Source organism: Methylorubrum aminovorans (assembly GCF_022179725.1).
GTDB lineage: Bacteria > Pseudomonadota > Alphaproteobacteria > Rhizobiales > Beijerinckiaceae > Methylobacterium > Methylobacterium aminovorans.
Map to the genome: position 1 here is coordinate 952,919 of NZ_BPRC01000001.1, position 86,650 is coordinate 1,039,568.

Annotated in this window: 114 protein-coding genes; 58 read left to right on the forward strand and 56 right to left on the reverse strand. The window is 66.7% G+C overall.

All coding sequences use genetic code 11. From position 1 onward, the window contains the following. Positions 1–27: 27 nt before the first annotated feature. From MFF24_RS04445 to MFF24_RS04570, 27 genes are all read right to left on the reverse strand, one after another. Complete coding sequence (locus MFF24_RS04445; RefSeq protein WP_238222663.1) at positions 28–312, reverse strand: hypothetical protein; 285 nt, start codon at positions 310–312, stop codon at positions 28–30. Positions 313–361: 49 nt separating this feature from the next. Next, the gene (locus tag MFF24_RS04450; protein WP_238222665.1) at positions 362–787 is read right to left on the reverse strand and encodes a hypothetical protein; all 426 of its coding nucleotides are present in this window, start codon (positions 785–787) and stop codon (positions 362–364) included. Positions 788–789: 2 nt separating this feature from the next. Then, positions 790–1,104, reverse strand: coding sequence for a hypothetical protein (locus MFF24_RS04455; protein WP_238222667.1), 315 nt, complete (start codon positions 1,102–1,104; stop codon positions 790–792). Further along, complete coding sequence (locus tag MFF24_RS04460; protein WP_238222669.1) at positions 1,097–1,495, reverse strand: hypothetical protein; 399 nt, start codon at positions 1,493–1,495, stop codon at positions 1,097–1,099. The genes MFF24_RS04455 and MFF24_RS04460 overlap by 8 nt, the downstream gene beginning before the upstream one ends. A 4-nt stretch (positions 1,496–1,499) precedes the next feature. Beyond that, entirely contained in the window at positions 1,500–1,871 is a 372-nt protein-coding gene (locus MFF24_RS04465) for a hypothetical protein (protein WP_238222670.1), read from the reverse strand. Continuing rightward, on the reverse strand, positions 1,868–2,215 hold the full coding sequence (locus tag MFF24_RS04470) for a hypothetical protein (RefSeq protein WP_238222672.1): 348 nt from the start codon (positions 2,213–2,215) through the stop codon (positions 1,868–1,870). The genes MFF24_RS04465 and MFF24_RS04470 overlap by 4 nt, the downstream gene beginning before the upstream one ends. Before the next feature lie 3 nt (positions 2,216–2,218). After that, entirely contained in the window at positions 2,219–3,235 is a 1,017-nt protein-coding gene (locus MFF24_RS04475; protein WP_238222674.1) for a hypothetical protein, read from the reverse strand. 418 nt (positions 3,236–3,653) lie between these two features. Beyond that, a complete protein-coding gene (locus tag MFF24_RS04480) occupies positions 3,654–4,688 on the reverse strand; it encodes a hypothetical protein (RefSeq protein ID WP_238222675.1) in 1,035 nt (344 codons plus the stop codon). Between the two features lie 2 nt (positions 4,689–4,690). Continuing rightward, a complete protein-coding gene (locus MFF24_RS04485) occupies positions 4,691–6,163 on the reverse strand; it encodes a DNA cytosine methyltransferase (protein WP_238222678.1) in 1,473 nt (490 codons plus the stop codon). Further along, positions 6,160–6,777 (reverse strand): hypothetical protein, encoded by a 618-nt coding sequence (locus MFF24_RS04490; RefSeq protein ID WP_238222680.1) that lies wholly within the window; start codon positions 6,775–6,777, stop codon positions 6,160–6,162. Before MFF24_RS04490 ends, MFF24_RS04485 begins: the two co-directional genes overlap by 4 nt. Beyond that, entirely contained in the window at positions 6,774–7,481 is a 708-nt protein-coding gene (locus tag MFF24_RS04495; protein ID WP_238222682.1) for a helix-turn-helix domain-containing protein, read from the reverse strand. Before MFF24_RS04495 ends, MFF24_RS04490 begins: the two co-directional genes overlap by 4 nt. Further along, positions 7,481–7,909: an HNH endonuclease gene (locus MFF24_RS04500; protein WP_238222684.1), complete on the reverse strand. Its 429-nt coding sequence runs from the start codon at positions 7,907–7,909 to the stop codon at positions 7,481–7,483. The genes MFF24_RS04495 and MFF24_RS04500 overlap by 1 nt, the downstream gene beginning before the upstream one ends. Continuing rightward, positions 7,906–8,388 (reverse strand): hypothetical protein, encoded by a 483-nt coding sequence (locus MFF24_RS04505; protein ID WP_238222686.1) that lies wholly within the window; start codon positions 8,386–8,388, stop codon positions 7,906–7,908. The genes MFF24_RS04500 and MFF24_RS04505 overlap by 4 nt, the downstream gene beginning before the upstream one ends. After that, the gene (locus MFF24_RS04510) at positions 8,385–8,672 is read right to left on the reverse strand and encodes a hypothetical protein (protein WP_238222688.1); all 288 of its coding nucleotides are present in this window, start codon (positions 8,670–8,672) and stop codon (positions 8,385–8,387) included. The genes MFF24_RS04505 and MFF24_RS04510 overlap by 4 nt, the downstream gene beginning before the upstream one ends. Continuing rightward, positions 8,672–9,331, reverse strand: a complete 660-nt coding sequence (locus MFF24_RS04515) for a Rad52/Rad22 family DNA repair protein (RefSeq protein ID WP_238222690.1) — start codon at positions 9,329–9,331, stop codon at positions 8,672–8,674. The genes MFF24_RS04510 and MFF24_RS04515 overlap by 1 nt, the downstream gene beginning before the upstream one ends. After that, complete coding sequence (locus MFF24_RS04520) at positions 9,331–10,272, reverse strand: Gabija anti-defense Gad2 family protein (protein ID WP_238222692.1); 942 nt, start codon at positions 10,270–10,272, stop codon at positions 9,331–9,333. Before MFF24_RS04520 ends, MFF24_RS04515 begins: the two co-directional genes overlap by 1 nt. Next, positions 10,269–10,763 (reverse strand): siphovirus Gp157 family protein, encoded by a 495-nt coding sequence (locus MFF24_RS04525; RefSeq protein ID WP_238222694.1) that lies wholly within the window; start codon positions 10,761–10,763, stop codon positions 10,269–10,271. The genes MFF24_RS04520 and MFF24_RS04525 overlap by 4 nt, the downstream gene beginning before the upstream one ends. After that, positions 10,760–10,993: a hypothetical protein gene (locus MFF24_RS04530; protein ID WP_238222696.1), complete on the reverse strand. Its 234-nt coding sequence runs from the start codon at positions 10,991–10,993 to the stop codon at positions 10,760–10,762. The genes MFF24_RS04525 and MFF24_RS04530 overlap by 4 nt, the downstream gene beginning before the upstream one ends. Next, positions 10,993–11,247 carry a hypothetical protein gene (locus tag MFF24_RS04535; protein ID WP_238222698.1) on the reverse strand — a complete coding sequence of 85 codons (255 nt, stop codon included), beginning with the start codon at positions 11,245–11,247 and terminating at the stop codon, positions 10,993–10,995. Before MFF24_RS04535 ends, MFF24_RS04530 begins: the two co-directional genes overlap by 1 nt. Further along, entirely contained in the window at positions 11,244–11,381 is a 138-nt protein-coding gene (locus MFF24_RS04540; RefSeq protein WP_238222701.1) for a hypothetical protein, read from the reverse strand. Before MFF24_RS04540 ends, MFF24_RS04535 begins: the two co-directional genes overlap by 4 nt. After that, positions 11,381–11,749 carry a hypothetical protein gene (locus MFF24_RS04545; RefSeq protein ID WP_238222703.1) on the reverse strand — a complete coding sequence of 123 codons (369 nt, stop codon included), beginning with the start codon at positions 11,747–11,749 and terminating at the stop codon, positions 11,381–11,383. Before MFF24_RS04545 ends, MFF24_RS04540 begins: the two co-directional genes overlap by 1 nt. After that, the gene (locus MFF24_RS04550; RefSeq protein WP_238222705.1) at positions 11,746–12,072 is read right to left on the reverse strand and encodes a DUF6197 family protein; all 327 of its coding nucleotides are present in this window, start codon (positions 12,070–12,072) and stop codon (positions 11,746–11,748) included. Before MFF24_RS04550 ends, MFF24_RS04545 begins: the two co-directional genes overlap by 4 nt. A 3-nt stretch (positions 12,073–12,075) precedes the next feature. After that, positions 12,076–12,534 carry a hypothetical protein gene (locus MFF24_RS04555; RefSeq protein ID WP_238222707.1) on the reverse strand — a complete coding sequence of 153 codons (459 nt, stop codon included), beginning with the start codon at positions 12,532–12,534 and terminating at the stop codon, positions 12,076–12,078. Between the two features lies 1 nt (position 12,535). Further along, on the reverse strand, positions 12,536–12,667 hold the full coding sequence (locus MFF24_RS28790) for a hypothetical protein (protein WP_283214473.1): 132 nt from the start codon (positions 12,665–12,667) through the stop codon (positions 12,536–12,538). 33 nt (positions 12,668–12,700) lie between these two features. Next, positions 12,701–13,555, reverse strand: coding sequence for a Gabija anti-defense Gad2 family protein (locus tag MFF24_RS04560; protein ID WP_238222709.1), 855 nt, complete (start codon positions 13,553–13,555; stop codon positions 12,701–12,703). Then, positions 13,509–13,850: a hypothetical protein gene (locus MFF24_RS04565; RefSeq protein WP_238222711.1), complete on the reverse strand. Its 342-nt coding sequence runs from the start codon at positions 13,848–13,850 to the stop codon at positions 13,509–13,511. Before MFF24_RS04565 ends, MFF24_RS04560 begins: the two co-directional genes overlap by 47 nt. Before the next feature lie 624 nt (positions 13,851–14,474). After that, on the reverse strand, positions 14,475–15,224 hold the full coding sequence (locus tag MFF24_RS04570) for a hypothetical protein (protein WP_238222713.1): 750 nt from the start codon (positions 15,222–15,224) through the stop codon (positions 14,475–14,477). An 88-nt stretch (positions 15,225–15,312) separates the two neighbouring features. On the opposite strand from MFF24_RS04570, the gene MFF24_RS04575 reads away from it, so the two are divergent. From MFF24_RS04575 to MFF24_RS04590, 4 genes are read left to right on the forward strand one after another with little or no spacing between them, the layout of a single operon-like run. Continuing rightward, positions 15,313–15,597, forward strand: a complete 285-nt coding sequence (locus MFF24_RS04575; RefSeq protein WP_238222715.1) for a hypothetical protein — start codon at positions 15,313–15,315, stop codon at positions 15,595–15,597. Beyond that, positions 15,594–15,743 carry a hypothetical protein gene (locus MFF24_RS04580; RefSeq protein WP_238222716.1) on the forward strand — a complete coding sequence of 50 codons (150 nt, stop codon included), beginning with the start codon at positions 15,594–15,596 and terminating at the stop codon, positions 15,741–15,743. The genes MFF24_RS04575 and MFF24_RS04580 overlap by 4 nt, the downstream gene beginning before the upstream one ends. Position 15,744: 1 nt before the next feature. Then, on the forward strand, positions 15,745–15,957 hold the full coding sequence (locus tag MFF24_RS04585; protein WP_238222719.1) for a hypothetical protein: 213 nt from the start codon (positions 15,745–15,747) through the stop codon (positions 15,955–15,957). After that, the gene (locus MFF24_RS04590; RefSeq protein ID WP_238222720.1) at positions 15,954–16,136 is read left to right on the forward strand and encodes a hypothetical protein; all 183 of its coding nucleotides are present in this window, start codon (positions 15,954–15,956) and stop codon (positions 16,134–16,136) included. Before MFF24_RS04585 ends, MFF24_RS04590 begins: the two co-directional genes overlap by 4 nt. Before the next feature lie 8 nt (positions 16,137–16,144). On the opposite strand, the gene MFF24_RS04595 is transcribed toward MFF24_RS04590, so the two are convergent. Further along, the gene (locus MFF24_RS04595) at positions 16,145–16,354 is read right to left on the reverse strand and encodes a hypothetical protein (protein WP_238222723.1); all 210 of its coding nucleotides are present in this window, start codon (positions 16,352–16,354) and stop codon (positions 16,145–16,147) included. A 277-nt stretch (positions 16,355–16,631) separates the two neighbouring features. Here MFF24_RS04595 and MFF24_RS04600 point away from each other — a divergent pair, with 277 nt between their 5' ends. The 30 genes from MFF24_RS04600 to MFF24_RS04745 all read left to right on the forward strand — a co-directional run bounded on the left by MFF24_RS04600 (position 16,632) and on the right by MFF24_RS04745 (position 37,612). Beyond that, positions 16,632–17,111: a hypothetical protein gene (locus tag MFF24_RS04600; RefSeq protein WP_238222724.1), complete on the forward strand. Its 480-nt coding sequence runs from the start codon at positions 16,632–16,634 to the stop codon at positions 17,109–17,111. Continuing rightward, positions 17,108–17,524, forward strand: a complete 417-nt coding sequence (locus tag MFF24_RS04605) for a VRR-NUC domain-containing protein (protein ID WP_238222726.1) — start codon at positions 17,108–17,110, stop codon at positions 17,522–17,524. The genes MFF24_RS04600 and MFF24_RS04605 overlap by 4 nt, the downstream gene beginning before the upstream one ends. Beyond that, a complete protein-coding gene (locus MFF24_RS04610) occupies positions 17,521–17,793 on the forward strand; it encodes a hypothetical protein (protein ID WP_238222727.1) in 273 nt (90 codons plus the stop codon). The genes MFF24_RS04605 and MFF24_RS04610 overlap by 4 nt, the downstream gene beginning before the upstream one ends. A gap of 88 nt (positions 17,794–17,881) precedes the next feature. Beyond that, positions 17,882–18,430 (forward strand): YdaU family protein, encoded by a 549-nt coding sequence (locus MFF24_RS04615; RefSeq protein WP_238222728.1) that lies wholly within the window; start codon positions 17,882–17,884, stop codon positions 18,428–18,430. Beyond that, positions 18,427–19,920, forward strand: a complete 1,494-nt coding sequence (locus MFF24_RS04620) for a DEAD/DEAH box helicase (protein ID WP_238222729.1) — start codon at positions 18,427–18,429, stop codon at positions 19,918–19,920. Before MFF24_RS04615 ends, MFF24_RS04620 begins: the two co-directional genes overlap by 4 nt. Next, complete coding sequence (locus tag MFF24_RS04625) at positions 19,901–20,839, forward strand: DUF7146 domain-containing protein (RefSeq protein ID WP_238222730.1); 939 nt, start codon at positions 19,901–19,903, stop codon at positions 20,837–20,839. Before MFF24_RS04620 ends, MFF24_RS04625 begins: the two co-directional genes overlap by 20 nt. Before the next feature lie 50 nt (positions 20,840–20,889). Next, on the forward strand, positions 20,890–21,207 hold the full coding sequence (locus MFF24_RS29030) for an NrdR family transcriptional regulator (protein ID WP_238222733.1): 318 nt from the start codon (positions 20,890–20,892) through the stop codon (positions 21,205–21,207). Position 21,208: 1 nt separating this feature from the next. Further along, positions 21,209–21,628: a nucleoside triphosphate pyrophosphohydrolase family protein gene (locus MFF24_RS04635; protein ID WP_238222735.1), complete on the forward strand. Its 420-nt coding sequence runs from the start codon at positions 21,209–21,211 to the stop codon at positions 21,626–21,628. Between the two features lie 49 nt (positions 21,629–21,677). Next, positions 21,678–21,962, forward strand: coding sequence for a hypothetical protein (locus MFF24_RS04640; RefSeq protein WP_238222736.1), 285 nt, complete (start codon positions 21,678–21,680; stop codon positions 21,960–21,962). Between the two features lie 18 nt (positions 21,963–21,980). Beyond that, positions 21,981–22,676: a transcription termination/antitermination protein NusG gene (gene nusG, locus MFF24_RS04645; RefSeq protein WP_238222738.1), complete on the forward strand. Its 696-nt coding sequence runs from the start codon at positions 21,981–21,983 to the stop codon at positions 22,674–22,676. A 537-nt stretch (positions 22,677–23,213) separates the two neighbouring features. Beyond that, positions 23,214–23,363, forward strand: coding sequence for a DUF3309 domain-containing protein (locus tag MFF24_RS04650; RefSeq protein ID WP_238222740.1), 150 nt, complete (start codon positions 23,214–23,216; stop codon positions 23,361–23,363). Next, the gene (locus MFF24_RS04655; protein ID WP_238222742.1) at positions 23,363–23,581 is read left to right on the forward strand and encodes a hypothetical protein; all 219 of its coding nucleotides are present in this window, start codon (positions 23,363–23,365) and stop codon (positions 23,579–23,581) included. Before MFF24_RS04650 ends, MFF24_RS04655 begins: the two co-directional genes overlap by 1 nt. Positions 23,582–23,711: 130 nt before the next feature. Beyond that, positions 23,712–24,020 (forward strand): hypothetical protein, encoded by a 309-nt coding sequence (locus MFF24_RS04660; RefSeq protein WP_238222744.1) that lies wholly within the window; start codon positions 23,712–23,714, stop codon positions 24,018–24,020. A 38-nt stretch (positions 24,021–24,058) separates the two neighbouring features. After that, a complete protein-coding gene (locus MFF24_RS04665) occupies positions 24,059–24,385 on the forward strand; it encodes a hypothetical protein (protein WP_238222745.1) in 327 nt (108 codons plus the stop codon). Between the two features lies 1 nt (position 24,386). Further along, positions 24,387–24,647, forward strand: a complete 261-nt coding sequence (locus tag MFF24_RS04670; protein WP_238222746.1) for a hypothetical protein — start codon at positions 24,387–24,389, stop codon at positions 24,645–24,647. 63 nt (positions 24,648–24,710) lie between these two features. Continuing rightward, positions 24,711–25,040 carry a hypothetical protein gene (locus MFF24_RS04675; RefSeq protein ID WP_238222747.1) on the forward strand — a complete coding sequence of 110 codons (330 nt, stop codon included), beginning with the start codon at positions 24,711–24,713 and terminating at the stop codon, positions 25,038–25,040. Positions 25,041–25,049: 9 nt separating this feature from the next. Further along, positions 25,050–25,277 (forward strand): hypothetical protein, encoded by a 228-nt coding sequence (locus MFF24_RS04680; protein ID WP_238222748.1) that lies wholly within the window; start codon positions 25,050–25,052, stop codon positions 25,275–25,277. Positions 25,278–25,283: 6 nt separating this feature from the next. Continuing rightward, on the forward strand, positions 25,284–25,856 hold the full coding sequence (locus tag MFF24_RS04685) for a terminase small subunit (protein WP_238222749.1): 573 nt from the start codon (positions 25,284–25,286) through the stop codon (positions 25,854–25,856). Positions 25,857–25,917: 61 nt separating this feature from the next. Then, positions 25,918–27,327, forward strand: coding sequence for a phage terminase large subunit (locus MFF24_RS04690; protein ID WP_238222750.1), 1,410 nt, complete (start codon positions 25,918–25,920; stop codon positions 27,325–27,327). Next, positions 27,327–27,719 carry a hypothetical protein gene (locus tag MFF24_RS04695; protein ID WP_238222751.1) on the forward strand — a complete coding sequence of 131 codons (393 nt, stop codon included), beginning with the start codon at positions 27,327–27,329 and terminating at the stop codon, positions 27,717–27,719. The genes MFF24_RS04690 and MFF24_RS04695 overlap by 1 nt, the downstream gene beginning before the upstream one ends. A 1-nt stretch (position 27,720) precedes the next feature. After that, complete coding sequence (locus MFF24_RS04700) at positions 27,721–29,673, forward strand: portal protein (protein WP_238222752.1); 1,953 nt, start codon at positions 27,721–27,723, stop codon at positions 29,671–29,673. 119 nt (positions 29,674–29,792) lie between these two features. Beyond that, positions 29,793–30,806, forward strand: coding sequence for a hypothetical protein (locus MFF24_RS04705; protein WP_238222757.1), 1,014 nt, complete (start codon positions 29,793–29,795; stop codon positions 30,804–30,806). Between the two features lie 41 nt (positions 30,807–30,847). After that, positions 30,848–31,999: a phage capsid family protein gene (locus tag MFF24_RS04710; RefSeq protein WP_238222758.1), complete on the forward strand. Its 1,152-nt coding sequence runs from the start codon at positions 30,848–30,850 to the stop codon at positions 31,997–31,999. A 61-nt stretch (positions 32,000–32,060) separates the two neighbouring features. Continuing rightward, positions 32,061–32,438 (forward strand): hypothetical protein, encoded by a 378-nt coding sequence (locus tag MFF24_RS04715; protein ID WP_238222760.1) that lies wholly within the window; start codon positions 32,061–32,063, stop codon positions 32,436–32,438. A gap of 10 nt (positions 32,439–32,448) precedes the next feature. Continuing rightward, positions 32,449–32,832 (forward strand): hypothetical protein, encoded by a 384-nt coding sequence (locus MFF24_RS04720; RefSeq protein WP_238222762.1) that lies wholly within the window; start codon positions 32,449–32,451, stop codon positions 32,830–32,832. Then, the gene (locus tag MFF24_RS04725; RefSeq protein WP_238222764.1) at positions 32,832–33,185 is read left to right on the forward strand and encodes a hypothetical protein; all 354 of its coding nucleotides are present in this window, start codon (positions 32,832–32,834) and stop codon (positions 33,183–33,185) included. The genes MFF24_RS04720 and MFF24_RS04725 overlap by 1 nt, the downstream gene beginning before the upstream one ends. Then, positions 33,186–34,580 carry a packaged DNA stabilization protein gene (locus MFF24_RS04730; protein ID WP_238222766.1) on the forward strand — a complete coding sequence of 465 codons (1,395 nt, stop codon included), beginning with the start codon at positions 33,186–33,188 and terminating at the stop codon, positions 34,578–34,580. After that, positions 34,580–34,738 (forward strand): hypothetical protein, encoded by a 159-nt coding sequence (locus MFF24_RS04735; RefSeq protein WP_238222768.1) that lies wholly within the window; start codon positions 34,580–34,582, stop codon positions 34,736–34,738. The genes MFF24_RS04730 and MFF24_RS04735 overlap by 1 nt, the downstream gene beginning before the upstream one ends. A gap of 27 nt (positions 34,739–34,765) precedes the next feature. After that, entirely contained in the window at positions 34,766–35,593 is an 828-nt protein-coding gene (locus MFF24_RS04740) for a hypothetical protein (RefSeq protein ID WP_238222770.1), read from the forward strand. Between the two features lie 6 nt (positions 35,594–35,599). Beyond that, positions 35,600–37,612 (forward strand): hypothetical protein, encoded by a 2,013-nt coding sequence (locus MFF24_RS04745; RefSeq protein WP_238222771.1) that lies wholly within the window; start codon positions 35,600–35,602, stop codon positions 37,610–37,612. Here the strand turns inward: MFF24_RS04745 and MFF24_RS04750 are convergent. Then, positions 37,561–37,830, reverse strand: a complete 270-nt coding sequence (locus MFF24_RS04750; protein WP_238222773.1) for a hypothetical protein — start codon at positions 37,828–37,830, stop codon at positions 37,561–37,563. The two genes, MFF24_RS04745 and MFF24_RS04750, sit on opposite strands and share 52 nt — an antisense overlap. Positions 37,831–39,232: 1,402 nt before the next feature. Then, positions 39,233–40,114, reverse strand: a complete 882-nt coding sequence (locus MFF24_RS29035) for a [protein-PII] uridylyltransferase family protein (protein WP_373322655.1) — start codon at positions 40,112–40,114, stop codon at positions 39,233–39,235. 996 nt (positions 40,115–41,110) lie between these two features. Here MFF24_RS29035 and MFF24_RS04760 point away from each other — a divergent pair. From MFF24_RS04760 to MFF24_RS04810, 11 genes are all read left to right on the forward strand, one after another. Next, positions 41,111–42,160 (forward strand): hypothetical protein, encoded by a 1,050-nt coding sequence (locus MFF24_RS04760; RefSeq protein WP_238222776.1) that lies wholly within the window; start codon positions 41,111–41,113, stop codon positions 42,158–42,160. 3 nt (positions 42,161–42,163) lie between these two features. Continuing rightward, positions 42,164–42,733: a hypothetical protein gene (locus tag MFF24_RS04765; protein WP_238222778.1), complete on the forward strand. Its 570-nt coding sequence runs from the start codon at positions 42,164–42,166 to the stop codon at positions 42,731–42,733. Between the two features lie 155 nt (positions 42,734–42,888). Then, a complete protein-coding gene (locus MFF24_RS04770) occupies positions 42,889–44,835 on the forward strand; it encodes a hypothetical protein (protein ID WP_238222780.1) in 1,947 nt (648 codons plus the stop codon). A 264-nt stretch (positions 44,836–45,099) separates the two neighbouring features. Then, positions 45,100–47,334 carry a hypothetical protein gene (locus MFF24_RS04775; RefSeq protein WP_238222781.1) on the forward strand — a complete coding sequence of 745 codons (2,235 nt, stop codon included), beginning with the start codon at positions 45,100–45,102 and terminating at the stop codon, positions 47,332–47,334. Between the two features lie 85 nt (positions 47,335–47,419). Further along, positions 47,420–48,085 carry a class I SAM-dependent methyltransferase gene (locus MFF24_RS04780; protein WP_238222782.1) on the forward strand — a complete coding sequence of 222 codons (666 nt, stop codon included), beginning with the start codon at positions 47,420–47,422 and terminating at the stop codon, positions 48,083–48,085. Positions 48,086–48,262: 177 nt separating this feature from the next. After that, positions 48,263–49,036, forward strand: a complete 774-nt coding sequence (locus tag MFF24_RS04785; RefSeq protein ID WP_238222784.1) for a glycoside hydrolase family 19 protein — start codon at positions 48,263–48,265, stop codon at positions 49,034–49,036. Between the two features lie 211 nt (positions 49,037–49,247). Further along, positions 49,248–49,550 (forward strand): hypothetical protein, encoded by a 303-nt coding sequence (locus MFF24_RS04790; protein WP_238222787.1) that lies wholly within the window; start codon positions 49,248–49,250, stop codon positions 49,548–49,550. Further along, complete coding sequence (locus MFF24_RS04795; RefSeq protein WP_238222788.1) at positions 49,550–49,987, forward strand: hypothetical protein; 438 nt, start codon at positions 49,550–49,552, stop codon at positions 49,985–49,987. Before MFF24_RS04790 ends, MFF24_RS04795 begins: the two co-directional genes overlap by 1 nt. 197 nt (positions 49,988–50,184) lie before the next feature. Then, entirely contained in the window at positions 50,185–50,589 is a 405-nt protein-coding gene (locus MFF24_RS04800; protein WP_238222790.1) for a hypothetical protein, read from the forward strand. A 14-nt stretch (positions 50,590–50,603) separates the two neighbouring features. Continuing rightward, positions 50,604–50,873, forward strand: a complete 270-nt coding sequence (locus MFF24_RS04805; RefSeq protein WP_238222793.1) for a hypothetical protein — start codon at positions 50,604–50,606, stop codon at positions 50,871–50,873. Between the two features lies 1 nt (position 50,874). Beyond that, positions 50,875–51,408 carry a hypothetical protein gene (locus tag MFF24_RS04810; protein ID WP_238222795.1) on the forward strand — a complete coding sequence of 178 codons (534 nt, stop codon included), beginning with the start codon at positions 50,875–50,877 and terminating at the stop codon, positions 51,406–51,408. Here MFF24_RS04810 and MFF24_RS04815 read toward each other — a convergent pair whose 3' ends face one another. From MFF24_RS04815 to MFF24_RS04865, 11 genes are all read right to left on the reverse strand, one after another. Continuing rightward, complete coding sequence (locus MFF24_RS04815; protein WP_238222796.1) at positions 51,409–51,735, reverse strand: hypothetical protein; 327 nt, start codon at positions 51,733–51,735, stop codon at positions 51,409–51,411. It lies immediately after the preceding gene. Further along, positions 51,732–52,256, reverse strand: a complete 525-nt coding sequence (locus MFF24_RS04820; RefSeq protein WP_238222797.1) for a hypothetical protein — start codon at positions 52,254–52,256, stop codon at positions 51,732–51,734. Before MFF24_RS04820 ends, MFF24_RS04815 begins: the two co-directional genes overlap by 4 nt. A gap of 233 nt (positions 52,257–52,489) precedes the next feature. Further along, the gene (locus MFF24_RS04825) at positions 52,490–52,651 is read right to left on the reverse strand and encodes a hypothetical protein (protein ID WP_238222799.1); all 162 of its coding nucleotides are present in this window, start codon (positions 52,649–52,651) and stop codon (positions 52,490–52,492) included. Continuing rightward, positions 52,648–52,893, reverse strand: coding sequence for a hypothetical protein (locus tag MFF24_RS04830; protein WP_238222800.1), 246 nt, complete (start codon positions 52,891–52,893; stop codon positions 52,648–52,650). Before MFF24_RS04830 ends, MFF24_RS04825 begins: the two co-directional genes overlap by 4 nt. Positions 52,894–52,903: 10 nt before the next feature. Then, positions 52,904–53,125 (reverse strand): hypothetical protein, encoded by a 222-nt coding sequence (locus tag MFF24_RS04835; RefSeq protein ID WP_238222802.1) that lies wholly within the window; start codon positions 53,123–53,125, stop codon positions 52,904–52,906. Between the two features lie 414 nt (positions 53,126–53,539). Continuing rightward, positions 53,540–53,797: a hypothetical protein gene (locus MFF24_RS04840; RefSeq protein ID WP_238222803.1), complete on the reverse strand. Its 258-nt coding sequence runs from the start codon at positions 53,795–53,797 to the stop codon at positions 53,540–53,542. Then, complete coding sequence (locus MFF24_RS04845) at positions 53,790–54,035, reverse strand: hypothetical protein (RefSeq protein ID WP_238222804.1); 246 nt, start codon at positions 54,033–54,035, stop codon at positions 53,790–53,792. Before MFF24_RS04845 ends, MFF24_RS04840 begins: the two co-directional genes overlap by 8 nt. Then, on the reverse strand, positions 54,032–54,289 hold the full coding sequence (locus tag MFF24_RS04850; protein WP_238222807.1) for a hypothetical protein: 258 nt from the start codon (positions 54,287–54,289) through the stop codon (positions 54,032–54,034). Before MFF24_RS04850 ends, MFF24_RS04845 begins: the two co-directional genes overlap by 4 nt. Positions 54,290–54,292: 3 nt before the next feature. Further along, entirely contained in the window at positions 54,293–54,508 is a 216-nt protein-coding gene (locus tag MFF24_RS04855) for a hypothetical protein (RefSeq protein ID WP_238222809.1), read from the reverse strand. A 2-nt stretch (positions 54,509–54,510) separates the two neighbouring features. Further along, on the reverse strand, positions 54,511–54,765 hold the full coding sequence (locus MFF24_RS04860) for a hypothetical protein (protein WP_238222810.1): 255 nt from the start codon (positions 54,763–54,765) through the stop codon (positions 54,511–54,513). 314 nt (positions 54,766–55,079) lie between these two features. After that, positions 55,080–55,589 carry a hypothetical protein gene (locus MFF24_RS04865; protein ID WP_238222811.1) on the reverse strand — a complete coding sequence of 170 codons (510 nt, stop codon included), beginning with the start codon at positions 55,587–55,589 and terminating at the stop codon, positions 55,080–55,082. Between the two features lie 466 nt (positions 55,590–56,055). Between MFF24_RS04865 and MFF24_RS28800 the strand changes: the two genes are divergently transcribed. Continuing rightward, positions 56,056–56,184, forward strand: coding sequence for a hypothetical protein (locus MFF24_RS28800; RefSeq protein WP_283214474.1), 129 nt, complete (start codon positions 56,056–56,058; stop codon positions 56,182–56,184). A 38-nt stretch (positions 56,185–56,222) separates the two neighbouring features. On the opposite strand, the gene MFF24_RS04870 is transcribed toward MFF24_RS28800, so the two are convergent. The 7 genes from MFF24_RS04870 to MFF24_RS04900 are packed head-to-tail and all read right to left on the reverse strand — an operon-like array spanning position 56,223 to position 62,793. After that, a complete protein-coding gene (locus MFF24_RS04870) occupies positions 56,223–57,197 on the reverse strand; it encodes an STM4011 family radical SAM protein (protein WP_238222812.1) in 975 nt (324 codons plus the stop codon). A gap of 2 nt (positions 57,198–57,199) precedes the next feature. Beyond that, a complete protein-coding gene (locus MFF24_RS04875) occupies positions 57,200–58,543 on the reverse strand; it encodes an STM4012 family radical SAM protein (protein WP_238222813.1) in 1,344 nt (447 codons plus the stop codon). Further along, positions 58,540–59,343 (reverse strand): STM4013/SEN3800 family hydrolase, encoded by an 804-nt coding sequence (locus tag MFF24_RS04880; protein ID WP_238222814.1) that lies wholly within the window; start codon positions 59,341–59,343, stop codon positions 58,540–58,542. Before MFF24_RS04880 ends, MFF24_RS04875 begins: the two co-directional genes overlap by 4 nt. Beyond that, on the reverse strand, positions 59,340–60,485 hold the full coding sequence (locus MFF24_RS04885; RefSeq protein WP_238222815.1) for an STM4014 family protein: 1,146 nt from the start codon (positions 60,483–60,485) through the stop codon (positions 59,340–59,342). Before MFF24_RS04885 ends, MFF24_RS04880 begins: the two co-directional genes overlap by 4 nt. Further along, positions 60,482–61,408: an STM4015 family protein gene (locus MFF24_RS04890; protein ID WP_238222816.1), complete on the reverse strand. Its 927-nt coding sequence runs from the start codon at positions 61,406–61,408 to the stop codon at positions 60,482–60,484. Before MFF24_RS04890 ends, MFF24_RS04885 begins: the two co-directional genes overlap by 4 nt. A 54-nt stretch (positions 61,409–61,462) precedes the next feature. After that, complete coding sequence (locus MFF24_RS04895; RefSeq protein WP_238222817.1) at positions 61,463–62,473, reverse strand: DUF6745 domain-containing protein; 1,011 nt, start codon at positions 62,471–62,473, stop codon at positions 61,463–61,465. A gap of 23 nt (positions 62,474–62,496) precedes the next feature. Continuing rightward, on the reverse strand, positions 62,497–62,793 hold the full coding sequence (locus MFF24_RS04900; protein ID WP_238222819.1) for a DUF8820 family protein: 297 nt from the start codon (positions 62,791–62,793) through the stop codon (positions 62,497–62,499). Positions 62,794–63,308: 515 nt separating this feature from the next. On the opposite strand from MFF24_RS04900, the gene MFF24_RS04905 reads away from it, so the two are divergent. Next, positions 63,309–65,429, forward strand: coding sequence for a M48 family metalloprotease (locus MFF24_RS04905; RefSeq protein ID WP_486291465.1), 2,121 nt, complete (start codon positions 63,309–63,311; stop codon positions 65,427–65,429). A gap of 6 nt (positions 65,430–65,435) precedes the next feature. Continuing rightward, positions 65,436–65,963, forward strand: a complete 528-nt coding sequence (locus tag MFF24_RS04910) for a hypothetical protein (RefSeq protein ID WP_108940930.1) — start codon at positions 65,436–65,438, stop codon at positions 65,961–65,963. 18 nt (positions 65,964–65,981) lie between these two features. Here the strand turns inward: MFF24_RS04910 and MFF24_RS04915 are convergent, their stop codons facing one another. Continuing rightward, on the reverse strand, positions 65,982–66,308 hold the full coding sequence (locus tag MFF24_RS04915) for a hypothetical protein (RefSeq protein ID WP_238222821.1): 327 nt from the start codon (positions 66,306–66,308) through the stop codon (positions 65,982–65,984). Between the two features lie 50 nt (positions 66,309–66,358). Here MFF24_RS04915 and MFF24_RS04920 point away from each other — a divergent pair, with 50 nt between their 5' ends. The 6 genes from MFF24_RS04920 (at position 66,359) to MFF24_RS04945 (ending at position 72,242) form a co-directional block, all read left to right on the forward strand. After that, positions 66,359–67,108: a hypothetical protein gene (locus MFF24_RS04920; RefSeq protein ID WP_238222823.1), complete on the forward strand. Its 750-nt coding sequence runs from the start codon at positions 66,359–66,361 to the stop codon at positions 67,106–67,108. A 64-nt stretch (positions 67,109–67,172) separates the two neighbouring features. Beyond that, entirely contained in the window at positions 67,173–67,673 is a 501-nt protein-coding gene (locus tag MFF24_RS04925; RefSeq protein WP_238222825.1) for a hypothetical protein, read from the forward strand. A 171-nt stretch (positions 67,674–67,844) separates the two neighbouring features. Then, positions 67,845–68,498 (forward strand): HD domain-containing protein, encoded by a 654-nt coding sequence (locus tag MFF24_RS04930; RefSeq protein WP_238222827.1) that lies wholly within the window; start codon positions 67,845–67,847, stop codon positions 68,496–68,498. Positions 68,499–68,565: 67 nt separating this feature from the next. Further along, positions 68,566–69,900: a leucine-rich repeat-containing protein kinase family protein gene (locus MFF24_RS04935; RefSeq protein ID WP_238222829.1), complete on the forward strand. Its 1,335-nt coding sequence runs from the start codon at positions 68,566–68,568 to the stop codon at positions 69,898–69,900. Positions 69,901–69,999: 99 nt separating this feature from the next. Continuing rightward, positions 70,000–71,538: a CYTH and CHAD domain-containing protein gene (locus tag MFF24_RS04940; protein ID WP_238222832.1), complete on the forward strand. Its 1,539-nt coding sequence runs from the start codon at positions 70,000–70,002 to the stop codon at positions 71,536–71,538. Between the two features lie 194 nt (positions 71,539–71,732). Beyond that, positions 71,733–72,242: a CYTH domain-containing protein gene (locus MFF24_RS04945; RefSeq protein WP_238222835.1), complete on the forward strand. Its 510-nt coding sequence runs from the start codon at positions 71,733–71,735 to the stop codon at positions 72,240–72,242. Between the two features lie 63 nt (positions 72,243–72,305). On the opposite strand, the gene MFF24_RS04950 is transcribed toward MFF24_RS04945, so the two are convergent. Next, positions 72,306–73,421: a calcium-binding protein gene (locus MFF24_RS04950; RefSeq protein ID WP_238222839.1), complete on the reverse strand. Its 1,116-nt coding sequence runs from the start codon at positions 73,419–73,421 to the stop codon at positions 72,306–72,308. A 422-nt stretch (positions 73,422–73,843) separates the two neighbouring features. On the opposite strand from MFF24_RS04950, the gene MFF24_RS04955 reads away from it, so the two are divergent. Both MFF24_RS04955 and MFF24_RS04960 read left to right on the forward strand, forming a co-directional pair. Then, complete coding sequence (locus MFF24_RS04955; protein WP_238222840.1) at positions 73,844–75,571, forward strand: adenylate/guanylate cyclase domain-containing protein; 1,728 nt, start codon at positions 73,844–73,846, stop codon at positions 75,569–75,571. A gap of 327 nt (positions 75,572–75,898) precedes the next feature. After that, complete coding sequence (locus MFF24_RS04960) at positions 75,899–76,144, forward strand: hypothetical protein (RefSeq protein WP_133090412.1); 246 nt, start codon at positions 75,899–75,901, stop codon at positions 76,142–76,144. Between the two features lie 80 nt (positions 76,145–76,224). On the opposite strand, the gene MFF24_RS04965 is transcribed toward MFF24_RS04960, so the two are convergent. The 5 genes from MFF24_RS04965 to MFF24_RS04985 form a co-directional block, all read right to left on the reverse strand. Further along, entirely contained in the window at positions 76,225–78,357 is a 2,133-nt protein-coding gene (locus MFF24_RS04965; protein ID WP_108940941.1) for a sodium-translocating pyrophosphatase, read from the reverse strand. Between the two features lie 322 nt (positions 78,358–78,679). Then, positions 78,680–79,027, reverse strand: coding sequence for a hypothetical protein (locus tag MFF24_RS04970; protein WP_238222841.1), 348 nt, complete (start codon positions 79,025–79,027; stop codon positions 78,680–78,682). Positions 79,028–79,221: 194 nt separating this feature from the next. Beyond that, on the reverse strand, positions 79,222–79,437 hold the full coding sequence (locus MFF24_RS04975) for a hypothetical protein (protein ID WP_166059874.1): 216 nt from the start codon (positions 79,435–79,437) through the stop codon (positions 79,222–79,224). 175 nt (positions 79,438–79,612) lie between these two features. After that, positions 79,613–80,833, reverse strand: coding sequence for an LL-diaminopimelate aminotransferase (locus MFF24_RS04980; RefSeq protein WP_133090409.1), 1,221 nt, complete (start codon positions 80,831–80,833; stop codon positions 79,613–79,615). A gap of 152 nt (positions 80,834–80,985) precedes the next feature. Further along, positions 80,986–81,360, reverse strand: a complete 375-nt coding sequence (locus MFF24_RS04985) for a hypothetical protein (protein ID WP_238222843.1) — start codon at positions 81,358–81,360, stop codon at positions 80,986–80,988. A gap of 126 nt (positions 81,361–81,486) precedes the next feature. On the opposite strand from MFF24_RS04985, the gene MFF24_RS04990 reads away from it, so the two are divergent. Next, positions 81,487–83,304, forward strand: a complete 1,818-nt coding sequence (locus MFF24_RS04990) for a PHA/PHB synthase family protein (RefSeq protein ID WP_238222845.1) — start codon at positions 81,487–81,489, stop codon at positions 83,302–83,304. A 110-nt stretch (positions 83,305–83,414) separates the two neighbouring features. Then, on the forward strand, positions 83,415–85,229 hold the full coding sequence (locus tag MFF24_RS04995) for a cation:proton antiporter domain-containing protein (protein WP_238222847.1): 1,815 nt from the start codon (positions 83,415–83,417) through the stop codon (positions 85,227–85,229). Positions 85,230–85,242: 13 nt separating this feature from the next. Here the strand turns inward: MFF24_RS04995 and MFF24_RS05000 are convergent, their stop codons facing one another. Next, positions 85,243–86,379 (reverse strand): helix-turn-helix transcriptional regulator, encoded by a 1,137-nt coding sequence (locus MFF24_RS05000; protein ID WP_238222849.1) that lies wholly within the window; start codon positions 86,377–86,379, stop codon positions 85,243–85,245. Between the last annotated feature and the right edge of the window lie 271 nt (positions 86,380–86,650).

Below are 86,650 nucleotides of genomic sequence, written 5' to 3' on the forward strand. Positions count from 1 at the left end.
CGGTAACGCTTCACGTACTGCGGAAGGTCAACCATTCCGCTGGCGCTCCTCGGCCTCGGCAAAGCGCGCTCCCCAATCCGTCCGCGGGCGCGCAATGTCTGCGGCAGGCTGGGTCGGCGTCAATTCCGGATAGAGGTCGGGCCGCTGGCGCTTCCGCCACCGATCAACCGCCTCGATATCGTACATCCCGGTTGTCTCGTCCGGCAGCGGAAAGCCGCGAGCGTAGAGCTTCCGAGCGCAGGCCGCGAACTGAGCCTCCGTCAGGCACAGCCGACGAGCGATCTTGTCGGCAGGCGCATAGGCTGGGTCCATTCGGAAGCGAACCAGCGGCGCCCGAGGCACGATTGATCCTCCCCTCTCCCTAGGCACGATCCGATCTCCCTTCTGTCGAGTTGGGGGCGAGGGCGGCGCGGACAGCCGAGACGAGATCCGCCCGAGCGATGCCCTGCGCCATTGAGCACCGCATGCACGCCTGCTCGGCGCCGACGCGATCCATGATCTCGCCGATATCGGGCTCGTCGCCGACCCGCTGGCAGACATCCTGATGGACGGCCTCTGCCGCAGTCAGGTCGCGGCCGGCGGCGTCGTAGGCGGCCAGTGCGTCGGACAGCCTCTCCCGCGCCCCGTCCTCAAAGGCACGGCTCTGGAGGGCGGCGATCTCGGCGGCGCAGTTTGTCTGCCGGTCCGCGCCGTAGGCCGCATCCCCGAGAGGTGAGCGCGGGAAGTAGCGCAGGATCACCGCCTCGATCCCCGCGGCAAGGCTCTTGTCAGGCATGATCTTCGACATGCTCAAGCACTCCCTGGCCGCGAGCCGGTGGCCCGCCAGATGCGGATTTTTAGGAGACGGACTTGCGCGGCCTTCAGGCGTTCGCGGGCGTCCTGTCGGATGATTTCGGGGCACAGCGGATGACGGATCAGTCGCCGGGTTGCCCGGCAGCCTCTGAGCGCTGCGCGTCGGCCGTGAGCGATCTGGCCGGCGAGTGTCAGGCCGTCGTACCAGCGGTTATAGGCGGCCATCTCGCGATCAACGGCGGCCTCCCGCTCGGCGTCGCTGAGATCCATCCACTCGTCCCAATCAAGGGCGTCGTCAGCCACGTCAGACATCACGCCCTCCTGCGCTGGTGGAAGGGGCTTCGGCCTGGGCGAGGAGGGTGGGGTGCTTCCATGGCTGGTTGAAGTCGCGCCGGCTGAAGTCCCGAGCCGCGATGGTCTCAGTCGCCTTGCCCGGCTTAGACATGGCGCACCGCTCGCACTCGCGGACGCACCACCTGTTCAGGCGCTCGCTGGGCTCGGTCGGCTTCGCATCGCCACCTTCGTAGGTGCCGGGGTCGGACGGGGCCTCGCCTAGCTCATCGTCGGCGAGGTAGGCGTAATCGTCGGGGTCGTCGCTCAGCGTGACCCGTGGGCGGCAGTTGATGCCCCACGCCTTGCCGCACTTCGCATCGCAGATGACGACGGCGGGCTGGCCGAAATAGACGATCTGTCTGGCGATCATGGCTTTACCCCTCCCCCGCCGTGGCCGCGCGGGCGAGCGCGGTGCGGGCGGCTCGGACGATTTCTCGGCAGCGACGCAGGTTGCCCGCCTCCTCATTGTCGATGCTCGTCTGATAGGTGCTGTAGCCGCTCCACGGCGCGTCGGCGGCTTCCGCGGCCTCGGTCAGCTTCCTCGCCAGATCATCTCTCTCGGCCCGGAGGCTGGCGGCCTCGGCGGTGGCGGTGGCAAGGGCGGTGAGGATCGGGGCGATTGCCTCAGCAGCTTCTTGGATGCCGCCAACGTAATGCAGTGATCCGTTCGGGCTGATGACGTGAAGGTGCTCGCGCAGGATGCGGTGCGCCTGTTCGAGTGGCTCTAGGGTCGCCGCGGTCGTCATGGGCGCATCTGCGCTTGCGACGCAGCCTCAACCATCTTGAGCCATTGATCTTTGTGCCGCTTCTTGGTTGCCACGCGCTCGTTGATGAAGTCCACGTTCAGGTGGAGTCTAGCGACGGCAAGTTCTGCGAGCGCGAAGATGTCCGCGATCTCTCGTTCAAGTTCGGCGCGATTGGACCGCCGGCTGTCGGGGTCTTCGGCGTCCAGCCCTTGGATGATGCAGCGCGACGCTCGCGCTCCAAGCTCGCCCGCTTCCTCGGCAAGCTTGCCGATGAGCAGCAGGTTCACTTCGTCGGGCTCCTGGCGCCACAGGCTCGGAGCCTTCATGGTCTGATGCTCGCCCATGGCTCAGCGCCCTCCCTGACCGGAGGACGGGAGAGCGGGCTCGTTCGGGTGGCTGACCTCGTCGTAGGCCATCAGGTCCGGCGCTTCGTCCCGGAGACCGAAGACCCATGCGAAGTGCGCAGCCTCGTACTCGGCCTTGTAGCGCTCCTTGAACATGTACGGCGTGACGCTGCGGTCGCCGCAGGTGAGCCAGACGTAATAGTCGGCCCCTGCGCTCGTCTGCATGGTCACGACCTCGGCTTTGATGCACGCCCCTTGCGCCTCCGGGGCTGCCGGGCGGGCGGCGAGGGCGTACAGGTCGTCTTGTTCGGCTTTCGAGAGTGCGGTTTCGGCATCAGCCGCCGCATCAGTCAGCCGGATCGTGGCGTCATCGTGCCAGTGAGCGGGCAGGCTGATGAGCATATCTGCCGCTGCCTCGCGCAGATCTTTGCACGCTTCTCGAACCGCCTTATCGGACGCGCCCGGCTCGGCTTCCTCCGTCCCCACCTGCCCCGTGCGGGTGCTGTCGGGGGCGGGCACTTGGCATTGACAAGACGCATCGCTACCACACTGAGTAGGATGGGAAATGCGAGTGCGGTTATACTGGCAGTACCAGCCCGCCCCCTGCCCGGTGCTCTGCCCGGCCGGATGGGCGGAAAGACCGAGGGCCTGTTCGATCCGGCCAAGCAGGTGGGCCGGGATCTTGCAACGATGGTCCATCGCGCAGAAGCCGGTTGGGTCATTGATGCGCGCACCACAGACCGGGCACTGTGCTGGCCCCGCGTCCCCGCAGGGGCAGACGCCGCGAAGCCAGTCCAAGACGGAGTTGAGGAGATCGCGAGCGTCCTCGCTCAGCGCCCGCACGCTATCCGGCACGCCCGGCGGTGTGGCCGGGGCGGGGGTGGCGGCGAGAACGGACGACACGTTCGCAACCCGCCCATAGGCCACGTCAAGCCACGAGACCGCCTTGCCCTGATCGTCCGTCAGATCCTCGCCGATCGTGTGGAGATCGGCCTTCAGGCGCTCCAGTTCGGCGAGCAAGTAGGTTCGCGTCCTGTCGAAGGTCCATGAGCCCTCCCCCGCCGTCCTCTCGGCACTGTCCGTGCGGGGAGTGGCGAGAACGGCATCGATGCCGAACAGAGCGGCCTCTGCCGAATGGATCTCAGAGCGCCATGCGGCCTCGGGGACAGTTGGAGCGTCCGCGTAGGCACCGCCAGCACGGCGAGCCGCAATCCGCCGTGCCGCCGCTTCGGTCTGAGGCGAGACCGGGCTATCGTGCGGCGTCGTCCAGCCAGGGCCGACACCAGCGCCATCGGCCCGGAGCCACGCCGACTCGTCATCGCCGAAGTCGTGCAGGCACCCGATGCAGCGCTCAGCGTCGCTCTTCGCACCGCACCCGCCGCAAGGAATTGTCATCGTCTCAGCGCCTACCGCGCCCTGTGCTGGGATAGACATGGGGTTAGGCTCCGACCTTGAGGGCGATCATCCGCTCGACCAAGGCGAGTGCGGATTGCTGAAGTTCGAGGCGGGTCGGTTCCAGCTTCGCTTTGGCGGCGTCCCCGGCGGCGTCCTTGGCGGCGGCCCAGGCGGCGTCCCTGGCGGCGGCCCTGGCGGCGGCCCTGGCGGCGTCCCTGGCGGCGTCCCCGGCGGCGGCCCCGGCGGCGGCCCTGGCGGCGTCCCTGGCGGCGTCCCCGGCGGCGGCCCAGGCGGCGGCCCAGGCGGCGGCCCAGGCGGCGGCCTTGGCGGCGGCCCAGGCGGCGGCCCTGGCGGCGTCCCTGGCGGCGTCCCTGGCGGCGGCCCCGGCGGCGGCCCCGGCGGCGGCCCCGGCGGCGGCCCAGGCGGCGTCCTTGGCGGCGGCCCAGGCGGCGTCCCTGGCGGCGGCCCTGGCGGCGGCCCTGGCGGCGTCCCTGGCGGCGGCCCTGGCGGCGTCCCTGGCGGCGTCCCCGGCGGCGGCCCAGGCGGCGGCCCAGGCGGCGGCCTTGGCGGCGGCCCTGGCGGCGGCCCTGGCGGCGTCCCTGGCGGCGTCCCTGGCGGCGTCCCCGGCGGCGGCCGCATCGTTGCGCGCGGCTTCCAGCGGTCCGCGTAGCGATGGTGTGTTCGCGAAGTCCGTAATCTCTGGCAGCGCCGCCAACGCATCGGCCTGCATTGCCAGCCCTGCGAGGCGCAGCCACGCCGGGGTATGCACGCGGACCAGCCAATCTGCCGCCATCGTGGCGCGACGGTTCTCGACCTCGGGCGTGGAGCGGGTGCCGACGAGCTTCGGGATCAGTGGCAGCAGAAGCGTCGTGCGCTCCTCATCCGGCAGCCCGTCGTTCCACGAGCGCATGAACGCGCCGATGACGGGGCAGGCGCACCGCGGGTGATCGGACCAGGGCTCGCCAGCGACGAAGGCGACAGCCTCCATCGCACACATGGCGCCCTCGTCGGGGGTATGTCCGCCGTTGTCGAGGACGGTGATTTGAGACAAGCGTTCGGCGTTGATCGTGGCAGACATGGCTATGCCTTCGCGTGAGGGTTGACGGGATCGGGGGAGAGGGGGTGGAGGGTGTCGGCGAGCGGGAGGCCATCCACCGTCGCAATCCGCTGACCGATCCACCGCATGCAGTTCACGGCCATGGAGTTGCCGAGGGCCTTGTAGCGGGGGCCGTCAGGAAGCAGGCCGCCGCGCCAAGGCACGAGCGTGTAGTCGTCGGGGAAGTCTTGAAGGCGCTCGCACTCGCGGGGAGTCAGGCGGCGGACGGCCCAGCCCTGCGTGACGGCTGTCCAGTTCGCGCCGCCCTCCTTGCCTCCACAGCGCAGCGTAGGGCTCAACTCGTGACTAGCGTCGCGCAAATCATCTTTCGCGGAGAAGGCGATGCAGGGCGCATGCGCGCCAGCCGCCAGCGGATGACACGGGGCGCCCGGCTGCGGGCGGCTATAATTGGCAGCGCTGGTAATTTGCGGCGTGTCGAAGGCAATGAGGTTCTGACACTCATCGCCAGCGGGGCCACCCGTCCCTTTGGCCCATTTCGCCGACACAGTACCCGCCACGGGAATGAGCGGCGTCCCCCGGCCCGTGCCGTCTTCGCTAGCGTCGAAGCCCTCGCCGCTCAGGGCATGGCTGACAGACACGCCAATGTAGTTGTCGCTGTCAGCTCGATGCGATGGGTTCGGCTGAGCACGCAGAGAATGCGCAACATCGAAATGGGCCGGGATCAGCCCTCCGCCGCAGTCGAAGTCGGTGCCGAGGCCGCCACCGCCTGAAGGGCGAGCGCTAAGGGTCGGGGCAGGTCTTTCCCCCGCTTCTCGGCTCGGCGCAGGATCCCCGCGCAGGCACGCGCGCTCAAGAAGTACCGCTGCGGGACGGCGCCAATCTCCAAGATGTCCGACAACGAACACACGCCGGCGTCTTTGAGGGACAGCCCTTCCAAACCCGTCCACTCGGACGTATTGAGCGTCCAGAACTCTGTAAGCGAACCCGTACCCGAGTTCTGAAAGTCCGGCCAAGAAGCAGTTGAACGCGTGTAACTCTTCTGAACTGTACTCGTCTTGAGTTTCCACCTCTGCTCCGTCGCATTCCAAATCCATTGGTGGTTTCGGCGGACATGGATCGGGAGCGACGTGGGATACGCTTGAAAGGACGCCGGGGACATTCTCCCAAACCACCCACCGGGGGCGTAGGCGTTGAGCAAGACGAAGAAATTCAAGGGTGAGGTTGCCACGGTCTCCCGCCACTCCCGCTCGCAATCCTGCGATTGAGAAGTCTTGGCAGGGAGTTCCGCCCACAAGAAGGTCGATTGCGCCGTACTGACCTTCGCGGATCGTCGTGAAGTCGCCATGCCGCGGCACCTCGGGGTGTCGGTGTTGCAGGACCGCGCGCGGCGCGGCTTCGATTTCGGAGAAGAAGGACGGGCGCCAGCCGAGCGAGTGCCACGCGACGGTGGCGGCCTCGATACCGGAGCAGACGGAACCGTAGACGAGCCCGCTCATCTCGCCTCCCCCTCGTTCTGGCTTTCGGGGAGGGGCTCGTCTTCCTGCTCAGCGCGGAGTTCGGCGGCGCGCTCGGGATCAACGATGTCCCAATCCGCGAGGGTCATGCAGTCTTCGCAGACTGCCTTGCCGCCGATGTTGTGGCCGCCAGCGTCTTCGGATGTCTCGTAGTTGCAGCGGTCGCAGATGGCCTCACGGCCTACGTCGAGCCAGTCGCCGCCGCCGATGGTGTCTACCGGACGACCGTCCCATTCCGCGACGCGCGTCGCCTCGTAGCCACGCCCTTCGTAGCAAGCCTCGCACTCGCACTCGGGACCACCTTCGCCGCTTGCGGGGTCAGCGTCGGGGCTGTCCTCGAACTCGCACTCCTCGCACCGGAGGCGAATGGCGGCTTCGCGTGTCGCGGCGCGGATGACCTCGCCGTCCCACTCGCCGGGCGTCCCGACGATCCATGTCGGCAGGGCCGGCTTAGCCACCTTGGCGACTGCCGGCGCGATCTGAGCCGCCGGCATCGCCGCAGCCACAGCAACCGCGCTCGTGCCAAGCAGAAGAGCCCGACGCGAAAGTCCCGCCCTCTCCCGCCCAGGGGCACAGGTCTCGAATGGGAGGGTCATGCGGCAACTCCGTCAGTCCTAGCCGAGGAATGGCGCTTCAGGATTTGCCCGATTGCACTCGGGGCGCGGTCATCGAAGATCTGCGCAATCTGACGCTGCGTCATATTCGGATGCGCTGCACTGATGGCGATAACCGCCTCGGTGCGAGCCTTAAGGACTATCGTTCGATACTCGCGGCCAGTGATCTCGCGAGTAGATATTCTGTACTTTTTCGCAGTTTCTGCAATGATTTCTCTCGGCAGGGCGGTGTTTTTGCTAAGAGATCCGGCAGTTTGCTTCATCCTTCCTTGCGCAGAACGTGGGCCGCACAGGGCATTGCGGATGCTGGAATGATCCTTGCTGAAAATGCGCCCTAGTTTTTGGAGGGAATAGCTCGGGTGAGCTTTGTGCACGGCTAGGATAGCGGCGTGCCGAGCGCAGATGATATGCGCGAAGGTCTCATTCCCTACGATGTCGGCATAGGTCGTCCCATACTCAGCGGCGACACGTCGGATGATGGACCGCGGCAAATGGGCCAGCGGATCGATCATCCTGACCTTGTTCGCCTCTACGACCGGCACGGCCGCCAGAACGGCGCGCAGATCTGACGGCTGAGCCGGAAGGCGCCGGGCCGCTTCCTCCTGCCTGCGCCTGATTTCCTTCTGCCGAGCGATCATCGCCTCTCGGCTGGTCAGGTCGGCGACGGGGACGTAACCGAGGTTCATCAATCGGCTCCGTAGAATGAGCGGCGGGGAGGCAGGGGCTTGGTGAGGGGAGTGGAGGCCCGGCGCTGCGGCGGGGCCTTGTCGAAGCCGCGGCCCTCCAGTGGGCGCTTGGCCTTGGCGATGCCGAGGTGGCGCATCTTCTGGCGCTTGGCCTTGGCCGCCTTCGCGAGATCGCCTTCCGGGCCGTGCGTCTTAGCGTCCGCACAAGGACGGCAAGCAGGTCCCCGATTGCTCAGGTCGTTGCTGCCCCCCATCGAGAGCGGCACGCGGTGCTCATCAATCCACGGCTCGCCTGCCTGGATCTTCCGCCCACACAGGACGCACATGCCCTTGTGGGCCTCGAACATCTTGAGGCGTTGCGTCGGGGTGAGGGCTTTCCGAACCGTGGTCCCGACATCGGCCTCTTCGGCGCGGTAGAGGCGGCTCATGCTGCCCGCTCCCGCTGCCAAAACTCATATTCGGCTCGCAGGGTCTCCCACCGCTGGGCGGCCGGCGTGCCCGGCTTGATCTCGGCCCGCGAGTTCACGTCGCAGAAGTCGCGCACGTACTGCTTGACCGGCTCGACGCATCCAGACTGCACGACGGCGCTAAAGCCGTCTGTGTCGAATGCGCTGAGGAAGTCGCGGAAGGACGACTCGTTACACGTCATCGCCACACGGCTCGAAAGCGGCGTCGGCAGCTTGTGCGCCGGGAGTGGGTCGGCGGGCTCTTCGGCCATCCGCGAGCGATCATGCTCGACGGCGGCCTGATTGGTCAGTCGGGCGATGGCGAGGGGAATGCCGGGCTTGTTGAGCCCCGCAAGGGCCTTCGGCACCTCGGCCGGGTCCACGTCGATCACGACGCGAAGGCTGCCGTCCACGAGCATGGAGAAGCGGACGAAGCTGGCGGAGAAAACGGCGTCGCTCATTCCCCTGCCTCCCGACGACGGAAGATCGCAACGGGGCGGCCGTGACAGGTTCGGCGATACGAGTTCTCGTATCCGACCTTCACCCACTCGGAGCGGGTCAGGACGGCGCCCATCACGCGGGGATCGATGCCCTCCGGCGGTGGTGCCGCGTTGCGCACATCATTGATCGTGATGCGGCGACCATCGCGGCCAAGTTCGGCAGCGATCCGGCGCGCGTGGGCCAGATAGGCCGGGCGGGTCTCCTCGAAGATCGGGAGAATGGCTTGCTCGAAGTGGCTGGTCATCACGCGGCCCTTTCGGCATGGGCGGCGGGGGCGATGGCCTTGCGCTCGGCGGCCACGCGCATCACCCGCGTGTGGTCCTCAAGCTCCATCACGGCGAGGTCGCGCTTGATGGCGTCCTTCGCGAGGAAGGCTTCGACCGCGGCGGGGCCGGTGCGCTTCATCAGAGCCTCGACCATGGCGTCGGCCATCAGTTGTGATGACGACGGCTCAGGCTCCTCAGGCGCGTCAACGACGTTCGCCTGATCCTTGTCGTAGAGCGCTAGGCCGAACGGATTGCCGAAGGTCATAAGCGCACGCTTCATCGCGTCCGTCTCAGCCTCCTTCAGCGCGCTTTCGTGCGCCTGTCCGATGTCTTTATCGATACCTGAGCCGTAGCCGCAGCCGTCGCGCACGATGACCCTGTCTGGTGTGCGGACGGTGATGCGGACGCGGGCCATGTAGGCGACGCGGTTTCTCTCGCCGACCTGACGCTCGCCAAGCAGGCGCAACTCAGTGGTTTCGCGATCCCATGCATCGAAGCCGAAGATGCGATTTGCTTCTGCAATGGCGTGCCAGCCCTCGACGTAGCTGAACTTGCGGCCTGCCTGTTCGCGCTGGCGGACATTCTTGCGGTCGAGCCCGGCCTTCAGACTATCGATCTGTTGAGGTGTGAAGGACATCAGAACATCCTATCAATAATTTCAACGAGATAGGCTGCATTGACCTTCTCCGGGTCGTTCTCCTTCAGCTTGCCGACGAGTTGGACGAAGTAGGCGGCGTCAACGCCCGTGAGTTGGTCCTGAAGAACGGCGTGGCTTGTCAAATCAAGCGCGCTGATCTGCATCATCATTTTGAGCATTTGACCGGCGTTGATGGACCATCCGCGCTTGATGAATTTGCGCAGGCGGATGATGCTGCACACGGGATATTTGCTGCCGACGTAGCGAAGTTCTCGTGCCAGAAGAGCCTCAAGCGCGGCTTGGCGAAGCGTCAGTTCGCCGTTCCAACTCGTCCAATAATTCGTGCAGTGGACGAAATCGTAGTTCTCGTGGATCTTGTCGGGCTCGCCATAGAACCGCAGGACGATCTGGATGCGGTTGCTGAGCGTGATTGCGTTCGTGGACATGAAGATGGGCCGGTAGGCGGGCTTCCCATCGTCCGACGTTGCCTGCGCGGCATCCTCGACAGCATCGTGAGCCTCTTGGATTTCGCCAGCATCTCCCATGACCTCGCCGACGTAAGCATCTGCTTCCTCGTCGGGACGCCCCTCGAAATACTCGTACGGCACATCGGCGCCGCCTTCGCTGGCGATGCCGGCAGACTTCACTACAATGCGAATGCGGCCGTCCGTGTCGTCCACGGTGATAGGGCAAGAGATCCCCTTGACCGGCTTCGCCGAGAAGCGGGCGACGTAATACTCAGCGACCGCCTTTGCGGTAGCGTGGTCGCGAAAGTAGATATCGTAATCGTTGACTGGCTCCTTAAGGAGCATCGACGCGATGGCGCCCCCTGTGACGATCGTGTTCTTCTGGACCTTTTCACGAAGCGCCTCGTCCTCAATCGAAGCGGCCCACTCGCCGATCTTCTTCGCGAGAACGGCCTTGATGGTCTTGGCTTTCATTTCGTCCTCACAGTCAGGCTGGGGGTGGAGTTGCCGAACTCGGCGCCGGGGCAGGGCTTCTCGGCCAGCCATTCGGCAATGGCGGTCTTGCTCGGCTCGCGCTTCAGGACGCACACGTCGTCGGGAAGGGCGGCTTCGTCGGTGATGACGATCTTCGGGCGACCGGCGCCGATCGTTGCCGTGAAGTCGGGCGCCTCAAGACGCTTCTGTCCAAGCTCGCCGAGCGCCCAGAGGGCTGCGGCGCGAAGTCGGTCGGCTTTCTTCTCCAGCCGCGCCTTACGATCGCGTCCGTCCGCCAGCATCTCGGCGAGAGCCTTGGCCTGCGCGTTGGTGTGGCGAGCTGCGCGGATGATCCGGCGCAATCGCTCCAGCACATCGCACTCGCTTTCAACGAGCGTGGCGAAATCCGGGTCTTCGCTGTCGATGCCGGCGTCGGCGATCTGAGCGATGATGGCCTGTGCGACCCTCACGTCGTTGGCGAGACCGCTCATCGCGCAGCCTCCAGGCCTAGGAAGGCCAGCATGTCGGCTTCGGCCTGGAAGCGGCGGGTGACGAAGCCACGATCCCCATCCGGCAGTCCGTCCGTGCTGCGTGCGGGAGGCGTCACTTCCCAAGGCTCGCCCTGATGCTTCGGCGGGTACACGAAGCCCGCAGTGCGGCTCCCGAGGCAGATGCGGAGCGTCGGAAGGGTCGGGATCGGTTCGAGGCGATAGGCGGTCATTACGCGGCCTCCCGCGTCTCGGTGGAGTAGCGAGCGTTCACGGCCTCGACGCGGGCCAGGATCTCGCGAAGGTCGGCCTCAATCTGCTGCATGCTGATCGCAGGGCTATTGCCGGGGATGCCGCCGCGCGCCGCGTACTCGACGTAGTTGAGAGCAGTCTTCAGGCTGCTGACGGCCTGCTTGACGCCGCTGTAGCCGGCGATCATCAGGCCGTGATTGTGTCCACGCTGGATGCGGGCGAGATCGTCGCTCACGGCTCATCTCCGTAGGTGAAGCAGGAGGGAGGGATGCCGTCGCGCTCGTTGTCGGCGAGGACGGCCAGCTCAGCGGCGACGATGATGGCGACGGCGCCAGCAACGACGCCGAGGATGATGGCGAGAGCGGTCATCACCAGAAGCTCCCGACAGCAGGCAGGAGGGGCTCAAGGCAGTCTCGGGCGTTCAGGCGGTCTTCATCAGCGCGCTCGGCGTAGGCTTGCCCTGGCCGGTGTCCGAGCTTCGGGAACGGCTGCACATCGACCTGAAAGGACGGGTAGTGCTGGTGGAAGCGCTCGGCCGCGCCGTAGGCGAAGTCGTTGGCTGCTTCCTCGCCCTGGAAGGGGCCGAACAAAGCCTCTTCCTCGACCGGCACCACATCGAGGCCGACCATCTCGCGATGCACGTCGAAGGACAGCGCCGTGCGCTGGCGGACGCGGAATGTGACGCGGGGCTGTGCGAGAGAGCCGGTCACAGCGTCTTTGCGAAGGGGAGCGTTCATCGTCCCGCCTCCGCCTCTGCGACAGCAATGGCGGCGTCGAAGACTTTCAGAACTGCTTCATGCCCGCAGCCGTCATTGACGATAGAGATGTCTTCTTCACCGAACAGGGCCTCGCTAGACTTGAACAGCAGCAAAGCTGCGAGTCTCTCGTCATTGCCATCGGCCTCAGCGGCAACAGCGCCGAGCGCGCACCAGCAAACCGCTTTTTTGCTGCGGGCAGTTACCGGATGGCCTTCGAGAGTTCTGGCGAACTGGCCAGCCGTCCAGTTCTTCGGATCTTCAATCCGAGCGCGCGCGGCGCGGAGGATGTCGGCGGAGGCCATGGATCAAGCCTCCGTCTTTGCGGCGGTGAGACCGGCGCGGCACTCAGCCTTGAATTCGTCGTCCTGAGCTTTGGCCCACGACAGCATCGTCGGCGCGATGTCAGCCTCGGAGGAGGCGTAGAGCCATTCCGTCTGATAGTAGCCCCAACTGTACTGACAGGCGGTCTCCGACCAGTATTTCTTGACCGGTATGGCCGCCTGGATCAGGAAGCCGGGCTTGCCGCTCAGGACTTCAGCCACTTCGAGCGCGTCAGGCTCGTCGTCGCCTTCTGCAAAACGGGCCAGCTCGGGAAGCTGAGCGTAGATCAGCTTGTCGGCTTCCTCGGGCAGGTTCTCGCAGAACTCTTCCTCGAAGACTTCCGGCAAAGCCTCGATGTCCATGAGGGCGCCGGGGAGCCAGATGATCTGCTCTGCGCGGACCTGGAGGGCTTCCAAGTCGTACTGCGGGCTGTCGAATGCCATGTCAGAGCACTCCGAGGTGAAACAGGCAGACGACGACAGTCACGGCGCAGGCCGGGAGCAGCGAGAGGAAGAAGACGGCGTTCGCCTTCTCAGTGTGGCTCAGCGGCTCGTGATCGTTCGCGGGTTGAAGCACGGCTAGGCACTCCGGTTCGGTAGGCGGGGAGGGTCAGGCGGCCTGATCGACAGGGGCGGCCGGCGGTGCCGCAGCAATCGAGGCGATGTGCTCGAAGACCTTCTCAGCCGAGCCGAGGCAGTCGCGATCCTCGTGGGCGCGATCCTTCGCGTCCTCCAGCTTCACGGCGGTGCCGATGGCAGAGATCACCTTGGCGGCGTTGAACTCGCCGTCGCGAATGACCTTGATCCGGTCGCCGTAGATACCGCCGATCTGATGCTCCAGATCGTCCCACGACCGCAGATCAACCGCAGCGCAGGCAAGGGCCAGACGAAGCAGTTCCTCGCGGGCGATGGTGTAGCCACGATCCTGATACTTCAGGACGCGAAGGGCGCTGATGATCGGGAAGCGGGTGCCGCCATGAAAGCGGAGCTTCCGAGCCGCGCAGTCGGTGAGAAAGTCGTCATGCAGGACGAAATCACCGAGGCCGAAGTCGTAGGCGGCCATGCAGACGGTGAAGTCGAAGGCGTCGAAGATCGCAGCCGCATCATCGAAGAACTCGAAGTGCATGAACTGGACGGACGCGCCGCCATCCGAGAACGAAACCGAGCGGTGCGACGCGTGAGTGCACCACATGCCCTCATCAAATGCCTCTTCCACGCTGGCCCTGAAGCGCGCTTCGTTCTGGAAATAAACGTCCCAATCCGCAATCTTGCGGTCGGTGAACACGCTGTTGAGCGCGCCGCCCGCAAGGTAGATGCCCGGCGCACCAAAGTAGACGCCCGACAACAGCTTTGACTTCTGATCCGCGTAACGCATGGCGCAGTCCTCGTGTGGTTCGGTAGGCGGTAAGGGAAGGGGATCAGTGCGCGGCCGAGCGGCGCTGCGCCTTCGCCTCGCTCCAGGCATTGCGCATGGAGGAGCGGATCAGGTCGGCCCACGAGGCGGTGCTGCCCGAGGCACGAGCTTGCTTGGCGCGAGCGTGGGCCAGCCGCATCACCGCGGCGAGGTCGAACGAGCCAGAGACGAAGAGGGGAGAAGCCTTGGCAGCCGTCAGAGCGGTGCGGGCAGCATCGCGGGCCTGAGCCTCGGCGAGCTTCTTGGCGTGCATCGCGGCAATGGCATCGCGACGATCCGTGTCGGAAACGCGATCAGCCTGGAGCGCCGACCGGAAGGTGAGGTTGCTGATCTGGCGGCTGGACATCTGCGGGCTCCGTCGCTCGCTGCGATGAAGCCAACCTAATACGGGACATTTCCCGCGTCAATCATTTTGTGCGGGATTTGACCCGCGATTTTTCCAGGCGTACAACGTTAATGCCCCGGCCGATCCGCAAGACCGCCGGGGCGCAAACGGGCTACTGGTTTGGCGACCTAACCCGTCTGGATGAACTCGATTTATTGCACAGCGTGCAAATTGTCCAGACTTCTCCATCGCCAGCAGCCACGAGGGTCCACGGACGGCAATTGCCGTGGGCTCAATCCGCTGGGCGGTCTGGACGCTGGCAGCGGCTGATACGGGCGACCGTGATTAGGAGAAGGCAGAAACCAGGAGCGGCCCACATCTGCATGGCACCCAAAGGGGAGACGCCAGGGCCAAGGGGCCACCGCCCCGAAAGAACTCTCTAGACCCACGCCTTGGTGGTGACGTGGGTTGGCAGTAAGCGGCGCTCGGCTCGGCCCGTCAGCCCCCCTGCCTTGGGTGGTTTCCGTGTGCTTGCATCGGGGGCGAAGGCGCCTTGACCCGATCTCGCACGCGGGGCCACCCATGGACAGATCACAACACTCTCTCTACCCATCAGGGTTAGATTTCTTAAACCCGGTTAGAAGGTTAGCTCTGGTGCCCGTTAGCTGACCGGTTCGGCCGCTTGACTGCCTTCCGGTGTATCCATGCGACGATCGCCCGGATGCGGATTGTGGTGCCTGTCTCGTCCACTTCTTCCCCCGGCTCGCCCTTCGGCACAACGATGGCCTCTTGGTATCGAGGGTCGGTTGAGTCAGGCCACAGCTTATAGTGGTCCTTGCAGTCCTCGTAGAACTTGGCCGTCCGCTCAAGGTAGTGGCCGCTGTCTTTGATCCGCTCCACGATCACCAACTCGCCCTCCGTGATCGGGCGGTTTAGAGCCCAGCAATCGACACAAGCGAGAACGTCGCCGTCCACGGCATGGCGATTGATGGACGGGCCGCGAACGATGAGCCCAAACTGACTATCGGCTGGCCATCTGGTGTCGAGATTGACCGGTACGGACGGATACAAATCTAAATTCCGCTCCCGCCCCTGTGTTTCCAAATCTACTTCCAGCCACGTGCCTGCCCTCACTTCACCCTCGACCCGTAAACCGCCGTCATAAGCGGGCTCGGCCGGCGGCCGATTGTCAATGTCAAAGGCTAACCACTCGGGGGTAGTCCGCAGGCCGATTGCCAACTTCTCGATTGTTGAGAGCGTGACCGAGTTGTTCGGCTTGCGACCGATGTCGCGGATCGCGTCGGGACCAAGGCCGGAGTCGATAGAAGCCTTGCGCGCGCTGATCTTGAGCGCGTCAAGCCGGGCTTGGATGCGGGCGAAAAGGTCGTCGGTCATGTCCCGCAAGCTAATTTGCGGCTCTCCCGCACGGGAGCGGGATGTTGACCCTTGACCACTGCGGGATATGTCCCGTATACCTTCCATTATGACGACGCTCATCGGTCAATTCCTAGCGGTGGTGGACGCCTATCAGGCTGGCCGAAAGGCGTCGGACAGCCACCTGTCCACGCTGCTGTTCAACGACGGCAAGTCGATCGGCCGCCTCCGCGCCGGCAAGGACCTCCACACCCGCAGCTTCGAGAACGGCATGCGGTGGCTCTCGGCCAACTGGCCGGAAGATGCCGTGTGGCCCGCCGGGATCGCACGCCCGAAGGCTGATGCTCCCGGCTCGGCCCGCCCGGCCCGGCGGACATCTCGGGTGGCCGCATGAGCCCCCGCGACCTTCGCCTCTGCCGCGTCATCGGCAGCTTCGCCCTCGCCTGCATGGTCACGGCCTTCATTCTCGGCGGCTTGGCTCTGCACGCTGCGGCTCAACGCGGCGATCTCTTCCCTCCGATGCATCTGGTGGATCGCTGAGATGAAGCGCCAGACCTACCATCTTATGTGCGCCGACGTGCGGCGGATGCGCGAGCTTGAAGCGCACAACCTGCCGCAACGCGCGATTTCGCGTTTGGCCGGCGTCTCTACCTCGACACTGCGCCGGCATCTCGGTCGCACACGTGGCGAAGCCCTTCGCATCGAGCGCCTGTTCGCTTCCTGCAACCGCGTCCTTGTCGAGGTGCGGGCATGAGCGAGCGCGCAACTCAGTTCCTCTGGTGGGCGGCTGGCCATGCAGTTTGGGTCTCAATTGGCGGCGCCTTCCTCGCGAACACCGATTTCGTCGGCTTTGTCATTCCGCTGCTTATCAATGGGCCAATGATCGCGGTGAACCTGAACTGGTTCGCGGATGAGATGGGATGGCCTGCATGACCGTCCCCTCAAAACTCATCCTCGCTCATCAGGTGCGCCCAATACGGATGCACCGCCAGGAACCTCGGGTGCGGCTCGACCATGGCGCTGAAGCCAAGGCCCGCCTGCAATTCCCAGAGTTCCCGTCGCACCGCCTGCCAGAGCCGTCGCTTCTCTGCGGCTCGGTTGGCTCGGCTCGTCATCTCTCGGGCGAGGCTGCGTGATGCCGCTCGCTTCATCGCCCGCCCTCAATCACCAGCCCGCCGTGCATCCTCACGAGCCGGGCATTCATCTGACGACCTCGCTTGCCGGCGCTGTCGTCTCTGTTCTTCGCCTTCAGTCTTGCCGGACCTCGGGCGTCGTCTCTCTCAACGGTTCTGCTCGCGTCCACACCGGTTGCCGCCGGCTGGTCGCTCTCGTGTCGTGCCTGCGTAACCCCTTCACCGCCCTCCTTCATTCCCGTCCCCTCGGCGCCACCAGCGGCGTGTTCGCAACTGACCACGCTGGAGTTCCGAGATGTTGGGAAAGCTCACCGAGGGCTCGGAAAAACGTTCCGAGGGCCTGCGCATGACGCCCGTCAATCAAGCCTCACGAATGCTCATGGATCTCGCCGAGCCCCGGCCGGTCGGAGACACCGTGAAGGCAGCCATCACGCGGGCGGCTCGCGCCGTTTCCGCCGTCCTCAGGGACGCACGCCAGGAGCCGATGACCTATGGCCGTTGCGAAGACCTCTGGCGCCGAGAAGCGCGCCGCGTCGATGCCGCCGAGATGGACGCCATCCGCGCGGCCCATGAGCGCCGCCACCGCTCGCTTCGTGAGGAGCTTCGTCAGGCTTCGGCGCTGGCGGATCGCCTTGAGCGTTTGGCCGCTGAGGCACTTCCGGCCGGAGATCTTGCTGCATCTGATGAGATCAGCGCGACGGCTCGGCAGGCGAAGCGAACGGCGCGCGCGCTTCGCGAGCTTGCTGAGCAGCGATCCGCGGGAGTGACGCGGTGACTAAGCCCTTTCGCCTCACTGCGGAGCGGCAGGCGCCCGAGGCTAAGATCCAGCGGGACATCCTCCGCTACCTCGGCGCTACCCTGCCCCACGGCTTCATCCTCCACCATTCGCCCAACGGCGGGATGCTGAAGGGTGAAGTCGGGCGGAGCCGTGGCCTCGGGACGAAACCGGGCTGGCCGGACCTCCAGGTCATTGGCCGCCTCGACAGCGGCGAGCCCTTCACCGGCTACATCGAAGTGAAGGCGCCGAAGGGTCGGCTGTCTGAAGAGCAGATCGCCATGCGCGATCGCCTCATCGACTGCGGCTACCCGGTAGGCGTGGCCCGCTCGATTGATGACGTGCGCGAACTCGTGCGGGCTTGGGGCCTGCCGTCGCGCGATGTCGCTATTCGGCGCTCGGAGGCGGCATGAACGCTTCCCTGTCCTTCGCCGAATTGCAGCGCCTAGAGCGCCTTGTCGAGTGGAACGAGAACAGCGCGCGGAGCTGCGATGGCCTCGTTGCGGGCCTCGAACGTGAAGGGCTCCTTGAAGCCGCAAAGAACAATCGGTCCCGCGCCAAGGCTCACAGCGATACGGCGCGATTCCTGACGCGCCTCCTGCCTCGCCACGACAGCGAGGCGACGACCTTCCGAGATCACCTGAAGCCGAAGGAGAGGGCGCAGATCCGTGCGCCGCCGTGACCTGACGCGCCTTCCCGTCCGTCACCGCCTCTCTGCAACCGAGCGCGCGAGCGCTTCTCGGAACGGCTTTCTCATGTCCAGACCTTGGATGCCCCTCTATGTCGCCGACTACTTGGCAGACACGGGCCACCTCACGACGGCGGAGCATGGCGCGTACCTGCTCCTCATCATGCACTACTGGAAGAACGGCGGGCTGCCCGACGACGACGGCAAGCTCGCTCGCATCGCCCGGTGCTCGGTGCGGGACTGGCTCGCGATGCGTCAGACGCTCTCCGAGTTCTTCGGCGAGGGCTGGACGCACGGGCGCATCGAACACGAGTTGGCCACGTCCCTAGCCGCGTACGAGCGGAGGGCACGGGCGGGTGCAAAGGGCGGCTCCCGAGGCGGTTCTGGGGGTGGCTCGAAGGGCAGCAATGCTGAAGCAATGCTTGAGCAATGCTCCAGCGAGACGGGAGCATTGCAGAAGCTATCACAACCACAGTCACAAGATACTCCTAGCCGTAAGAAGGAACCTCCTAGGGCGAGGGATACCGGAACCGTTCAGGATAAGGCGCTGGGGGAAGCCTCACGCTCCTTCGCGGCTAGGGACAGCTTCGATCACCCCCTCCGCCTCGTGCATGGTGGGGGCGCCCGATGAGCCGCACTCTTCACCCTCATCAGGTCAAGGCTCTCGACGGCCTCCGCTCATCGCTCATGGCCGGCTTCCGCCGCCCGATGCTCCAAGCCCCCACCGGCTTCGGCAAGACCGTCCTGGCCGGCGCGATCGTCAAAGGCGCCCGTGCCAAGGGCAAGCGCGTCCTGTTCGTCGTGCCCGCGATCAGCCTGATTGACCAGACGGTGCGATCGTTTTGGGCCGAGGGCATCACCGACATCGGCGTCATTCAGGGGCAGCACCCGATGACCCGGCCGGAGGCGCCGGTTCAGGTCGCGTCGATCCAGACGCTCCAGCGTCGGGCGATCCCGCCGTTCGACGTGGTGGTCGTGGACGAAGCGCACCGCTGGTTCGAGATGCTGGGCCAGTGGATGGCCGCCGAGACGTGGCAGAAGGTGCCCTTCATCGGCCTGTCCGCGACGCCTTGGACGCGCGGCCTCGGCAAGCACTACGACGACCTCATTCAGGTGACGACGACGGCCGAGTTGATCGAGGCCGGCTACCTCTCGCCGTTCCGGGTTTATGCGCCGTCGCATCCTGACCTTGGCAAGGTCCGCACCGTGGCCGGCGACTACCACGAGGGCGACCTTAGCGAGGCGATGAACAAGCCTGCCCTCGTTGCCGACGTGGTGACGACGTGGCGCCAGCGCGGGGAGAACCGGCCGACCTTCGTGTTCGCCGTTGATCGCGCCCACGCCAAGCACCTGCAGGGCGAGTTCGAGAAGGCCGGCATCGGCTGCGGCTACATCGACGCTTACACGAAGCCCGACGAGCGGGAGGCGATGTTCCGCCGCTTCTCGGCTGGCGAGATGCGCGTGATTGCCAGCGTCGGGTGCCTGACGACGGGCGTGGATCTGGACGTGCGCTGCATTGTGCTCGCCCGGCCGACGAAATCCGAGATGCTGTACGTGCAGATCATCGGTCGCGGCCTGCGCACGGCTCCCGGCAAGGCTGACTGCCTGATCCTCGACCACAGCGACACGACGCTTCGGATGGGGTTCGTCACGGACATCCACCACGACCACTTAGACGACGGTCGGGAGCGCCAGAAGGCCGAGCCCCGGCAGAAGCCGGAAGCCCTGCCGAAGGAGTGCTCTGCCTGCAACTTCCTCAAGCCGGCGAAGACCCCGAAGTGTCCCGCCTGTGGGTTCAAGCCCGAGCGTCAGAGCGAGATCGTCTGCGAGGACGGGCAGCTCGTGGAGATGACATCGGCCAAGGCCGTGGCGAAGGCAAAGAAGGAAACCGCTGAGCAGCAATTCATCTACGCGCAGTTGCTGCACTACGCCCGCCGCAAGGGGCACAAAACCGGGTGGGTCAATCACCGGTTCGAGGAGATGACCGGCACGAAGGCGACCTATCGGCTGTGGGGGACGCCCGAGACTGAGCCGACCCCCTCCACGCTCTCGTGGATCAAATCTCGACAGATCGCATACGCCAAGCGCAGGAGGCCGTCCTATGCTGCCGCCGCTGAGTGAGCGCGCACGCGGCCGGTGGGCTGGCCTCCTGCCGCTGCTGGGCGTGGACAGCCGCTTCCTGTCTGGCCGCAAGAACGGCCCCTGTCCGATCTGCGGCGGCAAGACCCGCTTCCGCTTCGATGATCTGGAAGGCCGGGGCACCTGGATCTGCAACAACTGCGGGGCCGGCGATGGTGCCGACCTCGCGATGAAGGTGCTCGGCATCGACTTCAAGGAACTGGCTGAGCGGGTAGCCCCTCTGATCGGCGACGTTGAGCCTACAGCGCCAAAGAAGCCTCGGCCCGAGGCAGACACCCGGAAGGGCCTGAACGCCCTCTGGCGGGCCTCCAGAGCCGTTGAGCGAGGCGACCCGGTTTCCCGCTACCTCGCCGCTCGGGTTGGCCTCGTCAACGTGCCCGACTGCCTGCGGACGGTGGAGCGCCTGCGGTATCAGGACGACAAGCCGTCGTTCCACCCCGGCATGATCGCCAAGGTGGCCGCATTGGACGGGAGCGGGGTTCAGATCCACCGCACGTTCCTGACGACGGACGGACGCAAGGCGGACGTGGAAGCGCCCCGCCGTATGATGCCCGGCCCGATCCCTGACGGCGCGGCGGTGCGCCTGTTCCCGCCCGGCGCCGTGCTCGGCATCGCGGAGGGTATCGAGACAGCGTTCGCCGCCGCGTCGCTGTTCGGCGTGCCCGTGTGGGCCGCCCTCAATTCCGTGATGCTCGTGAAGTGGGAGCCGCCACCCGGTGTCGAGGAGGTCGTGATCTTCGGCGATGCGGACGAGAAGTTCGCCGGGCAGGCTGCGGCCTACACGCTGGCGAAGCGACTGCAACGCCCGTTGTTTACGGGCCGGGTGCGCGTCGAGATCCCCGAAACCCTCGGCTCGGATTGGTGCGACGTGTTCAACGCTGGACGGAGGCAGGCCGCATGATCTGCCCCAAGTGCAAGTTCGGCACGAGGGTAAAGGACAGCCGACCCCACGTGGACGACCCGACCGTGATCAAGCGCCGCCGGGAGTGCGACGGCTGCGGGCACAAGTTCAACACCTTCGAGGGAACGGTTGATCTCGTCCGACATCGCGCCAGCGTGCGGGAGCGGCAGGCTCGCTATCGCGAAGCGCTCGGCCCGGAAGAGCGCAGCCGTCGAGCAAAGCGGGACAACACGCGATCTGCGGCACGGGTTGAAGCAGCAGCCGCAAATCAGCCGGTCGGAAACATCCTTGCCCGCTGGAATGGCGTTGCCGCGCCTCCCGGCTCCGCCTCACCCAACCCGTATCCGTACCGTCAGCAGGAGATCTGAGATGAACGCGATGCATGGTGATTCCGTAACAGCTTCAGAGCCGGCCAATGCCGATCACGTGGCGCCGGCCGTGGCCAGTCTGGTCGAAGCCGCCCATGGGGCCAGCCTCGCGGCTGGGTGGTGGCACGACCAGCAGACCGGCGCGCTCTACGATCTGACGCCCGCCATCGTCGCTCAGAAGCTGATGCTCATCGTCAGCGAGGCGATGGAGGGCCACCGCAAGAGCCTGATGGACGACAAGCTCCCGCATCGGCCGATGATGGAGGTCGAGCTGGCGGACGCCATGATCCGCATCGCTGACCTTGCCGGGCGCCTCGACTTCGATCTCGGAGGTGCTGTGGCCGAGAAGATGGCGTTCAACCGTGTCCGGCCGGACCACAAGCTTGAAGCGCGCTTGGGCGTCGGCGGCAAGGCTTACTGATCCTCTCATCCCGCCTCACCTAATCCCTAGCGTTCGGAGGAAAGCCGCCATGGACGTGCCGATTGAAGCGATCGACCGGGCGAACCGTCTCACCGAAGAGGAAATTGCCGAGCGGGCAAGCCTCGTTTCGGAAGCCCTGCTCATCTTGCTTGAGGGTCGCCCGAGCGTCGTCGCGGCCGATGCCTGCCTTCGTGCCGCGGCTGAACTGATCGTCACAGAGCCAGATGACGGCGTGACCGTCGAAGAGGCCGTGTCGTCTGCGGTGAAGGTGCTGCGCGCCTACGTCGAAGACATCCAGAGCGATCTGGCCGCCTCTCACAGCCATCGCCCGTAGCGCTCGAAGGAAGCCGCCATGACCAACAAGGAACGCCAAGCCCTCCGCCGAGCCGCTGCCCGCCAGAAGGCTCAGAAACGGCGCGTGAGGCGCAAAGTGGCCGTCAGCATGCAGTCGGTGCGGTCAGGGGCCTATTTGGCCGCCAGGGAGCCCCAGGATCGATTTATCGTGGACCCTGATCGGACATGGTACGTTGTTCGCGCGCTTCCGCGCCGTGCATCGTGGGCGGCGGAGCAGATTGCGGCGGTGGGTATCCCTGTCTTCGAGGCTCGCGAGGCAGTGCGGCTCGTGTCCGAGATCGGCAAGACGCGGACGGCTCTGATCCCGGTTCTGCGGCGCCTGCTGTTCGTCGGCGTGCACAACTGGCAGGAGTTGAAGAAGGCCGAGGAGCACCCCGGCGTCTACGACGATCGCACGGGCTTCGGCTGGCGCGGCACAGTCGATGCGCCCGGCGGTGGTCGCATGGTGATCTCAGCCGCGGAGCTTCAGAATTTCGCCGACTGTATCACTGGCTATGGCGGGGACATCGAAGAAGCCCGGCGCATCCTGTTCAAGGTCGGCGATGACGTGATTGTCGGTGAAGGCGCTTTTGCTGATCAGGCCGGCGTCGTGCGGCGCGTGGACGATAGAACGGGCCGTCTGAAGGTCGGCGTTCCTTTCGGCGGCGGCGAGGTGACTGTCGATGTCCATGAACAATCTGTAAAAGCCGCTTGACTTTCGCGCGCGGGCGCGTAGTTTCGTCTTCCGTAGACGTTCAGGCCGGTCCTCCGCCCACTGCTACGGGCGAAAGTTGACAACCGAGCGTCCAGCCATCGAGCCGCCCTCCAAGAGGGTCGCTCGTTCGGCAAGTCCTTGTCATGCGCTGCGCGGGCGCCTCAGCAAGGCTGAATTTCAGAGCTTGGTGCGGTCGCAGGAAGGCTAGGGCCTGCTCACGACCCAAGGGCTCAGCGCCGGACTTGTCCGGGTCGCTCGGGTTGAGCCAAGCGGACGACAGCGCTCCGCCCGCACCAATCCCCATCCGCCCAGGCTCCGGTCAGCGTCTCAAGCTGCCAAGCCTTTTTGCACACCGATGCCTGACGGCTTGGGCGGGGCACTTTCGATGCGGGGCCAAGCCGGAGAGCGGTGTCCGGACGCTGCTCTCACGAGGGCCAGAGCAGGCTTATAGGCCGGGTACGCGGCGCCACCGCGTGAGCCACTAGGGTGACTGGTGAAGACCGGCCCGCATCGAAGCCCTCTCGCAGGATCGCCGCCATGCTCCTGACCATCCTGCTCGTGTTGCTCATCCTCGCCGTGTTCGGCGGCGGCAACTTCGGCTGGGGCGGCGCCTATGCCGGCCACGGCAACATCCTCGGCCTCGTGCTGCTGGTCGTCCTCGTGGTCGTGCTGGTGAGGGGCGTTTGATGGGCCGTTTTGTCGTGGAGCGTCGCTCGCTCATCGCGTCATTCTCGCCGGGCCTTGCGGATCAGTACCGCCATCCGAACGGCACGCTCATGACGGTTCGCCGAGCGGTGATCTGGCGAAAGGATGCCGATGCTGCGGCTTGGGCGAGCGAAAACGGTTACGCGCCGCTCGGCTTGAAGCTGTCGCTCTGGGCCGAACAGGGCTGCTGGCCTGCATGACCGAAGCCGACCGCCGCCTCACCTCCCGCATCGCTCGCGACCACGGCCTCACGGAACAAGCTCTCATTAAGGCCGCGAGAGAGCAGAAGCGGAAGCCGAAGGGCGATCGACACAGCGTTGGAGAATGACCATGCAGAGCATCGCACTGATTGGCCCGGCTCGGCGCTCAAGCGGCGGCATCCACTCGCTCTATGTCAAGCCGTTCGTCGCTTATGATCCGATGCAGCGCAAGCTCCGGCTCGGCCGCATCATCTGGGAGCGAGGTGAGTGGGGCATGAAGACGCCTGACGGCAAGTGCATCCCGTACAGCTTCATGCTGACGCTGGCGCTTCGCCCAGCGCTGTTCTCGTTCCGCCGCGAGTACGATCAGACCCGCGTCACCGTGCTCGGCGTGTCGGTGAACTACCATCATTCAGCCGGCGGCCGGTTCGCGCCCTGATTTGCCGAAGGGCGATCGCATGGCGGTGGGGGAGTGAGATGATGCTGCGCCGCTGGTTCGCGAAGCTCCTGTTCCCGCAGATATTTGAAGACGCACGGGATGCTCAGGATCGCCTCTGCTACGTGCACCTCCGCCTGAGCGAGCTGGATCAATGGTGTGGGTACGGCTTCCCTGAGATCCAGGCCGCTGTCGAATGGGTGCGGAAGTCGGAGCGCGTCCACTTCATGGCGCTCGATGAATACGACGCGGCGGTTGCCGAAGCGCGAGAGACAGGCAATTGGGCGCCGCTCATGGCTGGCAACATCGACAAGTTCCGCGACGAGATCACCGACCGGTTCGACCGTCGCCCTGAGCGAGTTGCCTGACATGCTCTCCTCTGGCCTCGTCTCCGGCCTCGCCTCCATCGCCAGCCAGTTTGACGATTGCCCTCATGCTCGGGGCGCTGTCGCGTTCGGGAGGATGGTGAGGGAGAGTGGCGGCTTCATCTCTCGCAAGCCATTCGACCCGGTGCTTGAGGCCATCGCTTATCAAGCCGAAGTCGCCGACCGCTTCTCCTTCGGCTCGGCCATCAACCGTCACGCTCAACTCGCCGTCTCGGCGGGATACCGTTCTGCCGATAGGCGCTGAGACACAGACTTCCGCACAGGGCGGATAGGCGGCTGCGGCCGTCGCTTTCACCTGGAGACGATAATGGACAACCCTGAGCCGGCCTACACGCTCGTTGAGTATCGAGTTCGCCCCGTCACGCGCTTCATCGTCACTCGGTACGAGGAAGATAAGCATGGAAGCAGTAGTGAGCCCAAGGGCGAGTTCGACAACGAGGGCAACGCCTACGGCGTCGCGTATGCGCTTTGCAGTTACGAGCACGGAAAGCTCGGATGGCCGCTAGACGATACCCGGATCAAGTATCCGGTTCAGCTCTCGGCGTCGGCGCCGACTCTGGCCGAGAAGAATGAGGCCACCGAACGCGCTCTGGGGCTGCGGCGGGGCCTTCAAGGACCGAAGAAGCGGTTCACCTAGGAGATCCCCATGGACCCCGTGATGCTGCGCAACCAAGCGCTCAACATGGCGATGATGCGCGCCAAGAAGTCCGACAGCCTGGACGACATCAAGAAGGCTGCGGAAGGTCTCATCGAGTGGATGGAGGCCGATGGCACCGGCTCGGATGCCTCGAAGCCTGCCGAACCCACCAACCAGCCCTCCACCACCCACGAGAGCCAAGCCGCTGTCGAGGGGCAGGAGCCGAAGGGCGAGTGAGGCAAGGTGCCAGTTCTCTCCAACCCGAGGCATGAGCGGTTTGCTCAAGAGCTAGCGAAGGGTAAGAGCGCGTCCGCTGCCTATGCCGCCGCAGGGTACGAAGGCGATCGCCACAACGCCTCTCGGCTGGCAACAAATGACAACATTGCCGATCGTGTCGAGGAGCTGCTTGAGGCCGGCGCCAAGCGCGCGGAAGTGACGATTGAGATGGTCGTGCGCGAGTACAAGCGCATCGCCTTCTCCGACATCCGCCGGGCTGTGAACTGGCACGCTCTGACGACCGAGACCAACGAGGAAGACGAAGACGGCATCCCGAAGACGCAGACCGTCAACGAGGTTGCCTTGGTCGGTAGCGACGAGATCGACCGCGACACCGCCCGCGCCATCGCCGAGATCAGCCAGACCAAGGAAGGCGCGCTGAAGGTCAAGTTCCACGACAAGAAGGGCGCGCTTGATAGCATCGCGCGTCATCTCGGCATGTTCGTGGACCGCTCCGAGATCACGCAGACTGTTCGTGAAATCACCGATGAGCCTGTCAGCGCAGACCAGTGGGCCGAGCGGCACGTCACGGAGCACTAGCCCCGTCGAGTACGTCTGGAGGCCACAGGCTGGCCCTCAGAAGGCGTTGGTGGATTGCCCCTTGCCGGAGATCTTCTTCGGTGGCGCCCGCGGCGGTGGAAAGACGGACGGTGTTCTCGGCAAGTGGGCTCTGAAGGAGCGGCGCTACGGCGCGCACTTCAACGCCCGCATGTTCCGCAAGGCGACGACCACCTCCGAGGACGCAATCGAGCGCGCCAAGGAGATCTTCGTCCCGCTCGGCGCCAAGTTCAACGAGTCCAAGCTGACGTTCCGCATGCCGCATGGTGGCCGCGTGGCGTTCGGCTATCTCGACGGCGAGAAGGACGCCGAGGCCCAACAGGGCAAGAACCTCACCGACGTGTGGATTGAGGAAGCGGGCCAGTACGCGCAGCCGACAGCGATCGACAAGCTGTTCGGCGCGCTCCGATCCTCGCACGGCGTGCCGGTGCAGATGATCCTCACCGCCAACCCTGGCGGCGCTGGCCAAGGCTGGATCAGAGAGCGCTACAAGCTAGTCCCGTTCCCGATGGGGCCGAAGCTCGTTGAGCGCGTCTTGCCTGACGGCTCGGTGCACAAGATGGCCGTGATCCCGTCCCGGCTGTCGGACAATCGCATCCTGATCGACAGCGACCCGCTCTACGCCTCGCGCTTGCAGCTCACGGGCGGCGCCAAACTCGTCAAGGCGTGGCTCGGCGGCGATTGGTCGAGTGTCGAGGGCGCGTTCTTCGATGAATGGGATGAGGCGAAGCATGTCGTTGCGCCGTTTGCGATCCCGTCTGACTGGCTCCGTTTCCGCTCTATGGACTGGGGTAGCGCCAAGCCTTTCAGCGTCGGATGGTGGGTCATCGCCGGCGATGACACGAGAATACCTCGACTGGATGGTGTGGAAGGAACTCGCACGATCCCCCGAGGCGCAATGGTGCGCTATCGCGAGTGGTATGGCTGTAAGCCCGGTCAGGCCAACGCCGGGCTCAAGCTCACGGCAGAGCAGGTTGCCGATGGCATCGCGAGCCGGGAAGCAAACGAGCGTATCGCTTATGGCGTCCTCGACCCTGCGGCCTTCGCCGAGGATGGCGGGCCTTCGATCGCTCAACGGATGCAGCGGTGGAGTGATCCTGGCCGCGGTCTGAAGGGGCCAGCGTTCCGAGAGGCCGACAACAAGCGCGTGCCGCGAGCCGGTGCAATGGGCGGTTGGGACGCGATGCGCCAACGCCTCATCGGCGAGGCCGAGCGCCCTATGCTCTACGTGTTCTCGACCTGCCGCGACTTCATCCGCACCGTGCCGATGATCCAGCACGATACGAGCCGGCCGGAAGACCTCGACACGGACGCCGAGGATCACGTCGCGGACGAGGCTCGATACGGCTGCATGAGCCGCCCTTGGGTCGCAAAGGCTCCGGCCGCTGCGAAAGCAAAGTCCACCGGCTACGCGCCAATGGGCGGCGGCTCTGGCCGCTCTTGGAGAACGTGATGCTCTACCGCCTCGCCGTCGCCGCAGCCCTCGGGCTCGCAGCGCTGACCGCTTCGGCGGATGCACAGACCGCGCAGGTTGTGCCGGACTGCGCGGGCGTTGCGGGCGTCGTTGGCCCTGGCGGCACGCCCCGCCGAGTCGAGCGCTACACCGCCACGAGCAACGCAAGCGGCATCGCCACGTACTCATGGACTGCCTGCGCGACTGCGCCCGACGTGGACATCATTCACGGCTGGAATGGCGACCAGATGACTGGAGGCGGTGTGACAGCTCAGACCAACTCCGGCGCAACCGTGCTCGTGAAGCGCTCCCGCGGCACGCTGCTGCTGACGACCGGCCCCTTTGAGACGGCCCCCAACACCGCGCTCACCATTCGAGTGATCTGCAACTGATATGGCCGTTTCGCCCGCCCCTTCCTCTGCGCCCCTGACGCCTCCCGGCGGCTATGGCGCCGTGCTGCCGCCGACCGGCGTTGCCGTGGTGGAGCCGGAGGTTGTCCGCGGGGAAGACAAGGGCGAAAGCCTCCACACGCTCAAGAAGTGGTTCGACGCCTATCAGGAGACGAAGCGCGACGAGATGCTGGAGCAGCAGCAGGCTCGCCGCTACTATCACGGCGCCCAGTGGACCGACGAAGAACGCCGCGTTCTCAACGACCGCAACCAGCCGCCGGTCACGAACAACCGCATCTCGCTCAAGATCGACGGCATCGTCGGTGTTGTGGAGCGTCTGCGCCAAGACCCGAAGGCGCAGGCCCGGCATCAGGCACACGCAGCCGGCGCCGAGATCGGCACGGCCGCCGTGCGCGAAGTGTTGGACGCCAACGCATGGGACAGCCTGTCGTCGCAGATCGCGCAGGATCTGGCCATTGACGGCCTCGGCGGGCTAGAGCGCGACATCGAGACGGATATCGACGGCCAGCCGAACATCGTGCTGCGCCGCGTCGCGCCGGAGACGTTCTTCTACGATCCGCGCAGCGTGAAGGCTGACTTCTCGGACGCCCGCTATCAGGGCGTCTACAAGTGGATGGACCTCGACGCCGCGATCGAGATGCTTCCCGAGAAGGAAGCGGATCTGAAGGCAGCCGTCGATAAGTCGCCCGCCGGTTCGTTCGGTCTACAGGACTGGGAAAAGCTCTGGTACGACACGCGGCTCAAGCGCGTGAAGGTCGTGGAAGTCTGGTACAAGTTCCGCGGCGGCTGGCGCTTCGCCCTGCACACGGGCGACATCGTGCTCGCCGAGGGTGAGAGCCCGTTCCGTGATCGCCGCGGTAAGGCCCGCTGCCGATACAACATGGCCTCGGCTGGTGTGGATCAGGACGGCGACCGCTACGGCTTCGTCCGCAACATGAAGTCGCCTCAGGACGAGATCAACCACCGCCGCTCCAAGCTGCTGCACATCCTCAACACCAATCAGGTGATCTACGAGGAAGGCGCCGTTGACGACATCGAGGAGAGCCGGCGTCAGCTCGCTCGCCCCGATGGTGCGATCAAGGTCAATCCCGGCCAGCCGCGTTTCGAGATCCGCGACCTTCAGATCCAGCTTCAGGGACAGGCCCAGCTTCTCCAAGAGGCGAAGGCCGAGATCGACAACTTCGGTCCCACGCCCGCCCTTCTCGGCTCGGGACCGGGCTCGCAGTCGGGCCGTGCCCAGGCCATGCAGCAGCAGGCCGGCATCGCGCAACTCGGCCCCTACTTCGGTCGCTACAAGGCTTGGAAGATCGACCTGTATCGCGACCTGTGGTTCGACATTCAGCAGTTCTGGACGGACGAGCGCTTCATCCGCGTGTCGGGTCCGAACGAGCTAGAATTCCTGCCGATCAACCAGATGGTGATGACGCCGGAAGGCCCGCGCATCGCCAACGCCATCGGCGAACTCGACCTCGACATGGTGATGGACGAAGGCCCAGACACGGTGACGCTGAACGAAGACACCATGCAGGTGCTCGACAGCATGATCCAGAAGGGGCTCATCGCTGGCCCTGGAGCCCTGCCGCTGGTGGCGGAGGTGGCGAACCTCACGCCGTCCGTTCGCCAGAAGCTTGCGGCGATGAACCAGCCCCCGCAGCCCGATCCGCAGGCACTCGCCATGCAGCAGGCCGCGCAGCAGCTTCAGTTCGCCGACGCTCAGGCCAAGGTGCGCAAGACCAACGCCGAAGCCGACCGCGCTCAGGCTGATGCCATGTCGAAGATGGCGACGCTGAACGAGGCGGACGCTGTAGGCGAGGCCAAGGCCATCACGGAGATGGCGCACATGCAGGCCCGCACGCGTCAGATCAACCAGCAGACCGCACAGGCGACGATGGCGCCGCTCGGGATGCCGGCGATGACGGCTCAGGCCAGCTTCTAAGTTCCCGCTCCCGCGCGCGGGTTATCGCGTGGGTCCACGGTTCTCCGGCCGACCAATCGGAGTGAAGGCGACGCCCGGCCTCAACAGGGCGCATCCTCCAGCCAAGGCATAGGCTATCCATGAGCGCCGAAGACCTCTCGGACGACGCAATCTATGCGTCGGCCAGCGAACCCGCACGCGACGAACAGGGCCGCTTTGCTGCCCCCGAGCCGCGAGAGCAGGAGCAGACGACACAGGAGACCGTTCCCGCCGAACAGGAAACCCCGACGCCGAACCTCGGCCAGTTGCCGAGCCAAAGCGAGCAGGGCCAGCCCGAAGGTGGGGAGGCGCAGCCCGCGCAGCATCAGGAGCCGCAGCAGTCCCCGCGCGAGCGTGGTCTTTTCGCGGATCTGAAGGGCGAGCGGGAGAAGCGGCAGAAGTACGAGGCGGACCTTGCCGCCCGTGATCGGGAGATGGCGGAGTTGCGGGGCCAGATGGCCGCGTACCAGCGCTTTCTCCAGCAGCCGCAGGCGCCGCAACAGGCCCAGACGCCGGCCCAGCCGCAGCAGGCCCCCGACCCTTTCGATGACCCGACGGGTTTCGCCGCGTTCCAGGCTCAGCAGGTCTTCGAGAAGCAGTTCCAGCCGGTTGCCGAACGCATGCGGCAGCAGGAGGAGCATCTTCAGCGCGTCGTCGCCAACCTCAACCGCGGTCACGCCGAGGTGCAGCACGGTGCCGACGTCGTAAAGTCGGCCGAAGAGGCGTTCAACACAGCCGCTGCGCGCGGCCAGATCGACCCGCTGGAACACCAGCGGATCAACAACAGCCCTAACCCGTGGGCCGCGGCCGTCGAATGGCACCGCCGCCAGCAGGCTTTCACCACCACCGGGGGCGACCCCGAAGGTTGGTTCAAGACCGAATTCGAACGCCGGCTCCAGTCCGATCCCGCGTTCCAGCAGCAGGCATTTGCCCTGCTCCAAGGGCAGGCTCAGGCCGCGGGCGCACAAGCCCCCGCCGCTGGTCGCCAAGCCCCTCTCATCGTCCCGCCTTCGCTGAACAACGCTGCCGGCGCCTCTGCGCGCGGTCAGCAGTCGATCGGTGAGGAGGACATCTTTGCGGCTGCGCCCCCGAAGATGGGCGGTCGCCGCGGCTGATGATGCCGCTTCGCCACTGAGCGAGCGGTCGGAGACCATCCATGGCCGTCACCAACACCCCCTCCACTCTGGAAATCCAGAAGTGGCGCCGCGACTTCTTCACGGAGTGGCAGCGCGAGAACCTGTTCGCCCCCTACATCGGCAACGGCACCGACGCCGTGATCCAGCGCATCTACGAGCTACGCGACGAGGGCGAGCAGATCACCATCCCGATCGTGGGCCGTCTCACCGGCTCGGGTCAGGTCGGCGCCAACACGCTGACCGGCAACGAAGAGCAGATGGACCAGTACGGCCACAAGATCGTGATCGACTGGGCTCGTCATGCCGTACTGCTGAACAAGAAGGAGATGCGCAAGTCGGCCATCGACCAGATGGGTGCCGTGCGTCCGCTCCTGAACGACTGGGCCGCCGCCAAGCTCCGCGACGACTTCGTGCGGGCGTTCGGCACCATCCAGCCGTTCGGCACCGCGTCGAGCCTGAGCGGCAATGTGCAGGGCATTCCGATGATCTCGGCGACCCCGGCGCAGCTCAATGCGTGGCTGACCGGAAATGCTGATCGCGTGCAGTTCGGCAATGGGCAGGCAACGCTCGTCGCCGGCAATTTCGCGGCCTCGCTCTTGAACGTGGACTCGACCAACGACCTCGCCACGGTTGCCGCGTTCAGCCGCATCAAGCGGATCGCCAAGAACGCCGATCCGAAGATCCGCCCCCTGCGGGTAGAGGACGGCCGCGAGTACTTCGTCACCTTCCTAGCCTCCGGCCCGTTCGCCGATCTGGCGCGCGACCCGGCCATGCTCTCGGCCAACACCAACGCCCGCGCCCGTGAGGGCTCCGGCATGGACAAGAATCCGCTGTTCCAGGACGGCGACCTCATGCTCCAGGGCATGATCTACCGCGAGGTGCCGGAACTGAGCCAACTCGTGCTCAAGGGCGCGGGCGCTGGCGGCGTGGACGTGTACCCCTCGTTCACCTGCGGCCAGCAGGCGATGGGCTACGCGATCGGCCAGCTCCCGGCTCCGACGACCCGGAACGATGACGACTACGGCTTCATCAAGGGCCGTGGTGTCGAGACCTGCTACGGCATCTCGAAGATCGTCAAGGGCCGCAACGCTGCGACCGCCAGCGTCGCTGCGGGCACCAACGCCGACTGGGGCGTGGTCACGTCGTTCTTCGCGACCGCCTCCGCCAACTGATCCGCGCCGGGCGGCTGATCCCGGTCGCCCGAGCCCATCCCTCTCGTCATAGGAGGCCGATGTGGCCACTCCTCCCCGCAAGCTTGAGTCTCAGGTCATCCACGCTATCCGCAAGCGCGTGACGTTCGCGGACACCGCCGCCGCCGGCATCGAGATCGGCGTCATTCCCGCCGGCTCGCACGTCGGCACCGTTGCCGTCTCGGTCGAGACCGCGTTCGCGGGCGGCACGCCGGTCGTGACGGTCGGCACCACCGCTGCCCCGGCTGCCTTCGCTGCCTCGGCGAACATCGCGCCGGGTGCGGCTGGCTACAAGCCGGGCCTGTCCAGCACCGGTCAGGGCAACGTCACCGCCGACACGCAGGTGCTCGCCTTCGTGTCCGGCGGCGCCATGGCCGGCGTGCTCGACATCCTCGTCCACTTCTATCCCCACCCGCTCTGAGGAGGCTCTGATGCCGAAGCTCACCTATAAGCCGATCTCGCCGGACGATCCGTCGTCCACGCAGGTCGGCCCGCATCGCTTCGAGAGCGGCAAGGCCGTCGAGGTGGACGATGCCACCTATGAGCGGCTGTCGAAGAACCCGTACTTCTCGGGCGACAAGAAGGCGCGCGAGCGCGCCGAGAACCAGACGTTCGGCAGCGAGGGCGCCTCGCGCGACTCCGCGATCAACCTCGCGATGCCTCCAGGTTCCGGCATGAAGTACCCGGGCGCCGAACTCGTCGCGACCGGTGACGGCCTCGTGCCGGCCGAGGAAGCCTCCCTCGTGGATGGCGCCAATACGATCGAGGACGAGGGCGAAGAGCCCAAGCGTCGCGGTCGTTCGAAGAGCGTCTGATGCCCCTAACCTCCGCCAATCTCGTTCAGCAGATCGCCGAAGCCCTCGGGGCGGTCGGTGATGGCCAGCCCGTAGAGGCGGAGGACGCCAAGAAGATCCGCGACGCGCTTCCGGGCATCGTCGCGGATCTTGAAGTGCGCGGTGTCGGCACATTCCCGAACCTCGATGCCGTCCCGCCTGAAGCGTTCGACTACCTCGTGGACATCGCCGCATCTCGGCTGAGCAGCAAGTTCGGCTTGCCGCAGGACGAGATCGTGACGCTCGCGAGCAAGGCGCAGGCAGGCGAGCAGCGGCTTCGGCAGCATCGCACGCTTCCTTATTCCGGCGCTCCGACGCGGACGGTGTATTTCTAGATGGTCGCCCTGACCTTCCCGAAATCCTCCACGCCCGGCTCCGTGCCGGGTGAGGGCGCCGGCCGGCTGGTAAATTGTTACTGGTCGCTTGACGGCGATCGTCCGCGGCTTGGCCCTGTCCCCGGCCTCGTGCCGTTCGGAGCGGTTGCCGCTGGCCCTCGCGGCTTCCTGCTTGTCGGCTCGCTGCTCTACGTCGCTGTCAAGGACGCGCTCTACACGGTCAACGCGGCCGGTGTCGCAACCCTCGTCGGCATCCTGTCCGGCTCTGGCCCGGTGACGATGGCGCGCAACAACCGCAGCCCGTCGCCTGACATCGTGATAGTAACGGAGGACGGCCCTTTCATCGCCACGACGGGCGGTGTCAGCGACTACCCCGATCCGGATGTGAACACGCCCACGAGCGTGGCCTTCCTCGATGGCTATTTCCTGTTCTCCTACGGCGACGGCACGATCCGCGCCTCGGGCCTGAACACGACCGAACTGAACGACCAGAGCTTCACCAAGGCCGAGAGCAAGCCGGACGGCCTGATCCGCGGCATCACGAAGAACGGCCAGTACATCGCGCTCGGGCCGACCTCGACGGAGTTCTATTCGAACGCCGGCACGCAGCCGTTCCCGCTGGCCCGAGCCGAGGTGTCCGATACCGGGCTGTTCGGTCGGTGGGCTGTGGCTGGCTTTGAAGATGGCTGGGACCGTCCTTGGTTCTCCGTCGCCTCGGATCGCACCGTCTGCCGCTGGGACGGCTACACGCCGACCCGCGTCTCGACCCGTGAGGTTGAGCGCTCCATCGCCAGCATCACCGACCCCGACAGCCTGCGCATGTGCGTCTACGGCTTCGGGGGCAACGCGGTGGTGAGCCTGAGCGGGCCGGACTTCACATGGGAGTATCACGTCACGGCGGGCCGCTGGTTTGAGCGTGAGAGCTACGGCGCGGATCGGTGGCGCGGCGAGCGGTCGGTCAACGCCTTCAACCGCTGGCTGGTGGGCGATCTGCGCTCGACCAGCATCATGGCGGTGAGCGAAACGGCACGGCGCGAGGGGCCTGATCCGCTCGTCTGCACCATGGAGGCCATCGGCCCGACCTTCCCGCAGGGTGCTCGGCTGAACGACATGCGCGTTGAGATCACGACGGGGCAGGGCAGGGCGGAAGGGCTCGACCCGATTGAGACCGATCCCGTCGCGCTCATCTCGTGGTCGCTGGATGGCGGCGGCACGTTCGGCAACCCGGTCGAACGGTCGCTCGGCAAGCAAGGCGAGTTCGGCCGCACGGTTCGCGTCGGTAGCCTCGGGCGCGCTCGCGGGGCCGGCGTGCGGGTGCGGATCGAGGTTTCTGACCCTGTGCCGTTCTCGCTCTACGCAGACGACGTTGGCCGGCTCGGAATGAGGAAGGGCTGATGCCTTTACCGGCTGATTTCCCGCCCCAACCGAAGCGCCCTCTCGCGAGCCAGCGCCTCGTCAACGAGGACGGCACCACGAACAAGTCGTGGCTCGACTACTTCGACGCCTTGGACCGGTGGAACGCCAAGGTCCGCGCGTATCTCGACAGCCTATAGGAGGCCGCCATCGCATTCCTTGACGCTTTGACAGGCGGCGCCGCGAACCGGGCCGCCAAGAACAACGCTGCCGTCATCGGCCAGAACCTCGGCGTTGGCGCCGATGCGCTGACGACCGGCACGAACAACGCGCTCGCCACGCTCGGCACGCGCGGCAGCGGCGCGACGGCGCTCAGCGCGCTCGCAGGCGGCTACTCCAACGCCCGCGACGACCTGAACAACCAGTACGGCCAAACGCAAGGCTACCTCGGCCAACTCGGGCAACTTTACAACCCGCTCGTGCAGCAGGGTGGCGGGGCGTACTCGGCCTACAGCGACGCGATCGGTGCGAATGGTGCGGAGGGATCTCAGCGTGCGACCGATGCCTTTCGGGCCGCCCCTGGCTACGAGTACGCTCAGAACCAAGCTCTCGAAGCTGTTCAGCGCAGCGCTGCGGCTCGTGGTGGGCTGGCCGGCGGGAATGCCACGGCCGACATTCTCAAGACCGCAACCGGCTTGGCCGACCAAGGCTACCAGCAATACGTCAACAACCTCCAGAACGGCTCTCAGTTCTTCACCCAAGGGCTGGCGGGGCAGGGGAGCGCGTTGCAGGGTCAAGCGAACGCCTCGATTAACCAAGGCACCGCCCTTGGAAATCTAGGCACCAGCTACGGCACCAATGCCGGCAATCTGTTCACGAACGCGGCCAACATCGAAAACGGGTTCGGTCAGAACGTCTCGAACCTGTGGGGCAACGCAACCAACGCGCTCGTGCAGAACAACAACAACAAGGCCGCCGCGCAGAACGCGGCATCCGCCAACATGATCGGCCTCGGCATGAACGCGCTGACCGGCCTGACCAAGCTGTTCGGGTAAGAGCGCATGTCGGGTGGTTTCGGCGTCCCGTTGATCGACTTCGCCCCGCTCGGGCAGGCGATCGGCAATCTGAGCACGATCGGGCAGCGTGAAGAGGCGCAGAAGCTCCTCAACGCGCAGCTCGACGCCGCGCTCGCTGCGCAGGGGCAGGCTCCGGCCGCTCAGGCGCAGACGCCGCTTGCCGCGCTCGGGACGCCACCCCAGCAGCCAGCGGCTTCCCGTGCGTTGCCGACGTTCGCCCAAGGCACTGACATCGGTCGGTTTGCCTCGGCGATCCAAAGCAATGAGAGCGGTGGAAAGTACGGCATCGTTGGCCCGATCCACAAGAAATACGGCAGGGCACTCGGCGCCTATCAGGTGATGGAGTCCAACCTGCCGTCGTGGTCGAAGGAGGCCATTGGCCGCGAGGTGTCGCCTGACGAATTCCTGCGCTCCCCGCAGATCCAAGACGCGATCTTCGAGAAAAAGTTCGGGCAGGCGGTCGCAAAGTACGGCAACCCGCAGGACGCCGCGTCCGTATGGTTCACAGGCCGTCCGCTCGCGCAGGGCGCCAATGCCAAGGACGTGCTCGGGACGACCGGCGCGGAGTATGTGCGCCGCTTCAATAGCGCGCTGGGCCGCGCCCCGGCTGGCTCCGCGCCAGCCTTGCCGGCGACCGCAATGCAAATGCCGGGCGGCGGACAGCCCGCGCCCGCATCGGCTCCTACCGCCCCCGTACAGGTCGCGAGCGCGCAGGCAGACGTTCCCGCTTCTGGCGCGCAGCCCATTGGCTTCAACGTGCCGGGGCAGGGCGGTGGCGACTTCGTGCCCGGCACGGAAGCCTCCCCTGCGCTCGCACAGTCTCGCGGCGCGGCGGCACCGGCTGCGGCTGGTGGGCTGTCCCCGGCGGCGTCTCAGCGTCTTTCTCCGGCCCAAGCCGATAACCTGCGCGCCATGCTGCGCAACCCGCTCACGCAGGGCCATGCCGCGAAGATCATCGAGGGCCTGAACAACCCCGACGAGTTCTCGTTCCAGGTGGTCGGCGACCAGCTTGTCCGCACGTCTAAGAGCGGGCGGGCCGAGGTGGTGCCGAACATCACGAAGCCGGTGCAGTACCAGACCTTCAAGGGCTCGGACGGCAACGATTACGTCTTCAATCCGCAAACTGGCCAGACGACCCGCGCCATCGAGGGGCGGGAGCGGCAGTTCGCCGACCTCGTGAGTGCGGATGAGCGCGCCGCTGCTGGGGTTGACCCGGCATATCGTGGGCCTGTCCAGCGTGGGCCGAACGGCGAGCTGAAGTTCCCCGGCAAGGCGGCAACGGAAGTCAACATCGGCGCGGAGAACGCTGGCGCGAAGGCGACGGCAACCGAGTCTGCCAAGGCGGTGGTCGAGCGCTTTAAGACCATTGGCACGGTTGGTGAGAGCGCTCGCAGCGACATTCCGCTCATCGGCGAGATCCGCGAGTTGGGCGGCGCGATTGGCACGGGCGGGATCGCCGCGCTCCAAGCCAAGTTGGGCGAGTACGGCATCAAAACCGAGGGCTCGGGCAAGATCGAGGCTTACAACGCCCTTCTTGACCGGCTGACCCCGGCACAGCGCATCGAAGGGGCCGGCGCGACCTCGGACTTCGACGCCCGCATGTTCAAGGGGTCACTGCCCCGCCTCATCAATACGCCGGAAGGCAACGCTCTGGTTGCCGACACGCTGGAGGCGGTCGCGAAGGATCGTGTCGAGCGTGGCGAGATCGCCAACCTCGTTCTTCTCGGCGAGCAGCAGGGCGGCATCTCGGCTCAGGAGGGCTTCAAGCGCCTGAAGGCGCTGCCCAGCATCCAGACCGGGTTCGTGTCGCGGATGAAGGAGCTTCGCGCGGGTGGAAAGTTGGGCTCTAGCGCCTCTGGCGAGCCCTCCGGCGAAGTCGGCCGCGCCGCGCCTGACACGCTCCGAAAGCAGGCTCAGGACGCCATCGCCCGCGGGGCGCCGCGCGATCAGGTGATGGAGCGGCTGCGATCCAAGGGCTTCAGCGTCGAAGGGCTCTGATCCTTCATCCCGCGCAGTGACCGCGCCGTCGATTGCGCGATCTCGATGATGAGAACCCCCGCGAACGTCGCGATGAACGCGCTCGCGACGCCGAGCATCAACGCGACGCCGATAGCCGGGTCTTCGCCGGCCTGTTGCTTCTGCCACGCAACCCACAGCCAGAAAGCGACGCATGCTCCCTGAAGCGCAAGCCATGCGATCTGTCTGATGGCAGGCATGTTTGACGATCTCATTCCGTCTGACGGTGCGCGTAGCGCGTCGAAGCAGCCGGGCATGTTTGACGACCTCGTGCCCCAGACGCAAGCGCCGGGCGTGCTCGGGCGCGTCAAGGATGCCGTGCGCTCGTTCGAGGCGGGCGGGGATCGGGGTATTTCCGGGCTTCTTGGCCTGCCAGCGGATGCAGCTCAGCTTGTTGTCGCCGGCAAGGACTACGCAGACGCTTTCATTGCGGGGCGCCCCTACAACGACCTGAAGGCGGAGCGCGACGCCAAGGCTCTCGTGCGGCCGGAGCAATTCGAGCGCTTCGGCTCCGCCGCAGTCGGCCGGTCGCTGGATGCCGCCCGCGGGCCGGAATACAAGCCGCAGACGCAGCTTGGCGAGTATGCCCGCACGGTTGGCGAGTTTCTGCCGAACGCGGTGGGTGGCGGGCTGAGTGCCGGCGCCCGCGCGGCTCGGGTGGTCATCCCTGGTGTGGCGAGTGAGGCGGCCGGACGGGTGACGCAGGGCACCGCGGCCGAGCCGTGGGCGCGGGCTGGCGTGGGTATCGCCGCGGGCCTCGGCGTCAATGCTGCGACCCGGCCCGGCACAGCGGCCGGCACCGTTGCTCGCGCGGCGGGTGATCTCGCCCCGGCTGAGCGTCAGGTAGCGCTTGGTCGCTACGACGAGTTGATGGCTGCGGCTCGGGAGAACAACGTCCCGCTCTCGCCGGCCTTCGCCTGGGATGCCGCTACGAACGGCGCTTCAGACATGGCGAGCCTCTATCGCCACGCCGAGGCGATGGGGCGGATGCGCAGCTTCAATGCGCAGATGCCGGGCGCTGTTGATCAGGCGGCTCGGGCTCGGTTTGAGGCAGTTGCTCCTGTCGATAGCGCCCCGACGCTGCTGGGGGAGCGAGTTTCCGAGGCTGCGCAACAGGCCCTCGATACCTCGCCCGCCGGCCGGAACGTCGAGGCGGCGCTTCAGGCAACGGGGCCGCGCGTCACGCCGGATCAGGCCGGGCAGGTGATCCAGCGCGAGTTGCGCGGTGTCGTGGATGCCCGCGAGGCGGCCCGTTCTCAGCAGGCGGCGCGCGACTACGGCGTCGCTCGTGAGGCGCCTGAGCGGATCGGCATTGATCGCACCGTCACGGTGGAGCGGCCCGGCCCGCCCGTGCTGCAAACGCTCGACAATGGCGAGGTTCGGCCCCTCGGCTACGAGCCGCCGCCGCAGGGTCCGAGCACGCTCGCGTCAACGGCTCCGACGCGGCCGGAAGCGCCTGTTCAGGCCGGCGCACGCGGCCCGTCGCTGGCCCGCTACATCGCGGAGAACGGCGGCATCGGCCTAGAGCGCGGCGACATCAAAGCCGCGGGCTTGGATCGCTTTCGTCAGCCCGGCGTGTCCAATCTCGTCCGCGAGGACGGCCTATCGATCGACAATTACTGGCGTACGCGGCTGATTGAGCAGGGCTACTTGCCGCCCGACACGGCCGGCGCCGGTATGCAGCGCAACGTTCACGACGAGATCATCAACCTGCTGGAGGAAGAGGCTCGCGGGCGCCGCACGTACCCTTACGACTACCTCGGCCGGGATGATGCGACGGGCTTCGGGCAAGCGCGCGACGAGTTCGCGGCAGCGTCCAGCCAAGCGCAAAACGATCTGCGGCGGGCGCTGACAGAGGCCGGCATTGATCCGCGCTCGGCCGATCCCGGCGCGCTCGACCGGGCCGCAGCCGCTCTGGTCCGTGGCGAGACAAATGACCCGCTTTCCGCCTTTGAGAGCGTCGTCATGGCCGCTCGCGAGCCGGCGTCTCGCGGTCCTGCCTCGCGCCTTGTGCCGACAACGGTGACGGAAGAGATTTCCGCCCCGCGCTTCGGGCAGGTGAACCCGCAGGCAGCGCTTGACGCAATCGGTCGGCAGGTTCGCACCGCGAAGGGCGATGTGCGCTCCGAGTTGGAGCGGGTGCGCCGCGACTTCCTTGAATACGGCGCCGATCCCGTCTCGGGCGTTCGTGAGACGGATCTGTCCGTGGAAGGGTTGTTGCATGCCCGCGAGCGGTTGGATTTCCGGCTGTCGGAAGCCCAGCGCGTCGGCGATGCCACGAAGGTTCGCGATCTCCAGACGGTGCGTGCCGCGCTTGATGAACAACTGAAGGGCGTGCCGGAGGTAGCGCAGGCGGACGCCAATTTCGCCGCGAACAGCCGTCCGCTCGAACCCTTCACCGGCAACGCTCCCCTTGCCCGCGTCACGCAGCAAGATCCGCTGACTGGCCGGATGGCGACGCCAACCGAACAGGTGCCGTCGCATCTTCAGGGGGCCTCGGCCACGCGGGAATTTCTGGCGAACGCAACGCCGGAGGCTCGGCGGGCCCTAGAAGGGCGCGTTACGACGCAGATCCTCGACCAAGCCCGTGGGTTTGATGGTCGCGTGTCGGTTGACCGCCTCCGTTCCGCGATGCGCGAGAGCGAGGACGTGCTTTCTCAGGTGCCGGAGGTTCGCGAGCGTCTTGGGCGTGTCGTGGATGCGCAGGCGGCGCGGGATCGGCTGAACGGCACGCTTGTCGGCAAGCTTGCGGCGCGGGACCGTACCACGGCGCAGGCGATCGACACGCTGTTCCCTCGCGGTGGCGATCTTCTGCCGAACGGCGAGCGCGAGATCGGCGCCGCGGTCGCCGCCCTGGTTCGGCAGAACCCGGAGGCGGCCCGCCAATTGGTGCGCGCCAAGTTGGAAAGCGCCTTCAACTCGGCGACGAAGGATCTTCAGGGCGGGGCCAACCAGATGGGCGGCGCTCGCTACCGCGCGCAGCTCGTCGGCAACCCGCAGGAGGCGGCCAACATTGCAGCCGCGGTGCGTGCGCTGCCGAATGGCGACACGCTCGCCGATGGCTTTGGCCGTTTTCTCGACGTGCTGAACGCTTCCGGGCGTCGGCAGAACGTCGGTTCGCGCACCGCTTACAACGAAGAGTTCCTGCGCGAGGCCCGCGACGGCTCCCGCGGAGAAGAGGCGCTGCGGCTTGCGGCCGGCGGCTTCGTGAAGCTCCCGGCCAGGGTGCAGGAGCGACTTGAACGCTGGCGCCTCGGCCGCAACGTCGATGAACTGGCTCGCCTCTTCAGCGATCCCGATGCGGTGACGGCCTTCCGCGGCCTGATCGCGACCGGAGACCGCGGCGGCAACATCGCCGGCCCTGTCGCCCGCCTAACCGCCATTGCGTCCCGCAGCAGCACGCAGCCCCGCGAGAGCCGCTAGGCGCCTCGCTGGCGCCCTCGGCCGCTGACGCCCTTCCCCTTACGCCTGGAGACGCTTGTGGCGCTTCTGAGCCTTTCCTTGCAGGCCGTCCACGACACCTCGGGCAACCGGGTGCTCGATGGGCGCTTGTCGGTCTTCCAAGCCGGCACGACGACGCCAGCGCCTGCTTACGCGGATGCTGGGTTTGGCAACCGGCTCCCGCATCCCCTCCTGGCTCGGGGCAGCGGGACGTGGCCGCCGATCTACCTGCCGCCGGGCGAGTATGATCTGCGCATCACGGACCCCTACAACTATGTCTATGACGAGGTGGCCGGGGTCGTGATCGACGCGCCGAGTTCGGGCGGCGGTGGCTCAGGCGGTGACGTAGACGACAAACGGCTCGCTCAGACCGGCGATATCAAGGACCGCTACGGCGTCGGCACTCATCCCGGTTGGGTTCGGGCGAACGGGCGAACGATCGGCTCGGCGGCGTCCTCGGCATCCGAGCGCGCCAACGACGATTGCGAGGCACTGTTCTCCTTTCTCTGGACGCAAGACCCCAATCTCGCGGTCTCGGCCGGTCGAGGCGCGAACGCGGCGGCCGATTGGGCTGCGGGCAAGACGATCGCGCTTCCCGACATGCGCGGGCGCACGCGGGTCGCGCTGGACGATCTCGGCAACACGGCTGCCGGCCGCCTTGCTGGCGCTCTGTTCGCCTTCGGTGGAGCAACTGCGCTCGGTTCCTACGGCGGCGAGGCGAGCCACGTCCAGACGACTGCGGAGATGGCAACCCACATCCATCCCGTTTCAGCGACGATGGACGTGCAGGGCAACCACGCTCACGGCGGCGGCACGTCCACGGACGGCGATCACTTCCACGGGTTCACCTACAACGTTCAGGTCGGATATACGACGCCGGGCGGCGCGGGTGCCGTCAACAACGTCGGCGGTGCTGGGAACGCCACCGGCTTCACGGGCGCGACCGGCGGGCACTTCCACAACATTCAGACGAACATATCCGGCGCCCACGCGCACAACATCTTCGCGTCAATGACGGCGCAGGGCAGCAGCGCCGCGATGAGCTGGATGCAGCCCTTCACCCTTATCAGCACCTACATAAAGCTCTAGGCGATGGCGCATCATTTCCATCGACCGGTGTCGAACCGGGGGCAGTGGCGCGGCACCCTGACCGTCTACACGGACAGCCCACCCGATCCGTCCGAGACGGTTTTCACCTTCAACGCATGGCCCACGGACAGGCAAGGCGGAAGCCGCGATTACGGTTGGTCGCAGCGAGGCTCTGGCGGCTTTGTCCTGTCCGCAAGCACCGACGACGAGACGGGGCGGCTCTCCACTGCGGTGAATGGCAACGCGCTCATCGTCTCATGGCTGTTCCCGCCCACTCAGATGTGGGGGCTTCCGGTCGGCTCTTTTGAGGGCAGCATTAGCGCGATCATCGCTGACGAGATGTCCGAGATCGAGGCGTTTCGCTTCGTGGTGCAAGCGCGCGGCTCAGCCGATCGCCTGCGCCCGCTCGCGCCGCTGCCAGCGCTCCCGCTGCCGCCTCATCCTCTGCCGCCTCCGCCCATTGTGGTTCTGACGCCAGAAGCGGTTGCTGCAATCCTTCCCACTCTGCCGACAACTTTACCGGCCCTGCCGGGCCTTCCTTGGAACAATGGGGGCTTCCTGTCGTGGTCGTGAGCGAAGCTAAATTGGCTGCCCATCTACCCCTGCTTCTAGCAGCACTGTGGCCCGCCACCGCGGCTGGACAGTCCCTGCCGCAGCCTCAGGTCAGGTTGCAGCCAGAGAACGACAATTCCAATCGAGCCGCATCCACGTCCTACGTGGATCGATCTGTGCAGATTTTGCTCAACGCCATCGATGCGAAGGCCCCGCTTTCAAACCCTACCTTCACCGGAACGGCAAAGGCCGACACGCTGCAGATCCTCGGCCCCGGTTCAACTGGTGACATCTCGGGGATGACGGTCAACGGGAGCCCCTTGCCGACTTTGCTGGGGCAGAAGGCTCCTTTGGCAAGCCCGACGTTCACCGGCACAGTAACGACCCCGACGCTCAGCGTTACGGGCACTGGTTCGTCCGGGCGAGTCGATGGCATGAGCGTGACACCTTCGGCGTCAACCACCGCAAACACCCTCTCCGCGCTCCTCGGCCGCACGGTCTACATCACCGACTTCATGCCGCTGGGCTCGACGGACATCACCGCCGCGCTAGGGCTTGCCGAGGCCAAACTTGGGGCGGGCGGAGGGCGTATCCTTCTGCCGTTCTCGACTGCTGGGTACACGATCACCGCCAAGCATCAGTTCGGCAGCAATGTCTCCGTCGAGGGCGAAGGCCGGAGCGCGGCCATCATCACTTCGAACTTTAACGGGGACGTGTTTGCTTTTGGCGATGGGACGGAGACAAACCAGAATAGTGGTGTCCGCAACGTCACCTTCCGGTCTTCGATCACCCGCACCTCGGGCGCTGCGGTTGCGCTGCGGGGCACCTTCAATGCCAAGGTCGCCGATATTACCTGCGACGTGAACCCCTATGTCTGCGTCGATGTCTACAGCGGTCCGAACGCCTTCAAGATCCACGTTGACCGCATCATGGTTCCGTCCGCAGGTTACGTCGGCATCCGTGTCGGCTTCGGCAATCCTGACGGTGGCCCAGCAGATGTGTTTATCAACGAACCGCTGATTTCTAGCCAGACTCGCGCCGGCATCGAGATTGCCTCGACCGGCGGTGTGCAGATGAACGGTGGAGATCTCATCGCCAATCAGACCGCGCTGCTAGTCGCTCCTGGCAATGGTCAGAAAGTTTTCGCCCTCTACGTTCGAGGAACCTACCTTGATACGAGCGTGCAGTCCGGCCTCAAGATTTCGCCGACAGGCACCGGCATAGTAGTAGATAGTCAATTTACTGATCTATGGGCTGCCACGAACGGAATAAGCAATGGCGCAGCCGGTGTCCTGGTCCAAGGCACTCCTGCCTCGGTCCGCTCGGTGTCGTTCAATGGTCCGAGGTTGTTCAATGGCGGTGGCGAAGGCTTCCGCATGGAGGGCGGGGCATACATTGACATTGTTAACCCGCAGATCGGTTTTAATGGCCTGTTCGCGAACAACACCTATTCCGGCATCTACGTCGCGGCCGGGGTTTCGAACTGGTCGGTCACTGGCGGACGGTCAGGCGCCGGCACCGGGTTCACCGCGACGAACCAGCAGAAATACGGGATCGAGGTTGCGCCGGGCTCTGGCAATAGCTTCGGCATCGTGAACGTCGATCTCACCGGCAACGTGACCGGCGCTCTGTCGAACGGAGCAACGGGATCGAACCAGACCGTCATCGCAAGGGGGGCACCCTACGCCTCCAATGGTGCCAACTTCGGTGTTGGCACGAAAGTGCCGGGCAACCTTATGACAATCGCGGGTCCTTCTCGCCAGCCATCCGATGCAAATTCCGGGGGCGCGACGGTCCAGATTTCGTCGGGAACCGGCGCGACTTCGGACACCGGGATTTTCCTTGGTTCTCAGACAAATACGAGCGGCTGGATGCAGTGCGCCACCCCAGGTTCGGCTACGCTGCCGTGCTTGGTCAATCCGAACGGCGGTGCAGTTGCGCTTGGCAAGCCGGCGGCGACCTCAACCGCAGACGTTCCATCCATCCCGATCACCAACGGCCAACCGACAACGAAGACATCGCCGGTTAGCGGAATGGCCCCCATGTACCTCGATGGGCAGGCCAACAAACTGTGCTTTATCATTGGCGCGACAACGTCCTGCGCGCAGCTGACTTCTCAGTGATCGCGAAGGTGGGGTGGCGCTAATCGAATATGGCGCCATCCCCGCGACACAGACTGTTATTGATAAAGATCAGCACTTATTGGAGCCCGGCCAACCGCGTCAACAACACGCTGTGCGTGGCCGTCGCCATTGAGGGCATCCCGTCTCTCGCCTGCGTTCGGCCGGACCGGCGGCGCTGATCCCCTGCATCTCGGAGATGACCACCATGCCCGTCGCTGAAATTCAGCGCGCCCTCCTCGCACGCCATCGTTGAAGGAACGCCTAATGAGTAACGGTGCCGTCTTTGAGCGAGCCTACCCATCTGACTTGCGCGATGGAGCCGGCATAAGGTTCGACAAATTCGGGCTGATGGCAACCGCTCGGCTTGAGTACCGCAACATTGCGGCTCTTAAGACATCGCCGCAGAAGGGGCTTGTCGCCATACAAGACCCTGACACGGGCCAATTCGGCGCGCTGGACTTCGCGCAGTTGCCGGTTGCACAGCCAGCCGACGCGTCGATCACGAACGTCAAGCTCGGTCCGGCGCCGGGGCTGACGATCAAAGGCAATGCCGTTGATGCCGCCGCGCAGCCGCAGGACATCCCCCTTTCATCTCTCGTCGCGCCGGGCAACCCGATCGGGGACGCAATCGGTGCCCGGCCGACCGTGGATCAGGTGGGCGACGTTGCCTTCCCCGCCAAGCTTTTTTCGGGAACGGCTCTGCCTGCTCAGCGCGCTGCTGCGGAGCGCGCCACAGAAAACCGCATTTCCCTTCTCAATTGGGTAACGGACCGAGCGGAGCGGGCTCGTATCCTAGCGGGCACGTCCACATCTGACCACACCGCGCTTATTCGGCAAGCCATTCTAGATACGGCGGCGGCCAACCTTCATCTGCTAATCGAAGGGGTCTACAACGTATCTGATAAGATAAATGGGCTGGCCGTTTCGCAGTCGATTTCTGGTCGTCATTGGTTTTGCGACGGGTTAAAAGTCCTGCCAACATTCAATCCGGCCGCAACCTGCGTTTTGGAGGGAAACCATTACTGCACCTTGGCGAACTTCAGCATATCGTACCAGAGCCCTCTTCTGACCACCCCGCCGTTGACGCGGGCAACGATTGGCACAAACACGGCTGGATTTCCGGATGATCGCTACCGTGCCGTGCCTGCTATAAATGTGCCCTACATCCAGACCAGAATTGATGGTGTGTGTATAAAAAACGCAATGTACGGCATAAGGGCTCGCGGTAACTGCGGCGCGGCCTACTGGACGGATCTGCGCATTGGGGCTTTTACCAAGGGGGTCGAGACGGACGGCGCACTTGATTTCATTACTGGTAGTGGGTGGCGCTTTTGGCCGTATGGGTACGACGGATTGGCCGAAACTTTCTACTATGATGGTCAAACGGTGGGGTGGGATTGCGCTCAAGTCGAGAGCGTTGCCGTAACCGATCTCAACTTCTTTGGCGCCAACATGGTTGTTCGGGCCGGCGAGCTAAACCCCGGAACTACGCCATTTGGGAACGTTGGCTCGGTCAGCCTAGACGGCAATTGTTCGCGTATTATTATGCAAGGCGGGCGCCTAAATATAGGAGTTCTTTACTCTACGAAAGACAGCGGGCAGGCAGGATATGGCGGCAAATCTGCGGATTGCTTCCGCTCGCTTGTTCAAACTGGTGGCCGACTTCAAATTGGACTGCTTGATAGTGTCGTTAATGGCGGCGCCAATGACATGGAGATCAACGGCGGCACACTTGAAGTCCTCGGCGGCACACATCAGCAAGTCTCAGCTGGATTTCGGTCACTGTTCGTGACAGGTGGGTATGTGCGTGCGGCCTGGACGCAACAGCCGAATATTTCGGCCGGAACGCTGGTGCAGCAAGCGGTGGCGAGACCGGTGGAATTCGCTGCCGCCACCGGGACGGGCGTGCTTAACGCTCAAGATATGACATTTATGCCGCAGAGAACGGGGGACAGTGGGAACGCCATCGTTTTTGCATCCGATCTGCCTGGGAGCGTCGCTCCGCTGAATGCTGGCGGTTGGGGGATTGCAGCAACTAATGGTATTCAGAACCTGCAGCTTGGCCCGACATTTGCTGCCGGGACAACGTTCTCGCCAACTGTCAATTTTGTTACCCCAAACGGGTTTGTCCCGGTGTATGTCGAGCGGCACGGGAGGTACTGGCACACCGCGTGCGGCATCGAATTCACTATGCGGCTCGTGGTAAACATGAATAATGTGTCCGTTGCCTCCGGTCGGCTTTTCATTACCGGATTGCCAGCTTTGAATGGGGAGGCAACCGGACGGGCTTTGACGCTGGGGGAGTGGAGCGGCATCGCCTTTGATGTTCCTTTCACACAGCTCAACGCCGCTTATGACGATACGCGCAAAGCCTTGGTGCTGTGGGAATGCGGCCGGGCAAGCGGCATTGCCCCATCGGCTGGGCCGATTATTGCGACGAACTTCATAAACAACGCCATCATGGTTCTGAATTTGTCTGGATCGATCGCCAAGCGGTGACCCCTCATCTGCCGACCGCGCGGCTTTACCGTTGCGCGGCGGTTGCGCTACATGGCGCTTCCAGCCGGCAGATGCAGGACCCCCTATGCCTGGAAGCTCGACTTACGGAAAATTTCCTCTGGTTGCTTCGATTGCGGCCTTGTCGAAGGAGCGCCCCGTCAGGCAAATTTTGGATGTCGGGCCAGGCGTTGGAACCTATCACGACCTCATCAAGCCGTTCATTCCTGGCGCGGAATTCACAGCTCTTGAGATTTGGGGACCGTATGTCACCGAATATAAGCTCAAAGACAAGTACCAGCGTGTAGTGGTTGGTGATGCTCGTTATGTCGATTTTGGTCTATTGCCAAAATTAGATCTCGCAATCTTCGGCGACATACTTGAGCATATGACTTTCGCCGAAGGCACTGCGCTTCTAAATCGTCTGCTTGATCACTGCGATGTCATCGTGACTTCCGTTCCTACGCATCACGCCCCTCAGGCGGAGCACTACGGGAACCCGTGGGAAACTCACGTTGAGGAGGATTATACGGAGGCGGACATGCGAGCTAATTTCCCGCATCTCGTAGATTATATTCAGGATGGTTATATCGGCGTCGCGTTTATCTCGCGCAATCCAGACACTGCTGCCGCGGTGAGGCGCGCTGTGTCCGTTGGCCGATATATCGCAAAGAAGGATGTTGCAGAAAAGGGCGAAGTAGAAGACTTTAATTATACTGTGCTGACAGATCGTCTCGCCTCGGCACTGAAGTAAAAATTTATAGCCATAAATAATAACGCGTTGTCAGCAAGAGAGCCGCCTTCGGGCGGCTTTTTGCATTCTGCCCCATAGGTTAGAGCAAAAAATACGGGCTGGATGGGCGGCAGATGAACGCGCCCTGATTGCGCAGCGCCAGCCCGAGCCGCCTTCCTGACAATCTGGAGAACACGAATGGCCGCCGTCCTCGACGCGGGCGCTTTCGCACGCTTGGATCGCAAGAAATTCTTCGACGCGATCCGCCCGCTGTTCGGTGGCCTGTCCCAGCCGCAAGTCGATGGGATCAATCGGCTGATCGACGGCTTCCTCGCCTACGCTCTCATCCTCGACCGGCGCCACCTCGCTTACATGCTCGCAACGAGCTTCCACGAGACCGGCCGGCGCATGGAACCGGTACGGGAGGGGTTCGCGACCTCGGACGCAGCGGCTCGCCGGGCAGTGGCCTCCCTGTACGCACAGGGCAAGATCAGCCGGAACTATGCCCTGCCTAACGCCCGCGGCCTTTCGTTCTATGGTCGTGGCGACGTGCAGCTAACCTTTGAGGCAAACTATGCCGCGATGGGTAAGCTGCTCGGCATCGATCTCGCCGGCAATCCCGATCTCGCACTTGATCCTGCCATCTCGGCTCGCATCCTCATCGAGGGCGTGACCCGTGGCGCCTCGCTCAAGGGCGACTTCACAGGAAAGGCGCTGGAAGACTACATCGCGGGCGACCGCTGCGATTACGTTGGCGCCCGCCGCACAGTGAACGGCACCGACAAGGCGGCGCTGATCGCCGGCTATGCCGGGCGGTTCGAAGGGGCGTTGGTCACGGGCGGAATGCCCCTCATCGCGGCTCGGATGCCCGAAGCGCTTGGCAAGCCTCCGACTGTTCCTGTCGCCGATGTGCCGTTTCAGACGGGCGTCCTCGGCGGGTGGCTGTCCTCGCTGTTCCGTTGGGCTTCGTGATGGGCTGGGCCGCCCTCGTCCTCTTCGCCATCGGCTGCGCGCTGCTCTGGATGGCGTGGGTGTCATTCAGGTGAGGCAGTCCGTGCATTTTTTGCACACACTCGACACCCCACCAAGCCATTGATTTCGCTTCGGAACGGGTAAACCCGCTTCGCTTTCGACACCGCCCGCGCTGGCCGGTTGCCGCGCACCTCCAGAACGAGACACCGACATGCCCGACCAGTTGCCGCCGATCACCGTTGCCACGCCGGCACCGGCCGCGACGGTCACAACGACCATCGTCAAGCGCCGGCCGTTCAAGATCGTGCTGCTGAACGCCATCAACGGTGTTGCCACGACGATCCTAGCCGTGCTCGCATACCTCCAGACGATCAACCTCTCGGGCATCGTCTCGGCCGAGAACGCGCTTTGGTGGATGGTGGCCGTGAACGTCGCCAACATCATCCTGCGGCAGTGGTTCTCGCCCTCTGAGACCGTTCAGACGACGGTGCAGCCCTCGCACGAGGGGCAGTGATGCTCGCGCTGCTGGGCCGCTTCCTCGTCAAGCTGCTTGGCTCCGGTATCGCGGAGCCGGTGCTGGCCTACTTCAGGCAGCGTGACGCCAGCGGAAGAGACATCGCCGTCGCCGGCATCGAGGCCGACAAGCAACGGGATCTCGCGACCCTGCAAAGCGTCGTGGAGGCGAACAAACTGAAGGTGGCATCGCAGGCCGCCTACCCCTGGATCGTTTACCTGATCGCCATACCGCCGGCTCTGCATGCGGCCGGCGTCTACCTCGACAGCTTGCCGTTCTGGACGCCGTGGGGCTCTCATGTCATCGGCTCATGGGGCGTGCCGGCCCCGCCGCCGCCCTACGATGATTGGCAGGGCAAGATCCTGCTCTCGTTTTTCGTGGTCGCCCCTGTGGTGCAGGCCATCCGAACCGGCGCGGCAGCAGTCGCCCGCCGCTAACCCTCTTCTCCCGAAGCAGGCGGGGCCAGCCGCGAAGCTTGGACGCCAAGCGGCCAGCCCCTGACCACCACGCCAACTGAGGGCGCAATGGCTGAACGATTGATCCCGCATCGATGCTCCGACTCGCAAGTGCTGATCCGCCACACACGAGCGGGAGGCGCTGGGAGCCGACGCCTGCAGATGGCGCGGCGCTAATCGTGCTCCTCGTCACGGAAGCGCAGGCGCAGACCGCAGAGGCCATCAAAGCCGCAGGGCAAGCCGCTGACTCTCTGATGCAATATCAGGCGGTCGGCGCGTTCTGCGTCCTCCTGGCGATCGCGCTCGGCGTGGTCTTCTGGCGGAACATGAAGCTTCAGGACCAGAACGCCGAGCTTAAGGTCCAGATCGCCACCATCGCGGCCAACAGCACGTCAGCCATCGCGAGCTACGCCAGCGCCCTTGATCGGATGCAGGCCGCCCAAGCGACGGCAGCCGAAACGATGCGCGAGCAAGGCGCAGAGACAGCCAAGGAAATCTCAGAGCTTCGGCACTCGACCAACAACCACAAGGCGGCGGTTAACGCTGTGATGGAGCTTCTGGCTAAGCGTCAGGGGGCGGCATGATCGGGAGACGGCTCATGTCGTGGTTATGGCCCCAGCGCACTGAGGTTTCTCCGGAGCGCCTGAACGCCATCCTAGCCGAGAATTCGGCCATCAGCAGCCGGGTCGAAGCCTCTGCGGAAGAGATCAAAGAGCGCTCCGACGCCGAGCGGCAGGCGTTGGTGGCTACGATTGCGGACACACGCAGGCGTCGGGCGGCGCGGGAAAACCGTCTTCGTGAGAAGGCGATGCGAGATCCCAGCCTCGCGGCAGTGAACGACGTGATCCGGATTTTGGAGGGGCACTAGAGTGACGTTCGCCGCTCGTTTTAAGCGTAGCCTCACCATCTGGATCGGCTTTGGGTGCGCGGGCCTCTATTGGGCTGTCGCTCCGTTCCTGCCGACCAACGTGCAGACCGAATGGCTGCGCGTGTTCATGATCGTGCTAGGGTTCGCCATTGTCGCTTCGTGCGTGAAGGCGATCCGAAGCCTCACCCTCGCGGATCAGCCCGTCTCGGCGCAGCAATACATCCTCGGCACGTTCTTCCGCGAACTCGGCTTGCTCGGCAGCGCAATGTGGCTGCTCGTCTGGCGCGGCGCGGGGTTCCCGCCCTGGATGGTTGTGTCAAATATTAACGCGTTTTGTCTTTGGCTTGTGGTCCTCGGCCAAGCATTCGTGCTGATGGCCCCAAGGGATCAGGAGCGTACACCGCCCGCAGTGCGATGGCCTCAACTGGCCGCCCTTGTCGGCATTTCTGTCGTGTTGGGCTACCTTCTACTGGTGCTTAGACCAGACTTTCGGCTCGTCGCCTCATGGCTGCAAACCTGCTTGCCCGTAAACTAGTTAGCGCTTTCTAGCCTCGCCAGAACCATTAAGGCGCGCCCGTGCCAGCACTCCAGCCCGCGCCTCGGACGAGAAGCGCTCTGCCTGCGTAAGCGGGGCCGTCTCAACGGCATCTGCAACCGTCCACCCCTGCTTTCTAATGCGGGAAATGGCGGTGGCGTAGCCGACCACGCCGCCGGCCATCTGAACGGCATCCTCAATCGAGACTTCTCGGCCACGGTACGTGACGACGACGTTGCCGCGCTTGTTGTTCATGTTCTGCTTTTTGGAAACCCATCGGCAATTCCCCGGCTCGATGGCGCGGGCCTTCTCGTAGCGCTCACTCACAGCGTGAACCTCTCTTGATCGCAGTCGAGGCAGGGATTGCCGTCGCCGTCATCCCGAGCCGTGCGGCAGAACTCTGCGCACTCCTGCGGGTTGGCCGGGCCATCCGCCAGCAGTCGCATCAGGCGAGCGTTCTCGGCTTCGACCTCGGCCTTCTCCTCCAAGACGAGGCGATAGAACTCGTCGTGGCGGGCCGCGCTGTTCACCCGATGCCAGACCTGCCAGACCAGCACGTCGGCGGCATCCGTATGCCCGGCCGCGTCTAGCGCCTCAATCACGCCGCGCAGATAGCCCCAATGGGTGGCCGTGTGCTTGTTGACCTTCGTCTTGCGATCAAAGGCGCCGAGCTTCTGAAGCGTGTTGTTCGTCGGGTGCTCTGTGACGCCATCCATCACGGCCAGGAGACGACGGGCGCCGTCCTCGCCCAGCGAGTTTGAGAAGCCGCAAACTAGCGGCTCCTCCACGCGGCACATCTGATCTGACAGCCACGCGGTGACGGCTTTGACTTCGGCGGAAAGGGCCATCCCTCTCTCCCTTCTCTCTGTGGCAGGCTAGGCGGCGGGGTCAGGCCGAGACGCCATCTCGTTGATCGCCGCAACGAGCCGATCAGCGTAGGCGGCATCGTAAAATGTCGTTGCCGCAAGGATGCGCCCAGGGCGGCTAGTCACTCCTAGCCGGACGATGACAGAGCCGTTCGGTTGCTTGCGTATGGTAGCAATGAGCTTCCCGGCATCGCACGGATTGTAGCTCGCCTCGGTCATTTGGAGCCTCCAGCATGACGGGCCGATGAGAGCACCCACATGGCGCCAAAACCGAACCCAAGAGACAGCATGAGCGGCGCCACGGGGTGAACGAGCGCCGCCCACAGCGAGATGAAGCAGCCGAAGCCCGTGCCGCAGAGGAGCAGTGCCAGCTTCATGACTGGCTCCGGCCCGCGCAGTGCTTCTCCCACCAGAGCCGAGCCATCTCTTCGCGAATGCGGCGCATCTCCCGCGCGGCTCGGGGCTTCCCGAGCAGCTTGTCAGTCAGCCAGTCGTACTGACCGGGGCCGGTCTTCATCACCACGGCCCAGTAGAGCGCCTTGCGGTTTTCGCAGCGGTTGCCAGCCTCATCAAGCGGGACAAGGTGTGGCTCAAAATTAGGGGTGGTGATGCCAACCATCGCCTCCTCCTCAGGCCGCCAGCCGAAAGGAAGAGAGCCGCTGAAGCTCGGCCCAGATGCCGTCCTTGACGCGCTGGGTGACGCGGTAGCCGCTCTCGCGCACCGCCTGCTGAGCAGCATCGTAGCAGGCCAGGGCGTTGCGGGCGCAGACGTTCTTGGCAGCATCGGAAATGGCGCCCTCGAAAACCGCGTCGCGGGCAAAGAGGATGATGTCGCGGTCGGTGAGGGCCATAGGGTGTCTCCGTCGTTCGATATGGACATAATAACCGCCATACGCTATGTGTCAATAAGCGCCATACGAAAAAGAGGCTCCCTTGCGACAAATTCCGCCATACGATAGCGAGCGGACAATGGGACGCCCTCCGCTCAAGCCGAAAGACCCGACCGTGAAGACGACGATCCGTCTGACGGAGAGCCTGTTGCGCCGGGTTCGGATCGTGTTCCCTGACGGCGAGATGTCGGACTTCCTCAGGAAGTGCCTTGAGGCCGAGGTTGAGCGCCGAGAAGCCTCTGCGGCTCGTTCTTCCAAGCCCTCCCCCTAACCTCAGGGGATGCATGAGATTAGGGCGTCCCCTTCGGGCCGGGCTGGCGCCCTACGGGTTCAGCCGCTTCGCGTCTTCACGCTTCGCGCGCTCATCCCTGACGCTCACGGCTCGCCCTCCGATTTCCCTTCAGCCGCAAGCGGAGAGGGGGAAGCCCTATGGACGTTCAGCCGTCCAAGCAGCCCGACGCGCTCAGTGTCGAGCGCCGCCCATGCCTCGACAGCAGCCTTCGATAGCGTGCCGACGTGAACGCGCTTGTTGCCTCCGAGCGGCGGGATCGTCGCGTAGACATCGTGGAGATGTCCTGGCGTCTCGCCCGGCTCGGCATGGTAGCCATTGCAGAGGTGGATGCGCTTAGACATTGCTCGCCCTCGCATTAAGCTGCCGCTGCTTCTCTTCCTCGATCCGCAGCACTTCGTCGTAGAGGCCAAGCATCAGGTTGTCGGCCCATGGGTTGTTCAGCGGCGGTCGCTTGCGGCGGTCCCACCACGTCTCGCGGTTGGCCTCGTACCAATGCCGCAGGTACTCGGCGGCTGCGTCGCCATCAGCGGTGGGCTCGCCGCAGAAGTGCATGTCGGAAGTCGGGACGCCCTCGCTCATCTCCCATCCCCTTCCCGAGAGAGGGCGGGGTCTTGGGCGGCGAGTTCTTGCGCGGCGGCTGCCGGGTTGAATATGCCGTGGATGATGCCCGCGGCCACTCCGTACGCCTGACTATGGCCGGCGTGGTACTGAGCCATCAGGTAGTCACCCTTGTGCCGGAAGCCCTCCATCTTCTCGTGGTGCTCCTCGAACATCTCGCGAAGCAGCTTGTCCACGCAGGCCAAGTTTGCGGCAGTGCCGGTCTTCTCACCCATCGCTCAAGCTCCTTCACTGCGGGGTGGGGAGGGGGAGGGGCCAACGGCATGGTCAGCCAGCGCCTCAAGCTCTTCCCGGCTCATCTCGGGATGCTCGATCCCCATCTCGCCGATGATCCATGATCGACGCTGCGCGTGACGCTCGGCCGGCGTCATGACGTGGTTGCGGGCTCGTTCGAGGGCGGCGAGCAACTTCGGATCGGTGGCGGGGAGAACCATCCTCACGCTCCCTCTGCACGAGAAGGAGTGGAGGCGGGTTCCTTCGGCGGGAGATCACGGAATGCCTGGTAGGCATACAGCACGCCGTACAGCCGATGGTACGCCTTGATCAGGCCCGGCGTTTTCTCGTCCTGCGAAAGCAGTTGCTCAGGCAGGAGGTCGAGGTCGTACAGCAGCGACTTCAGCGCCGGATCGTCGTTGATCAGCCTCCGTGCCGTCGCGGACAGGTTCAGGTCTTCGGACCATCCATCGCTCATGGCTCAGGCTCCTTCACTGCGGGGTAGGGGGCGCTCAACACAGTTGCTCTCACGCGCCAAATTCTCGGCGTCCCACGTCCCAAGGTCGCCGCAGACGGGGCACGCCTCTTCCGGCTTCAAGTCGGCGCCAGGGAAGGGGCACGTCCGGTTGCCTCGCCGGACAAATTCACCTTTGAGGCGGGCTTCCTCGGCGCGGAGGCGCTTGATCTCTGCCACTGCCTGTCGGACGGCTTCCGCGCCACTCGGACTGCTGTCGGTGTCCAGCACGCGGGCGAGGCCGCGCAACTCCATGATCAGGACATCGTCTTCCATCCTCACCCCCCCTCGGTTCGGAAACAGGCGGGGGTGGGGGTGGCCTTGTTCGCGGCCGGCATGCTGGCGTCATTGATTTCATAGTAGCCCCAGCCCATGCGATGCCAGAGGTCCCAGAACCATGCTTCGGTCTCGGCAACAGAGCCCTCAACCGAACGCTCCACGTTCGCGCAGCCGCCCCAATCTTCGTCGGACATTTGGAATTGGACGTTTGCGCTGGCCGAGCGCCGCCCGCCTTGGTGCATCGTGAAGTCGTAGAGATCGACGTTCAAGAAGTAGCGGGTGCCGCGAGCATCACGAACGCGCTTCTGCACCGACCCAACGTACATGCGCCGATCGTCGGGCACATGCTCTTCGCCACGAGCCTTGAAGCTGTCGTGATAGGGCTTGTAGCCGGCGGCTAGGAACTCATCGCGCCATGCTGGCGCGGGCTTTTCAGAAGTTTCCAAACCACTCGCGGCATCTTCGGCAAACTGCCCCTTCGGGAGCGCGCCGCTGGAAACCGCAGCCATTGTTTTTTCCGCGCTATTTCCGCTGCCGAAATTACTTTTAATCTGTAGGTCCTGGGTTCGAGTCCCAGCGCGCTCACCACAGATCTCGCCCGCCCGTTCAACGACTTGGCGGGTTTTTCTATGCCCGAAACGGGCAGCGTCGGGACTGCAACACGGGCAGCTCATGTCCGACTTCGATCGGAAGCACCGAAAGCCGTATCCGATCTAATTGCTTATGGCCGGATACGGCCCTAAATCTCTGTTTTGTCGTGCTTTCTTCGACGAGCCGGCATCCACTTCATCGGAAGGCGCTCTAAAGGCCGCTCTCCACGTGTTGGTCATGAGGGCGCGAGAGCCACGGGGTGGAAGGCGTGAGATTAAGTCTCGAAGCCCGTCAGTTCCCACCTGCTTGATCGACGAGTGCCATAACCCACACGCATCAATCAGCCAGCCTCGCTGATCCTGGCAACCGTGCTACGGTCTCGCCATGCCACGCTTCTCAGTCTTCTTCTGCGCCTCTGCCGCCCTGCTCACGGCCTATCTCGGCTGGTCGTATGCCCACGCCGATGAGGTGGACGTCGCCAGGATTCCGGCCGTGGAGTGGCAGGCCCGATGAACGCTGTCGGCTGACAGCTTTCAGGCCGTAACAACGCCTCAAGATGGCGTCGACCTCATCGCGGCTGAGGGTGTTGCCGATTGCGTTGCCGATGATGACCTCCTCGCGCGGCCCGCGGGGCCCGTTGCTCCACCCGCATTCAGGGTTGCTGCCGGATGCGGCAGCGCCCGCTCCAGCAGCCCCGGTCCGAAGAGCTCGCGAAAACCGAGATGCGGCATGTGGGCGTAGCCGATATGGCAGCGGCACTGCGCCAGCGGGCAGGGGCGCGGTTTCAGGGCGGCGTCAAAATCCGGGTCGTAGAGGTTGCCGATCCGGGCCGGCACCACGTGGCAGCGGCGAACCTCGCCATCGCCATCGACGCTGACCACGCTCTCCCCCGTGGCGCAGGCCCGGCCGCGGCTGCGGATGCCGGTGCGGTTGAGGTCGAACAGGGGATCGACGGCGCGGAGCAGCGCGAGCTCGTCCGGCCCGTAATAGGTCGCCCCCTCGTCGCGGTAGGCGTTGACCCAGAGATAGATCTCGGGCCGGAGCCGCTGCCGGAGCGCGGCGAGCGCATCGAAATGCTCCCGTTTGCCCACGATGCCGACGCTGTAGCTGATGCCGCGCGCGTCGAGCTCGGCGCAGCGCCCGAGGAAGCGGTCGAGCGGCGTCTCGCCCGGATGGAAGGTGCACCAGAAGGCGACGCGCTCGGGGTCGCAGCCATCGAGCCAGCCGGTCGGCCAGGACAGGTTCGTCTGCGCGGCCACGCGCCGGACATGCGGCATCCGGCTCAAGGCGGCCATCGCGCTGCGGTAGGCCGGTCGGATCAGCGCCTCGCCCCAGGGCGTGAACAGGATGCCGAGGCTGCGCTGGGTCTGGCCGCCCGCCCAATCGACGAAGCGGGCGAGTTGCTCCGCGTCGCGCCGCAGGGTTTCGCGGCTGTCCCGACGCTTGGCGAAGGGGCAGTAAGGGCAGGCGTAGTTGCAGCTCGCGAGCGGGCCCCGATAGAGGATGTCGAGTGGGGCGCCTGCCATGGTCAGCGCAACGCGTAGGCGCGCATCCGCTCGCGCACGCCCGCCGTCTGGAGCCAGGGGCCGATCGCGTCGGAGCGTTCGAGGCCCGCTTCGGTCAGGGCGAGGCGGTCGGCGTCGAGGGTGGCCAGCCCCGCCTCCGCGAGATCGGCCAGTTCCGGCAGGTCGTCGAGGAGCGCCGTGCCGAAGCGCGCGGCGTAGGCCTGCCGCTGCAGGCCGGCGGCCTGGAGCAGGTGCATCAGCACGAAGCGGCGGCGCCGATCCTCCGCGTCGAGCCACGCGCCGAAATCGGCCCGGCCATGGCGTCCCGCATCGCGGGCGGTGTAGTCAGCGACGATGGCGGCGACGCCCGGCTGCCCCACGGCATAGGCGGTCGCGTAGTGCAGGGCGGCGGTGTAGGAGCGCGCCCCGGCGCCCAGCCCCACCATGCCGTCGCGGGCGCAATCGTAGGCCGGGCCCCACACGGCCTCCGGCGCCCGGCGGAACATCCGCATCGAGACCTGAGCGTAGCCCGCGTGCCGCAGCCGGTCGCGGGCGGCGCGGTAGATCGCGAGGCGGCGGGCGTCCCAGGCGCGGTCGTCCTCGGCGGCGCCTCCGCGCCGGCCGAGCCCGGTCAGCGGCCGGACGTAGAGGGGATAGAGGAAGAGTTCTTCGGGCTTCCAGGCGAGCGCCGCCTCGACGGAGTCGAGGAAGCTTTCGGGAGTCTGCCCGGTCGCGCCGTAGATCAGGTCGATGTTGAGGACCGGGAAGCCGGCCCCGCGGATCGCGCCGAGCGCCGCCTCGACGCTGCCCCGGCTTTGCGGCCGGCCCATCGCCCGCGCCTCGTCGTCGCGAAACGACTCGACGCCGATACTGATCCGCTCGACTCCGTGCGCCCACAGGACGGCGAGTCGCTCCGGCGTGGTGGTGCCGGGCGCGGTCTCGACCGAGGCCGGAACCGTCAGGGGCGTGGCGCCGAAGATGTCGCGCAGATCCGCGAGCAGGCGGTCGAGGTCGGCCGGTTCAAGGAAGGTCGGGGTGCCGCCGCCGAGCGCCATGCGGGCCACCCGGAACCGGCCGAGGCTGTCGGCGACCGTCTCGGCCTGGAGCCGAAGGGCGTCGAGATAGGGTGCGACCCGGCCCTCGCCGCGGGTCAGGGTGAACAGGTTGCAGAAGCCGCAGCGCATCGCGCAGAACGGCACGTGCACGTAGAGGAACAGCCCGTCCTTCGGCTCCGCCGCCCAGGCCTCGCGCAGGGGCACCGGGCGCGGCAGCGGCCGATAGGCGGTCTTGTGCGGGTAGGCATATTGGTAGCCGCCATAGACCGGCCCCGCGAGCAGTGCCGCCGCCTTGTTCAAGACAATGCTCATGCCGCCTCCTGGATGAATTCGGCGTAGGGCACGTCCCACACGGTCGGATGCGCAAGGCGGTGGCCGCGATAGCCGTCCTCGCCGAAGGCGGTGCCGTGATCCGCGCACAGGATGCAGAGGGCCGGCCCGCGTGCCCTGAGCGTTGCGAAGAGCGGGGGCAGGGCGCCGTCGGCATAGGCCAGCGCCGCCGCTTGCGTCGCCGCGCTCTCCCGCGCCGCGCCCGGCAGGTAGGCGCGGGTCGGGTGGTGGGTCGCCGAGACGTTGAGGAACAGGAAAAGCCGCCGCTTCGGATCGAGCGCCGCGATCCGTTCCACGGCGAAGCCGACCTGTGCTGCGGTCGAGTCCCGCGCCTGCACGCCGAAGCCGCCGTGCCAGTGGCTCTCGGCGAACAGGTCCGGCAGGACGCGGCCGAGCGGGGTGCGCTTGTTGAAGAAGCCGACGCCGCCGATGCACAGCGTATGGTACCCGCGCGCGAAAAGCCCCGAGACGATGTCGGGCGCGTCGAACACGGCGGTGTCCGGCCCGGTGGTGCGGCTGCCCTCGAAGCGCAATGCGAAGAGGCGCGGATGCGCCCCCGGTTCGGCGGGTGTCGGCAGGAAGCCGGCGAAGATCGCCTGATGCGCGGCATAGGTGAAGCTGCCGGGCGCGTGGCGGCGCTCCCAGGTGCCTCCCGGCAGAAGGCGGGCGAGGTTCGGCGTGCACCCCTCCGCCAACGCGGTCGCGGCCACGTCGTAGCGCAGGGAATCGAGCGTCACGAGCAGGATGTCGTGCGAGCCCACGCATTCGGCGGCGCGGATCATGCGGCGCACTCCACCGGCCAGCGGGCGGCGAGCCAGCCGGGCAGGCGGGCGACCTGCCACGCGTAGGGGTCGAGCCCCTCGTGCCGGACGCGGCGGATCAGATCGCCGAAGGCGTTGGCCTCGAAGAAGACGTGGCGGCGCAAGCCCACCGTCAGCGCCACGTCGAAGGCGACGTGGAAGGTCTGCGGGAACAGCCTCGCGAAGCGGCGGCAATCCGACAGTATTGCTTCCCAAGCGGCGGGCGACGCCAGGGCGCGCAGCGCCTCCGCCTCCGCCCGGCGGCCGCCGAGGTCGAGATTAGTGATCGGGCCGCGGGCCTTGCGCACCACGATATGGGCGGGCTCGCCGCCGACCATGAGCACGCGCAGGTCGCAAGGCTCGCCGTCGAGCGCGGCCTTCGGCACCCACTGCTCCACATGCGCGTCCTGCGCCAGGATCGCGTCGACCAGCGCCACGGCCGCGGGCCCGCGGTAGCGCCGCATCCGGCGGGAATGGTGCAGCACGCCGGCTCCAGCGCCCGGCACATGCTCGGCCGCGGAGTCCGCCACGATCCCGTCGCGCGCAACCGTGAGGGCGGCGATGCCGGCGGCGCCCGAGCCGAAGCGCGGCTTGACGAAGACGCGGGTGAGTCCGGCCGCGCGCATCTCTTCCGCCAGCGCATCGAAGGAGCCGGACGGCGGCAGCGCCCGGGGTACCGGCAGCCCCTGCGCGGCCATGGCGGGGTGGCAGGCCCGCTTGTCGTAGAACAGCGCGACCGTCTCGGCCTCGTGGGTCAGGGCGACACCCGGCGGTACGACCCGGCTTGCGAGCCGGAGCGCCGCCGCGAGCCCGCGCTGGACGGCGTGATCGGGCCGCAGCCGCGTCGCCTCGCCGTGATCCTCGGCGGCGTTCTCGTCGACGAGGCGCAGCAGGGCCTGGCGGATGCGCGGCTCGCCGCCGGGCGAATCGATGCGCAGCAGGCCGCGCCCCTCGGGGAACAGGGCGCCGAGCCGCTCCGGCGCCTCGATGAAACGGGCATAGTCGAGCACCGTCGCGGGCGGGTGCCCGGCCCGGACCAGGGCGGCGCCGAAGCCCTGCGTGCGCTCGTCGCCCGCGATCCCGAGAATGACGCAAGGATCGATCGAGCCGGCGGCGCGGATCATTCCGAGACGGCGATGTTGCGGTAGGTCTCGCCGGCATACTCGTCCGGCTCCTGTTGCTCGGAGAGGTCGACCGCCGGCCCGAGCGCGGCGAGACGGGTCGTCGTCGCCTCGGTGAGGAAGTGGTGGTGCAGGTCGAGCCGCGACAGCCTCGCCACCGCCGGCGCGGCGAGCAGGGCTTCGGCGCCCGCATCCGTCAGGTTGCCCAACGAGAGGTCGAGGGTCGAGACGCGCTCCAGAACCGGGGCGGTGGCGACCGCCGCCGCGAGGTCGTCGGCATAGGCGCAGTTCCGGAGCGCCAGAGTGTTGAGCTTCGGAAAAATTCGGCCGGCGAAGAGGTCGGCGAAATCCTCCGGCGCGCTGTCGCCGCCATACTCGTCGGTGCCGAGCCAGAGTTCGAAATGGCGCAGCTCCGGCGCCCCGGCGGCCAGCGCCTCCTGCACCACTCGGCGCGGCAGGCCGCCCGATTCGACGATCAATGCGGTCAAGCGCGGCGCCTCGAACCGGCCAAGCGCGAGATCGGTGGCGCCGCGCACCTGCATGTGCTCCAGGTGCGGGAAGGCCGGCCAGAGCGCCGAGAGGTCGCTCTGGTTGATCCAGGAAATCTCGTTCTCCTCCGAGACGATGTCGCCGAGGAAGAGAGCGCGCAGGTTAGGGAAGCGTTCGGCGTAGGAGACCAGGGCCTCCACGACCACTTGCGAGCTTTCCGAGGAATCGTCGCCCTGCCAGTAGCCGATGACGAGGGCGTCGGTGGCGTCCGCGCCGGGCAAAGCCGCGTAATGGCCGAGCATCTCCGGGACGCTGTCCTCGGAATCGTACTCGACACGAAAGCGCGGCACCGCGCGCTCGAAGTCCCACGCCTCCATTCCGTTTTGGAAATCCTCGACCGGCTTGCCGAAGAAGGTCGTCAGGTTCTCGTAGGGCATCGGTTTCCGGCTCCTCGTTGGGCGCCTGCATCGGCGGGCGATGTCGGGGCGAGGTCAGGTCTCGACCAGCGGCGCGTAGTCGGCCGGGTCATCGAAGCCGGCAGTCCAGGCCACAGCCTGGCGGCAGGTTCTCATGCTCGGCGGGACGCGCAGGAAGTAGCGCCGCCCGGTCGAGGGGCAGCCGACCGAGACGCAGACGAGGGGCTCGTCGCCGGCCAGTTCGACGCGCAGCAGCCGGCGCTCGCCGCCTGGGTCGCGGTCCCGGTCGAGCTCTTCCGCCTCGGCCGCTTCCATGAAGGTCTCGAAGCCGAAACGCTCCAGCATCACCCGCCGCCGCTCGGCGTTGCGCTCACTCAGGATCTCCGCAATGCCGAGCTCGTGCGGCCGGAAGGCGATGCGCGCATCCACCGGCACCCCGCGCCAGCGCAGCCCGATCCCGGACAGGTGCGGCGGCAGCGCCGTAAGGCCGGAACCGGCGACGTCGATCCACGAGGTGACGCGGAAGCCCTCCGGCACGCGGTCGATCCGCCTGCAGCCGGCGATGTCGAGCGCGGCGACCGAGCCCCGCGACGGCAGGGCGCCGATCAGGGCGCAATCGCGGATGTTGAGCCGCCCGCCGCGCAAGGAGAGATCGTCGGGCAGCGCCTTCAGCGCCGAGCAGCCTTCGAGGTCGAGGAAGGCCGGCGACAGGCCGGACGGCAGGGTCTCCAGGGCAAGGCAGTCGCGCAGATCGACGATGCCGGCGCGCAAGTTCGCCGGCAGGGTCTTCAGCCGGTGGCAGGCGCGGGCGGAGAGGCGGTAGGTGATCGCGTTGCCGTCGTCGATCCGCGCAATGGCCGAGCCGTCGAGCACGAGTTCCCGGCAAACGATGCCGTGGCCGAGCGTTTCCAGCCGGCTCGCAGGCGCCCGGATGTGGTGGCAGACGAGGCCGTCCGGCAGTGCATGCACCGCCTCGTTGCGCGGCATGTCGAGCTGATCGAGGGGGCCCACCGCGTCGGCGGGGAGCGTATCCTGCGGGCGCAGGACGCGCCGGGCGGTCCTGCCCTTTGCGGGTGTGGCTCTCATCGGCGGCCGTTGCTCCGGCGTCTTCAGTCCTGCACCGTCACGATGCGCTGCGGCGTGTATTCGCGCTGCCGCCAGACCCGGTAGACGCCGCGGTCGAGGGTGATGGTGCCGTGCTCGTCGTGGACGACGCGGGCCCGATCGGCCCGCACGTCCAGGTAGAAGCAGCCGTCCCCGGCGAACAGGGCGGCGGGATCGACGACGCGGTGGCTATGGCCGGTCAGCTCGCCGTGAGCGAGCACGGTGTGCGGCAGAGGCCGGGCCACAGCCTCCTGCGGAACCGCCGGAATCGCGCGGATGAAGATGTCGCCCTGTCGCCACATGCGCGTCTCCGCCCATTCCTCAAGAGCAAATGCCGAATTGAGAGCCGGTCACAGCTCTTTATCCGGCTCATGATCGTGATGCGCGCCCGGAAAGGGCGATACCTCGACAGAGCTGCGCGACGACAATACTCTGACGCCACAAGGCTAGCCCGGCGATCGATTGACGGTCAACCGGTGACAGGCGGACGCGCTGCTTCTCTTGAGCCTGATCCGCCCGACAGCCGGCGCGAAGCCCCACCGGACGGCAGCCCCTCCGCTGGCAGGACAACATTCGGTTGACCTGCGGGCTCAGCAGGGTAGAAATCCTAGCAATCCGGGTATTCGCTGTGCTGCGCACGACTTCAAGGGCTCGGAACTGACGACATCTGCGGAGTCGTCGTCACTGTCGTCGGCCGGCATGTCTCAAATGCCCGGCTTATCCGCATGCGGGCTCTGCGACGGCCTGCTCGCGCTTCAGGAGGCTGAGCATCCCGGACGCAACGACTTCGCCCGCGCGTTCGCGTCCGGGTGCCTTAGTGCGCCTCGTCGCGGCCACCGTGCTGCTGCCGCTCGCCCTCCTGCTGCTCGGCCTGTGGGAGGTTCAGCGCGGCGCCGACGATCACGCCGCGTTCGAGGCCGAACGGCAGCGGCTGGGCGTTCTCGTGACGGAGATGGAGGCGCGGGCGCCGCGGGACGGGCGCTTCGATCCCCGTCTGCAATTCCGCTACGAGGGCCGCAATTACGGCGGGCCGCTCGCCGTGGACAAGGCGCGCGAGGCCCGCGACGAAGCCGGATACCTCGCCACGCTGATGGATTGGCGCCGCCTGCTGCCGCCGGTCGTTGTCGCGGGCGGCGCGGTGGCCGCCGCGCTCTCGCTTCTCGTTCTGCTCGCCGGCGCCGTCCTCGGTCGCCTCGGCCGCGCGTCGCGCGATGCTCTGGTGCGCGGCTTCTCGCTGATGCGCCGGTTCCTTCCTGCAGCGCTCTCGCTCCAAATTCTGGCGGCGACGGCGAGTTTCGTCGCCGCTGTGACCTTCGAGGCGGCGGCCCTCCTTCAGGACGGATTCGACGGCGGCGCGCTGAAACTCCTGGCGATCGCCGTCGTCGCGGTCGGCGCCGTTGTCTTCGTCGCCGGCAGCACGGTGCTCGGCTTGCGCCGGGCGCTCGGCGCCTTCGAGCCCGATCCGCTGCCGATCATCGGCCGGACCGTCACGCCGGAACAGGCACCCGGCCTGTGGCGCCTCCTCGATGGGCTCGCCGCGCGGCTCGGAGCCCTGAAGCCCGAAGCGGTGGTGGTTGGGCTCACCGAGGGTTTCTTCGTCAGCGCCGGCCCGGCGGTGCTTGAGCCCGGTGGGGCGCGGGTCACCGGCCGCATCCTCTACCTGCCGCTGCCCTATCTCGCCCTGATGCGGGGTGACGAGGTGGCGGCGATCATCGGCCACGAACTCGCCCACTATGCCGGGGGCGACACCACCTACAGCCAGCGCTTCCTGCCGATCTATGCCGGCGTCGAGCGCTCCCTCGACGCGGTGGCGGAAGGCCATCAGGGCTCGCTCGGGCTGCTCGGGCCATCGCTGCGCCTCGGCGTCTTCGTGATGGAGCGCTTCCACCTCGCCGTGCGCCACTGGAGCCGGACGCGCGAGTTCGCGGCCGACGCGGCGGGGGCGGGCGCGACCTCGGTCGATGCCTCGGCGCGGGCCTTGCTGCGCACCGGCGCGGTGGGGCCGCGCATCGCCGAGACCCTTCAGGCCGCGGCGGACGCGCCGGATGCCGCACTGCCCGACCTCGTGGCCGCAGCCCTCGACCGCACGATCCAGGCCGGGCTCGACGATCCGGCGGCGCATTGGCAGGAGGAGCAGGCCCACCCGACCGACACCCACCCGCCGACCCGCGAGCGCGTCGCCGCCCTCGGGCGCACCATCGACGCGGATCTCCTGTCCGCGGCCGGCGCCGTGCCGCCGCCCCACGCTCTGGGGCAGCTCGCCGCCTATTTCGCCGACCCGGCCGGGCTCAGCCGGGCCGCGACCGACGACTTCCTCGGCGCGCTGCGGGCGCAGGACGCGGCCTACCGCGCCCATCTCGAGGCGACGGCGGCGGAGGTCGGCACCGAGGAGCGGGTGCTGCGCGCGAATTACCGTCCGCGCGGGATCGCGCTGGCGGTGGGCGGCGGCCTCTTCGCCGTCATCGCGCTCGCGATCGCCGTGTTCGGCGTGCCGGGAATTTCGCCGAAGGACAACGGCGTCGTCCTCGCGACGGCCCTCGGCCTCGGTGCGCTCCTGGGCGGGGCCGGTGCGCTCATCCTGCGCCGGGGCGAACCCGTGACGCTGACCCTCAGCCCCAAGGGGCTGAAGGCACCGGGGCTCGACCGGACGATCCCGTGGGATTCGATCGCCGACCTCGACATGACGTTCAACCAGACCGGCATCCTCACGCGCCTGCTGCTACCACCCGAGGCGGACTGGCCGCAGCGTCTGCCCGGCCGACACGGAACCAAGCTCGATCCGAAGCGCCGCATCATCACGCTCCCGATCGGCCTGCCGCGCGGGATGAAGCCGCAGGACTTCGCCGACCTGATCGGCCGCTACCAGATGGCGGAGCAGGCTCGGCGCCTCCTCGCCGAGAGCGCACGGACATCACCTTCCGAACCACAGCCAGCCTGAGGCCGCATGACCGCATCTCCCGAGCGCGCTCACCCCGTCGAGAGGGCCGAGCCCCTGCGCCTGCCGCCCCAACGCCACGGCTGGATGGCGACCTTCTGGGTCCTGTTCGGCGTCGTGGCGCTCGGGGCCATGCTCGCGGCCTGCGCCATCTACACGGCGCCGGCCCTGATCTCGGACTGGCAGGTCCGCGAGACGGCCGTGCCGGTGGCGGAAGCCCGGATCAGCGACGGCAAATGCAGCTCCAAGATCGCGATCCACATCTGCGACCTGACCCTCACCTTGCGCCGGCCCACCGGCACCGTGACGCGCCGGGTGAACTACGTGTTCGCAGGCCTGCACGTCGGCGATTTCAGCGCCGGGCCGATGGCTGATCCGGCGCGCCCGGATCTCATCACCACCGATCTCGGCCTCGAGCGGCTGTGGAACCGTACGATCACCCTCGTGGTGATCATGGGCGCACTCGCGGCGGCCATCTTCGGGGCGCTCCTCTCGCTAGTCCGCAACCGGCGCGCCGCCTCCGGTGCGGCCGGGTGACGGAGGATCCCGGCCGGATCAGTCCGCATGCGCGGCCCCGTCAAGCGCCCTCCGCACCGCCGGATCGCGGCCGTATCGCTGCCGCAGCCGCGTCTCGTCCGCCTCGATGTCGTCGCAGCGCAGTCTCTTGACGGCGGCGGCGATCTGCCGACCGCGGGCCGCATCGTAGGCGTCCTCTCCGGACCAGTGGCTGCACTCCCTCCGCCGGTCCAGATAGGCCACGACGGCGGCGGGCAGGCTCTTCCGGGCCTCGGGCGAGATCGCCGGTTCGGCTCGCACCGAGGCTGGCAGGTTCGCGAGGGTCAGCCCAGCGAAGAGCACGGCGGCGGTCCACGATCGGGTCATCGTCCCATTCATCCAGCGAGGGTTGCGCCTCCGCTTAGCAGGGATTCGACGTGAGATTCAGACGCGCCCAACCGCTCCCCGCCTGCATCGCTCGTGTCGCACTTCTCGTCGCTTCGTTCGCTGCGGCCCCGGCCGTCGCCGAGGGCTGGAACGCGGCGCGCTTCGATCCGCCCGTGAAGGTCGAGACGGCCACGGATGCGGAGGGCCGACAGATCACCTGTACCCGCTATCCCGATCTCGTCATCCGCGAGAGCGACACCGACACCCCCGAGCCCGGGGATGCGGCGCTCATTCCGATCCGTGGCGGTCCGCCCGTGGACTGTCGCGCCGCCCCCGGCGTCAACGCGCGCAGGCTGGAAACCGGCGCCCAGCGCTTCATCGGGCGGGCGGACGGGTTCCTCGTGTTCGAGGATGCGAGCACCAACGGCACGATGCCCTTCTCGGTGATCGATGCCGGGACCGGCCGCAGGCTGTTCACCGACACGACGACCTACGACGGCATCGACCGCTTCGCGGCCGAGGGTCCGACGCTGCGGCTCGGCTTCCGCCGCGGTGTGCAGGGCGCCTGCTCGATCCCGCAAGAGGGTGCGGCCTGCTGGGCGCGGATCGTGCGCGAGGAAAAGATCACGGCCCCCGTCGCGACCCTGCCGGTGCCGGCCAAGGCCTGCGCCCAGGCCTACCGGGCCGGGAAGGCTCCCGAGGATACCCCGAGCATCGTCTCCTTCCCGGTGCGGCTCGTCTGGAGCGGCAGCCTCACCGTCGAGGCCGACGGTCCGGTGCGATGCCTGCCGACGCCGTGACGGCGCCCCCGCCCTTTACCCCCGTGCCCGCGATGCGGGCCGCCCATCGAGGAGAACCCGCCGCATGATCTCACGCCGCAACGCTCTCGCCGCCGCCGCGACCCTGCTCTGCGCCTCCGCAGCCTGGGCCGAACCGACGATCGGGCTCGCCGAGCGCCGGGCCATCGCCGCCTATCGCGAGAGCCGCTACCCGGCGCAGGAAAAGGCGATCCAGGAGGCCGCCGGCTTTCCCGTGCCGGTCGAGGTGGCGTGGGACCAGATCACCCTGCCGGGCGACGCGAAATACTATTCGGACGAAGGCTATTTCGAGAAGACGATCTTCGAGCCGCTCGCCGCCGGTCTGAAGGAGGTCGGCAAGGACAAGATGGGCCGGGATGCGCTGCAGGCGAAGCTCAAATCGATCCGCATCCGCTTCGACGAGAAGACGGCGCCGGCCTCGAATTACCCGAACGGTCTGAAGTTCGACGGCGGTGTCCTCGACGTGAATTGGCGGCCGTTCTCGAACGTCGCCGATTTCAAGGATCGGGTGGAGGCGGTGGTGAAGGTGCTTGAGAAGAACCTGTGACCCTGAAGGCCGGGGCTCTCGGGGCTCCGCGCCGCGGCGCCGTCTCCGGCCTGGCCGCGCTCGCCCTGTGCGGTGCGGCCAGGCCGGCCCGGCTCTCCGTTCGGGGGCCTACGGCCTGCGCGGCAACGCCGAGGCCACCTCGACCTGTCACCGCGTGAACTGAGGCCCGCCATGGACGACCGCCTGCGACAGCGCTTCGACGGACTCTGGGCTCGAACCACAGGAGCGGCCGGCGCGGAGGCGGCGTGGCGGGCGCTCGATGCCGGGTATGGCGAGGCTGCGCGCCACTATCACGGCTGGCGCCACATCGCCGACCTGCTTCAGGGGCACGACGCGGTGCGAGCCCTCCCGGACTTCGCCGAACTCGATCACGATGCCATCGACCTCGCGATCGTCTACCACGATGCGGTCTACGACACGGCCCGCGCCGACAACGAGGCGCGCAGCGCCGACCTGCTGCGCGCCCAGGCCGGGCCCCAAGCGGATTCGGATCCGATCCGGGCGGCGGAGGCGATGATCCGGGCCACCGCCGCGCACGGGCCGAGTGCCGATCCGGCGACGCGGCTGATGCTGGACCTCGATCTCGCGGTGCTGGGTGCCGCTCGCCCGGTCTACGAAGCCTATGCCGCGGCGATCCGATGCGAGTATGCCGCAGTTCCCGACGCGGCGTGGCGCATCGGCCGGGCGGCCGTGCTCGACCGCTTTCTCGCCCGACCGCGCCTCTACCAGACCGACCCCTTCCGCGAACGCCTCGAGACGTCGGCCCGCGCCAACCTCGTCGCCGAGCTGCACGCGCTTCGCGCCGACCGGCCGTCGGTTGAATGATGCCCGCTGAAGCGGTGGACGGCCGGGCGCCCGGCAGCCATCCCCGGCGGAAACGACGCGAGAACCCATGGACGCCCCACCGACTCCCACGCTGCACGCCCTTCGCCGCGGCGACCTCGCCGGGGCCAGGGTGCTGCGCTTTGCCGGAGACCTGAGCGAATTCCCGCCCGAGATCTTCGGCCTTGCCGAAACCCTGGAGGTGCTCGACCTCAGCGGCTGCGGCCTTACGCAACTCCCCGACGACATCGGCCGACTCAAGCGGCTGCGCGTCCTGTTCGGCTCGGGCAACCGCTTCGAGCGGCTCCCGCCGGCCCTCGGGGATTGCCCGGCCCTGAGCCAGATCGGCTTTCGCGCCACCGGCTTGCGCGAAGTGCCGGCCGAGGCGCTGCCGCCGGCCCTGCGCTGGCTCACCTTGACCGACAACCGGATCGAGCACCTGCCCGACGCGATCGGCAAACGCCCGCACCTGCAGAAGCTGATGCTGGCGGGCAATCGCCTGCGGACCCTACCAGCCTCGCTCGGAGGCGCACCGAACCTCGAATTGCTGCGCCTCTCCGCCAATCGCTTCGAGGCCTTGCCCGCTTGGCTCACAGGCCTGCCGCGCCTCGCCTGGATCGCCTGGGCCGGCAATCCCCTCGATGGCGCGGCCACGCCGTCGCCTGTGCCGGGCGTACCGTGGGGCGCGCTCGATCTCGGCCCGTGCCTCGGCGAGGGCGCCTCGGGACGGATTCACCGGGCGTCGTGGCGGACCGCCGGCGGGGTGCAAGCCGTCGCGGTCAAGCTGTTCAAGGGCCGGATGACCAGCGACGGGCTGCCCGAGCGCGAGATGGAAGCCTGCCTCGCCGCCGGTCGCCACCCCCATCTCACCGGCGCCCTCGGCCGGATCGAGGGGCATCCGGACGGCGAGCAGGGTCTGCTGATGCCGCTGATCCCGGAGGGCTGGCGGGTTCTGGCCGGGCCTCCGAGCCTGGAGAGCTGCAGCCGCGACGTCTACGCCCCCGACCTCGCCCTGGCGCCGGCGACGGCCTTGCGGATCGCGGCCGGAATCGCCCGAGCCGCGGCCCATCTCCACGGCCGCTGCGTGCTGCACGGCGACCTCTACGCGCACAATACCCTCTGGGATGGGAGCGCGGGCGAGGCGGTGCTGAGCGATTTCGGGGCCGCCTCCCGGCTGCCATGCGGCGAGGCCGGCATGCCCTGGCAGCGCGTCGAGATCCGTGCCTGGGGCCTCCTGTTCGGCGAGTTGCTCGACCGCTGCGCGGAGGAACCTCGGGAGGCCACCGCGCTGCGGGCGCTGGAACGGGTCTGCTGCCAGGCTGACCCGCGGGCGCGGCCCGCGATGGCGGAGGTCGTGGAGACACTCTCCGCGCTTCTGTCGCCGGATCGTCACGCTGATGCGTGATCCATGACGCGCTCAGACGCGTTGTGTCTGTCCCGGACGATGCGGCAGGATGCACGCTCACCGCCGCCACAACCTTCACGAGGAGCAGGACGAAACCGCATGAGCGACCCGCGCGAGATCGAGTTGAAGCTGGAATGCGAGCCTTCCGACCTCGCCACCCTGCAGGATCATCCGCTCCTGCGGGATGCGGCGGTGCAGGGGGAAGCGCAACTCGCCTCGGTCTACTTCGACACGTCCGATCGGCTTTTGCTCGCGGCCAAGCTCGGCCTGCGGGTGCGCGAGAGCGGTGGCCGCTTCGTCCAGACCCTGAAGGCCGAGGGTGACGGGCTGTTCGACCGGCCGGAATGGGAGCATCCGGTGGAGCGCTCCGAACCCGACCGGGCGGCGCTGGCCGACACCCCGTTCGCGCGCCACGTCGAGGCCGACGCGGCGCTGGAGCCGCTCTTCATCACGCGCGTGACCCGGCGGACCTATCTCGTCGAGCAGGGCGGGTCGCGCATCGAGGTCGCCCTCGACACCGGCCGGATCGAGGCACCCGCTGCGGGCGACCGCATCGTGCCAATCTGCGAAGTCGAACTCGAATTAAAGGACGGGACGGCGAGCGATCTGTTCGCCCTCGCCCAGGCCATCGCCAATCTCGTGCCGGTCCGCATCGGCGTGCGCAGCAAGGCCGAGCGCGGCTACGCCCTGGCCATGGGCAAGCTCGACAAGGTGCGCAAGGCCGAGCCCGTGCCGCTGCGCGAGGACATGAGCGCGGCCGACGCCTTCCGCTCCGTGGCGCATGCCTGCCTGCGCCAGATGCGCATCAACGAGGACATTCTGCTCAGGGGCCGCGACGCCGATGCCCTGCACCAGATGCGCGTCGCGATCCGCCGCCTACGCTCCGCCTTCTCCCTGTTCGGCGACCTCGTGGACGATCCCCTCGGCGTGCGCATCCGGACCGAACTGAAGGAGGTCACCGAGCCGCTCGGCCGGGCGCGCAACCTCGACGTCTTCCTCGCCACGATCCTCCCGGCGGAGCGCGAGCGGCACCCCGACGAGACCGGCCTGCTCGGCCTGGAGCGGCAGCTCGAGGAGGAGCGCGCCAAGGCCTATCGCGACATCGCCGCCTTGCTCGAATCGGATGCGTGGCGGATGCTGCTGCTGGACCTCGTCGGCTGGATCAATGCCGGGCCCTGGCTGCGGGAGAAGAGCCCCGGCCGCACCGCCCTGCGCGAAGAGCCGGCCCGCGTCTTCGCCGCCCGCGAACTCGACCGGCGGCGGCGTCAGGTGAAGCGGCGCGGGCGCCATCTCGACGACCTTGAGCCCGAGGAGCGCCACCGGGTGCGCATCGCCGCCAAGAAGCTGCGCTACGGGGCCGAGTTCTTCGCCGCGCTCTTCCCCGGCAAGAAGGCCGGCAAGCGCCACTCCGCCTTCGGCAAGGCGCTCTCGGACCTGCAGGATCATCTCGGCGCGCTCAACGACATCGCCACCGGCCACGAGTTGATGCGCGATCTCACCGACGTGCCCGCCGGCGCCTCGACCCTGTTCGCCGCCGGGATGACCGCGGCCGATATCGAGGCACGCACCCGTACGCTCTTGGAGGCGGCGGCCGAGGCGCACGAAGAGCTCGTCGACACCAAACCGTTCTGGCGCTGAGGCGAAGCCGGCCACCAACGGAGCCGGGCGCGACGCGAACCCGGCTCCTCTGTCAATGGAGCGAACCGGGTTCTCACTCGGCTCAGGTTGCAGCCTTGACCTGCGCGAAACCTGATTGTCCGCAATCAAGCTCTGCCGTAACGGAGTTTGGCCCAAGGGGCGGAACGTTTCCGCTGCCAAAGTTTTTCGCGGTAATGCGTTTTGAGGTCGAGCGTAAATTCCTTGTCGCCGACGATGGTTGGCAGGCGGGCGTCACCACGCGCCGTCGCCTCACGGATGGTCTGATCGGACAGTTCGCGACAGGGAACAAGGTGCGGGTTCGGCTCGATGAGGGCCGCGCGTGGCTGACGGTCAAGGGCGAGCGCGTCGGCCTCGGGCGACCCGAATTCGAGTACGAGATCCCGCGCGCCGACGCGGAATCGATGATGAGCCTCGTCTGCGAGACCTGCTTCATCGAGAAGACACGCCATTGCGTGCCCTATGCCGGCTTGGTCTGGGAAGTCGATGTCTACGGTGGGACCCTGACCGGGTTGATCCTGGCTGAGGTGGAGCTTGGTCACGAGGGGCAGGCCTTCGATCGCCCGCCATGGCTCGGAACGGAGGTGACGGGGGATCCACGCTTCCGCCAATCGGCCCTGCTGCGCCGCTTCGGTGACGAGGGGCGCCGCGTCACCCCGGAAGAGGTGCTCGCCCTGCCGCTGTGAGAAGCCGACTCAGCTCGCGCCCGGCCCCGCGACCGCCTCGGTGTCGTGGGGCGGCGGCTCAGCTCACACAATCAATGCCGCGCTCTGCTGATCGATGAGATCGACGCCCTGGAGAACGACGAGCGTCTGGAAGTTGTCCGCGCCGCCATCGCTGTCGAAACGGATTTCCGTCGATCCATCGACAAGGGCGAGCGACAGCCATCCGTCGCCGAAGGGATCGGCCGATGCGCCGACTTTGGCAAGCAAGCCCGACAAGTCCAGCTTGTCCTTCGATGCGACCGAGAAGTCGGTGATGGTGTCGGCGCTCATCATGTCCCGTTGCACGAGATCGCCGTAGACGAAGCGATCTGCGCCCGCGCCGCCGGTCATCACGTTCTGATAGGCCCCGCTCTCCAGCGTGTCGCGTCCCTCGCCGCCATCGAGAATGTTGTGCCCGCGGCTGGTGAGGATGTCGTTGCCGGCCCCTCCGTAGAACTGGCTCGACACGTAGCGATCGTAGCCGCCGGTGAGGTGATCGTTGCCCTCGCCGCCCTCGACCACCGCGCGCCCGACATTGACCGAAATGGTGTCGTTGCCGGCGTCGCCATAGACGTAGGCGGTGGATTTGGCGGAGCCGATCGCGATCGTATCGTTGCCGTTGCCGCCGTGGATCGTGCCCAGCGCACTGCCGATCCGGATGCTGTCGTTGCCGTCGTCGCCCGACAGCGTGCCGCTCGACATCGTGTTGATGTCGAACGTGTCGCGTCCGTCTCCCCCCTCCAGACGGCTCGCCTGAAGGAAGTCGAAGGTGAAGCTGTCGCGACCGGCATCGCCGTGCAGGGTCAGGCGGAAGTTGTAGGACCCCGAACCCGTGAAGCTGTCATCGCCGGATCCGCCGAACGCTTCGGTCCTGTCCAAGGGAATACCCGGCTGAGGCGGCAGCAGGACGAAATCGTCGTCGCCGCTCTCCCCGTAGAGGAGGTCGCCGCTGCCGCCGATCAGCGTATCCCGGCCACTGCCGCCCCACAGGACATCGGTGCCGTCGCCGCCGTCGAGACGATCGTCGCCGGATCCTCCGTACAGGGTGTCGCTCCCAGCCCCACCGATCAGACTGTCGTTGCCTCCGCGCCCGTCGATGACGTCGTCATCGTCCGTGCCCAGCAAGGTATCGGCCTGCTTCGTTCCGTTGATCGTCGGCATGGCTTGCGCTTTCGGTCCAGAGCTCTAATTCGAGGATTCTACCGCTCAGCCCGAGGCCTCGCAGGCACGCTTCGGAGTTAAACTAATATTAAATCAAGAACTTAGATATCGCCGATTCGCCAGAACTCAGTCGGGCGCAGGTCAAAATAAATCGAAGAAACGAAATCGAATCGCCATTGCATTGATTGAAGACCTGAAGCCAGCGCGGGTTCAGAGAAACCTCCGATAGGCTCGCCGGCCCCCCTGCCGTGGTTCACGCAGATCCTCGATCTCGCCCGGACGCCACCGCAACGCAGCGACGCACAATGCCGACCATGAAACGAAGCCCCACGCTCGTGTTTTGACGCCGATGACTTCGTCGTTGCCTCGCACCGCGCTATGAGGGTCATTGGAGACGTCGTTCAAACCAGGGAGCGAGGGCAGTGGGGCAGGCGGCGCGTCCGGGTTTTGGCCGCCGCTTCGGTCTGCCCTGGCCCGCCCGTCCGACCCTACGGCAGCTTCGTCTCGGCAGCGGCCTCGTGCTGTTCGCCTACGTGCTCACGCATTTGCTCGTCCACGCCCTGGGCAACGTCTCCCTCGGCGCATTAGAGATCGGGCTCACGGTGAAGGCCGCGCTCTGGCGCACGCCACCCGCCCTCGTGCTCCTCTATGGCGCTCTTCTCACGCATCTCGCTCTGGGGCTCTACGCCTTCTACGAGCGGCGCTTCTACCGGGTACAGCCGGCCGAGACCGCGCAGCTCCTGCTCGGCCTCGCCGTGCCGATGCTGCTTCTCAGCCACGTCGTCGGCACCCGTCTCGCTTGGAGCCTGGAGGAGCTCGACAGAGGTTATCCCCAGGTTCTCTACGCCACCTGGGTCGCCGCGCCGAGCCAAGGCATGATGCAGGCGACCGGCCTCGTCGTGGCGTGGCTGCACGGCTGCTTCGGCCTCTATTTCTGGCTCCGACTCAAACGCGGCTTTTCCCGTGCGGCGCCCTGGCTGCTCGCGGGCGCGGTGCTGGTACCGACCCTGGCGCTCCTCGGTGTGGTCCAGGGCGGACGCAGCGTGGCGTTGCTCGCCGCCGATCCCGCTTGGCGGGCCCAGGAACTCGGGGCGAACCATTTCGGCTCAAAGGCGCAGAGCGAGCGGCTGGGCGCGGTTCGCCGCGGCCTCTTCTCGGCCTACCTCGCGGCACTCGGGCTCGTCGTGCTGGCGCGCGGCGCCCGCACCTTCGTCGAGACGCGCGGCGGCTTCGTGCGCATCGGCTATCCCGACGGGCGCACCATCCGGGTACCGCGGGGCAGCAGCGTTCTCGAAGCGAGCCGGCGCGGCCGCATCCCGCATGCGAGCGTGTGCGGCGGGCGGGGCCGCTGTTCGACCTGCCGCATCCGGGTGGTCGATCCGGAGCGCCACCGCCACCTGCCGGAGCCGGAACGGACGGAGCGCCTCGTCCTGGAACGCATCGGCGCCAGCCCCGGCATCCGGCTCGCCTGCCAGCTTCGGCCGACGGCCGACTTGATCGTCGCGCCGCTGTTCACGCCGCAGGCCCGCGTGACCGCCGTGCCGGATGCGGAGCGGGCTGCGACCGGCGAGGAGCGCTTCGTCGTCGTGCTGTTCGCCGATCTGCGCGGCTCGACCCGATTCGCCGAGGAGCACCTGCCCTACGACACCGTCTTCGTCATCGGGCGCTTCCTCGGCGCGGTCGGCCGGGCGGTGCGCGAGGCAGGCGGATCGGTCAACCAGCATCTCGGCGACGGGCTGATGGCGATCTTCGGCCTCGATCGCGACCCGAAGCGCGCCGCCCGCGACGCCCTGCGGGCCGTCGATGGCATTGCAGCGCATGTGGAACAGCTCAACCGCATGCTCGCCGCCGATCTCGGCGAGCGCCTGCGCTACGGCGTCGGCCTGCACGCCGGCATGGCCATCGTCGGCGAACTCGGGGACGAGACCGAGTCCCGCTTCACGGTGCTCGGTGACACGGTCAATGTCGCCGCCCGTCTGGAAGGTCTGACCGGGCCGATGCGGCAGATCGCAATCGTCTCCGAGGCCGTCTACGAGGCCGCCGGGCTGCCCGCCGGGCCGCTTCAGGAACTGACGCTGACGGGGCGGGCTCAGCCGCTACGGGCGCGCTTGATCGGAGCCGACGCTCCGACGGCGCTTCAGGACGGTTGACGGGTTCGGTGCCGATCACGCCGCGACCTCTTACTCCTCGAACGCGGGGAGAGGGGGAGCCTGCGGATACGCGGAGAACGAGGTTCGGGCGCTCGCCGGGCGGCCGGTGCGGTCCGGTCGGAAGAGTGCCTGAACCGTGTTCATCCTCGTCTCCAGCAGCGAGCCGACCCCGCGCGCGAGGGTTCAGACAGCGACAGGTATTACAACCAAGCGCTGCACATCTTCGATCGACCGAGGCATGACTTCGTTTGAGACGAGAAATTCGCTGGAACGGTTCAGGTTCGGTCGCCGTTAGTCGCGCAGATTTGTCCGATACGGAGGATTTTCATGCGCAAATCCCTTCTCGCTGCTGCCGCCGTCCTGACGCTTGCCGGCGTCTCGGGTGCGTCCGCCCAGACCACCGTAATCGAGCGCGACGGTCCGGACCGGGTCGTGGTGGACCGCCCCGCTACCACCTCCTCGACCACCGTCGAGCGGCGCGACAGCACCACGAGCGGCTGCTCCACCAAGTCGGTGACCAAAGAGAACGACATGGGCGACCGCAAGACGGTCACCAAGGAGAGCTGCGACTAAGTCTTTCGGACCTCGATCCTGGAAAAAGAAGAACCCGCCGCGGGTGACCGCGGCGGGTTCTTCTTTGCGGACAATCCGGCTCAGGCGTGCGCGAGCACGGCGAGCAGGAGCAGCGCGATGATGTTGGTGATCTTGATCGCCGGGTTCACGGCCGGTCCGGCCGTATCCTTGTAGGGGTCGCCGACGGTGTCGCCGGTCACGGCCGCCTTGTGCGCGTCCGAGCCCTTTCCGCCGTGGTGGCCGTCCTCGATGTACTTCTTGGCATTATCCCAGGCGCCGCCACCCGACGTCATCGAGATCGCGACGTAGAGGCCGGTCAGAATCACGCCGAGCAGCGAGGCGCCGACGGTCGCAAACGCCTGAGACTTCCCCGCGATCGCCTGGATCACGAAGAACAGCACGATCGGTGACAGCACCGGCAGCAGCGAGGGGATGATCATTTCCTTGATCGCGGCGCGGGTCAGCATGTCGACGGCGCGGCCGTAATCGGGCCGGTCGGTGCCTTGCATGATGCCGGGCTTTTCTCGGAACTGCCGCCGCACCTCCTCGACCACCGCGCCGGCGGCGCGACCCACCGCCGTCATGGCGATGCCCGCGAACAGGAACGGGATCAGGCCGCCGAGCAGCAGGCCGACCACGACGTAGGGGTTGGAGAGCGAGAAATCGACGGAGACGCCTTGGAAGAAGCGGTACTGCGTCGGGCTCGCATTGGCGATGAAGTAGTTCAGGTCCGAGGTGTAGGCGGCGAACAGCACCAGGGCGCCGAGGCCGGCCGAACCGATGGCGTAGCCCTTGGTGACGGCCTTCGTGGTGTTGCCGACCGCGTCGAGCGCATCCGTCGCCTTGCGGACATCCGGGGCCAGACCCGCCATCTCGGCGATGCCGCCCGCGTTGTCAGTGACGGGGCCGAAGGCGTCGAGCGCCACGATGAAGCCGGCCAGCGCCAGCATCGCCGTGACAGCGATGGCGATGCCGAACAAGCCGGCCAGCGCGTAAGTGGCGATGATGCCCGCCACGATGACGATGGCCGGCAGCGCAGTCGATTCGAGCGAGATCGCCAGCCCCTGGATCACGTTGGTGCCGTGGCCGGTGACGGACGCTGTGGCGATCGACTTCACCGGACGGAAGTTGGTGCCGGTATAGTACTCGGTGATGACGACGATCAGCGCGGTGATGAGAAGGCCGAGCACCGCGCAGCCGAACAAGGCGCCCGACGAGAAGGTCAGGCCGGTATTCGTCGTGAAGGTGGTCGAGAAGCCGCCGAACAGGGCGAGGTTGACGCCGGCGATGGCCACAATCGACAGCACGCCCGCCGCGATCAGACCCTTGTAGAGCGCTCCCATGATCGACTGGTTGGCGCCGAGCTTGACCGCGTAGGTGCCGATGATCGAGGTGACGATGCAGGCCGCGCCGATAGCGAGCGGATAGAGCATCATCGCCTCGAGCACGGCGGCGTTGCCCGCAAAGAAGATCGCGGCCAGCACCATGGTGGCGACCACCGTCACGGCGTAGGTCTCGAACAGGTCCGCGGCCATGCCGGCGCAGTCGCCGACGTTGTCGCCGACGTTGTCGGCGATGGTGGCGGGGTTGCGCGGATCGTCCTCGGGAATGCCGGCCTCGACCTTGCCGACGAGGTCGCCGCCGACATCGGCACCCTTGGTGAAGATACCGCCGCCGAGACGAGCGAAGATCGAGATCAGCGAGGCGCCGAAGCCGAGCGCCACCAGCGCGTCGATGACCTCGCGGCTGCCCGGCGCCAATCCGGCGCCGCGGGTGAGGAACAGGTAGTAGAGAGCGACGCCCAGCAGCGCGAGGCCCGCCACCAGCATGCCGGTGACCGCGCCGGACTTGAAGGCGACCTCCAGGCCGCCGCCGAGCGACTGCGTGGCCGCCTGCGCGGTGCGGACGTTGGCGCGCACCGAGACGTTCATGCCGATGAAGCCGGCCGCCCCCGAGAGAATGGCGCCGATCAGGAAGCCGATGGCGACCTTGATGCCGAGGAAGTAAGCCAGAAGGACGAAGAGGACGACGCCGACGATACCGATGGTGGCGTATTGGCGCCTCAGATAGGCCTGCGCCCCCTCGGCAATGGCGCCCGCGATCTCCTGCATGCGCTGCGTGCCCGCATCCCTTCGCATCACGTCACGGATCGTCACAACACCGTAGGCAACGGCGCAGAGCCCGCCCACGATGATCAGCAAAAGTGCGGTCATGCGTGCGTCCTTGGATTTTGATTGTGATTTGCCGAGCTTGGCCGGGATGGCCGACGGACGTTGCTCGGTTTGAGGCGCCCTCCCTGGAGAACCTGAACTTGATTGCCAAACTTCGGCGTTAAGCGCAAATGCCTCGTGCCGTTGAGAACCTTCCTAAACGGCCAAGATGCAAGATAATGACAAGTTTTCGATTGCTGCACTGCAATTATTGCGGCGCAAGCCGGATTGGAACCGCGTGCCCGGCGAAGATGGTCCGAAACGGCGAAGGGCGCAGGATTGACCTGCGCCCTTGGACGAAAGCGACGGATGGGGGCAGGGGGTCTCAGCGCAGCGGCGGAGACTTGTAGGCGGGCGCCAGGACGTAGCCGTCCGAGGCCCGGCGCGGGCCCTGCGGTGTCGCGATCAGCATGTTGCCGTAGTAGTCGTTGCCGGTTGGGCCGAAACCGCCGCCGTTCATCACGGTCGGCACCGGCACGGCGCCGATGGCGCGCAGATCTTGGCCTTCGGTGCTGATCGGCGGGCCACGGAAGCGACCGCTGTCGGGATCGACCTGATGCACCACCGGCCCCCGCGCCTCGCCATAGGGGCGATCCTGCAGGTTCTGGGCATGGGCACCCTGGGCGGCGAGCCCGAGGAGGGAGGCGGCAAGGAGGAGGCGGGCACGGGCCACGGACTTGCTCCGTCGTTGGAGTCTCTGAGGCCGAGCGTTTGCCGCCCGGCATGAGAGCGCATCGACACTGGAAATGGGCCGACGCCGCTCGCTGCGCAGTCGGACCGGATCGGGCTGGCGTCTCGAAGCTGCGATCAAACCCCGGGACGTGACAAGAAAAGGTTGACGAAGACGGTTGACGATCGGACGCGGCCTCAGCCCTTCGATTGCAGGACGGCCCGCGGCTCACGCAGCACGGGTGTGCAATCCGACTTGTAGGCGTTCAGCGGCAGCGGCGTCGAGCTGCAGGAATAGGCCTCTTCCGGGGAAGGGGCGGGCACGGGGTCGCGCGCCACAATCGGATGGGGGGCGCAGGCTCCGGTGGCGGCGCCGGCGAGCGCCAGGGCGGCGAAGAGCTTCAGGCGGCGCATGCGGGTCCTCGAAACACGTCGGCCCGCCGGGACGGCCCGGCGGCGGAACGGGAAAAGACCCTGCGGACACCGAGGCACACTGACAAGCTTCTCCCCCCCGATGGGCGGGCGAACGGGGCCGATTGCCCGGCCCTGTCGCCCCACCGCAACAACGTTCGAGGGGAAGCCGCCCGGATCAAACCGCCTTCTGCATCGGCACCACGTTGTGGAGCGTACGGTCGGCGCTGTCGAAGAAGCGGCGAACGTTGCGCGCCGCTTGCCGGATGCGCTGCTCGTTCTCGACCAGCGCGATGCGGACGTAATCGTCGCCGTGCTCGCCGAAGCCGATTCCCGGCGCCACTGCGACGTCGGACTTCTCCAGAAGCAGCTTGGAGAATTCCAGGCTTCCGAGCTCCCGGAATTTTTCCGGGATCGGGACCCAGGCGAACATCGAGGCCTCGGGCGTCGGCAGCTTCCAGCCGGCCTTGCCGAAGGATTCGATCAGGGCATCGCGGCGCTTCTTGTAGGTCGCTCGCATCTCCTTGATGCAATCGTCCGGCCCGTTGAGTGCGGCGGTGGCCGCGACCTGGATCGGCGTGAAGGCGCCGTAATCGAGGTAGGATTTGACCCGCGTCAGCGCCGCGAGCAGCCGCTCGTTGCCGACCGCGAAGCCCATGCGCCAGCCCGCCATCGAGAAGGTCTTCGAGAGCGAGGTGAACTCCACCGTGCAGTCGATGGCGCCGGGCACCTGCAGCACCGAGGGCGGCGGGTTGTTCTCGTCGAAATAGACCTCGGCATAGGCCAGATCCGAGAGCAGGATCAGCTCGTGCTTCTTCGCGAAGGCGACGAGATCGCGGTAGAAATCGAGGCTCGCGACGTAGGCCGTCGGGTTCGAGGGGTAGCAGACCACGAGCGCCACAGGCTTCGGGATCGAGTGGACGACCGCCTTCTCGAGCGCCGGGAACATGGCCGGGGTCGGCTCGGCCGGCACGGAGCGGATCACGCCGCCCGCCATCAGGAAGCCGAAGGCGTGGATCGGGTAGCTCGGATTGGGCACCAGCACCACGTCGCCCGGCGCAGTGATCGCCTGGGCCATGTTGGCGAAGCCTTCTTTCGAGCCCAGCGTCGCCACCACCTGGGTGTCGGGGTTGAGGCTCACGCCGAAGCGGCGCTGGTAGTAGCCGGCCTGAGCCCGGCGCAGGCCGGCGATGCCCTTGGAGGCGGAGTAGCGGTCGGTGCGCGGCTTGCCGGCCGTCTCGACGAGCTTCTCGATGACGTGTCGCGGGGCATCGAGGTCGGGGTTGCCCATGCCGAGATCGATGATGTCCGCGCCACGGGCTCGGGCGGCGGCCTTGATCCGGTTCACCTGCTCGAAGACGTATGGCGGAAGGCGCTTGATGCGGTGGAAATCGGTCATGGCGTCGTTCTGTCCGGTGTCGCGAACCCTCCTCCCGCGGGGAATCGTCGGCGGTGAGGAGTCGATCTGTTTATCATCGACGCGCCCGCGCGCCGATACGAAATCTCAATGCCGGAATCGCAAGACCCGGCCCGAGGGGCGGAGCGCACCCCTCACTGCACCGGATTGGGCGCCAGCCCCTTGGCGGCATCCTTGGCTGCCCCTTCCGCCGCGCGCCCTTTGGCCTCGTTGCGGTTGCGCGCCCCTTCGAGTTCCGCCTGCAACGCGTTCAGCCCCGCCGAGTTGCGGGCGCGAACGGCGCGCCGCGGCGCCGATTCGCCCACCGGCATGTAGGTTGCGTCCCTGTTGCGGGACTGTGCCACGAAGTCGGGCGCCTCTACCGGCTTGATGCCGGAGCCCGCGCCGACCATGGCCGCCTTCAGCGGATTCACGTCGCTCGCACAGCCGCCGGCTGCGGCCAGGGCAACCAGGACGGCGGAGGCCGGCAGGACCAGGGCAACGGCGCGGGCGGCACGGCGCACGATCATGACAACGGTCTGGAAATGGAGCCTGGGGCGGGCGACATCTGCTGGGTGGGGCGTTAATTTGTCGGAAACGAGGCTCGGGCCGCCCGGAGAGGCGGAATGCGGGCGGACCCTGGGAGGACGTGTCGCGTGGCCACGGAGCGGACGAGCCCGGCAGCACCGGATTTCGAGACCATCGCGCGCAACGCGAATCAACTGGCGGAGGCGTTCCGGCAATCGGCGGCGGCCTCGCTCAAGCCGTTCGACCCGGCGGGGCAGGGGACCGGCCTGCCGACCGCCAAGCTCCAGGGCTCCGACGAGATCGACGAGATGACCCGCACGCTGACGCGGGTCGCCGAGACATGGCTGAAGGATCCCGAGAAGGCGCTCCAGGCCCAGACCAAGCTCACCCACTCCTTCGCCGCGCTGTGGGCCTCGACCCTGACCCGGATGCACGGCGCTCCCGCCGCGCCGATCGTCGAGCCCGAGGCCAAGGACAAGCGCTTCGCCCACGCCGATTGGAGCGCCAACCCGGTCTTCGACCTGATCAAGCAGAGCTACCTCATCCTCGGCCGCTGGGCGGAGGAGATGGTCGAGACGGCCGACGGCATCGACGAGCACACCCGCCACAAGGCCGAGTTCTATCTGCGCCAGCTCCTCTCGGCCTACTCGCCCTCGAACTTCGTGATGACGAACCCCGAGCTCCTGCGCCAGACGCTGGAGGAGGGCGGCGCCAACCTGATGCGCGGCATGAAGATGCTGCAGGAGGATCTGGAGGCCGGCGGCGGACAGCTCCGCGTCCGCCAGACCGACCTGAACGCCTTCACCTTCGGCCAGGACGTGGCGGTGACCCCCGGCGAGGTCATCTTCCGCAACGACCTGATGGAGCTGATCCAGTATGCGCCCACGACCGAGACGGTGCTGAAGCGCCCGTTGCTGATCGTGCCGCCCTGGATCAACAAGTACTATATCCTCGACCTCAACCCGACGAAGAGCCTCATCGGCTGGATGGTCTCTCAAGGCATCACGGTGTTCGTGATTTCCTGGGTCAATCCGGACGAGCGCCACCGGGACAAGGACTTCGAGTCCTACATGCGCGAAGGAATCGAGACCGCGATCGACATGATCGGCGTCGCCACCGGCGAGACCGACGTGGCGGCGGCGGGCTACTGCGTCGGCGGCACCCTGCTCGCCGTGACGCTGGCCTACCAGGCGGCCACCGGCAACCGGCGGATCAAGAGCGCGACGTTCCTCACCACGCAGGTCGATTTCACCCATGCCGGCGACCTCAAGGTCTTCGCCGACGAGGGTCAGATCAAGGCGATCGAGGAGCGGATGGCCGAGCGCGGCTACTTGGAGGGCGCGCGCATGGCCAATGCCTTCAACATGCTCAGGCCCAACGACCTGATCTGGTCCTACGTCGTCAACAATTACGTGCGCGGCAAGCCGCCGGCGGCCTTCGACCTGCTCTACTGGAACGCCGACGCCACCCGGATGCCGGCGGCCAACCACTCGTTCTACCTGCGCAACTGCTACCTCAACAACACGCTCTCCAAGGGGCAGATGGTGCTCGGCAACGTGCGCCTCGACCTGAAGAAGGTGAAGGTGCCCGTGTTCAACCTCGCCACCCGCGAGGATCACATCGCGCCTGCGCTCTCCGTGTTCGAGGGGTCGGCGAAGTTCGGTGGCAAGGTCGATTACGTGCTGGCGGGCTCGGGCCACATCGCGGGCGTCGTCGCTCCCCCCGGCCCCAAGGCGAAGTATGGCTTTCGCACCGGGGGGCCGGCCAGGGGCCGGTTCGAGGACTGGATCGAGAAATCGACCGAGCATCCCGGCTCGTGGTGGCCCTACTGGTTTCAATGGCTGGAGGAGCAGGCGCCCGAGCGCGTGCCCGCGCGCATTCCCGGAACGGGAGCGCTGCCCTCCCTCGCACCGGCACCGGGCACCTATGTGCGCATGAAAGCCTGAGGAATCGACAGGAACCGTGCATCCACCGCATCGCTGTTGCGGACACGGGACCGTGATTTGCCTTATCTGATCCCGGGGCCGGCTTCCCGCCCCGGGAGGATGGACGCAGGGTGCAGCACGCCACCGAACTCATCTCGATCATCGCGCTCGGCTTGGTCTGCGCATTCATCGGCGGCATGCTGGCTCAGCGGATTCGGCTGCCGCCCCTCGTCGGTTACCTCGTCGCCGGCATCGCCATCGGCCCGTTCACCCCCGGTTTCGTCGGAGATCCGGCGCTGGCGAGCCAGCTCGCCGAACTCGGCGTCATCCTGCTGATGTTCGGTGTCGGCCTGCACTTCTCCATCGGCGACCTGCTGGCGGTGCGCACCATCGCCTTGCCCGGCGCGATCGTGCAGATCGGGGTGGCGACCGCCATGGGCGCCGGTCTCGCTTGGGGCTTCGGCTGGGGCGCGGGGGCGGGACTCGTCTTCGGGCTGGCGCTCTCGGTGGCGAGCACCGTCGTGCTGCTGCGGGCCCTCGAAGGGCGCGGCCTGCTCGACACCGACAAGGGCCGGATCGCCGTCGGCTGGCTGATCGTCGAGGATCTCGCCATGGTGGTGGCCCTCGTGCTGCTGCCGGCGGTGGCTCCCGCACTCGGCGGCGAGGCGGCGGGAATGGTGGGTCATCACGCGGCGCCGGATCACGGGCTGTGGGTCACGCTGGGGCTGACGCTGGCCAAGGTCGGTGTGTTCATCGCGGTGATGCTCATCGGCGGCCGGCGGGTGGTTCCCTATTTGCTCGGGCTCGCCGCCCGCACCGGCTCTCGGGAGCTGTTCACCCTGGCGGTGCTCGCGAGCGCGGTCGGCATCGCCTACGCTTCGTCCGAACTGTTCGGCGTGTCCTTCGCGCTCGGAGCCTTCTTCGCGGGCATGGTGCTCGCCGAATCCGATCTCAGCCATCAGGCGGCAGCCGATTCCTTGCCGTTGCAGGACGCTTTCGCGGTCCTGTTCTTCGTCTCGGTCGGGATGCTGTTCGATCCGGGCATCGTCCTGCGCGAGCCCCTCGCGATCCTCGGCGTCGTCGGCGTCATCGTGCTGGGCAAGTCGCTTGCGGCCATCGCCATCGTGCTGGCCTTTGGTCATCCCGTGGGGACTGCGCTCACCATCGCCGCGAGCCTCGCGCAGATCGGTGAATTCTCGTTCATCCTCGCCGGCCTCGGCATCTCGTTGAAGCTGCTGCCACCGGAGGGGCGCGACCTGATCCTCGGCGGCGCGCTCCTGTCGATCACCCTCAACCCGCTATTCTTCGGACTGGCCGACCGGGTGTCGCGCTGGCTCGGCGAGCGGCCGGACCTGCGCCGCCGCTTTGAGCGCGGCGCCGCGGCGCCGCTACCGGTGCGGGCGGCCTCTGCGTTGAGCGGGCATGCCGTGATCATCGGCTACGGCCGCGTCGGCAGTGCCATCGGCAAGGCACTGCAGGACTGGAACCTGCCCTTCGTCGTGGTGGAACGCGACCGGCGCCGGGTCGAGGAGTTGCGGTCTCAGGGCGTGCCGGCGGTGTTCGGCGACGCCACTGCGCCGGGCATCCTGGACGCCGCCGATATCGGCTCCGCCCGCCTCGTCGTGGTCGCGACCCCCGACCCGCACCAGGCGCGGCGGCTGCTCACCAAGGCGCGCGCTGCCAATCCCGGCATCGACAGCGTGGTGCGCACCCACAGTGACAGCGAGCGCCGCCGGCTGGAGGAGGACGGCGTCGGCCTCGTCCTGATGGCTGAGCGGGAACTGGCGCTCGGCATGATGACCTACGCGCTGCGCAGCCTCGGCGTGCGCGAGGGCGAGGCGCGGCTGTTCGTGGATTCGAGCCGCTCGGAGAGCCAGGAAACGCCGCTCGCCGAGCCCGATCAGCCGGTGCCGGAACTGCGCCAGCGCCGGGACGAGCCGGAATAGGGCAGGCCCGTCTTCAGAGACTGTCGAGGCGGGTGATGAACACCGCGAGCTCACTCTGGCGACGGATGGCGAGCTTGCCGTAGACGGCCTTGAGCTGGCTGCGCACCGTGCTCTCGCCGACCGTGAGTTGCTCGGCCACCTCCCGCGGCGCGGCGCCCCGGCCGACCAAGGCCGCGACCCGCGCCTCGGCCCGGGTGAGCCCGAGTTGCTCCAGCAGCGGCTCGATCGGGCGCGAGGCCGGCGCGAGCAGATCGCGCAGGAGCAGGATTACGCCGCCTCCGAGCCCGGTGCCGGCCTCCGGAAGCGGGTCACCGCCGCGCAGGGGGAGCGCTTCGACATAGAGCGGACGCCCGCCGCCCCGGCGACGCAGCAGGAGCCTTTCTTGAAGCGGCCATGCCTGCTCCGGCAGAACGTCGCTGAGGAACCGGTCGAAGCGGGCCCCTTCACCCGGCTCCGCGGCCGTGGGAACGGCCCCGGTGCGCAGGGCGAGATAACCCGCCGCCAAGCGCTCCCCCGCTGGGCTGACGAGCCGAACCCGGCCGCGGGCGTCGAGCACGACGGTTCCCGCCCGCATCCCCTCCAGGGCGGAGGCCAGCCCCTGCACCTCCCGGCGCAGGTCGCCGACGAGCGCCGTGAGCCGGAAGGCGCGGATGACATGCGGGCCGACAAGCCCCAGCCGTTCGATCTCGGCGCCCTCGAACGGCCCCTTGCGCAGATCGCGCGGCGCGCTGAACGACAGCGTGTGGCGGTCCATCGGGTCGGCGCCGACATAGGCGCAGAGATTGCCGAGACGGTGCCGGTCGATGAAATGCTGGAAGAACGGATCGGTCCGCTTCTCGTCGGCCGTGATGTACATCTCGTCGACCGTGACCGTGCCCGGCCGCATGAGGCCGCGCTCCCGGCCGAGACGGATGCGCGAGTCGTGCTGCCACCAGCCGCCAACGCCGTAATCGAGGTTCACGTCGGCGATCCGCTCGGAGGCCAGCGTCTGCGCCGTGCGTGCCGGATCGTGCGAGACGATCACCGCCCCGCGGGCCCCGACCGCATCGGCGATCCCGTCGAGCGCGCCCGACCACCGCTCACGATCGAGGGCGGCCGCGTAGCATGCGTCGATCAGGGCAAGTGGATCGAAACCCGATGTGGCCGACACGCTGGCACCTGCCGATCGGCTTGTGCCGCGAGCAAATCGGCACGTGCTCGATCAAGAGTTCAGAGACGGACCCGACCAGGCATGTCGAACCTGATCGAATTCGTTTCCAAGGGAAAGCGACGGGATCTGAAACAGGTTTCGTGTCGAACGGCGATGGCCGATTAGAGCTGTTGCCGACCGTGCCGAGTCGGCCTGGGGTTTTCTGAGGTGGGGCGATCTGATTCTCTGTCGGTGATCGACAGGAGGGTTGATGGCATCGTCGTTATCGTCG

Bases quoted from the DNA above. Each gene is read 5' to 3' on its own strand.
- MFF24_RS04445 (WP_238222663.1), bottom strand. From the start codon at position 312: ATGGACCCAGCCTATGCGCCTGCCGACAAGATCGCTCGTCGGCTGTGC.
- MFF24_RS04450 (WP_238222665.1), bottom strand. From the start codon at position 787: ATGTCGAAGATCATGCCTGACAAGAGCCTTGCCGCGGGGATCGAGGCG.
- MFF24_RS04455 (WP_238222667.1), bottom strand. From the start codon at position 1,104: ATGTCTGACGTGGCTGACGACGCCCTTGATTGGGACGAGTGGATGGAT.
- MFF24_RS04460 (WP_238222669.1), bottom strand. From the start codon at position 1,495: ATGATCGCCAGACAGATCGTCTATTTCGGCCAGCCCGCCGTCGTCATC.
- MFF24_RS04465 (WP_238222670.1), bottom strand. From the start codon at position 1,871: ATGACGACCGCGGCGACCCTAGAGCCACTCGAACAGGCGCACCGCATC.
- MFF24_RS04470 (WP_238222672.1), bottom strand. From the start codon at position 2,215: ATGGGCGAGCATCAGACCATGAAGGCTCCGAGCCTGTGGCGCCAGGAG.
- MFF24_RS04480 (WP_238222675.1), bottom strand. From the start codon at position 4,688: ATGTCTGCCACGATCAACGCCGAACGCTTGTCTCAAATCACCGTCCTC.
- MFF24_RS04485 (WP_238222678.1), bottom strand. From the start codon at position 6,163: ATGAGCGGGCTCGTCTACGGTTCCGTCTGCTCCGGTATCGAGGCCGCC.
- MFF24_RS04490 (WP_238222680.1), bottom strand. From the start codon at position 6,777: ATGACCCTCCCATTCGAGACCTGTGCCCCTGGGCGGGAGAGGGCGGGA.
- MFF24_RS04495 (WP_238222682.1), bottom strand. From the start codon at position 7,481: ATGAACCTCGGTTACGTCCCCGTCGCCGACCTGACCAGCCGAGAGGCG.
- MFF24_RS04500 (WP_238222684.1), bottom strand. From the start codon at position 7,909: ATGAGCCGCCTCTACCGCGCCGAAGAGGCCGATGTCGGGACCACGGTT.
- MFF24_RS04505 (WP_238222686.1), bottom strand. From the start codon at position 8,388: ATGAGCGACGCCGTTTTCTCCGCCAGCTTCGTCCGCTTCTCCATGCTC.
- MFF24_RS04510 (WP_238222688.1), bottom strand. From the start codon at position 8,672: ATGACCAGCCACTTCGAGCAAGCCATTCTCCCGATCTTCGAGGAGACC.
- MFF24_RS04515 (WP_238222690.1), bottom strand. From the start codon at position 9,331: ATGTCCTTCACACCTCAACAGATCGATAGTCTGAAGGCCGGGCTCGAC.
- MFF24_RS04520 (WP_238222692.1), bottom strand. From the start codon at position 10,272: ATGAAAGCCAAGACCATCAAGGCCGTTCTCGCGAAGAAGATCGGCGAG.
- MFF24_RS04525 (WP_238222694.1), bottom strand. From the start codon at position 10,763: ATGAGCGGTCTCGCCAACGACGTGAGGGTCGCACAGGCCATCATCGCT.
- MFF24_RS04530 (WP_238222696.1), bottom strand. From the start codon at position 10,993: ATGACCGCCTATCGCCTCGAACCGATCCCGACCCTTCCGACGCTCCGC.
- MFF24_RS04540 (WP_238222701.1), bottom strand. From the start codon at position 11,381: ATGACCGCTCTCGCCATCATCCTCGGCGTCGTTGCTGGCGCCGTCGCC.
- MFF24_RS04545 (WP_238222703.1), bottom strand. From the start codon at position 11,749: ATGAACGCTCCCCTTCGCAAAGACGCTGTGACCGGCTCTCTCGCACAG.
- MFF24_RS04550 (WP_238222705.1), bottom strand. From the start codon at position 12,072: ATGGCCTCCGCCGACATCCTCCGCGCCGCGCGCGCTCGGATTGAAGAT.
- MFF24_RS04555 (WP_238222707.1), bottom strand. From the start codon at position 12,534: ATGGCATTCGACAGCCCGCAGTACGACTTGGAAGCCCTCCAGGTCCGC.
- MFF24_RS04560 (WP_238222709.1), bottom strand. From the start codon at position 13,555: ATGCCTGGAGCGAGGCGAAGGCGCAGCGCCGCTCGGCCGCGCACTGAT.
- MFF24_RS04565 (WP_238222711.1), bottom strand. From the start codon at position 13,850: ATGTCCAGCCGCCAGATCAGCAACCTCACCTTCCGGTCGGCGCTCCAG.
- MFF24_RS04570 (WP_238222713.1), bottom strand. From the start codon at position 15,224: ATGACCGACGACCTTTTCGCCCGCATCCAAGCCCGGCTTGACGCGCTC.
- MFF24_RS04575 (WP_238222715.1), top strand. From the start codon at position 15,313: ATGACGACGCTCATCGGTCAATTCCTAGCGGTGGTGGACGCCTATCAG.
- MFF24_RS04580 (WP_238222716.1), top strand. From the start codon at position 15,594: ATGAGCCCCCGCGACCTTCGCCTCTGCCGCGTCATCGGCAGCTTCGCC.
- MFF24_RS04585 (WP_238222719.1), top strand. From the start codon at position 15,745: ATGAAGCGCCAGACCTACCATCTTATGTGCGCCGACGTGCGGCGGATG.
- MFF24_RS04590 (WP_238222720.1), top strand. From the start codon at position 15,954: ATGAGCGAGCGCGCAACTCAGTTCCTCTGGTGGGCGGCTGGCCATGCA.
- MFF24_RS04595 (WP_238222723.1), bottom strand. From the start codon at position 16,354: ATGAAGCGAGCGGCATCACGCAGCCTCGCCCGAGAGATGACGAGCCGA.
- MFF24_RS04600 (WP_238222724.1), top strand. From the start codon at position 16,632: ATGTTGGGAAAGCTCACCGAGGGCTCGGAAAAACGTTCCGAGGGCCTG.
- MFF24_RS04610 (WP_238222727.1), top strand. From the start codon at position 17,521: ATGAACGCTTCCCTGTCCTTCGCCGAATTGCAGCGCCTAGAGCGCCTT.
- MFF24_RS04615 (WP_238222728.1), top strand. From the start codon at position 17,882: ATGCCCCTCTATGTCGCCGACTACTTGGCAGACACGGGCCACCTCACG.
- MFF24_RS04620 (WP_238222729.1), top strand. From the start codon at position 18,427: ATGAGCCGCACTCTTCACCCTCATCAGGTCAAGGCTCTCGACGGCCTC.
- MFF24_RS04625 (WP_238222730.1), top strand. From the start codon at position 19,901: ATGCTGCCGCCGCTGAGTGAGCGCGCACGCGGCCGGTGGGCTGGCCTC.
- MFF24_RS04635 (WP_238222735.1), top strand. From the start codon at position 21,209: ATGAACGCGATGCATGGTGATTCCGTAACAGCTTCAGAGCCGGCCAAT.
- MFF24_RS04640 (WP_238222736.1), top strand. From the start codon at position 21,678: ATGGACGTGCCGATTGAAGCGATCGACCGGGCGAACCGTCTCACCGAA.
- nusG (WP_238222738.1), top strand. From the start codon at position 21,981: ATGACCAACAAGGAACGCCAAGCCCTCCGCCGAGCCGCTGCCCGCCAG.
- MFF24_RS04650 (WP_238222740.1), top strand. From the start codon at position 23,214: ATGCTCCTGACCATCCTGCTCGTGTTGCTCATCCTCGCCGTGTTCGGC.
- MFF24_RS04655 (WP_238222742.1), top strand. From the start codon at position 23,363: ATGGGCCGTTTTGTCGTGGAGCGTCGCTCGCTCATCGCGTCATTCTCG.
- MFF24_RS04660 (WP_238222744.1), top strand. From the start codon at position 23,712: ATGCAGAGCATCGCACTGATTGGCCCGGCTCGGCGCTCAAGCGGCGGC.
- MFF24_RS04665 (WP_238222745.1), top strand. From the start codon at position 24,059: ATGATGCTGCGCCGCTGGTTCGCGAAGCTCCTGTTCCCGCAGATATTT.
- MFF24_RS04670 (WP_238222746.1), top strand. From the start codon at position 24,387: ATGCTCTCCTCTGGCCTCGTCTCCGGCCTCGCCTCCATCGCCAGCCAG.
- MFF24_RS04675 (WP_238222747.1), top strand. From the start codon at position 24,711: ATGGACAACCCTGAGCCGGCCTACACGCTCGTTGAGTATCGAGTTCGC.
- MFF24_RS04680 (WP_238222748.1), top strand. From the start codon at position 25,050: ATGGACCCCGTGATGCTGCGCAACCAAGCGCTCAACATGGCGATGATG.
- MFF24_RS04695 (WP_238222751.1), top strand. From the start codon at position 27,327: ATGCTCTACCGCCTCGCCGTCGCCGCAGCCCTCGGGCTCGCAGCGCTG.
- MFF24_RS04700 (WP_238222752.1), top strand. From the start codon at position 27,721: ATGGCCGTTTCGCCCGCCCCTTCCTCTGCGCCCCTGACGCCTCCCGGC.
- MFF24_RS04705 (WP_238222757.1), top strand. From the start codon at position 29,793: ATGAGCGCCGAAGACCTCTCGGACGACGCAATCTATGCGTCGGCCAGC.
- MFF24_RS04710 (WP_238222758.1), top strand. From the start codon at position 30,848: ATGGCCGTCACCAACACCCCCTCCACTCTGGAAATCCAGAAGTGGCGC.
- MFF24_RS04720 (WP_238222762.1), top strand. From the start codon at position 32,449: ATGCCGAAGCTCACCTATAAGCCGATCTCGCCGGACGATCCGTCGTCC.
- MFF24_RS04725 (WP_238222764.1), top strand. From the start codon at position 32,832: ATGCCCCTAACCTCCGCCAATCTCGTTCAGCAGATCGCCGAAGCCCTC.
- MFF24_RS04730 (WP_238222766.1), top strand. From the start codon at position 33,186: ATGGTCGCCCTGACCTTCCCGAAATCCTCCACGCCCGGCTCCGTGCCG.
- MFF24_RS04735 (WP_238222768.1), top strand. From the start codon at position 34,580: ATGCCTTTACCGGCTGATTTCCCGCCCCAACCGAAGCGCCCTCTCGCG.
- MFF24_RS04745 (WP_238222771.1), top strand. From the start codon at position 35,600: ATGTCGGGTGGTTTCGGCGTCCCGTTGATCGACTTCGCCCCGCTCGGG.
- MFF24_RS04750 (WP_238222773.1), bottom strand. From the start codon at position 37,830: ATGCCTGCCATCAGACAGATCGCATGGCTTGCGCTTCAGGGAGCATGC.
- MFF24_RS29035 (WP_373322655.1), bottom strand. From the start codon at position 40,114: ATGCGACGGCACCTGTTCGGTTGGCGTCGCCATCCGGCCAGTCAGCGG.
- MFF24_RS04765 (WP_238222778.1), top strand. From the start codon at position 42,164: ATGGCGCATCATTTCCATCGACCGGTGTCGAACCGGGGGCAGTGGCGC.
- MFF24_RS04775 (WP_238222781.1), top strand. From the start codon at position 45,100: ATGAGTAACGGTGCCGTCTTTGAGCGAGCCTACCCATCTGACTTGCGC.
- MFF24_RS04780 (WP_238222782.1), top strand. From the start codon at position 47,420: ATGCCTGGAAGCTCGACTTACGGAAAATTTCCTCTGGTTGCTTCGATT.
- MFF24_RS04785 (WP_238222784.1), top strand. From the start codon at position 48,263: ATGGCCGCCGTCCTCGACGCGGGCGCTTTCGCACGCTTGGATCGCAAG.
- MFF24_RS04790 (WP_238222787.1), top strand. From the start codon at position 49,248: ATGCCCGACCAGTTGCCGCCGATCACCGTTGCCACGCCGGCACCGGCC.
- MFF24_RS04795 (WP_238222788.1), top strand. From the start codon at position 49,550: ATGCTCGCGCTGCTGGGCCGCTTCCTCGTCAAGCTGCTTGGCTCCGGT.
- MFF24_RS04805 (WP_238222793.1), top strand. From the start codon at position 50,604: ATGTCGTGGTTATGGCCCCAGCGCACTGAGGTTTCTCCGGAGCGCCTG.
- MFF24_RS04820 (WP_238222797.1), bottom strand. From the start codon at position 52,256: ATGGCCCTTTCCGCCGAAGTCAAAGCCGTCACCGCGTGGCTGTCAGAT.
- MFF24_RS04825 (WP_238222799.1), bottom strand. From the start codon at position 52,651: ATGAAGCTGGCACTGCTCCTCTGCGGCACGGGCTTCGGCTGCTTCATC.
- MFF24_RS04830 (WP_238222800.1), bottom strand. From the start codon at position 52,893: ATGGTTGGCATCACCACCCCTAATTTTGAGCCACACCTTGTCCCGCTT.
- MFF24_RS04835 (WP_238222802.1), bottom strand. From the start codon at position 53,125: ATGGCCCTCACCGACCGCGACATCATCCTCTTTGCCCGCGACGCGGTT.
- MFF24_RS04840 (WP_238222803.1), bottom strand. From the start codon at position 53,797: ATGTCTAAGCGCATCCACCTCTGCAATGGCTACCATGCCGAGCCGGGC.
- MFF24_RS04845 (WP_238222804.1), bottom strand. From the start codon at position 54,035: ATGAGCGAGGGCGTCCCGACTTCCGACATGCACTTCTGCGGCGAGCCC.
- MFF24_RS04850 (WP_238222807.1), bottom strand. From the start codon at position 54,289: ATGGGTGAGAAGACCGGCACTGCCGCAAACTTGGCCTGCGTGGACAAG.
- MFF24_RS04855 (WP_238222809.1), bottom strand. From the start codon at position 54,508: ATGGTTCTCCCCGCCACCGATCCGAAGTTGCTCGCCGCCCTCGAACGA.
- MFF24_RS04860 (WP_238222810.1), bottom strand. From the start codon at position 54,765: ATGAGCGATGGATGGTCCGAAGACCTGAACCTGTCCGCGACGGCACGG.
- MFF24_RS04865 (WP_238222811.1), bottom strand. From the start codon at position 55,589: ATGGCTGCGGTTTCCAGCGGCGCGCTCCCGAAGGGGCAGTTTGCCGAA.
- MFF24_RS28800 (WP_283214474.1), top strand. From the start codon at position 56,056: ATGCCACGCTTCTCAGTCTTCTTCTGCGCCTCTGCCGCCCTGCTCACG.
- MFF24_RS04870 (WP_238222812.1), bottom strand. From the start codon at position 57,197: ATGGCAGGCGCCCCACTCGACATCCTCTATCGGGGCCCGCTCGCGAGC.
- MFF24_RS04875 (WP_238222813.1), bottom strand. From the start codon at position 58,543: ATGAGCATTGTCTTGAACAAGGCGGCGGCACTGCTCGCGGGGCCGGTC.
- MFF24_RS04880 (WP_238222814.1), bottom strand. From the start codon at position 59,343: ATGATCCGCGCCGCCGAATGCGTGGGCTCGCACGACATCCTGCTCGTG.
- MFF24_RS04885 (WP_238222815.1), bottom strand. From the start codon at position 60,485: ATGATCCGCGCCGCCGGCTCGATCGATCCTTGCGTCATTCTCGGGATC.
- MFF24_RS04890 (WP_238222816.1), bottom strand. From the start codon at position 61,408: ATGCCCTACGAGAACCTGACGACCTTCTTCGGCAAGCCGGTCGAGGAT.
- MFF24_RS04895 (WP_238222817.1), bottom strand. From the start codon at position 62,473: ATGAGAGCCACACCCGCAAAGGGCAGGACCGCCCGGCGCGTCCTGCGC.
- MFF24_RS04900 (WP_238222819.1), bottom strand. From the start codon at position 62,793: ATGTGGCGACAGGGCGACATCTTCATCCGCGCGATTCCGGCGGTTCCG.
- MFF24_RS04910 (WP_108940930.1), top strand. From the start codon at position 65,436: ATGACCGCATCTCCCGAGCGCGCTCACCCCGTCGAGAGGGCCGAGCCC.
- MFF24_RS04915 (WP_238222821.1), bottom strand. From the start codon at position 66,308: ATGACCCGATCGTGGACCGCCGCCGTGCTCTTCGCTGGGCTGACCCTC.
- MFF24_RS04925 (WP_238222825.1), top strand. From the start codon at position 67,173: ATGATCTCACGCCGCAACGCTCTCGCCGCCGCCGCGACCCTGCTCTGC.
- MFF24_RS04930 (WP_238222827.1), top strand. From the start codon at position 67,845: ATGGACGACCGCCTGCGACAGCGCTTCGACGGACTCTGGGCTCGAACC.
- MFF24_RS04935 (WP_238222829.1), top strand. From the start codon at position 68,566: ATGGACGCCCCACCGACTCCCACGCTGCACGCCCTTCGCCGCGGCGAC.
- MFF24_RS04940 (WP_238222832.1), top strand. From the start codon at position 70,000: ATGAGCGACCCGCGCGAGATCGAGTTGAAGCTGGAATGCGAGCCTTCC.
- MFF24_RS04945 (WP_238222835.1), top strand. From the start codon at position 71,733: ATGCGTTTTGAGGTCGAGCGTAAATTCCTTGTCGCCGACGATGGTTGG.
- MFF24_RS04950 (WP_238222839.1), bottom strand. From the start codon at position 73,421: ATGCCGACGATCAACGGAACGAAGCAGGCCGATACCTTGCTGGGCACG.
- MFF24_RS04960 (WP_133090412.1), top strand. From the start codon at position 75,899: ATGCGCAAATCCCTTCTCGCTGCTGCCGCCGTCCTGACGCTTGCCGGC.
- MFF24_RS04965 (WP_108940941.1), bottom strand. From the start codon at position 78,357: ATGACCGCACTTTTGCTGATCATCGTGGGCGGGCTCTGCGCCGTTGCC.
- MFF24_RS04975 (WP_166059874.1), bottom strand. From the start codon at position 79,437: ATGCGCCGCCTGAAGCTCTTCGCCGCCCTGGCGCTCGCCGGCGCCGCC.
- MFF24_RS04980 (WP_133090409.1), bottom strand. From the start codon at position 80,833: ATGACCGATTTCCACCGCATCAAGCGCCTTCCGCCATACGTCTTCGAG.
- MFF24_RS04985 (WP_238222843.1), bottom strand. From the start codon at position 81,360: ATGATCGTGCGCCGTGCCGCCCGCGCCGTTGCCCTGGTCCTGCCGGCC.